The organism is Streptococcus sp. NLAE-zl-C503 (assembly GCF_900104285.1).
In the GTDB taxonomy this organism is placed as follows: Bacteria; Bacillota; Bacilli; order Lactobacillales; family Streptococcaceae; genus Streptococcus.
The window spans coordinates 1-115,343 of sequence record NZ_FNJT01000001.1; the positions used below are offsets into that span (position 1 = coordinate 1).

Below are 115,343 nucleotides of genomic sequence, written 5' to 3' on the forward strand. Positions count from 1 at the left end.
TCTGCTTCAATCAGTGCATCTGAATCAGCAAGCAACAACTCAAGTAGTACTTCAGTTTCAACAAGTACTTCAGTAAGCTTGAGTAACAGCGTAAGTACATCTACATCACTTAGCAATAGCGTTTCAAGCAGTTTGAGTACAAGTGCGTCACAACAATCTAACTCATTCAGCTATAGTAAGGGTGAGCCAACAAGCGAATCTAAGCCAGAGTTTAACCTTCCTAGCTACCTTGAATCTGTAAGTGCAAGTGAGTCAGTTTCACTCAGCAAATCAGTAAGTGTGTCATTGAGCGATAGTACTTCAGCATCAATCAGCGCAAGTGAGTCAGTCTCAACAAGCGCAAGCTTGAGTGACAGCATTTCTGCTTCAATCAGTGCAAGCAACAACTCAGGTAGCGGTTCAGTTTCAACAAGCACAAGCAATGACTCAGCAAGTCAATCAGCTTCAGCATCTGTAAGTGCAAGTCAATCAACTAGCGCATCAGTATCTGCAAGCCAATCAGCTTCAATCAGTGCAAGCAACAACTCAGGTAGCGGTTCAGGTTCAACAAGCACAAGCAATGGCTCAGCTAGTCAATCAGCTTCAACAAGTACAAGCAATAACTCAGGTAGCGGTTCAGCTTCAACAAGTACAAGCAATGGCTCAGGTAGCGGTTCAGTTTCAACAAGTACAAGCAATGGTTCAGGTGATGCCTCAACTTCAGCAAGTACTTCAGAAAGCTTGAGCAACAGCGCAAGTACCTCAACTAGCTTGTCTGACAGTGCTTCAATCTCAAGTGCATTGAACCACTCACAAGCTCCTGCACAACAACCTGCTGGACCAGGACGTTCAAACGGTAGAAAACTTCCAAATACAGGAACTGCAAATAACCAATTTGCTGGTCTTGGATTAGGAGTGGCTGCCTTGGCAACTGCCTCTCTTCTTGGCAAGAAGAAGAAATCAGCAGCTTCTGAAATGGATTTAGAAGACTAAGTCCCAAAAATCGACTAAAATGAAATTGTTGATATCATTTTAGCGATGAAAACAAGAACCCCAGATGGCCTAAGGCTATCTGGGGTTTTTGGCTCTTTGTCAACTGTGGAGAGTGACATCTAATTAAGCATGAGAGAGAGTCAGATTGATTCTCTCTTTTCTAACATTCAAAGTAACGAGAATTATTATTCTAAATTTTTGAAATTTTGAAAATCAAATACTAAACATCTTATATTCTTGCTGATTGTCTCCAACTTGATATTGGAATCAAAAGGGATGGACTTCCATTTCTAAACGCTCTAAAGAACTTAATGATGTCTCGCTAGTTATTAATCACCGCCAAAGAGAATATCCGAATTAAAAGACAGCTTTTAAAGCACTTAGGAATAAGGGGTAAAAATATTACACTACGCATTGCATATCCCTAACGAAATAGATAAAAATCTAAAATTTGTAGAGAAAATAATATAATTCCGACCTTTTGTGACAGGAATTGCTTGACTAAATAAAACCAAAGCTGTATAATAAGACAAAACTTTAAAACAGGAGGTTCTGGAAATGAAAAAGTCTAAGGCCAAGTATCTGACACTGGCAGGTGTCGTGTTAAGCGCAGGTATCCTATTGAGCGCATGTGGGAACTCAGCAAGTTCATCTAAAACATATAACTATGTCTATTCTAGTGATCCATCTAGTTTGAACTATCTAGCAGAGAACCGTGCAACAACCAATGATATTGTTACCAATTTGGTTGATGGTTTGATGGAAAATGACCAATACGGTAACTATGTTCCATCATTGGCAGAGGATTGGACCGTTTCTAAGGACGGTTTGACTTATACCTACAAACTTCGTAAAGATGCTAAGTGGTATACATACGAAGGTGAAGAATACGCCCCTGTAACTGCTCAAGACTTTGTGACAGGTTTGAAATATGCGGCAGATAAAAAATCTGAAGCCTTGTACTTGGTTCAAGACTCTGTAGCAGGTTTGGATGACTATATCAACGGAAAAACAACTGACTTTTCAACTGTCGGTGTTAAGGCGATTGATGACCAAACAGTTCAGTACACTTTGACTCGACCAGAACCTTACTGGAATTCTAAAACAACTTCAACCATTCTCTTTCCTGTTAATGCTGATTTCTTGAAATCAAAAGGAGATGACTTTGGTAAGGTGGATCCTTCTAGTATTTTGTACAGTGGACCTTTCTTGATGAAATCCTTTGTTTCAAAATCTGTTATCGAATACAAGAAAAATCCGAATTACTGGGATGCTAAAAATGTCTTTGTGGACGATGTGAAATTGACCTACTATGATGGAAGTGACCAAGATGCCCTAGCACGTAACTTTACAGAAGGAGTATACAGCTACGCACGTCTCTATCCAAATAGCTCAAGTTTTGAAGGGATTAAAGAGAAGAATAAAGACAATATCATCTACAGCATGCAAGATGCCACTTCTTTCTACTTGAACTTTAACCTGGATAGAAAATCTTATAATTTCACTTCTAAAACGACTGACATCGAAAAGAAATCTACCCAAGAAGCAGTTCTGAATAAAAACTTCCGCCAAGCTATCAATTTTGCCTATAACCGTACGGCCTATGGGGCACAATCTCAAGGGGAAGACGGAGCAACGAAGATTATTCGTAACCTGGTTGTACCTCCTACATTTGTAAGCATCAACGGAAAAGACTTTGGTGATGTTGTTTCAGAAAAGATGGTTAACTATGGCCAAGAATGGCAAGGAATCAACTTTGCGGATGCGCAAGACCCATACTACAATCCTGACAAGGCTAAAGCTAAGTTTGCGGAAGCTAAGAAAGAACTAGAAGCCAAAGGCGTTCAGTTCCCAATTCACTTGGATAAGACTGTAGAAATGACCAATAAGACAGAAATTCAAGAAATTAGCTCAATGAAGCAATCCATCGAATCTGTTCTTGGAACTGAGAACGTGGTTATCGATATCCAACAACTGTCAACAGAGGATTATGATAGCTCTGGTTATTTAGCTCAGACAGCAGCCCAGAAGGATTTTGACCTTTACAATGGTGGTTGGAGTGCGGACTACTTGGATCCATCAAGCTATCTTGATATCTTAAATGTCAATAACGGTGGTATGTTGCAAAACCTTGGTCTAGAACCAGGTGAAGTCAATGACAAGGCCAAGGCAGTTGGACTTGATACCTACACTCAAATGTTGGAAGAAGCGAACAAGGAGCAAGATCCAGCAAAACGTTATGAAAAATATGCTGAAGTTCAAGCTTGGCTCGTTGATAGCGCCCTTGCAATTCCAAACGTTTCTAAGGGTGGAACACCTAGCTTGAGAAAGATAGTTCCATTCTCAGCACCATTCTCACAAGCCGGAAATAAGGGTGTCGAATCATACAAGTACCTCAAGTTGCAAGATAAGACTGTAACGACTGATGAGTATGAAAAAGCTAAAGAAAAATGGCTGAAAGAAAAAGAAGAATCCAATAAAAAAGTCCAAGAAGAACTGGCAAAACACGTTAAATAACCAGTCTATTCAACAGGATAAACGATAGTTTCTCAGGAAGCTATCGTTTTTGTATAGTTTGAAACTATAACTAGCTCTTGAAAAGAAGAAAATGAGTTAGTGAAAATAAGTGGTACAATAGTTACTATAGATTTGGAGGTATTGCATGAGTAAAGAACTACACATCAACACAATTTTGGCCCAGGCGGGAATCAAGTCAGATAAGGCAACAGGTGCCTTGGTAACTCCGCTTCATTTTTCAACAACTTATCAGCATCCAGAGTTTGGCCAGTCTACTGGATTTGACTACACGCGCACTAAAAACCCAACTCGCAGTAAGGCGGAGGAAGTCTTGGCTGCGATTGAATCAGCAGACTATGCCCTAGCGACGAGCTCAGGTATGGCTGCGATTGTACTGGCCTTTAGTATCTTTCCAGTAGGAAGTAAAGTCTTGGCTGTGCGCGATCTGTATGGGGGTTCTTTCCGGTGGTTCAACCAAGTGGAGCAAGAAGGCCGTTTCCATTTTACCTATGCTAATACTGAAGCAGAGTTGATTGCTGAGCTGGAAAATCATGTGGATGTTCTCTATATCGAAACGCCAACCAATCCCTTGATGTTGGAATTTGATATTGCAAAACTAGCCCAAATAGCTCACGCTAAGGGTGCCAAAGTAGTCGTAGACAATACCTTCTATAGTCCGATTTACCAACGACCGATTGAAGATGGTGCAGATATTGTTCTTCATTCGGCTACCAAATACCTAGCAGGGCACAATGATGTTTTGGCTGGGGTAGTTGTGACTAATAGTTTAGAACTATATGAACAACTGTTTTACAATCTCAATACAACAGGTGCTGTCTTGTCACCATTTGATAGTTATCAGTTAATTCGTGGTCTTAAGACCTTGTCTCTGCGCATGGAGCGTTCTACAGCGAATGCCCAAGAAGTGGTTGCCTTTTTGAAGAATTCTCCAGCAGTCAAGGAAGTGCTCTACACTGGTCGTGGGGGAATGATTTCCTTTAAAGTAGTGGATGAGAAACGTATTCCTCATATTTTGAACAGCCTCAAGGTCTTCTCTTTTGCTGAGAGTTTGGGTGGGGTAGAGAGTCTGATCACCTATCCGACGACGCAGACCCATGCGGATATTCCAGCAGAAGTACGCCATTCCTACGGTTTGACAGATGATCTTTTGCGCTTGTCTATTGGGATTGAGGATGCTAGAGATTTGATTGCGGACTTGCGCCAAGCCTTGGAAGGATAAGATAAATATGGGAAAATATGATTTTACAAGCCTGCCCAATCGTTTTGGACATCATACCTATAAATGGAAAGAGGCGGAGGCTGATCGAGAAGTTCTACCAGCCTGGATAGCGGATATGGACTTTGTAGTCTTACCTGAGATTCGACAAGCCGTACAAACCTATGCGGATCAGTTGGTCTATGGTTATACTTATGCAAGCGACGCTTTGATTGGGTCGGTTCAAGAATGGGAAGCCAACCAACACGGGTATCACTTTGACAAGGATGCTCTTGTCTTTATCGAGGGAGTGGTGCCAGCTATTTCAACAGCTATTCAAGCCTTTACAAAAGAGGGAGAGGCTGTCTTGATTAACACACCGGTCTATCCACCTTTTGCCCGCAGTGTCAAACTCAACAATCGCCGATTGATTACCAATCCTTTGGTGGAAAAGGATGGACTGTTTGAGATTGACTTTGAACAGTTGGAGAAGGATATGGTGGGAGAGGATGTGAAGCTTTATATCTTCTGCAATCCCCACAATCCTGGGGGACGTGTTTGGGAAAAGGAAGTATTGGAAAAGATTGGTTATCTCTGCCAAAAACATGGTGTTTTGTTGGTTTCGGATGAGATTCACCAAGATTTGGCCCTCTTTGGTCACAAACACCAGTCTTTTAATACCGTAAATCCAGACTTCAAAAACTTTGCTCTTGTTTTGAGCAGTGCTACCAAGACTTTTAATATTGCTGGAACGAAAAATTCCTATGCAGTTATTGAAAATCCAAAGCTTCGTGTGGCTTTCCAAAAACGCCAGTTGGCCAATAACCAGCATGAAATTTCAGGTTTGGGTTATTTGGCGACAGAAGCTGCCTATCGATATGGAAAGGATTGGCTAGAAGAACTCAAGCAAGTCTTTGAAGACCACATTAACTATGTGGTGGATCTATTTGGAAAAGAGACTAAAATCAAGGTCATGAAACCGCAAGGAACCTACTTGATCTGGCTGGATTTTTCAGCCTATAACCTAACGGATGAGCGCTTGCAAGAGCTTTTGAGAAATGAAGCTAAGGTTATCTTGAACAGAGGTTTGGACTTTGGGGAGGAGGGAACTCTTCATGCCCGCCTCAATGTAGCCATGCCGAAGTCAGTACTAGAAGAAGTTTGCCAACGCATCGTGACTACTTGTGCTACACTTTAAAAATCGAGCCTTCTAGGAGAAAAGTATTCCTAGAAGGCTATTTTCATAGGGGAAAATGTGGTATAATGAAGAGATAAGATAAAGGGGTAATTATGGCTAAATTGATTCCAGGAAAGTTGCGCATAGAGGGTGTTACTCTCTATGAGACAGGCAAGATTGAGATTATCAAGGAAAAGGGGAATCGCCTCTATACTCGTGTGGCGGGAGAAGACTTGCGCTACAGTTTAGAGGATGATCTTATTTTTTGCGCTTGTGATTTTTTCCAAAAAAGAGGTTACTGTGTTCACCTCGCAGCGCTCGAGCATTATCTGAAGAACGATGAAGAAGGCCAGGTGATTTTACAAGCCTTAGAAAAAGGGCATGAAGAGCAAGAAGAGGTCGAAACCAAGGTTAGTTTTGGTGATAGTTTTTTGGAGCGTATCCAACCTCAGAAGAGAGAGAAAATCTACACTTTGTCGGCTCAAGGCCAGGTGGAAGCTGGAACCAATCGCCTCCTTTGGACTCTCCGAATCGGTTTGCTTAAGAGTCAAAAATATTACGTCATCCGTGATATCCCTCTCTTTTTGAAGGTCTTAGTCCATCGAAAACCATATATGATTGGGAAATACTATGAAAATGACTTGTCTTGGGAGGCTTTTGATACAGCTAGTCAAGAAGTTCTTACTTTTTTATGTGGCTTGATTGAGGAGGGACTGAGTCAAGAGCTCTTTTTCCCTAATCAAGGTCGTCACCTCTTTTTCCCTCTGACCTTTTTTGAGCAGGGGGTGGAGTTGCTGATGAACTTGGAGGATTTTCATTTTGAGCACCAGATTACTAGTTATGAAAATCTTCTCTTTCACGATTTAGATCCGGAAGCGAATCTTTTCTCTTTTTCTGTGCAGGAGTATCCCGATTATTTTGAGATGGAGATTTCTGAGACTGAGCGGGTTAACGTATTCTATGGGGGAGCGGTTCTCTTTCGTAAGGGGAATGTTTATTTCTTGACCCCTAATCAGATAACTCTTTTGAAGGAACTCAAGGAGCTCCCTCGGGAGGAAAGAGGGAGAAAATGCCTCCAGTTTGACAACAGTGATCGTGACCGCCTAGCCGCCTGTCTGCCTTTGTTTGGGCAGCTGGGCACGGTTTCTGCTCCCGAGCGTTTGCAAATTAGACAGTTTTCACCAATCTTTTACTTTAATAAGGAGGATGACGGCCGTATCCGTTTGGATATTCAGTTTGACTATGGAGATGTTAAGGTGACTAGTCATCAACAGCTGGAACAATTACCATTTTCAAGCGATGCCGTCTTGGAAAATCAGCTATTTCAAGTCTGTTTAGGGGCTGGTTTTGAGGCTGATTTTCAGTCTTGGAGACAGGCTTTGAAACCAGAATCGGTTTATGCTTTCTTTCAACATACGATTCCTGCTTTTGAGAAGTTGGGTCAGGTTTTCTTGTCTGATGAGATAAATCAGCTCTACAGTGTCCAAGCTCCTCAGGTTCAGATCGAGTCTAAGGGGGGACTGTTGGAAATCCAATTTGATTTCCAAGGGATTGCCCAAGAAGAGATTGATCAAGCTCTTAAAGCCCTGACCAGCAATCAGGATTTCTATATCAGTTCTTCTGACCAAGTGTACTTTTTTGATGAGGAAACCAAGCAGATTCGTCAAAATTTACAGGAACTGGGGGTTGAGCTAAAAGATGGTTCTTTTCAAGCTCGGAAATCTCTGGCTTATAGCCTTTCTCAGCTTTTTGAAGGTCGAGACAGGATCTCCTTCACAGAGGAATTTCAGCATTTAGCTCATGATTTGACTCATCCAGAGGACTTTCCTTTGGGAGATATACAGGTGCAGGCGAGTTTGAGAGACTATCAAGAAAAGGGAGTCCGTTGGCTTCAGATGCTTTACCGCTATGGCTTTGGTGGCATTCTGGCAGATGATATGGGACTGGGAAAAACACTGCAAACTATTGCTTTTTTGACCAGTCAGGTGACCGAAGACAGTCGGGTCTTGATTTTAGCGCCGTCAGGTTTAATCTACAATTGGGCAGATGAATTCAGGAAATTTGCCCCACAGTTGGATTTGGCTGTCGTTCATGGTTTGAAAGCGAATCGAGAAGCAATTCTTTCTGAAAATCACCAAATCTATGTGACTAGCTATGCCACCTTTCGTCAAGACAGCGAGCTTTATCAAGAGATGGACTTTGATTTTCTCTTCTTAGATGAAGCCCAAGTCATGAAAAATGCCCAGACAAAGATTGCTCAGAGTTTGCGCCAGTTTGTGGTACCAGCAGTCTTTGCATTGTCAGGAACGCCCATTGAAAATCATTTAGGAGAGTTGTGGTCTATCTTTCAAATCGTCCTCCCAGGGCTCTTGCCGAACAAGAAAGAGTTTATGAAATTACCAGCTGAGCGAGTGGCGCAGTTTATCAAGCCCTTCGTCATGAGGCGTAAGAAAGAAGAAGTCCTTACAGAACTGCCTGACCTAATCGAAGTCGTCTATAAAAATGAACTGGAAGACCAGCAGAAGGCCATCTATCTAGCCCAGTTGCAACAGATGCGAGACCGACTAGCCCAAGTGACAGATCAAGAATTCCAGAGAAGTCGGGTAGAAATTTTATCTGGTCTCATGCGTTTGCGCCAAATCTGCGATACGCCAGCTCTCTTTATGGACGATTACCAAGGAGCTAGTGGTAAATTGGATAGTCTCCGAGATTTATTGCTACAAGTGGCTGATGGTGGGCATCGGGTCTTGATTTTCTCACAATTCAAAGGAATGTTGGAAAAAATTGAGCAAGAACTACCAGACTTGGGCTTGACTTCCTTCAAAATCACAGGTTCAACTCCTGCTCAAGAAAGACAGGAGATGACCAAGTCCTTTAACCAAGGAGAAAGAGATGCCTTTCTCATCTCCCTTAAGGCGGGTGGTGTTGGTCTCAATCTAACGGGAGCTGATACGGTTATTTTGGTTGACCTCTGGTGGAATCCTGCTGTCGAAGCACAGGCTATCGGACGAGCCCACCGCATGGGGCAGGAGCAGATGGTCGAGGTCTATCGTTTGATTACCAAGGGAACCATTGAAGAAAAGATCCAAGAACTTCAAGAACAAAAGAAACATTTGGTTTCCCAAGTTTTAGATGGTACAGAGTCGCGTGCGAGTCTTAGTCTGGCAGAAATTCGTGAAATTTTGGGAATTTCTGAAGCCAGCACTTGAAAAATCAAGACAATACGCTATAATGAAGTGTTGAAAGGAAATACAAAATGAAACAAGATCGATTTCCATTGGTGTCAGATGATGAGATCATGCTGACCAAAATGCCAGTCATGGACTTGTACGATGAGTCAGACTTTATTAGCAATATCAGAGGTGATTACCGAGATAAAAATCATTTAGAATGGTCTCCTATCAATGAGGAAGAAACCGTAGTTTCTCCAGTGGTTAAAAAGGAGTCAAAGCCGAGCCCAGAACCTAAAAAAGTTGAAAAAACGTATGCTGAATTGGCTCGAGAAGAGGCGCGTGCGGACTTGAAGAAGAAACGTTCAGCCAAGTATTTGACTCAGGATGTTAGTCATACTAGACGACACAATGCTTCAACACTTGTTCGTCAAGGAAACCAACCAACAGCACCATTTCAAAAGGAAAATCCAGGTGAGTTTGCCAAATTTAGTAAAAACTTGAGCCAGTCTCACTATATCTTAGCTGAGGAGGTTGGCCAAGTGGCGACTCCGACTAGAGAAAATCAATCTGCTAAAGCAAAAAAGAATAACTATGATTTTCTGAAGAAGAGTCAAATCTATAATAAAAAGAATAAGCAAACAGAACAGGAACGTCAGGTTGCCCAAGAGTTGAATCTGACAAGAATTACTGAGTAGGGGAGAAAAGCATGTCAAAAACATATCATTTTATTGGAATCAAGGGATCAGGGATGAGTGCCTTGGCCTTGATGTTGCACCAAATGGGGCATAAGGTTCAAGGGTCAGACGTTGAAAAGTACTACTTTACTCAACGTGGACTAGAGCAGGCAGGAATTGCGATTCTTCCTTTTGATGAAAAGAACCTACAAGGTGATGTTGAGATTATCGCTGGAAATGCCTTCCGTCCCGATAACAACGTTGAAATCGCCTATGCAGATCAAAATGGTATCAGCTACAAACGTTACCACGAATTCCTAGGTAGCTTTATGCGCGACTTTGTCAGCATGGGAGTGGCAGGAGCACATGGGAAAACTTCAACGACTGGTATGTTGTCACACGTCTTGTCTCACATCACAGACACCAGCTTCTTGATTGGTGACGGGACAGGTCGTGGTTCAGCCAATGCCAAATATTTTGTCTTTGAATCAGACGAATATGAGCGTCACTTCATGCCTTACCACCCAGAATACTCTATCATCACCAACATTGACTTTGACCATCCAGATTACTTTACTAGTCTAGAGGATGTTTTCAATGCCTTTAACGACTATGCCAAACAAATTACCAAAGGTTTGTTTGTGTACGGTGAGGATGCTGAGTTGCGTAAGATTACAGCCAATGCTCCAATCTATTACTATGGGTTTGAAGCTGAGGGCAATGACTTTGTAGCTAGTGATCTTCTTCGTTCAACAACTGGTTCAACCTTTACTGTTCACTTCCGTGGACAAGAGTTGGGTCAATTCCACATTCCAACCTTTGGTCGTCACAATATCATGAATGCGACAGCTGTTATTGGTCTTCTTTACACAGCAGGATTCGATTTGAACTTGGTGCGTGAACACTTGAAAACTTTTGCAGGTGTCAAGCGTCGTTTCACTGAGAAAATTGTCAATGATACAGTGATCATCGATGACTTTGCCCACCATCCAACAGAAATCATTGCGACCTTGGATGCAGCTCGTCAGAAATACCCAAGCAAGGAAATCGTAGCAATCTTCCAACCGCATACCTTTACAAGAACCATCGCCTTGTTGGATGATTTTGCACAAGCCTTGAATCAGGCAGATGCAGTCTACTTAGCGCAAATCTATGGATCAGCACGTGAGGTAGATCACGGAGATGTCAAGGTAGAAGACCTAGCCAATAAAATCAACAAGAAACATCAGGTTATCACTGTTGAAAATGTTTCTCCACTCCTAGACCATGACAATGCTGTTTACGTCTTTATGGGTGCAGGAGACATCCAAACCTATGAATATTCATTTGAACGTCTCTTGTCTAACTTGACAAGCAACGTCCAATAAGGAAAACAGATGGAAATTCCAATCACTATAAGGCAAGCCACCTTATTAGATTTAGAAGAAATGTTGGCGATTGAAGAAGCCAATCCTTCGTTAGAAGAGGCACTTAGCCGCCAATCCTTAGAAAAGAGTATCCGCAAGTCTGCGGGTACCTTTCTTGTAGCTAGGGATGAAAATCAGCTGGTGGGCTATGTTTTAGGAGAGTCTCAGTCTCTCCATCCCACATGGATAGAAATAAGATCATTAGCTATTCATCCTGACCATCGCGGGCAAGGCTTGGGTACCCTTCTTCTTGCTAACTTGAAACAAGTGACAGTCGAACTAGATTACCAAGGTATTCTTTTGCAGAGTCCTGATGAACTACTATCATATTTTGAAATGAATGACTTTGTTGAAGAAGAAATGACAGAAAGTCATTATGGCAGTGGTTCTGAATGGTATCTAATTTGGGCAAATCCCTTTTATCAGGAGGAAAAATGAAAATCAGACAAGCGAGATTTTCGGATTTAGATCGGATTATAGAGATAGAGCTAGAGAATTTCTCCCTTGAAGAAGCCATTCCTCGTTCGGTCTTTGAGGCACATTTGCGGGAAATTCAGACCAGTTTTCTGATAGCTGAAAAAGAGGGGCGTATTCTTGGTTATATCGAAGGTCCAGTCGTCCCACACCGCCATCTACAAGATCAGTCCTTTACAGAAGAAATAAAAGACTATAGCCATCGACCTGGAGGTTATATTTCTGTGACTTGCCTATCTATTGCCAAGGAAGCACAAGATTTGGGAGTTGGGAAAAGACTATTAAAGACTCTGAAAGAGGTCGCTTTAGAACATGAACGAGAGGGCATTAATCTGACGTGTCATGATTATCTTATCGCCTATTACGAAAAACATGGCTTTGTTAACGAGGGAATATCCCAGTCAAGCTTTGCTGGGGAAACATGGTATGATATGGTTTGGCAGCCAGAAAATAAAGAAAACTAGCTAGGGAATGCCCTAGTTAGTTGCTTTTCTGCGACTTTTAAGATATAATATTATGGATTGTCAACAAGGAGGTAATGCTTTTGACTGAAAAATCAAGAGAAGAAGAAAAATTAAGCTTCAAAGAGCAGATTTTACGTGATTTAGAGAGAGTCAGAGAGAGAGAAAGAAGAGAGAAAGAAGATGAAAGTCCGATCACCCCAACTCCATCTTCTCAAGTAACTCCACCCGCTCCTTCTGAACAAGAACCAAATCTTGTCACAGAAGGTTTAATGGTAGACTCTCTGTCAACTGTGGATGAAATCCTTAAAAATGCCCCAAGTGTGCCACCACGCCCAAGTTTTGAATCAAGCGAAGTGACAGCACCAGAACCAGAAGAGTCAAAACTAGAAGAGCCCGCACCAGCCAAGATTGATGCTGTAGAGCCTAAAAAGGAAGACAAAGAGTTTAACACTACTCCAACTAAAGTGGCTGTTTCCTATAAAATGGATGACAAAAAAGAAGAATCAGTCCCTCCTGTTGTGGAGAATGTAGTCCCTGCTCCAGTTGAGAAAGTTGATAACCTAACAGATGCTCCGAGTCGTAGTCGTCGTGAAGGAGTAAAACCAGCTAAGAAAAAGAAGAAATCAAAAGCCAAAGGTTGCTTGCTAACTTTCCTAGTTCTCCTAGTGCTCGTAGGTATTGGTGGCTTCTTTGGTTATGGATACGTTCAAGAATCCTTGAAACCTGTTGATGCGAGCTCTAAGGATTATGTGACAGTTCAAATTCCAGAAGGTTCAAATATTCAAGAAATTGGGAGCACTTTGGAAAAATCTGGTCTGGTTAAACATGGACTTATCTTTAGCTTTTATGCTAAATATAAGGGCGCAGACTTAAAATCAGGTTATTATAACTTGAAGAAGAGCATGAGTACGGATGAGTTGATTCAAGAATTGCAAAAAGGTGGGACTCCTGAAGCTCAGGCACCTGTTCTTGCAAACTTGACAATTCCAGAAGGTTATACATTGGAGCAAATCGCTCAAACAGTAGGACAACTTCAAGGTGAATTTAAAGAACCTCTTACTGCGGATGCTTTCTTGGCAAAAGCTCAAGATGAGACCTTTATCTCACAATTAGTAGCCAAGTATCCAAACCTACTTGGAAGTCTTCCAACAAAAGACAGTGGCGTTCGTTATCGTCTTGAAGGTTACCTTTTCCCAGCTACCTATACGATCAAAGACGATACAACTGTTGAAAGTTTGATTGATGAGATGGTAGCTGCTATGGACAAGGCTATGTCACCATATTACGCTACGATCAAAGAAAAGAATCTGACAGTTAATGAATTGCTCAGCATTGCTTCTCTTGTCGAAAAAGAAGGTGCTAAGACCGAAGACCGCAAGAAAATCGCAGGTGTCTTCTATAACCGCTTAAACCTCGGTATGCCACTTCAGAGCAATATCGCTATCCTGTATGCCCAAGGTAAGCTTGGTCAAAAGATTAGCTTAGCGGATGATGCTGGGATTGATACAAATATCGATTCGCCTTACAATGTTTATACACATCTTGGCCTCATGCCTGGACCAGTTGATAGTCCAAGTTTAGATGCTATTGAAGCAAGTGTAAACCAGACAAAGAGTGACTACTTGTACTTTGTAGCCAATGTTGAAGATGGTAAAGTATACTTTGCGACAACAAAAGAAGAACATGATCAAAACGTTGCAGAACACATCAATAGCAAATTAACACAATCAAGTAGTTCAAACTAAAATTATGTGGTTTTCCACATAATTTTGTTTTAAAAACAAATTAAGAAAAGAAAGTTGAGAAAAATGGCAGAAAAAACTTACCCAATGACCCTTGAAGAAAAGGAAAAACTTGAAAAAGAATTAGAAGAGTTGAAACTTGTTCGTCGTCCGGAAGTGGTAGAACGTATTAAAATCGCACGTTCATACGGAGACCTTTCAGAAAACAGTGAGTACGAAGCAGCTAAGGATGAGCAAGCTTTTGTTGAAGGACAAATTTCAAGCTTGGAAACTAAAATCCGCTATGCTGAAATCGTTAATAGCGATGCAGTTGCCCAAGATGAAGTGGCTATCGGCAAGACTGTAACGATTCAAGAAATCGGGGAAGATGACGAAGAAGTTTACATCATCGTCGGTTCTGCAGGTGCGGATGCTTTCGCTGGTAAGGTTTCAAATGAGAGCCCGATTGGACAAGCCTTGATCGGTAAAAAGACTGGTGATACAGCGACCATTGAGACACCAGTTGGTAGCTATGATGTAAAAATCTTGAAGGTTGAAAAAACAGCCTAAATAGGACGAAAAAGGAGTAGTGGAGGTCTTGTCTTGCTCAACTCCTTTTTGGTTTTTTGAATAAAATAGGAGACTATATGAGTGAAAATAAGAAAAAAAATAAAATGGAACGTGGCCTAACCAATCGTCATGTTCAGGTGATGGCTATTGCGGGAACAATCGGAACAGGTCTTTTCCTAGGTGCCGGTCGCTCTATCAGCCTGACAGGCCCTTCTATCATCCTGATTTATATGATTACAGGAGCCTTTATGTTTTTGATGATGAGGGCTGTTGGAGAGATGCTCTACCAGGATCCAGAACAACATACTTTTATCAACTTTATCACCCGTCATTTGGGGAAAGGCTGGGGTTATTTCTCAGTTTGGTCTTATTGGTTGTCTGTCGTCTTTATCGGTATGGCAGAAATCACTGCGATCTCGCATTATGTTCAGTTTTGGTTTCCCAGCTGGCCTAGTTGGCTGATTCAGATTGTCTTTTTAACGATTTTGGCCTTGGTCAATCTGATTGCGGTTAAGCTCTTTGGAGAAGTCGAGTTTTGGTTTGCAATGGTTAAGATTGTGGCTATTTTAGCTATGATTGCAACAGGAGTCTTTATGGTCTTGACAGGATTTGAGACGCCGCATGGGGCTGCAAGTTTGGCAAACATCAGCGACCAGTTCTCCCTTTTTCCAAATGGAGTCATGAACTTTGTCATGGCCTTTCAAATGGTATTTTTTGCCTATCTGATGATTGAGTTTATCGGAGTGACAACCTCTGAAACGAAGAATCCTCGTCAGGTTTTGCCAAAAGCAGTTAAGGAAATTCCTCTCCGAATTGTCTTCTTCTATGGTGGAGCCCTATTGGCCATTATGTCTATCATTCCATGGAGAGAACTTGCTTCTTCAGATTCACCATTTGTAACGGTTTTTGAGCTGGCAGGTATCAAGTGGGCGGCAGCTCTGATTAACTTTGTCGTTTTGACGTCGGCAGCCTCTGCTCTTAACTCAACCCTCTATTCAACAGGACGGCATTTGTACCAGATTGCTCATGACTCGCCCAATCGCTTCTTAAAAGCTATTAAGGCAGATACCCTTTCTCGTCACAATGTTCCACAAAATGCCATCATTGCTTCAGCAATTTTAATTGCTCTGGCTGCCTTTATCAATGTTTTGCCAGGTGTTTCCGATGCTTTTGCTTTGATTACGGCGTCCTCGTCAGGTGTTTACATCGCGATTTATATTTTGATCATGGTGGCTCATCTCAAATACCGCAAGTCACAAGACTTCATGGCTGATGGCTACCTCATGCCTCAGTATCGCTTGCTTAATCCCCTAACCATGCTCTTCTTTATCTTTGTCTTTGTAACCCTCTTTTTACAAGAATCTACCTTCATGGGGGCGGTTGGTTCTGCCATCTGGATTATCGGTTTCGGAATTTATAGTCAGTGGAAATTTAGAAAATAACTCATGAACTCATCAACTCTGCTTGGTGAGTTTTTTCTAGTTTGACAGTCTATTGAAATAAGATTATAATCAAACTGTAGCAGTTTATTAGGAGGTTTGGATGCACGTTAGATTGGAAAATAAGGAATCTCATAAAGCGCAAGAAATAGGGGATTTGATTCGTGCTTATAATCGTTCTAAAAGAGAAGAGGCTGAAAGCGAGCCACTGAACCTTTATGTTGAAGATGAAAAGGGCAATCTCTTGGCGGGCTTAGTAGCAGAGACTTTCGGAAATTGGTTGGAAATTGAGTATTTGTTTGTAACAGAGGAACTGCGAGGGCAAGGAATCGGTTCAAAACTATTGGAGCAAGCTGAAAATGAAGCTAAGAAACGAAACTGTCAGTTTGCTTTCGTGAATACTTACCAGTTTCAAGCTCCAGATTTTTATAAAAGGCATGGCTACAAGGAAGTCTTTACCTTGCAAGACTATCCCTACACAGGGAAAAGATTTTATTACCAAAAGGATTTGTAAGCTGAATATGAAAGTATAAAGCAAAGAGAAAATCTTCACATAACTATGGAGATGGGTTAATGGATATAATATTAGATATGGGCAACGTCTTGTTAGAATGGAACAAGGATAAGATTTTGCAAGGCGTTCGTTTCGGATACGAAGGAAGAATATTTGGTTTTAGATAAGGCCATTTTTCAGTCGGGGCTTTGGGAAAGATTAGATCTTGGTACCATGACGAGACAAGAATTAGTACTTAAAGTTGTGTCGATGATTGGAAGGACCTATCAAAAGAAAGTCGAAGAAGTTATTTGGAATTGGCCTAGCTACATTGACATTTATACGGAAGTCTTTCCTGTCTTGTCAGAACTAAAGAAAAAGGGGCATTGCATCTTTGTCTTGTCCAATACCTCAAAGGTATTTTATGACTTGCTGGAAGAGCAGCTATCTCCTATAAAAGAACTTTTAGATGGCTTTGTCCTATCCTGTGATATAAAAGCTATAAAGCCTGATTTGGCAATGTTTAAGGAGATTCTCGATAAATACCAGCTAGATCCTACAAATTGTGTCTTTCTAGATGATATTGAGGACAATACAATGGCAGCTGAGAAATTGGGCATCAAGGCCCATCAGGTCAAGAAAAGAAGTGATGTCGTTGATATTTTGAAATCCTATATTTAAAGGTAACGCTCTCTATTTTTTGTAGTGGAGAGTTTTTTGTTAATAAAATCTTACAAAATGACATTTATATATTGCATTAAGTTAGATATATGGTATAATGTTTTTAAAAGAAGCGCAACTTTTTAAAAATGTGAAGGAGGACGCTAGTGGCTAAAAATTTAAAATTAAAATTAGCTCGGGTGGAGCGTGATTTGACACAAGGGGATTTGGCAGAAGCTGTGGGCGTTACTAGGCAGACTATAGGTTTGATTGAAGCTGGGAAATACAATCCTAGTCTCTCCCTCTGCCAGTCCATTTGCAGATGCTTAGGAAAAACATTAGACCAACTATTTTGGGAGGAAGAAGATGAAAAATAGAAAAAAACTTGTGATCAAAGATGAACGTACGGAAAAATTGGATGGAAAGATTTCAGGAGAAATTCTCTTGGGAATGTGCCTATTTTTGGCACTGGAAATTTTTGCCAAAGTTTATATTTTCAATTTAACACTTCTGTCCTATTTGCCAGAATTACTTTTATTGATCGGAGTTGGTTTGTATGCCATTATTCGCCGCATGTATGTAGGAATTGATATTCGAGATATTGTTGATAATACTGGAAAAGAAAGAATTTTATCTGCTTTGGGATTTTCTATAGTGATTTTACTGATTGATATCGTAGGTAATCGCGAGGAACTGGTCAGTCTATTGACTTGGAAGTACTCCCTAAAAGTGGTCCTAGCAGTTATCATCTATCTCGTTGGGAGTTATTCTATGGATAGAGTTATCCTATACTTGAATCGCAGAAATCAGCAAGTTTGGGAGGAAGAAGATGAAAAATAGATTTTTTTATTATCAATTATTAGACGAAAGGGAAGAGCAACTGATCGACAAAGCTGGGACAGAGTCTTTTATTTGAAAAAAGACAGTAAAAAAGCGCAAAAAAACACTTCCTGTGCGATACTGTAACTGAATTTTTTTAAGTTTAGGCGTTAGAACTATTTCCTCAGTCCTAGCGCCTTTTCTTTTTGATAAGTCTGCTTGGTGGAGAGTAGTTTGTAAATGATTCTGAGAATCTTATGAGCACAAGCAATAATCGCCTTCATCTTGCTTCCTCTTTGGGAAATTCGATTGTAACAAGAAGAAAAAGCTGGATCTTTAGAATGTTCTGCAATTAATCCCGCCATGGTCAAAGCCTGTTTGATATAGCGATTTCCTTGCGTGATGTGTGAGGATTTCTTAATGTCAGCACTTTCATAAGACCCTGGGCAGAGTCCAGTCCATGATGCTAAGTGTGCATCGGATGGAAATGCTGTAACAGTTGGTCCAATCTCAGCTAAAATAGTGCAGCACAGTTTTCGTTCACACCAGGAATGGTTTGAAGCATCCTAAGAGCTAGGAATGTAAGATGACTCAATCAGTCCACAACGTCCGAGTTGAGCAATCCATTCAGCGTCCTTCACATCTGTCTTACGATCGGGTACATTCTTGATATGTTGAGGATTGGCAAGTACTAATACTAGATTAGAATCTGAAAAGATATTAAAAAGAGGGAGCCAATATTGCCCAGTACTTTCAAAAAGGACATGTGTGACATGATTTTCTACCACCCAATCTAAGGCATTGTGAAGAGCTACAGTAGTTGTCTTAAATTTCTTCTGAATTTTCTTTGGCTTATTGCTATCTAGTGGACCATCTAGAATACAACAAACGATGGACTTTTGGTGGACATCAATGCCACAACATGTTTCAATCATGACTTCCATTATAAAAATCTCTTGTTAACTATTTGAACAATAGAACAAGAGGTTAATTGTAATTTTATTTTCACGTTCAAGACGTATTCGAGTTATCTCATGACTCTTGTTCATCCAGTTTTATGTACAGGCTAGGAAAAGCCCTATTAAAGACCACGGATTTGCATTGTTCAGCTTAATTATAAGCTAAACTTCTCTTTCTGCCTGCTTAGAGTTTTATGTTGAAATTCCTGAAAGTACTTTCTGGCAACTTAAAATATTAAATTATTCTTAAAAGTAAAATCTATTCTATATCAATTTAGCTATAAAGTTCAAAGTTTATTGTATAATGAGGGAAAGGTATTATGCGAAAGGAGGAAATTTTCCGCTGTTTGGTCAGAGAGTAAGAGCAGTGGACGTTTGAAGAATGGGAGGTCTCATTCAGTCGGTTACTTTCTTTTTACTTGTTTAGTTGGAGGCACTAAAAATTTTAAGAAAAAAAGAAAGCGCTTTATTTACAGAGAATATGAAAGGTAAAATATGAAGTATAGGGATTTTGATCGAAAACGACGATATGGCATTAGAAAATTTGCAGTTGGAACAGCTTCTGTACTAATTGGTACAGTTGTATTTGGAGTTTCGCCAGTCTTAGCCCAAGAACAGGGAAATGTAGTAGCGCCAAGTGCTGAAAATGTGGAAAAAGGCAAAGACCAATCATCAGAAGAGGCGCCTAAAGAAGATCTAGTAGCAAATGCATCCGATGCTGATAAGAATGTAGCTGGGACTGAACTTGATCAAGATAAGCTCAAGAAGCAAGTAGAAGAAAAGACAGAAAATACAACGGAAACAACTTTAAAAGAAGAGGAAGAATCAGCAGATGAGAATGCTATTCCTCGTGATTATTATTCAAGGGATCTACAAAATGCCAATCCTGTCCTAGAAAAAGAAGATGTTGAAACCAATGCGGCAAATGGTCAGAGAGTTGATTTGTCAAGTGAACTAGACAAACTAAAGAAACTTGAAAACGCAACTGTTCATATGGAGTTTAAGCCCGATGCCAAAGCTCCACGCTTTTACAATCTCTTCTCTGTATCCAGTGACACTAAGGAAAATGAGTACTTTACTATGTCGGTCCTTGATAATACAGCTCTTATTGAAGGACGCGGGGCTAAAGGGGAGCAGTTCTATGATAAATATACGGATGCCCCTTTGCAAGTACGTCCTGGCCAGTGGAACTCAGTGACTTTCACAGTTGAAAAACCGACAGCAGAATTGCCAAAAGGCCGAGTGCGTCTCTATGTGAACGGAGTATTATCTCGAACAAGTCTAAAATCTGGTAACTTTATCAAAGATATGCCAGATGTTAATCAAGCTCAACTTGGAGCAACAAAACGGGGCAATAAAACAGTTTGGGCATCAAATCTACAAGTTCGAAACCTAACCGTTTATGATCGTACCTTAAGTCCAGAAGAAGTTCAGACTAGAAGTCAACTATTTGAAAGAGGTGATTTGGAGAAGAAACTTCCAGAAGGTGCGAAAATCTCAGAGAAAGAAGACGTCTTTGAAGGGGGAATGAACAACAAACCAAATAAAGATGGAATCAAGAGTTATCGTATTCCAGCTCTTCTCAAGACAGATAAAGGAACTTTGATCGCAGGTGCGGATGAACGCCGTCTTCATTCGAGTGACTGGGGCGACATCGGTATGGTCATCAGACGTAGTGAAGATAATGGTAAAACTTGGGGGGATCGAGTAACTATTACTAACTTACGTGACAACCCAAAGGCCTCTGATCCATCGATCGGTTCACCAGTGAACATCGACATGACCTTGACTCAAGATCCTGAAACCAAACGCATCTTTGCCATTTATGACATGTTCCCAGAAGGAAAAGGAATCTTTGGTATGTCTTCGCAAAAAGAAGAAGCCTACAAAGAAATCAATGGCAAAACCTATCAAATCCTCTATCGTGAAGGAGAAAAGGAAGCTTATACCATTCGAGAAAATGGTACTGTCTACACACCAGATGGCAAGGCGACAGACTATCGCGTTGTTGTAGATCCTGTTAAACCAGCATACAGCGACAAGGGTGATTTATACAAGGGTGACCAGCTATTAGGCAATATCTATTTCACAACAAACAAAACTTCCCCATTTAGAATTGCCAAGGATAGCTATCTATGGATGTCCTACAGTGATGACGACGGGAAGACATGGTCAGCGCCTCAAGATATTACTCCGATGGTCAAAGCCGATTGGATGAAATTCTTGGGTGTAGGTCCTGGAGCGGGAATTACCCTTCGTACTGGACCACATAAAGGTCGGATTGTCGTTCCTGTCTATACGACTAACCGTACCAACCACCTCAATGGTTCCCAATCATCTCGAATCATCTACTCAGACGATCATGGTAAAACATGGCATATGGGTGGTGGTGTCAATGATAATCGTAAACTTTATGATGGTACCGTGGTTGATTCAAGCACCATGAACAATTATTATGCTCAAAATACCGAAGCTTCAGTTGTTCAGTTAAATAATGGGGATCTCAAACTCTTTATGCGTGGATTGACAGGAGATCTACAGGTTGCAACCAGTCATGATGGTGGTCTAACTTGGGACAATAACGTTGATCGCTACGATGTACCAGATGTTTATGTTCAAATGGCTGCGACTCATACGGTTCAAAATGGCAAAGAGTATATTCTCTTGGCAAATGCGAACGGTCCAGGTCGTAAAAATGGCTATATTCGAGTGGCTCGTGTAGAAGAAGATGGACAGTTGACTTGGTTACACCACCATTTGATTCAAGAAGGCGAGTATGCTTATAACTCTCTTCAACAGATCGGGCCAGATGAATTTGGACTTTTATATGAACACCATGCGCCTGGAGGTGTTCCATATACACTATCCTTCAAGAAATTCAACTGGGATTTCTTGACCAAGGATTGGATTTCTCCTAAGGAAGCAAAAGTGAAATACGCGATTGAAAAATGGCCAGGTATTCTTGCCATGGAATTTGATTCGGAAGTATTGGTCAACAAGGCTCCAACCCTTCAATTGGCAAATGGTAAAACAGCACGCTTCATGACCCAGTATGACACAAAAACCCTCCTATTTACGGTGGATTCAGAGGATATGGGTCAAAAAGTTACAGGTCTGGCAGAAGGTGCTATTGAAAGTATGCATAATTTACCAGTCTCTGTAGCGGGCACTAAGCTTTCAAATGGAATGAACGGAAGTGAAGCCGCAGTTCATGAAGTGCCAGAATACACAGGTCCACTAGGGACAGCTGGTGAAGAGGCAGCACCGACAGTAGAGAAGCCAGAATATACAGGCCCACTAGGGACAGCTGGCGAAGAGCCAGCCCCAACAGTAGAGAAGCCTGAATTTACAGGCGGAGTTAATGCTATTGAGGCTGCAGTCCATGAAGTGCCGGAGTACACAGGCCCTTTGGCAACAGTAGGCGAAGAAGCAGCACCAAAAGTAGATAAGCCTGAATTTACAGGCGGGGTTAATGCTGTTGAGGCTGCAGTCCATGAAGTGCCTGAGTATACAGGTCCTTTGGCAACAGTAGGCGAAGAAGCAGCACCAAAAGTAGATAAGCCTGAATTTACAGGCGGGGTTAATGCTGTTGAGGCTGCAGTCCATGAAGTGCCTGAGTATACAGGTCCTTTGGCAACAGTAGGCGAAGAAGAAGCACCAACAGTCGAGAAGCCTGAATTTACAGGCGGAGTTAATGCTGTTGAGGCTGCAGTCCATGAACTTCCAGAGTACACAGGTGGCGTGAATGCAGCCGATGTAGCTGTACATGAAATTGCAGAATATAAGGGTGCTAATTCGCTTGTAACTCTTGCTGCAGAAGATTATACTTACAAAGCTCCTCTTGCTCAGCAGAAACTTCCTGATACAGGGAATAAGGAGAGTGGACTCCTTGCCTCACTAGGACTAACAGCTTTCTTCCTTGGCTTGTTTGCAATGGGGAAAAAGAGAGAAAAGTAAGAGAATAGTTTTAATCATTTGGCTTTGTAAAAATAGAAGGAGATAGCAGGTTTTTCAGCCTGCTATCTTTTTCTTTTGGTTCAAGGTGTGCTAATAAGAAATTCTAAGATGTCTGAAACTACTTTCAGGATAGTCTGTTCTATAAAATAGTTTTGAAACTGAAATCTATTCCACTACAAACTATTGAAAGCGCTTAACAAATGATATATAATAAGCCCATAAGAACAAGAAAGGGAGGAAAGAGGATGCCACAGATTAGCAAAGAAGCCTTGATTGAACAAATCAAAGATGGAATCATTGTCTCTTGCCAGGCACTTCCTCACGAACCGCTTTATACAGAAGCGGGAGGGGTTATCCCCTTGCTAGTCAAAGCGGCTGAGCAAGGTGGAGCAGTCGGTATCCGAGCAAACAGTGTTCGTGATATCAAGGAGATCAAGGAGGTTACGAAACTCCCGATTATCGGGATCATCAAACGTGACTATCCGCCACAGGAGCCATTCATTACAGCTACTATGAAAGAAGTTGATGAACTGGCTGAACTAGACATAGAGGTCATTGCTCTGGATTGTACCAAACGTGAACGTTACGACGGTTTGGAAATCCAGGACTTTATCCGACAAGTCAAAGAAAAATATCCTCATCAACTCTTGATGGCTGATACCAGTACTTTTGAAGAAGGAATTGCAGCAGTCGAAGCAGGAATTGATTTTGTTGGAACAACTCTATCAGGTTATACTTCTTATAGTCCGAAAGTAGATGGTCCAGACTTTGAATTGATCAAAAAACTCTGCGATGCCGGTGTGGATGTCATCGCTGAAGGAAAAATTCATACACCAGAACAAGCCAAACAAATTCTTGAATATGGGGTACGAGGCATTGTTGTCGGTGGAGCTATTACTAGACCAAAAGAGATCACGGAACGCTTTGTTGCTGGTCTTAAATAACATAATCTCAAAACAGAGGAGAGTGGTCGATGCGTCGGATAAAATGAAAACGTATACAAATAGAAGCTTACTCACTATCCAATATGGACACGCTTAACAATTAGGAGAATACAAATGAAATTTAGAAAACTAGCTTGTACAGTACTTGCAGGTGCTGCGATTCTTGGCCTTGCGGCTTGTGGGAATTCTGGTGGAAGTAAAGATGCTGGAAAATCTGGTAGCGATAGCGGAAAAACAGAAATCACTTGGTGGGCATTCCCAGTCTTCACACAAGAAAAAACTGGCGATGGTGTTGGAACTTATGAAAAATCAATCATCGAAGCTTTTGAAAAAGCAAATCCAGATGTAAAAGTGAAATTGGAAACCATCGACTTCAAGTCAGGACCTGAAAAAATCACAACAGCCATCGAAGCAGGAACAGCGCCAGATGTACTCTTTGACGCACCAGGGCGTATCATCCAATACGGTAAAAATGGTAAATTGGCTGAGTTGAACGACCTCTTCACAGACGAATTCGTCAAAGATGTTAACAATGAAAACATCGTACAAGCAAGTAAGGCTGGTGACAAAGCTTACATGTATCCAATCAGTTCTGCTCCATTCTACATGGCAATGAACAAGAAGATGTTGGAAGATGCAGGAGTTGCAAACCTTGTCAAAGAAGGTTGGACAACTGATGACTTTGAAAAAGTTTTGAAAGCGCTTAAAGATAAAGGATATACACCAGGTTCATTGTTCAGTTCTGGTCAAGGGGGAGACCAAGGAACACGTGCCTTCATCGCAAACCTTTATGGCGGTTCTGTAACAGATAAAGATGTAACAAAATATACAACAGACGATCCTAAATTCGTCAAAGGTCTTGAAAAAGCTGCTAGCTGGATCAAGGACGGTCTATTGAACAATGGTTCACAATTTGACGGTGGAGCAGACATCCAAAACTTTGCGAACGGTCAAACTTCATACACAATCCTTTGGGCACCAGCTCAAAACGGTATCCAAGCTAAACTCTTGGAAGCAAGTAAGGTAGACGTGGTAGAAGTACCATTCCCATCAGACTCTGGTAAGCCAGCTCTTGAATACCTTGTAAATGGATTTGCAGTATTTAACAACAAAGACGACAAGAAAGTCGCAGCAGCTAAGAAATTCGTTCAATTCATCGCAGATGACAAAGAATGGGGTCCTAAAGACGTAGTTCGTACAGGTGCCTTCCCAGTTCGTACTTCATTTGGCAAACTTTATGATGACAAACGTATGGAAACAATCAGCAGCTGGACTAAATACTACTCACCATACTACAACACAATCAATGGATTTGCTGAAATGAGAACACTTTGGTTCCCAATGTTGCAATCTGTATCTAATGGTGACGAAAAACCAGCAGATGCTTTGAAAGCCTTCACTGAAAAAGCTAACGAAACAATCAAAAAAGCTACAAAACAATAAGCACTAAGTCAGATTGATTCCCCCTTTTCCCTGTGCACTAAGGTGTAAGAAAAGGGGGACTTTTGTTTGAAATGTAAGGAACTGTCACGAAATTAAAATGAAGTTCTTACATAAGCGAATCTTAAAAAAATTTCATTTTGATTTTAAAACAGTTCAAGAAAATCAAAAAATATTCTATTTGAAAGAGAGGTGCCGACTGTGAAAGTCAATAAAATTCGCATGCGGGAAACAGTGATTTCCTATGCTTTCCTAGCACCGGTGTTATTCTTCTTTGTGATCTTTGTCTTGGCTCCTATGATTATGGGATTCATTACAAGTTTCTTTAACTACTCCATGACCAGCTTTGAGTTTGTAGGCTTGGATAACTACATTCGCATGTTTAAAGATCCTGTCTTTACCAAGTCTTTGATCAATACCGTTATTCTGGTTATTGGATCAGTTCCGATTGTTGTACTCTTCTCGCTCTTTGTAGCATCTCAGACCTATCATCAAAATGCCATTGCCAGATCCTTCTACCGTTTCGTATTCTTCCTTCCTGTTGTAACAGGTAGTGTTGCCGTAACGGTTGTATGGAAATGGATTTACGATCCCCTATCAGGGATTCTGAACTTTGTCCTTAAGTCAAGCCATATCATCAGCCAAAACATTTCTTGGTTGGGAGATAAAAACTGGGCTTTGATGGCGATTATGATCATCCTTTTGACAACATCTGTTGGTCAACCGATTATCCTTTATATCGCTGCCATGGGAAATATTGATAACTCACTAGTTGAAGCTGCGCGTGTTGACGGTGCGACTGAGTTCCAAGTCTTCTGGAAGATCAAATGGCCTAGCCTTCTTCCAACAACTCTTTACATCGCGATCATTACGACTATCAACTCTTTCCAATGTTTCGCCTTGATTCAGTTGTTGACATCTGGTGGTCCAAACTATTCAACAAGTACCTTGATGTACTACCTTTACGAAAAAGCCTTCCAATTGACAGAGTACGGCTATGCCAATACTATTGGTGTCTTCTTGGCAGTGATGATTGCCATTGTCAGCTTTGCTCAATTCAAGATCCTCGGAAACGATGTAGAATACTAAGGAAAGGAGACAGTTATGCAACCTACACAAAAGAAACCTTTAACAGCTTTCACTGTTATTTCAACGATTATCTTGCTCTTGTTGACCGTACTGTTCATCTTTCCATTCTACTGGATTTTGACAGGGGCCTTCAAATCACAGCCTGATACCATTATGATTCCGCCACAATGGTTCCCTAAAATGCCAACTATGGAAAACTTCCAACAACTCATGGTGCAAAACCCTGCTATGCAGTGGATGTGGAACTCTGTATTTATCTCACTGGTAACCATGTTCTTAGTCTGTGCAACCTCTTCTCTAGCAGGTTATGTCTTGGCTAAAAAACGTTTCTATGGTCAACGCATCCTCTTTGCAGTCTTTATCGCTGCCATGGCACTTCCAAAACAAGTTGTCCTTGTACCACTCGTACGTATCGTCAACTTCATGGGAATTCATGATACTCTCTGGGCAGTTATCTTGCCTTTGATCGGATGGCCATTCGGGGTTTTCCTCATGAAACAGTTCAGCGAAAATATCCCGACAGAATTGCTTGAATCAGCTAAAATCGACGGTTGTGGTGAGATTCGTACCTTCTGGAGCGTAGCCTTCCCTATCGTGAAACCAGGATTTGCAGCCCTTGCGATCTTTACCTTCATCAATACTTGGAACGACTACTTCATGCAGTTGGTTATGTTGACTTCACGTCAAAACTTGACCATCTCACTCGGGGTTGCGACCATGCAGGCCGAAATGGCAACCAACTATGGTTTGATCATGGCGGGTGCAGCTCTTGCAGCCGTGCCAATCGTAACAGTCTTCCTTGTCTTCCAAAAATCCTTCACACAGGGTATTACTATGGGAGCTGTTAAAGGATAATACTCTGCGAGAATCAAATTCAGACAAGGTCAGCATCACCTTGCCATACTTAAGTATTGCCTGCGGTTAGCTTCTTAGTCTGGTCTTTGATTTTCATTGAGTATAAGAGAATACAGAGTTATAAGTGTCTACAAAATGTTGGGTATTTGCTTACCTTAGAGATTTTGTCAGACACTTATAAACTTAATTTATGATTTTAGTTAACTATCAGAAACGAAGGAAACAGTATGATTTTTGACGATTTGAAAAACATCACCTTTTACAAAGGGATTCATCCCAATCTAGATAAGGCTATCGACTATCTCTATCAGCACCGTAAGGATTCTTTTGAACTAGGTAAGTATGAGATTGACGGGGACAAGGTCTTTCTAGTTGTGCAGGAAAATGTCCTCAATCAAACTGAAAATGATCAATTTGAGCACCATAAAAACTATGCAGACTTGCATTTGCTGGTAGAAGGACACGAATATTCGAGCTACGGTTCACGTATCAAAGACGAGGCAGTAGCATTCGACGAAGCGAGCGACATTGGCTTTGTCCATTGTCATGAAAAATACCCACTATTGTTGGGCTATCACAATTTTGCAATTTTCTTCCCAGAAGAACCTCACCAGCCAAATGGCTACGCGGGTATGGAAGAAAAAGTTCGCAAATATCTCTTTAAAATTTTGATTGATTAAAAGAATCAGGAGGAGCAAACATGGCACAAAAAGGAGTTAGCCTAATCAAGGCAGCATTTGATACAGATAACTTTCTCATGCGTTTCAGTGAGAAGGTCTTGGATATCGTCACAGCCAATCTTCTTTTTGTCGTCTCTTGTTTGCCCATCGTGACGATTGGAGTGGCTAAAATAAGCCTCTATGAAACCATGTTTGAGATTAAGAGAAGCAGACGGGTACCAGTCTTTAGAACTTATCTAAGGGCCTTCAAGCAAAATCTGAAACTGGGTTTCCAGTTAGGTTTGCTGGAGTTAGGCATTGTGTCATTAAGCCTTCTAGATCTCTATCTCTTCTGGGGACAGACAGCTTTACCTTTCCAGATTGTGAAAGCTATTTGTTTGGGGATTCTCATCTTCCTCACTCTGGTGATGCTGGCTAGTTATCCCATCGCTGCCCGCTATGATTTGTCTTGGAAAGAAGTGCTGCAAAAAGGGCTTATCTTGGCAAGTTTTAACTTTCCATGGTTCTTCCTCATGTTAGCCATTCTCTTTCTCATTGTGATGGTTCTTTATCTATCCGCATTCACTCTCCTTTTGGGTGGGTCAGCTTTTATCCTCTTTGGTTTTGGTTTGCTAGTCTTTCTCCAAGCAGGTTTGATGGAGAAAATCTTCGCCAAATACCAGTAGGTTGAGGTGTTTCTGAAACTACTTTCAATCGTTACAGTTTCTAAAATACAAGTAGAAACTAAAATCTAAGTGTATACAAGATATTGAAAGCGATTTTCACAAGGTGTATACTAAACTTGTAAAAAATAGAACTGCTCTCAGCAGAAAAAAAGAAATCTTAGGAGAAAATCTATGTCAGATTTGAAAAAATACGAAGGTGTCATTCCAGCCTTCTACGCATGTTATGATGATCAAGGAGAAGTCAGTCCAGAGCGTACGCGTGCCTTGGTTCAATACTTCATTGATAAGGGAGTTCAAGGTCTCTATGTCAATGGTTCTTCTGGTGAATGTATCTACCAAAGTGTGGCAGACCGCAAGTTGATTTTGGAAGAAGTCATGGCAGTTGCTAAGGGCAAATTGACCATCATCGCTCACGTAGCTTGCAACAACACAAAGGATAGTATGGAACTTGCTCGCCACGCAGAAAGTTTGGGTGTAGATGCCATTGCAACGATTCCGCCGATTTACTTCCGTTTGCCAGAATACTCAGTTGCCAAATATTGGAATGACATTAGTTCTGCAGCACCAAACACAGACTATGTTATCTACAACATTCCTCAATTAGCAGGAGTTGCTTTGACTCCAAGTCTCTACACTGAAATGTTGAAGAATCCACGTGTTATCGGTGTTAAGAACTCTTCTATGCCAGTTCAAGATATCCAAACCTTTGTCAGCCTTGGTGGGGATGACCATATCGTCTTTAATGGTCCAGATGAACAGTTCCTAGGAGGACGCCTCATGGGTGCTAAAGCTGGTATCGGTGGCACATATGGTGCTATGCCAGAACTCTTCTTGAAACTCAACCAATTGATTGCGGATAAAGACCTAGAAACAGCGCGTGAATTGCAATACGCTATCAATGCAATCATTGGTAAATTGACTGCTGCACATGGAAATATGTATGGTGTCATTAAAGAAGTCTTGAAGATCAATGAAGGCTTGAACATTGGTTCAGTTCGTTCGCCATTGACACCAGTAACTGAAGAAGATCGCCCAGTTGTAGAAGCAGCAGCACAATTGATTCGTGAAACCAAGGAGCGCTTCCTCTAATCCATAAGGAGGTATTTATGACACACTACGTTGCAATTGATATTGGCGGAACCAACATCAAATATGGTTTGATTGACCAAGAAGGCCAACTTGTTGAATCGCATGAAATGCCAACTGAGGCGTATAAGGGTGGCCCCCATATCTTACAAAAGACAAAAGATATCGTAGCCAGCTATTTAGAAAAGGGTCCAGTAGTAGGTGTTGCCATTTCTTCTGCGGGGATGGTGGATCCTGACAAGGGTGAAATCTTCTATGCGGGGCCTCAAATTCCTAACTACGCAGGAACCCAGTTCAAAAAGGAAATCGAGACTAGCTTTAATATTCCTTGTGAGATTGAAAATGATGTCAACTGTGCAGGTCTTGCTGAGGCAGTATCTGGTTCAGGAAAGGGAGCGAGTGTGACACTTTGCTTGACCATTGGAACAGGTATCGGTGGTTGCTTGATTATGGATGGGAAAGTCTTCCATGGATTTAGCAATTCAGCCTGTGAAGTCGGTTATATGCATATGCAGGATGGAGCTTTCCAAGATCTCGCTTCTACGACAGCCTTGGTAGAATATGTGGCAGCAGCTCATGGTGATCCAGTTGATCAGTGGAATGGCCGACGCATTTTCAAGGAAGCTACTGAAGGAAACAAGGTCTGCATGGCTGGCATTGACCGCATGGTAGACTATCTAGGAAAAGGTCTAGCAAATATTTGCTACGTGGCCAATCCGGAAGTGGTCATTCTCGGTGGCGGTATCATGGGGCAAGAGGCTATTCTCAAACCAAAGATCCGCAAAGCATTGAAGGCGGCCTTGGTGCCAAGCCTAGCTGAAAAAACACGATTAGAATTTGCCCATCACCAAAATACAGCAGGGATGTTGGGAGCCTATTATCATTTCAAGACAAAACAATCCTAGTTTGGAACTATAGAATTAAGAAGAACACTTAATCACTATTCGAGTGAAAAGTGTTTGGCTTAATTCTTTTTTTATTGAAAAATTTGAGCCAAAGGATGTAATCGTGAGAAACTAGGAGAAAATAACCGCCTTGCATGAGAAGTTAAGGCGAGAGCAATTCTATCATCAATTTAATTGATATTTAGCTTGAGTAAATGAGAAAATGTGGAAAAGTGATATAATGAAATGGACGAGAAATTGACAAATTAGAATTTGTAAAGGTGAGAAAAATGCAATGGCAACATATTCACCTTAAATCAAAATACTATAAAATTACGAGGAGATGATAAAATGAACAATTATATAAAATTAAATGAAGATAGGTGGAATAATGTAAAAAATGACTATACTGAGCCATTGACACATGAAGAATTAGAAGAAGTTAGAAAACATCCAATTTCTGTTGCCTTAACTGTTGGGAAAAAAGTTCCGAAAGAATGGTTTGAAAAAGCAAACGGAAAAAAGATATTAGGTTTAGCTTGTGGGGGCGGACAGCAGGGTCCAGTTTTTGCTGCAAAAGGTTATGATGTCACCATAATGGATTTTTCTAAATCACAATTAGAAAGAGATGAGATGGTTGCTAAAAGAGAAGGCTTAAAAATCAATACAGTTCAAAGCGATATGACAAAACCATTTCCATTTGAAAATGAAACTTTTGATATTATTTTTAATCCGGTTTCAAATGTATATATAGAAGATCTAGAAAACATATATAAAGAAGCCTCTCGAGTATTGAAAAAGGGCGGTTTGTTAATGGTCGGATTTATGAATCCTTGGATATACATGTATGATACTGACACTGTATGGGACAAACCCGATGAGGAATTACTTTTAAAGTTTTCACTACCTTTTAATTCAAGAGAGCTTGAAGAGGAAGGCAAAATCACCATAAATCCGGAATATGGATATGAATTTAGCCATACCTTAGAAACTCAGATTAGAGGACAACTTAAAAATGGTCTCGCTATGATCGATTTTTATGAATCATGTGACAAAAGACATCGATTATCACGTTATGGAAATGACTACATCGCTACACTCTGCATTAAACTATAATCTTATAGAACATACTCCAGGAGAATAACCTTTTTATTTTCCTGAAGGGTTAAAATCTTAATCCCAGTTTGTCGAAGTAAAACAATTAAATAAAATTAGAGAGAGGAAGTAAAAGCAAATAGCAGATACTTCCTTTTTTGTTGACAAAAATTAAAAAACGGAAAGGAGGATTGGAAAGACCACCTATGAGCCGATTACCATTTCAAAACAAAACAATCCTAGTTTGGCTGGACCAAACTAGGATTTTCTAACGCGTTTTTGTCTACGATAGCCGTTGAGTTTTTTATTTTCCCAATAACTATTAAAGATTTTTTCCTTGCTATCGCGATTGATTTCCAAAAAGTAGGCATAAATCAAATCTATTAAAATGAGCATAGGAAGTTGAGCGGAAATACGCTGGATGTATGAAGATTGGCTATGACTTGCGACGAGGATTGTTTCGGTGTAGGCCTGACTATTTTTGTTTGGTGCGCTGGTAAAGAGGATGGTCTTGGCGCCCATTTCCATGGCATCCAACAAACTATCGAGGACGGATTGGGTAGTGCCTGATAGGGAAAAACCAAGTACCAAACAGTTTTCATCCATGATGCTAGTCGTCCATGCAAAGCCATCCTGATCGGTCAAAGCTTCACAGACAACACCTAGTCGCATAAAACGCAGTTTCATCTCACGGGCAATCAGACCAGAACTTCCCGTCCCAAAAAAGTAAACTCGTTCAGCATCCTCAATTAACTGAGCTACACGTTCAAGCTGCGCTTCATCGATCAAATCCTGTGTTTGTTCCCGTAGGTTGCTGTAGCTTCGAAGTACACGTTTGGTCAAAGGACTATGTTTGTGAGAATGGGTGTCCTGTTTATTGGCCTGGTGTTGGTATTGAAAAACAAATTCTCGATAGCCAGTAAAGCCACATTTTTTTGCAAAACGAGTAAGAGCAGCTTGGGAAACATGCAGTTTTTGAGTAACCTGTTGCGATGATAGATCATCCACAATCGTATCTACCTGCAAGAAATAACGAGCGATTTCCTGCTCTAACTCTGTTAATTCTTCAAAATGAAGATCAATAATAGTTGCGATATCCTGCTTTTTCATGGAGCTCCTTTTCATGAGTCAAACTCTTAAAAGTTGACGATTGCCTGCTTATTAACATCATTATATCATAGAAGATAGGATAACTAAATAAAAAGGCATTTTCAGTTAAAAGTTAAAAAATGCTTCGACTTTTCCAAGAGTTTCTCCGCAAAATATGGTACAATGAAAAGTACTGAGCTTCACCCGTTTGCTCTATTATTTTAGCTGAAAATGAAGGTGAAAATCGGAAATTTTTCTAGAAAAGAGTCTTAGTTGTATGAGAAAATTCAATAGCCATTCGATTCCGATTCGGCTTAATTTACTGTTTGCCATTGTCATCCTGCTCTTTATGACCATTATTGGTCGATTGTTATACATGCAGGTGCTAAATAAAGATTTCTATGAAACAAAATTGGCTTCAGCCAGCCAAACAAGGGTAACAACCAGTTCAGCTCGAGGGCAGATTTATGATGCAACAGGGAAACCCTTGGTAGAAAACACTGTTAAGCAGGTTGTTTCTTTCACCCGAAACAACAAAATGACAGCAGCAGAATTGAAGGAGACAGCCAAGAAACTTCTCACATATGTGAATGTAACCTCCCCTAATCTGACAGACCGTCAGATTGCAGATTATTACTTGGCGGACCAGGATATTTACAAAAAAACAGTCGAGGCTCTGCCAAGTGACAAACGTCTGGATTCAGATGGAAATCGCTTATCTGAAGCGACTCTCTACAATAATGCGGTTGAAAGTATTGACGTGAGTCAACTCAATTATACAGATGACCAGAAAAAGGAAATCTATCTCTTTAGTCAGCTCAATGCTGTTGAAAATTTTGCGACGGGAACCATTTCTACGGATGCCTTAGATGATACCCAAGTTGCTCTCGTTGCATCAGCGTCCAAGGAATTACCAGGCATCAGCATTTCAACCTCATGGGACCGAAAAGTACTAGACACATCTCTATCGTCTATCGTCGGTAGTGTTTCAAATGAGAAGTCCGGTCTTCCAGCTGAGGAAGTTGACGCTTATCTCAAGAAAGGCTACTCTCTCAATGACCGAGTGGGAACTTCTTATCTTGAAAAGCAATATGAAGATGTTCTCCAAGGCAAACGCTCTGTCAAAGAAGTGCATCTCGACAAACACGGAAATATGGAAAGTGTGGAGAATGTCGAGGAAGGAAGCAAAGGAAACAATATCAAACTAACGATTGACCTAGCTTTCCAGAATGGTGTGGATGACCTACTCAAGAGCTACTTTAACTCGGAGTTGGGTAACGGTGGAGCAAAGTATTCTGAAGGAGTCTACGCTGTAGCCCTAAATCCTAAAACCGGAGCGGTTCTAGCCATGTCTGGTATCAAGCATGATGTCGAATCCGGTAAATTGAGCTCAGACTCCCTAGGGACAGTTACCAATGTCTTTGTGCCAGGATCTGTCGTCAAGGCGGCAACCATCAGTTCTGGTTGGGAAAATGGAGTTTTGTCAGGCAATCAAACCTTGACAGACCAGCCGATTGTTTTCCAAGGTTCAGCTCCTATCAATTCATGGTATACCTTGTCCTACGGTTCTTTTCCTATCACAGCGGTTGAAGCCTTGGAATACTCATCCAATACCTACATGGTGCAAACAGCTTTGGGAATTATGGGACAGACCTATAAACCCAATATGATGGTAGCGACGGGTCAACTAGAGACAGCTATGGGCAAATTGCGATCAACCTTCGGGGAATATGGACTCGGAGCTTCAACAGGGATTGACCTTCCAGATGAATCAACAGGATTTATACCAAAAGAATTTGATTTGGCCAACTATCTAAATAATGCTTTTGGTCAGTTTGACAACTACACACCTATGCAGTTAGCCCAGTATGTCGCGACCATTGCAAACAACGGCGTACGATTGGCTCCCCACATCGTTGAAGGCGTTTATGGAAACAATGACCAAGGTGGCTTAGGTAGTCTAGTTCAAGAAACAGCTACCAAGGAAATGAACAAGGTTAATATCTCAGAAGCAGATATGGCTATCTTGCAACAAGGTTTCTATCAAGTTTCTCATGGAACGAGCGCTCTGACAACTGGTCGTGCCTTTTCAAATGGCGCAGCCGTTTCCATCAGTGGAAAGACAGGTACTGCCGAAAGTTATGTTAATGGCGGCCAAAAAGCCAACAATACCAACGCAGTCGCCTATGCACCGACCGAAAATCCCCAAATCGCTGTCGCAGTCGTCTTTCCTCATAACACTAATCTTACAAACGGTGTCGGACCTTCGATTGCACGCGACATTATCAATCTTTATCACCAACACCATCCAATGAATTAGAAAGGAACTTATGCTGTATCCAACACCTATTGCCAAGCTGATTGATAGCTATTCAAAGTTACCAGGTATCGGGATTAAAACGGCTACCCGCTTAGCCTTCTATACTATTGGAATGTCTGATGACGATGTCAATGAATTTGCCAAAAATCTCTTATCTGCTAAACGGGAATTGACCTATTGTTCCATCTGTGGTCGCTTGACCGATGATGACCCTTGCTCGATCTGTACAGATCCGACTCGTGATCAGACAACAATCTTAGTGCTAGAAGATAGTCGCGATGTTGCAGCTATGGAAAACATCCAAGAATACCACGGACTCTATCATGTCTTGCATGGTCTCATTTCTCCTATGAATGGCATCAGTCCAGACGATATCAATCTCAAGAGTCTTATGACCCGTCTCATGGATAGTGAGGTTTCAGAGGTGATCGTGGCAACCAATGCGACAGCAGATGGAGAAGCGACATCTATGTATCTCTCTCGTCTTCTCAAGCCAGCTGGTATCAAAGTCACTCGTCTAGCACGAGGACTAGCCGTGGGAGCAGATATCGAGTATGCGGATGAGGTCACACTCTTACGAGCCATTGAAAATCGGACAGAGTTGTAGGAGTAAACAAATTTACGAACTCAATTCATTTATACAAGAACGGGGAGACCGAGTTTGTCGTTATCGGTCTCTTTTTATATTTCTTTACTACTAGTACCATGTTCAAGTTTCAAAAAAGAAGTAAATATGATATACTAAGGTGCGAGTATTCTATTAGAAAATAGGACAGTAATATGAAACAAACAATTATTCTTTTATACGGTGGGCGGAGTGCAGAGCGTGAAGTCTCTGTCCTTTCAGCTGAAAGTGTTATGCGTGCGGTCAACTACGACCGTTTCACAGTCAAGACTTTCTTCATCAGCCAGTCAGGTGACTTTATCAAAACGCAAGAATTTAGCCAGACTCCAGGTCAAGAGGAACGTCTCATGACCAATGCGACCATTGACTGGGACAAGAAAATCGCGCCAAGTGCCATATACGAAGAAGGTGCAGTAGTCTTTCCAGTTTTTCATGGCCCGATGGGAGAAGATGGCTCTGTTCAAGGATTCTTGGAAGTCTTGAAAATGCCTTATGTAGGTTGCAACATCTTGTCATCCAGTCTTGCCATGGATAAAATCACGACTAAGCGTGTTTTAGAATCAGTAGGAATTGCTCAAGTTCCTTATGTGGCCATCGTTGAAGGCGATGATGTGACCTCTAAAATCGCTGAAGTTGAGGAAAAGTTGACTTATCCAGTCTTTACTAAGCCATCAAACATGGGTTCTAGTGTCGGTATTTCTAAGTCTGAAAATCAAGAGGAACTCCGTCAAGCATTGAAACTTGCCTTCCAATATGACAGCCGTGTCTTGGTTGAGCAAGGAGTAAATGCCCGTGAAATCGAGATTGGTCTCTTGGGCAACTACGATGTGAAGAGCACGCTTCCTGGTGAAGTGGTCAAGGATGTTGCCTTTTATGACTATGATGCCAAGTATATCGATAACAAGATTACCATGGATATCCCAGCTAGAATCAGTGATGATGTGGTAGCTGTCATGCGTCAAAATGCAGAAACAGCCTTCCGTGCGATTGGTGGTCTCGGTCTGTCTCGTTGTGATTTCTTCTATACAGATAAGGGCGAGATTTTCCTAAACGAGCTCAATACCATGCCAGGTTTCACCCAGTGGTCTATGTATCCACTACTTTGGGACAATATGGGAATCAGCTACCCAGAACTAATCGAGCGTTTGGTTGACCTTGCTAAGGAAAGCTTTGACAAGCGCGAAGCGCATTTGCTATAAAAATGAAAGAGAGGGTAGAAGCCAGAACCGCCACCTGCTAGGTGAATGAAGTTCTCGGACTTCAACCCTTTTTAAAGGAGTAGAAATGAAATTAACAATCCACGAAGTAGCCCAAGCTGTTGGAGCTAAAAATGATGTTAGTCTTTTTGCGGACGTTCAGTTAGAAAAAGCTGAGTTTGACAGTCGTTTGATTGGGCCAGGTGATTTGTTTGTGCCACTCAAAGGTGCGCGTGATGGTCATGACTTTATCGAAACAGCTTTTGAAAATGGTGCAGCAGTAACCCTCTCTGAGAAGGAAGTAGAAGGTCATCCCTACATTCTAGTAGACGACGTGTTGTCTGCCTTTCAAACCCTCGCTGCCTACTATCTTGAAAAAACAGCGGTTGATGTCTTTGCAGTGACGGGTTCAAATGGCAAGACAACGACCAAGGATATGTTAGCGCACTTGCTATCAACAACCTACAAGACCTACAAAACTCAAGGAAATTACAATAACGAGATTGGCCTTCCTTACACGGTTCTTCACATGCCTGAGGGGACAGAAAAGTTGGTCTTGGAGATGGGGCAGGATCACTTGGGAGATATTCATCTCTTGTCTGAATTAGCTCACCCCAAGACAGCCATCGTGACCTTGGTTGGAGAAGCCCATTTGGCCTTTTTCAAAGACCGTTCTGAGATTGCTAAGGGGAAAATGCAAATTGCAGATGGTATGGCTTCAGGTTCCCTGCTTTTAGCACCAGCCGACCCTATTGTAGAGGCCTACTTGCCTACTGATAAAAAGGTGGTTCGTTTTGGTCAAGGAGCAGAGCTAGAAATAACAGACTTGGTTGAGCGCAAGGATAGTCTGACCTTTAAAGCTAATTTCTTGGGACAAACCCTCGATTTGCCAGTGACTGGTAAGTACAATGCAACCAATGCTATGATAGCTGCTTATGTGGCTCTACAAGAAGGAGTTTCAGAGGAGCAGATTCGTCAGGCTTTCCAAAATCTTGAATTGACTCGTAACCGTACCGAGTGGAAGAAAGCTGCCAACGGAGCAGATATTCTGTCAGATGTTTACAATGCCAATCCAACAGCCATGAAGCTAATTTTAGAGACTTTCTCTGCTATTCCAGCCAATGAAGGGGGCAAGAAAATAGCAGTTTTGGCGGATATGAAGGAACTTGGTGACCAATCTATCCAACTCCATAACCAGATGATTCTGAGCCTATCGCCAGATGTGCTTGATACTGTTATTTTCTATGGAGAAGACATTGCTGAATTGGCTCAACTGGCCAGTCAAATGTTCCCAATCGGCCACGTTTATTACTTCAAAAAAACAGCTGGCGAGGACCAATTTGAAGGCCTTGTCAAGCGGGTTAAGGAAAGCCTCGGTGCCAATGACCAAATCCTGCTTAAAGGCTCTAACTCCATGAATCTAGCCAAGTTGGTAGAAAGTTTAGAAAACGAATGCAAGTGATTTTACCCAGTATCTGCAAAGAATGCTAGCCATTACGGATACTGGATTAATCTTTACAAAAGATCCTTTTGACCGCGAGCGCTACGAGGACTTGCGAAGTCTGTTTAGCGAAATGTTGAATCAGGTATCAGATCTCAATGCAGAAGAAGTGGCAGAAGTCTTGAAACCAACTTCCGCTTACGTGACTCCTCTGATGGACGTCCGTGCTTGGATTGTTGAGGATGAAAAAGTCTGTTTAGTTAGAGGAAAAGGAGAGGATAGTTGGGCTTTGCCAGGTGGATTTGGTGAAGTCGGCTATTCTCCAACTGAAAATATTCTCAAGGAAATTGAAGAAGAAACCGGTTTTACAGCAAAAACTGAAAGGTTACTTGCAGTTTTTGATACCAATCGTTTCCAACTACAGAGCAAACAATATGCAAAGTTTGTGTTTGAATGCCAACTTTTTGACGGACAATTTCAAGAAAATCAAGAGATTGCTGACCTTCAATTTTTTGCCATTGACCAACTGACAACCTTGTCTGAAAAGCGCATCACCAAGGAGCAGATGGAGATTCTTTGGCAGGTTTATCAGGGACAAAGAGAGCAATATATTGATTAGGTTATGCTAGAGAAGTCTGCAAATCAAAAAAGGGTGTCTGCAAGGTGCATTTCTGCGAGACAAATGATATAATAGGTTGCGAATTTAAGTCGCAAGTATTCTATGCATGGTATAGAATCAAGCTTTTTCAAAAAAATTAAAAAGGTCGAGCAGTGACTTTTCTACTGCTCCGGCTAGATGAACGAGGAATAGAATATGAATTTGTGGGAACAATTATTTACCACACAGATATCAGAACCGCCCCAGTTTGAACTCCACTGGTATATTGGTTTGTTATGTTTATTGGCTCTTACTTTCTATGCTTCTTATCGCTTTCGCGACAAGGTGGCTTACCAGCGCTTTATTCAGATCCTTCAGTCTCTTCAATTGATTGTTCTGTATAGCTGGTATTGGGGGAATCAAATGCCCTTATCAGAAAGTTTGCCCTTCTATCATTGCCGTATCGCCATGTTTGTCATGCTCTTGATTCCAGGGACTTCCAAGTACAAGCAATACTTTGCCCTTCTAGGAACCTTTGGAGCAACAGCAGCTCTGGCTTACCCACTCTTTGACCCTTATCCGTTTCCGCATGTGACCATCCTGTCCTTTATCATCGGGCACGTGGCACTTTTGGGGAATGCGCTCCTATACTTGTTTAAGAATTATGAAGCTTCCCTGCTCAATTTGAAAAATGTGACAGTGATTACATTTTCTCTAAATGCCTTGATAGGTGTTGTCAACTTGGTTGTAGGTGGAGATTATGGATTTTTAAATAAACCACCACTAGTGGGGAATCACGGACTATTGGCTAACTACCTCATCGTGTCCAGTGTGTTGGTAGCAGCTATCAGCTTGACTGCAAAAGTAGTAGAGGTCTTTTTGCAACAAAGAGCAGAAAAAATGATTCAAGAGAAAGCCTAAGAAGGCCTTCTCTTTTTTTGATTAAATATGCAAAATATAGCTGTAAGGATATAAAAATAATGATTGCTCCTGAGAAAATTATTTAAAAGACTTTTACAAAAAACCTAGAGGAAATTTATGAAAAACTAAGCACGATTGGATTTTTTGTGTTATAATATTTTGTGAATAGCTGTGTCTCGTCACAGTTATTGAAAATAGAAGTGAGAAACTTGGAAGACAGAGAGGATGCAATGTAATGACTAGAGATGGTTTTTTTACAGGCTTAGATATCGGAACTAGCTCCATCAAAGTGCTGGTTGCCGAACATAGAGATGGTGAAGTAAATGTAATTGGCGTTAGCAATGCCAAGAGTAAAGGTGTCAAAGACGGGATTATCGTTGATATTGAGGCTGCTGCTTCAGCAATTAAATCCGCAATTTCCCAAGCAGAAGAGAAGGCAGGAATTTCAATCAAGTCTGTCAATGTTGGTTTACCAGCAAACCTCTTGCAGGTTGAACCAACTCAAGGAATGATTCCTGTAACATCAGATACAAAAGAAATTACAGATCAGGATGTTGAAAATGTTGTCAAATCAGCTTTGACAAAGAGCATGACTCCTGACCGTGAAGTGATTACGTTCATTCCTGAAGAGTTTATCGTGGATGGTTTCCAAGGTATTCGTGACCCTCGTGGCATGATGGGAGTGCGTTTGGAAATGCGTGGCTTACTTTACACAGGACCTCGTACCATTCTTCATAACCTTCGTAAAACCGTGGAGCGTGTGGGAATCCATGTTGACAACGTCATCATCTCACCATTAGCGATTGTAAATTCAGTTCTCAACGAGGGAGAACGTGAGTTTGGCGCGACAGTGATTGATATGGGTGGTGGGCAGACTACAGTTGCAACTATTCGCAATCAAGAATTGCAATTTACAAATATCTACCAAGAAGGTGGAGAATATGTCACTAAAGACATTTCCAAAGTCTTAAAAACTTCCCAAAAAATCGCAGAAAGTTTGAAACTAAACTATGGTGAAGCTTATGTTCCACTAGCAAGTAACGAGACTTTCCAAGTAGAAGTCATTGGTGAAGTAGAGCCTGTTGAAGTGACAGAAAGCTACTTGGCAGAAATTATTTCAGCACGTATCAAACATATTTTTGATCAAATTAAACAGGAGTTAGACAGAAGACACTTGTTGGATCTACCAGGTGGTATCGTTCTGATCGGCGGAAATGCGATTTTACCAGGAGTTGTCGAATTGGCGCAAGAAGTGTTCGGTGTTCGAGTGAAACTCTATGTGCCAAATCAAGTGGGAATTCGCAACCCTGCTTTTGCACATGTAATCAGCTTGTCTGAGTTTGCTGGTAAATTGACAGAAGTGAATCTCCTGGCTCAAAAGGCAGTCAGAGGAGATGAATTCCTTCGCCAGAAACCAATTAATTTTGGTGTTTCAAATCAAAGTGTGACACCGATTATACAAACAACTCCAGTGCAACCAGCTACTGCAGCAACTGAAATCACATCTGACAGTGGCCTTGCTCCAAGAGACGAATTCCAAGCAAGTTCTCAAGATAAACCGAAATTAACAGACCGTTTCCGTAGCTTGATCGGAAGCATGTTTGATGAATAAAAATGTTTGATGAATAAAAGAGGAAAAGAAATTATGTCATTTTCATTTGATACAGCAGCTGCTCAAGGTGCAGTTATTAAAGTAATTGGTGTCGGTGGAGGCGGTGGTAATGCTATTAACCGCATGATCGACGAAGGTGTTTCAGGCGTAGAATTCATTGCAGCGAACACAGACGTACAAGCCTTAAGCAGTACAAAAGCTGAAACAGTTATCCAACTCGGACCAAAGTTGACTCGTGGTTTGGGTGCTGGTGGTCGTCCAGAAGTTGGACGTAAAGCTGCTGAAGAAAGCGAAGAAGCATTGACAGCAGCAATTAGCGGAGCAGACATGGTTTTCATCACTGCTGGTATGGGTGGAGGATCTGGAACAGGTGCTGCCCCAGTTATTGCCCGCATTGCAAAAGATCTTGGAGCTCTTACAGTTGGTGTTGTGACACGACCTTTCGGATTTGAAGGAAGCAAACGTGGTCAGTACGCTGTAGAAGGAATCAACGAACTTCGCGAGCATGTTGATACTCTATTGATTATCTCAAACAACAACTTGCTAGAGATTGTTGACAAGAAAACACCACTTCTTGAAGCTCTTAGCGAGGCAGATAACGTCCTTCGCCAAGGTGTTCAAGGGATTACAGACTTGATTACCAACCCAGGTTTGATCAACCTTGACTTTGCCGATGTGAAAACTGTCATGGCAAACAAAGGGAATGCCCTCATGGGTATCGGTATTGGCAGTGGAGAAGAGCGTGTCGTTGAAGCGGCTCGTAAAGCGATTTACTCACCACTTCTTGAAACAACCATTGACGGTGCTGAAGATGTCATTGTCAACGTTACTGGTGGTCTTGATTTGACCTTGATTGAAGCGGAAGAAGCTTCAGAAATCGTCAACCAAGCAGCTGGTCAAGGAGTGAATATCTGGCTTGGAACATCAATCGACGAAAGCATGAAAGATGAAATCCGTGTAACAGTTGTAGCGACTGGTGTTCGTCAAGAACGTGTAGAAAAAGTTGTTGGTTCTCCAGTAAAACAAGCGGCTCGTCGTGAAGCCTCAAGACAACCGCACCCTCAAAATTTTGATCGTCATTTTGACCTAGAAGATACAGCGGAATTACCAAAACAAAGCCAACGACGTTTTGAAACAAGTCAATCTTCTGCTTTTGGTGATTGGGACTTGCGTCGTGAATCAATCGTTCGTCAAACTGATTCAGTCGTATCACCTGTAGAACGTTTCGAAGCACCGACTTATCAGGACGAAGATGAGTTGGACACACCTCCATTCTTCAAGAATCGTTAATCAATGGATTTGAAAAAAAATACGGAGTTCGTTTTTCAGCAGGTCGCTGAAGCTAGCCGAGAAGCCAATCGTGATCCAGCTTCTGTTTCAATTATTGCAGTGACGAAATATGTGGACGTAAAAACAGCGGAAGCCTTGCTTCCCCTGGGTGTTCATCATATTGGTGAAAATCGTGTTGATAAATTTTTAGAAAAATATCAGACGTTAAAAGAATTCCCTGTCACTTGGCATTTGATTGGAACGCTACAAAGACGGAAGGTTAAAGAAGTAATCCCTTTTGTGGATTACTTTCATGCTTTAGATTCCCTTAAATTGGCACAGGAGATTCAAAAGAGGACAGATCATGTTATCAAGTGTTTCCTACAGGTCAATATTTCAGGAGAAGAAAGCAAGCACGGTTTTTCAAAAGAAGAATTACTAGAACTTTTGCCGGACTTGGCTCAGCTAGATCAGATTGAGTATGTTGGTTTGATGACCATGGCTCCTTTTGAGGCAGATTCTGATGAATTGAAACAAATTTTCAAGAAAACTCAGGAACTGCAAGCGGAAATTAGGGAAAAACAAATTCCTAATATGCCGATGACAGAGTTGAGCATGGGCATGAGTCGTGACTATAAGGAAGCGATTCAATTTGGTTCGACCTTTGTTCGAATTGGCACAGCATTTTTTAAATAGGAGAGATCTATGTCTTTAAAAGATAGATTTGATAAATTTATAGATTATTTTACAGAAGATGGGGAAGAAACAACTGCGACTTATCAACCTCAGGATGAACAGATGATTGCTTCATCGAGTAGTTCAGCTTCTAAAGAACTGCCAGCGCAGTTTCAATCAACCACTTCAAAAGATGCCAACATCACTCGCTTACATGCTCGTCAACAAGAATTGGCTATGCAAAGTCATCGTACAGATGAAAAAGTAACGATTGATGTTCGTTATCCTAGAAAATATGAGGATGCAACAGAGATTGTGGATTTATTGGCTGGAAATGAGAGTATCTTGATTGACTTCCAGTACATGACAGAGGTTCAGGCTCGTCGTTGTCTAGACTATCTGGACGGTGCCCGTCATGTTTTGGCAGGTAATCTGAAAAAAGTTGCGAGTACAATATATTTGTTGACACCAGTCAATGTGGTTGTGAATATTGAAGATATCAAGTTACCTGATGATTCTCAAAGTGCAGAATTTGGTTTTGATATTAAACGAAGTAGAGCGAAATAATGATTTTTCTAATTCGTCTGATCCAAAATGCAGTGAATATCTATTCCCTGCTTTTGTTAATCTATGCACTCCTCTCTTGGTTTCCAAATTCTTATGGTAGTTCACTAGAACGTTTACTGGAAAAGCTTGTTAGACCGATTGTTGATCCACTTCGCCGTTTACCTTTACAATTTGGAGGTTTGGATTTATCCATTTGGCTGGCAATCTTAATCGTCCGTTTTTTGGGTGACAGCTTGATTCGTTTCTTGTTGATAATATGATGACAAATAAAGCGATTTACCAGCACTTTTCCCTTGCTGATGCTCCCTTTATTGATAAGGGATTAGAGTGGATCAAGCGGGTGGAAGATACTTATACTCCTGTCCTCACTGCTTTTGTCAACCCGCATCAGGAACATATATTGAGGGTTTTGGCTGGGACCTATGGACTGGGCTGTGTGAGTAGCGGAGAATATATCCATACGGAATTTGTCCGTGTCCTTCTGTATCCGGACTATTTCAGTCCGACACTGTCAGATTTTGAAATGGCATTGCTAGAGATCCGTTATCCAAGTAGATTTGAACAGCTAACACATGCAAAGATTTTGGGGACAATCATCAATCAACTAGGAATTGATCGTAAGCTCTTTGGTGATATCTTGGTAGATGAAAAGAGAGCACAGATTTTTGTCAATCGTGATTTTATCCCTCTGTTTCAGGACGGGATACAAAAGATTGCCAGACTACCTGTGTCGCTGGAGGAATGTCCTTTCACCGATAAAATCATATCTGAGATCAATTATCAAGAACAAGAGATTTTGATTTCCAGTTTTCGTTTGGATGCCCTCTTATCAAGTGTCTTGAAATTATCCAGAAAGCAGGCTAGTCAACTCATAGAGAAAAAATCTGTTCAGGTAAACTACCACCCCATTGAAAAATTAGATTATCTAGTAGCTGTAGGGGATTTGATTAGTGTGAGAAAGTTTGGTCGTCTGAAGATTGTCAAAGAAAATGGGCAAACTAAAAGGGATAAGATAAAACTGACTATCCAATTATTATTAAGTAAGTGAGGAAAAGTATGCCAATTACATCATTAGAAATTAAAGATAAAACCTTTTCTACGAAATTCAGAGGGTTTGATCCAGAAGAAGTAGATGAATTTCTTGATATTGTTGTTCGTGATTACGAGGACTTAGTTCGCAATAATCACGAAATGGAAAGACACATTAGAAGTTTAGAAGAGCGCTTATCTTACTTTGATGAGATGAAAGATTCTTTGAGCCAGTCTGTTTTGATTGCTCAAGATACGGCTGAACGTGTAAAGCAAGCTGCTCAAGAGCGCTCAAACAATATTATTCAACAGGCTGAGCAAGATGCCCAGCGCCTTCTTGAAGAGGCAAAGTACAAGGCTAATGAAATCCTACGTCAGGCAACGGATAATGCTAAGAAAGTAGCTGTTGAGACAGAGGAATTGAAAAACAAAAGCCGTGTATTTCATCAACGTCTCAAATCTACGATTGAGAGCCAGTTGGCAATTGTCGAATCTTCAGATTGGGAAGACATTCTTCGTCCGACTGCGACTTATCTCCAAACAAGTGATGAAGCCTTTAAGGAAGTTGTAGGAGAGGTCTTGGGAGAAGCTGTTCCTTCGCAACCAGAAGAAGAGCCGATTGATGTGACTCGCCAATTTTCACCTGAAGAAATGGCTGAGTTACAAGCCCGCATCGAAGCAGGTAACAAAGAATTAGCTGAGTTTGAAGCTCAGCAGGCTAACAGTCAAGCGGAAAATCATGTGTTAGACATCGATACGCTTGTAGAAGAGATACAGTCTCATTCAGTTGAGCCACGACATGAGGATTCAGAAATCGTGACAGAGTATTTCTCAGTATCGCCATCAGCAACTGGAACTGCTTCTTCAACTACTAGCCATGGAGCACAACAAGAATCTGTTACAATATTATAAGAAATAAATGTGAGAACAAGATCTGACCAACTATATTTCCAGCGAGTAGGAGATGGTGTGAGTCCTGCAATCCCTAGTGGTCAGATTATCCTCTCAAGCAATCCAGTCTGAAAGCAGTAAGGCTGGACGTTTCCCACGTTACGGGACAAGAGGGGAAAAGACAAAGTCTTTTTCCGAACAAAGGTGGTACCACGATTTTCGTCCTTTTTAGCGATTCGTGGTTTTTAATTTGTCTATATAATAAAGGAGATATAATGAAACTCAAAGATACCCTAAATCTTGGAAAAACTGAATTTCCAATGCGTGCTGGACTTCCTACTAAAGAACCACTATGGCAAAAAGAGTGGGACGAAGCGAAACTTTACCAACGTCGTCAAGAATTGAATCAAGGAAAACCGCATTTCACCTTGCATGATGGACCTCCCTATGCCAACGGAAATATCCACGTTGGGCACGCCATGAACAAGATTTCTAAAGATATTATTGTTCGTTCAAAATCAATGTCAGGTTTTTATGCGCCTTATATTCCAGGTTGGGATACACATGGTCTACCAATCGAGCAAGTTTTGGCAAAACAAGGTGTTAAACGTAAAGAAATGGATTTGGTTGAGTACTTGAAACTTTGCCGCGAGTATGCTCTTTCTCAAGTTGATAAACAACGAGAAGACTTTAAGCGTTTGGGGGTTTCTGGTGACTGGGAAAATCCTTATGTGACTTTGACTCCAGACTATGAAGCGGCTCAAATCCGTGTCTTTGGTGAAATGGCAAACAAAGGTTATATCTACCGTGGTGCCAAGCCAGTTTATTGGTCATGGTCATCTGAATCAGCCCTTGCTGAAGCGGAAATTGAATACCATGACTTGCTTTCAACTTCCCTTTACTATGCCAACAAGGTAAAAGATGGTAAAGGTGTTCTAGATACAGATACGTATATCGTTGTTTGGACAACAACTCCATTTACCATCACAGCTTCTCGTGGTTTGACAGTTGGAGCAGATATTGATTATGTATTGGTACAACCAGCTGGTGAAGCTCGTAAGTTTGTGGTTGCTTCAGAATTGTTGATCAGCCTTTCTGAGAAATTTGGCTGGGCTGATGTTCAAGTTTTGGCGACCTACCGTGGTCAAGAATTGAACCACATTGTGACAGTTCACCCATGGGATACAGCTGTAGATGAGTTGGTGATTCTTGGTGACCACGTTACGACTGACTCTGGTACAGGTATCGTCCATACAGCCCCTGGTTTTGGTGAGGATGACTACAATGTCGGTGTTGCTAACGGCCTTGAAGTTGCTGTAACAGTTAACGAACGCGGTATTATGATGGCCAATGCTGGCTCTGACTTTGAAGGTCAATTCTATGACAAGGTTGTACCAACTGTTATCGAAAAACTGGGCGATTTGCTCCTTGCTCAAGAAGAAATTTCACACTCATACCCATTTGACTGGCGTACGAAAAAACCAATCATCTGGCGTGCAGTACCACAATGGTTTGCCTCTGTATCAAAATTCCGCCAAGAAATCTTGGACGAAATTGAAAAAGTGAAATTCCATTCAGAATGGGGTAAAGTGCGCCTTTACAACATGATCCGTGATCGTGGGGACTGGGTCATCTCTCGTCAACGTGCTTGGGGAGTTCCACTTCCTATCTTCTATGCAGAAGACGGTACACCAATCATGACAGCTGAAACGATCGAGCACGTGGCTCAACTCTTTGAGGAACACGGTTCTATCATCTGGTGGGAACGTGATGCCAAAGACCTCTTACCAGATGGATTTAGCCATCCAGGTTCACCAAATGGCGAGTTCAAAAAAGAAACAGACATCATGGACGTTTGGTTTGACTCAGGTTCATCATGGAATGGAGTGGTGGTCAACCGTCCAGAACTCAAATACCCAGCAGATCTTTACCTGGAAGGTTCTGACCAATACCGTGGTTGGTTCAACTCATCACTCATCACATCTGTTGCCAACCATGGCGTAGCGCCATACAAACAAATCTTGTCACAAGGTTTTGCCCTTGATGGTAAAGGTGAAAAGATGTCTAAATCTCTTGGGAATACCATTGCTCCAAGCGATGTTGAAAAACAATTTGGTGCGGAAATCTTGCGCCTCTGGGTAACAAGTGTTGACTCAAGCAACGACGTGCGTATTTCTATGGATATCTTGAGCCAAGTCTCTGAAACCTACCGTAAGATCCGTAACACCCTTCGTTTCTTGATTGCCAATACATCTGACTTTAACCCAGTTGAGGATACTGTAGCGTACCCAGAACTTCGTTCTGTTGATAAGTACATGACTATCCGCTTTAACCAACTTGTCAAGACCATTCGTGACGCTTATGCTAACTTTGAATTCTTGACAATCTACAAGGCCTTGGTAAACTTTATCAATGTTGACTTGTCAGCCTTCTACCTTGATTTTGCCAAAGATGTTGTCTACATCGAAGGTGCAAAATCACTCGAACGCTGTCAAATGCAAACAGTCTTCTATGACATTCTTGTCAAAATCACCAAACTCTTGACACCAATCCTTCCTCACACTGCGGAAGAAATCTGGTCATATCTTGAGTTTGAAGCAGAAGACTTCGTGCAATTGTCAGAACTACCAGAAGCTCAAACTTTTGCCAACCAAGAAGAGATCTTGGATACCTGGGCAGCCTTCATGGACTTCCGCGGACAAGCTCAAAAAGCCTTGGAAGAAGCTCGTAATGCCAAAGTTATCGGTAAATCACTTGAAGCACACTTGGCAGTTTATCCAAATGAAGTGGTGAAAACTCTTCTTGGAGCGGTGGATAGCAATGTAGCTCAACTCTTGATCGTGTCAGAATTGACCATCGCTGAAGGACCAGCTCCAGAAGGCGCAGTTAGCTTTGAGGATGTTGCCTTCACAGTTGAACGCGCTGCAGGTGAAGTTTGTGACCGTTGCCGTCGTATCGATCCAACTACTGCTGAACGCAGTTACCATGCAGTTATCTGTGACCACTGTGCAAGCATCGTAGAAGAAAACTTTGCGGATGCAGTCGCAGAAGGATTTGAAGCGAAATAATCAGAATAGACTGAGAAAGGTCGCTAAAATCATAAAAACGCGTAATATCAAGAGTTCAAGTGCTTTGATATTATGCGTTTTATCATGGGAAAATTTACTAGTCCATTTCCTCAAATGAAGTTCTTCCTGGCCTGTCTGTGTAGATAATTAACATAATCAACTATTCAGTTTTCTCATAATTTTATATTTCCACTAATTATAAAGAGACTATCGAACTTAAAATTATTTTTTGAAAATCAATATTTATTATAAAATTTTATAAGACTGTTTAATTTTTAGATAAATTATGATTGAATAATACCTATAAAAATTTTAAGGAGATTATTATGAAAATAAATACACTTGCTCGTGTCAACGCTATTTTTGGTCTTATTTCAGGAATTGTATTGCTTTTAGGGCCAGTCATCATGTTTATCATGGCTATTGGAGCTGCTGCGGCAACTGAAGACGCAGATGTAACGGTTGGGACATTGACAGGGCTCTCAATTATTTTGTCATTGGTTAAAATTGCTGTTTTAGTATTGGGAATTGTGGCTATAGTTTATTATAAAGATGATGAACGTGTTACGAATGCACCTTCTGTTTTGCTCATTGTAGGTGGTGCGGTCGGCTTGATTCCATTTTTGGGATGGGTAGGTGGAATTCTAACCATTATTGGTGGTTCACTTTACTTTGGAACATTGAAAAAATTTGTAATTGAAGAGTAGTAGTTTTCCAATTATTTGGACGGGACTATTTCATCGTCTATCGAGAACAATTATGATAGTGTGATAAAGAGAAGACTGATAAGCTCTTCTCTTTTTAGTTGATTTTCACTAGCTTTTTTGTGAAAAATTGTGTAAAATGGAATAGATAAACGAGGGTAACCTCGAAAAATAAAAGGAGAATCCATCTAATGGTAAAATTGGTTTTTGCTCGCCACGGTGAGTCTGAATGGAACAAAGCTAACCTTTTCACTGGTTGGGCTGATGTTGATTTGTCTGAAAAAGGAACACAACAAGCGATTGACGCTGGTAAATTGATCAAAGAAGCTGGTATCGAATTTGACCAAGCTTACACTTCAGTATTGAAACGTGCGATCAAAACTACAAACTTGGCTCTTGAAGCTGCTGACCAATTGTGGGTTCCAGTTGAAAAATCATGGCGCTTGAACGAACGTCACTACGGTGGTTTGACTGGTAAAAACAAGGCTGAAGCTGCTGAACAATTTGGTGATGAGCAAGTACACATCTGGCGTCGTTCATACGATGTATTGCCTCCAAACATGGACCGTGACGATGAGCACTCAGCGCACACTGACCGTCGTTACGCTTCACTTGACGACTCAGTTATCCCAGATGCTGAAAACTTGAAAGTAACTTTGGAACGTGCCCTTCCATTCTGGGAAGACAAAATCGCTCCAGCACTTAAAGATGGTAAAAACGTATTCGTAGGAGCTCACGGTAACTCAATCCGTGCCCTTGTAAAACACATCAAACGCTTGTCAGATGACGAAATCATGGACGTGGAAATCCCTAACTTCCCACCATTGGTATTCGAATTTGATGAAAAATTGAACGTAGTTTCTGAATACTACCTTGGAAAATAATCTATAAACAGAAAGCCTAGGATTCCTAGGCTTTTTTGTGTTTGCTTCTAGTTTTCAACTAGTTTAAAAAGCGTTATAATGATAGTAAAGAGTGACTTGATTGTAAGAAAGAGGGAAGTACGATGGCCTATATTGAAATGAAACACAGCTACAAGCGTTACCAGGTTGGGGATACGGAGATTGTGGCTAATCGTGATGTGAATTTTGAAATTGAAAAGGGGGAGCTGGTTATCATTCTAGGTGCTTCAGGTGCTGGAAAATCAACAGTTCTCAATCTTTTAGGAGGTATGGATACCAATGATGAGGGAGAGATTTGGATTGATGGAGCCAATATCGCCGACTATAGTTCGCACCAACGAACAAACTATCGTCGTGAAGATGTAGGCTTTGTTTTTCAGTTTTACAATCTGGTCTCCAATCTGACAGCCAAGGAAAATGTGGAATTGGCCTCAGAAATTGTAGCTGATGCCTTGGATCCTGAGCAGGTCTTGACAGATGTAGGTCTGGCTCATCGCCTCAATAACTTTCCAGCCCAGCTTTCTGGAGGGGAGCAACAACGAGTTTCCATCGCACGCGCAGTAGCCAAGAATCCTAAAATTCTCCTCTGTGATGAACCGACAGGTGCCTTGGATTACCAGACGGGGAAGCAAGTCTTGAAAATTCTCCAAGACATGTCTCGTCAAAAAGGATCAACAGTGATTATCGTGACCCACAATAGCGCGCTAGCCCCTATTGCAGATCGGGTGATTCACATGCGCGATGCCACGGTTAAGAGCGTAACAATCAATGAGCATCCGCAGGATATCGAAACATTGGAGTACTAGCATGAAAAAAACATACCGAAAAGACTTGCTCCAGTCGGTGACTGCTTCCAAGGGACGCTTTTTATCTATCTTGACCTTGATGATGCTGGGTTCCCTGGCCCTAGTAGGTCTTAAAGTAGCCAGTCCAAATATGGAACGTACGGCAGGGGATTATCTCCGTAAAGCCAATACTTTGGATCTGGCAGTGATAGCTGATTATGGCTTGGACAAAGAAGATCAGGACGAACTAAAGACCCTTCAAGGAGCAAGTGTTGAGTTCGGCTATATGGCAGACCTGACCGTTGAAAATAGTGAAGAAGCGGTTCGACTTTATTCCAAGTCAGAGGGGATTTCAACCTTCCAAGTAACAGAAGGGCGACTGCCAGAGGCTGATGAGGAAATTGCCCTAGCCGACTTCTGGAAAGACCGCTATCAGATTGGGCAGACCATTACCTTTACTAAGAAAGAAGAAAAGTCTGTCCTAAAATCCCAATCTTTCACCATTACTGGATTTGTTCAGTCGGGTGAGATGCTTTCTCAAGAAGACTTGGGAGGAGCTAGTAGTGGAAATGGAAGCTTGGCTGGCTATGGAGTGATTTTACCCAGTCAGTTTGACTCAGATGTTTATAGCATTGCGCGTGTGCGCTATGATGATTTAAAAAATCTGGATGCTTTTTCATCAGACTATAAGACCAAACGAGCTCAACATCAGGAAGACTTGCAAGAATTGCTTGCTGATAATGGTCAAAAAAGATTGGCAAGTATCAAGGAAAATGGACAGAAGAGCTTGGAAGATGGGAAAGAACAGCTCCAAACAGCTGAAAGTAACCTTCAAAATGGCAAGAGTCAGTTAGAGCAGGCTGAAATTCGCTTGAAAATGCAAGAAGAACAAGCTACCGCTTTGCCAGAGCCTCAAAAGAGTCAAGCCAAGGAGCAATTGACAAAAGCTAAGGAAGAATTGGCTACAGAAAAAGAAAAACTGGCTCAGACAGAGAGTGCTCTAACTAAGGAAAAAGAGAAGCTTGAACAGCGCCAGAAAGAGCTTGATGAACTGGCAGAGCCGGCTTACCATGTATACAACCGCCAAACCATGCCAGGTGGTCAAGGCTATCTCATGTACAGTAACGCTTCAGCAAGCATTCGTTCTGTCGGGAATATCTTCCCAGTGGTGCTTTATATGGTCTCTGCAATGGTGACCTTTACTACTATGACTCGCTTTGTAGATGAAGAACGTACCAATGCTGGTATCTTTAAGGCTCTAGGTTACCGAAATCGAGATATAGTTGCCAAGTTTGTTCTCTATGGTTTTCTTGCAGGAACTGTAGGCACTATCTTAGGAACACTTCTAGGACATTATCTCCTTGCAGGCGTGATTTCGGATGTTATAACAACTGGAATGGTTGTTGGTAAAAGTCAGGAGTATTTTTACTGGTCTTATAGTCTCCTTGCCCTAGCTTTAAGTTGGGTATCCAGCGTTTTGCCAGCTTATCTGGTGGCGCGGAGGGAATTACACGATGAAGCAGCTCAACTCTTGCTCCCCAAACCACCCGTTAAGGGATCAAAGATTTTGCTGGAACGCCTGAGCTTTATTTGGAGTCGTTTGAGCTTCACTCATAAGGTTACAGCGCGAAATATTTTCCGTTATAAGCAACGAATGTTGATGACCATTTTTGGAGTTGCGGGTTCGGTTGCTCTCCTATTTGCAGGTCTTGGCATTCAGTCATCTGTGGGAGGAGTTTCCGAGCGCCAATTTGAACAAATCCAGCAATACCAGATGATTGTAGCGGAAAAGAGCAGTGCGACGGAGCAAGAAAAAGCAGATCTGGAAAGTGCCTTGCAGGCTGAATCTATCCATGCTTATCAAAAGATTTACTCTAAATCCATTGAAAAAGATTTCAAAGGAAAAGCAGGACTTCAAACTATCACCATGATGGTTACTAGTGGAGAAGATTTCAAGCCCTTTATCGCATTAGAGGAAAATGGGCAAGAGGTGGAGATCACTGATGGAGCGGTCTTAAGTCAAAAACTAGCTCAACTAGTAGGTGTTAAGGTTGGGGATAAGCTGGAGCTTGATGGGAAGGAAATCAGGGTCGCGGCTATTTCTGAAAACTATGTTGGACACTTTGTTTATCTCAAACGAGACACATACGAACAAGTCTACGGCAGCAGTCCACAAGACAGTACCTACCTAGTAAAATTAAAAGATCCAACACCTTCCAATACGGAGAAAGAAGCTGCTACCTTTATGGAAAAAGCAGCTGTTTCTGGGGTCGTCCAAAATGCGACGGCCATCCATCTCTTTGAATCCGTGGCTAGTTCGCTCAATAAAACCATGGCAATCCTTGTCCTTGTTTCCGTTTTACTAGCCATTGTCATTCTCTACAATCTCACCAATATCAATGTCGCAGAACGTATCCGTGAACTTTCCACTATCAAGGTTCTCGGTTTCCACAATAAAGAAGTGACCCTCTATATCTACCGCGAGACCATGGTGCTATCCCTTGTGGGGATTGCTCTCGGTTTGGTAGCTGGCTATTATTTACATCAATTTTTGATACAAATGATTTCACCTGCCACTATACTTTTTTATCCACGAGTCAGCTGGGAAGTCTATGCTCTTCCAATCGTCGCAGTGACTGTAATCTTAGCCTTACTGGGCCTCTTTGTCAATCACCACTTGAGAAAAGTGGATATGCTCGAAGCCCTGAAATCAGTAGAGTAATTCACGGTTTTAAACAGTAAATCAGTTGACAAAGTCCCTGCTTCTTGGTAGAATAAGAACTGTCGTAAAGACAAATAACTTCTTCTTGGTTACAGGCATGCCAACCTGTCACTCGGATGAAGCCAAATAAAAAGGAGAAACATCATGGCAATCTCAAAAGAGAAAAAAAATGAAATCATCGCACAATATGCACGTCACGAAGGTGATACAGGTTCAGTAGAGGTTCAAGTTGCTGTCCTTACTTGGGAAATCAACCACCTTAACGAACACATCAAACAACACAAAAAAGACCACGCTACTTACCGTGGATTGATGAAGAAAATCGGTCGCCGTCGTAACTTGCTTGCATACTTGCGTAAAAATGACGTTAACCGTTACCGTGAGTTAATCAACTCTCTAGGACTTCGTCGTTAATCATGATGCTAAGGGCGTTAAAAAACCGTATGAAAATAGGGAAACGACGCAGTGTTCGATGAACACAAGGAGTTTCATCTTTTTCACTAGGATTTTAGCCCGAGCTCAAATCAGCTCTCTGATCTCAGAGGGCTTTTTTGTTTTATCAATTTACTTAGTCCGTGTTCAATTAAGTATATCTTGATAATGAAGCTACTCCATTGGGTAGCTTTTTTGTATGGATTTTATCCCAATCTCAAATCAGCTCTCGGACTTTAGAGGTATTTTTATGTTGTCACCTTACCCCGATATACTCAAGTATAATCTTCGGTTACGGTTCCTAGCACTGTAAGGTAAAATAAACCAGAATGATCTCCCTTCGGGGAGATTTTTTGTTTCACTAAAATTTTTGTACAATCTTCGGCTTGTCTATATATGTCTCTATCCTTGTTCATCTAATAGAAATATGGTATACTTTTTATGAGAATTTTCTAAATTTTTAAGATTCTATCAAAGGAGGTTTGCATGCTTTCCAAATTTTCTGGAAGCCGACGGGACCTGCAATTTGTGTTACTTTTAGGTATTTTGCTAGTTGTTTTAGGTATTTCCCTCTTTCTAGCAGTTTCTATGGGATCCGTTTCGATTGATCTAGGAGATACCTATCGGATCATTTTGAGCAGATTGGGATTTCCTCTTGAGATAGGAGAGGTTTCCAAGTCTACTCTTGCCATTGTATGGAACATGAGATTCCCCCGAGTATTGTTAGGCTTGATAGTAGGGGCAGGTCTTTCTATGTGTGGCAGCGTGATGCAGTCTACAGTGAACAATCCCATCGCAGAGCCTTATGTCTTAGGCATCTCTGCGGGCGCAACTTTAGGGGCAACCTTGAGCATCATTCTTGGTTTGAAAGTGATGATTAGCCTTGGAGCTTTTTTAGGAGCTATTTTGGCAACAGTCGCTGTCCTCATCATTGCCTCTATGCAGGGAAGGATGACGACTTCTAGCCTGATCTTATCAGGAACGGTGGTCAATGCTCTTTTTCTAGCATTTTCCAACTTTATTATCTCTGTTGGCGCTAATGCTGACAGTGTGATGACCATTAAGTTTTGGACCATGGGCTCGCTTGCTGGGACTACCTGGTCTGACTTAGTCCTGCCAACTATAGTAGTAGGAATGGCCTTTCTATTTTTCTCTACTCAGTATCGTGTTTTTAATGCGATGATGATGGGAGATGAGGCTGCTTTAACTTTGGGGATTCCCTTACGCTTTTATTGGTATCTTTATGTGACCATGGTAGCTGTGCTGACAGCAGTCTTGGTGGCAACCTGTGGAATTATTGGATTTGTTGGTCTGATTACTCCTCACTTAGCTCGAGGGTTAGTAGGAACGAATTACAGGAGACTTTTTCCCGTTGCGACCTTACTGGGCGCCCTCTTTGTCGTCTGGGCAGATGTACTTTCTCGTGTCATCATTCCAAATGCTGAGATGCCGATTGGTATTTTCACAGCCTTAGTAGGTGCTCCCTTCTTTATCTACATTGTTGGAGGTAGGCGAAGGGAGGTGAGGGCCTGATATGGACTTGATTTGTCAGGATGTCCACTTTGGACTAGGAGAGAAAAAAATCCTCAAAGGAGTTTCTCTTAAGGTTGAGGGGCATCAATTTTATACGATACTTGGGCCAAATGGAAGTGGGAAAACCAGCCTGCTTAAACTCCTCTATCGTCAGGAAAAGGCGGACAAAGGCTTGATAAGCTTAGATGGAAAGCCGCTGGAGCATTGGTCACTCAAAGAAACAGCCAAGCAGATGGCAGTTGTAACCCAGTTTAATCAATTGCAGTTTGATTGTACAGTTGAGGAAATCGTCTTGCTGGGAAGAACTCCCCACCTCTATTTTTTACAGAAGGAAAAGGAAAGAGATTATGTCCTCGTTCAAGATGCTCTCGTCAAGGTAGATATGCTCGAGAAGAAAACTCGTCTCTATTCTTCTCTGTCAGGAGGAGAGAAACAGCGAGTCTTGTTAGCACGTGCCTTGGCGCAAGAACCGACTCTCTTGCTCCTGGACGAGCCAACCAATCACCTGGATATCAAGTACCAGCTAGACTTGTTGGCCATTGTGAAGAATCTCAAGGTCAATGTTCTAGCTGTCCTGCATGATATTCAACTTGCTTGTCGCTATTCGGATTATCTCTATCTGATGAAAGAGGGGGAAATCCTTTACCAAGGGACTCCAAAGGAGACCATCACCCCTGAGTCATTGCAAACTGTATACGGAGTTCAAAGTCAGGTTACTTGGACCGAGGATCAGCAAGCCATGATTCACTATTTATAAAAAGGAAAAGGAAAACAAGATGAAAAAAACACTAAGCATTTTACTCGTAACAGTAGCTACCTTATCCATGGCAGCTTGTGGCAATACTACTACAGAAAAAGCAACCACACAATCTAGCACGGAAACAAGTCAAAAGGCGAGCACAGAGACGACTTATCCACTCACGGTCAAGACATATGATGCTAAGGGAAACGAAGTCGAACAAGTCTTTGACAAGGCACCTGAAAAGGTTATCACCAACAATCTGTCAACCACTGAAATCTTATTGGAGCTAGGCTTGAAGGATAAAATTTCTGGCATGCTTAACCCTGATAATGCTGTGACGGACAAATACAAGGACGCGATTGCGACGATTCCTCAAATTGGAGATAAAAAAACAGTCTCACAAGAAACAGTCCTTTCTTATGAGCCAGACGCTGTGATGGGTCGAAACATGATGTTTTCTGAAAAATCCTTGGGAACAGTCAGCACTTGGAATGAAAACAAAATCCCCGTCTATACGCAAAAAGCTTCTCTCTCAACGATTCAGCAAGATTTGGGAAATATTGTAGAAGACGTTAAAAATCTTGGAATGATTTTTAATGTGCAGGACAAGGCCAATGAATATGCAGCTCAATTACAAGCTAAAATTGATGCTGTTAAGAAAGCAAACCCAGCAAGCCAAGGTGAAAAGAAAAAGGCTTTGATTATGGTTGCTTATAATGAAGAAACCTTTGGTGCATACAAGTCTGCTTTGCAAGAAAGCTTGTTGAATCAACTTGGTTATACCAACGTCGCAACGGGAACATCAGGCTTGACCTTGGAAAATCTCGTGTCAATGGATCCTGAGTTGATTATCTATGTAACCAGCGACCGCAATAAAAAATTGGATGCCAACGCAGTAGAGTTGATGAAGAAAAATGCTGTTTTGGAAAATGTTCCTGCTATTAAGAATCAAAAAATCATGACTATCTCTTACGATGAGTTGATGGACTATGGTCCAGCAGTGATTGATTCCCTTGAGAAAATTAATGACTTTATCAATAAATAATGAGTTTGATTGGGAAGGGATCCAAGTTAAGGTCAGCCTTCCTTCGATCTATGATCCCAATCAAACCTATCCAGCGATTCTCTTGAATGATGGAGACTTGGATTTCCTATCTTCCCTTTCTGAATCTGTGATTTTAGTTGGTTTGACCTCTAAAAATCGCCTAGATGACTACACTCCCTGGAAGGCATCTGCTTTAAGGGATGGAGCTCCAGATTTTGGCGGTCAGGCAAATGCCTATCATGGTCATTTATTTGGAGGTCTTTTAGACAAGTTGCGATCTCTTTATCATCTGGACGAAGATCGTCTTGCCTATGGAGGTTACTCACTAGGTGGTTTGGCGGCTGTATACAGTCTTTTCCATTTTGACAAGTTCTCCTGTATCTTCTCTATCTGTGGTTCCTTTTGGTATCCTGATTTTGTGGCTTACTGCAAGGAACAAAAGTTGAAGAATCTGGACTGCTTGCTGTATATACTAAATGGTCAAACAGAAGGAGCCCATCATACCAATCGCTTGGCCCAAGCACCAGTCTATGCTGAGCGGATTCATACCAGTCTTCAGAAGCGCTATCCGACTGGTCAGTTTGTTTTTGATCCTTATGTGCATCATGAACAAGTGGCTGAGCGATTTGTGGCTTTTTCTAACTGGTTGGCAAAGAAATGGGAGATTGAATCATAACCACCCGTCTAACGGGTGGTTTGTACTAGGGCTATAAGCCCAAATTACCAGCCAGCGCCTAAAGACGCTGGCTTTCACGTTGTTCAAGCCTCATTGCTCTTGACTCGTCACTTGCCTCTTAAAGAGGCTTTAGTATTACTTACCACTATCCCTAAAGGGATCCTCATATTCTTTTATACTCAATTTATCTAGTGCTATATCATGCTTTTCCTGATTTTGAATATATTTCCTAATTGTGGCTTCATTGAGCCCTACTGTACTCATATAATAGCCTTCTGCCCAGAAATGCCGATTCCCAAACTTATACTTGAGGTTGGCGTGTTTGTCAAACATCATAAGTGCACTTTTACCTTTTAAATAACCCATGAAACTTGAAACACTTATCCTCGGTGGAATACTGACTAACATATGTACATGATCAGGCATTAAGTGTCCTTCGATAATCTCAACACCTTTATAACTACATAATCGGTGGAATATTTCTCCCAAACTGTTTCGATATTGATTATAGATAACTTTTCGTCTATACTTAGGGGTGAACACAACGTGATATTTACACATCCACTTTGTGTGTGATAAACTATGTGCCTTTTGTGCCATATTTTTCTCCTTTCGCTTTACAATTGGCTTGAACACCTTTATTGTATCGCGTTTGGAGTTTTTTTGGTATAACTTTCGACGCGCACCCGCATAGCGGGTGGTTTATTTGTCTCGCACCTTACGGAGCGAGACGGACTAATAGTCACATAAATAAAAGAATTATCCCTTGGCAAAAACCAAGGGATAATTGTATTTTTTAACCAAGAGCTTCTCTCTTCTTATCTGGATTCCAGATAAAGCTTGCGACGAAAGTAAAGATAATCGTTAGGATACCAACAATCACAGCAAGAATGAGGGCAGGGATGCGGACAAACCACCATAGTGGGTTTGGTTTTTTATCGTTGTGCCATTGTTTGGTTTCTTCATCCAAACGCTGGAATTCTGCTTGGATACGATCTGCAACCATTTCGATTCCTTCATCATTCATTTTCTTGATGTCTGAGATATCGATTGGATTTCCAAAGTTCATATCGACACGTTCGCGGCTGACTAAGCCTTTCAAGGTCATGGGACCTGTGTAGGTGACAGGCATGATACGGACCTTAGCCATTTTGGCAATCAAGGCTACGCCCCCCTTGACATCGTTTGAGTGACGGCTTCCACTTGGAAACATAATGAGAGAACGGTCGCTTTTTTTGAGGACATTGATAGGGTACTTGATGGCAGAAGCACTAGGATTTTCCCGGTCGATAGGAAAGGCGCCACACATACGGATCCACCAGCCAAAGATACGGTTGTTAAAAAGCTCTTTTTTTGCCATAAAGATGAACTGTTTTGGCTTGGTCGCAAAAGCCATGTATACTGGATCCCACCAGGTACGATGAGGAGCGACGAGGATATAGTTTTCATCTTGGCTAGGGATTTTATCAGTATTGTGATAGTGGGCATTGCCATTGATGGACCACAAGATCAGCATGACTAGTCCACGCAAATAAGTATAAAACATGAGATCTCCTTCGATTGTATTGCTTTTATTATTATACCTTATCAAAAGACTACTGGCAAACTTTTTCAGTTATCAGCCAACAGTTTTAGATGGGATTAGAATTCTGCTAGAAAAAATGATATGATAGAATTTATGGATAAAAATAAGATAATGGGATTAACCCAAAGAGAAGTCGAGGAAAGACAGGCTCAAGGTTTGGTCAATGACTTTACCGCATCAGCCAGTACCAGTACTTGGCAAATCATCAAACGAAATGTTTTTACACTTTTTAACGCTTTAAACTTTGCCATTGCTTTGGCACTAGCCTTTGTGCAGGCTTGGAGCAATTTGGTCTTCTTTGCTGTTATCTGCTTTAACGCTTTTTCTGGGATTGTGACCGAGCTACGGGCTAAACACATGGTGGACAAGCTCAATCTCATGACCAAGGAAAAGGTCAAAACCATCCGTGATGGTCAGGAAATTGCCATCAATCCAGAAGAATTGGTTCTAGGAGATGTCATTCGTTTGTCTGCGGGAGAACAGATTCCTAGTGATGCGCGGGTTTTAGAAGGATTTGCGGAAGTCAATGAAGCCATGTTGACGGGTGAGAGTGATTTGGTGCAAAAAGAAGTGGATGCCTTGCTTTTGTCTGGGAGTTTCCTAGCCAGTGGGTCAGTTTTGGCTAAAGTTCACCATGTTGGAGCAGACAACTATGCTGCTAAGCTCATGCTGGAAGCTAAGACAGTGAAACCCATCAACTCTCGTATCATGAAATCACTGGACAAGCTAGCAGGTTTTACTGGGAAGATTATCATTCCTTTTGGTCTGGCTCTCTTGCTAGAAGCCTTGATTTTAAAAGGCTTGCCTCTCAAGTCATCTGTTGTAAATTCGTCAACAGCCCTTTTGGGTATGTTGCCCAAGGGAATCGCCCTTTTGACCATCACTTCGCTCTTGACTGCGGTGATCAAGCTGGGCTTGAAAAAGGTCTTGGTGCAGGAGATGTACTCTGTCGAAACCTTGGCGCGTGTGGATATGCTCTGTCTGGACAAGACGGGCACTATCACCCAAGGAAAGATGCAGGTGGAGGCTGTTCTTCCGCTGACGGAAACTTATAGTGATGAGGCTATTACTAGCATTCTGACCAGTTATATGGCCCATAGTGAGGATAAAAATCCTACAGCTCAAGCCATTCGCCAGCGTTTCCAAGGAGAAGTTGCTTATCCTATGCTTTCCAATCTGCCTTTCTCTAGCGACCGCAAGTGGGGAGCTATGGAGTTAGAAGGTTTGGGAACTGTTTTCTTAGGTGCACCTGAGATGTTGCTGGAAAATGAAGTCCCTGAAGCTAGAGAGGCCTTGGAGCGAGGTTCTCGTGTCTTGGTCTTGGCTCTCAGTCAGGAAAAACTAGACCACCACAAGCCACAAAAACCATCTGATATTCAGGCTCTGGCCTTGCTGGAGATTTTGGACCCCATTCGAGAAGGAGCAGCTGAGACACTAGACTACCTCCGTTCTCAGGAAGTGGGACTCAAGATTATCTCTGGGGACAATCCAGTCACTGTATCCAGCATTGCCCAGAAAGCTGGATTTGCAGACTATCAAAGCTATGTAGATTGCTCAAAAATCACGGATGAGGAATTGATTGCTATAGCTGAGGAGACTGCGATTTTCGGACGTGTTTCTCCTCATCAAAAGAAACTACTGATCCAAACGCTGAAAAAAGCAGGGCATACAACGGCTATGACGGGGGACGGAGTCAATGATATTCTGGCCCTTCGTGAAGCAGACTGTTCCATCGTGATGGCTGAGGGAGATCCGGCAACACGTCAGATTGCCAATTTGGTTCTCTTGAACTCAGACTTTAATGATGTTCCTGAGATTCTCTTTGAAGGCCGGCGTGTGGTCAATAACATCGCCCATATCGCACCGATTTTCTTGATTAAAACCATCTATTCCTTCCTGTTAGCAGTTATCTGTATCACCAGTGTTCTTCTGGGACGGTCTGAATGGATCTTGATTTTCCCTTTCATTCCGATCCAGATTACCATGATTGACCAGTTCGTGGAAGGTTTCCCACCATTTGTTCTAACTTTTGAGCGAAATATCAAACCTGTTGAGCCAAACTTCCTCAGAAGATCCATGCTTCGTGCCCTACCAAGTGCACTTATGGTTGTGTTCAGCGTTCTCTTTGTGAAAATATTTGGAGCGAGTCAAGGTTGGTCTGAGTTAGAAATCTCAACTCTCCTCTATTATCTCCTTGGGTCTATCGGTTTCTTATCCGTATTTAGAGCCTGCATGCCATTTACCCTCTGGCGTGTCCTCTTGATTGTTTGGTCAGTAGGAGGCTTCCTGGCTACAGCTCTTTTCCCAAGAATCCAGAAACTGCTTGAAATTTCGACACTTACAGTACAAACATTCCCTGTTTACCTTGTCATGATGGCTGTCTTTACTGTGATATTTATCTTAACCAGTCGTTATCAAGCTAGAAAATAAAGAAAGACTGCAATCTGTGGATTGCGGTCTTTTTAGGTGTAAGATTGCTAGCTGAAATGTGGTATAATAAGAAGTAATAGAGTTTTGGAAAGCGAGAGAAGATGATTTCAAAGAGATTAGAATTGGTTGCTTCCTTTGTGCCACAAGGGGCCGTTTTACTAGATGTGGGGAGTGACCATGCTTATCTGCCGATCGACTTGGTCGAAAGAGGACAGATCAGAAACGCTATTGCAGGTGAGGTGGTGGAAGGTCCCTATCAGTCAGCGGTTAAAAATGTTGAGGCTCACGGTCTAAAGGAGAAAATCCAAGTTCGTTTAGCCAATGGCTTGGCAGCTTTTGAAGAGGCAGACCAGGTATCGGTTATCACCATTGCAGGTATGGGAGGGCGATTGATTGCTACGATCTTGGAGGAAGGGTTGGACAAGTTGGCTAGTGTCCAACGATTAATCCTACAGCCTAATAATCGTGAAGACGACTTGCGTATCTGGTTGCAAGACCACGGTTTTCATATTGTAGCAGAAAGCATTCTAGAAGAAGCTGGTAAGTTTTATGAGATCTTGGTGGTGGAAGCAGGACAAATGAAGCTATCAGCAAGTGATGTCCGTTTTGGCCCTTTCTTGTCCAAAGAAGTCAGCCCAATCTTTGTCCAAAAATGGCAAAAAGAAGCTGTTAAGCTAGAGTTCGCCCTCGGACAAATCCCAGAAAAAAATCTGGAGGAACGTCAAGTTCTAGCTCATAAAATTCAAGCCATCAAGGAGGCACTCCATGCTAGCAAGTGAAGTAATACAAGCTTATGAAGCCTTTTGCCCTCAGGAATTTTCTATGGAGGGAGACAGTCGTGGCCTGCAAATTGGAACTTTGGACAAGGATATCCAAAGTGTCATGGTTTCTCTGGATATTCGTGAAGAAACGGTGGCGGAGGCCATTGAAAAGGGTGTAGATTTAATTATCGTCAAGCACGCTCCTATCTTTCGTCCGATCAAGGACTTGGTTGCTAGCCGTCCGCAAAATCAGATTTACATTGATTTGATTAAGCATGACATTGCAGTTTATGTCAGCCATACCAATATTGACATCGTTGAAAATGGCCTCAATGACTGGTTTTGCCAGATGCTAGGCATTGAGGAGACGACCTATCTTCAGGAAACAGGCCCAGAACGTGGGATTGGTCGGATTGGAAATATTCAAACTCAGACATTTGGGGAATTGGCCCAGCATGTCAAGCAAGTCTTTGGTCTGGATAGTCTTCGAATGGTGCATTATCAAGAGAGCGATTTGCAGAAGCCTATTTCAAGAGTGGCCATCTGTGGTGGTAGCGGTCAATCTTTCTATAAGGATGCTTTGACAAAGGGGGCAGATGTCTATATCACTGGGGATATCTACTACCATACTGCCCAAGACATGCTGTCTGATGGCTTGTTGGCGCTGGACCCGGGCCACTATATCGAAATCCTTTTTGTCGAAAAAATCGCTGCGCTCCTTACTCAATGGAAGGCAGAAAAGGGATGGGGCATTGATATTGTGTCTAGTCAAGCATCGACCAATCCTTTCCACCATATCTAGTTAGAAAGTGAAAACAATGAAAAAAGTTGCCATTATTGGAGCAGGGATTGTAGGGGCAACTGCTGCCTACTACCTCTCTAAAGAAGCGGATTTAGAGATAACCGTTTTTGACCATGGACAAGGTCAGGCTACCAAGGCAGCAGCGGGAATTATCAGTCCTTGGTTCTCCAAACGCCGCAATAAAGCTTGGTACAAGATGGCGCGCTTGGGAGCTGACTTTTATGTGGATTTGTTGGCTGATTTAGAAAAGTCTGGTCAGGAAATCGATTTTTACCAGCGTTCGGGAGTTTTTCTCCTGAAAAAGGATGAATCCAAGTTGGAAGAGCTCTATGAACTAGCCCTCCAGCGCAGAGAAGATTCTCCTTTAATAGGCCAGTTAGCTATCATGGATCAAGCCTCAGCTAATGAGTTTTTCCCTGGTTTGCAGGGATTTGACCGCCTGCTTTATGCTTCTGGTGGGGCACGGGTGGATGGCCAGCTCTTAGTGACTTGTCTGCTAGAAACCAGTCAGGTCAAGCTGGTCAAAGAAAAAGTGAGTCTGACACCTTTAACATCAGGTTACCAGATTGGCGAAGATGTGTTTGATCGGGTTATTTTGGCTATGGGAGCTTGGTTGGGGGATGTTTTGGAACCTTTAGGTTATGAGGTAGATGTTCGTCCCCAAAAGGGACAACTTCGAGACTATCAGATTTATCAAGACCTAGAATCTTACCCAGTTGTCATGCCAGAAGGGGAGTGGGATTTAATTCCTTTTGCAGGTGGGAAATTGTCCCTAGGAGCTACTCATGAAAATGACATGGGATTTGACTTGACAGTGGATGAAACCTTGCTCCAACAAATGGAGGATGTGGCCTTGCCTCACTACCCAACCTTGACAGAAGCAAAATCATCAGGTGAGCGTGTAGGAATCCGCGCCTATACTAGTGATTTTTCTCCTTTCTTTGGACAGGTGCCAGGATTATCAGGTGTCTATGCAGCCAGTGGACTAGGTTCATCAGGCCTCACAACTGGTCCTATCATTGGTTACCACTTAGCTCAACTGATCCAAGATAAGGAGTTGACCTTGGATCCAGTAAATTATCCAATTGCAAACTATGTCAAACGAGTAAAAAGTGAATAAAATTTTACTGAAATTTTAGCAGGTGGTTTAGGATGGCAAATGACATTCCCTGTCAAAAATGGTAAAATAAGAAAAAATAATCTGAGAATCGAGGAAAAAAGATGCAAGAAAAGATTTTGGTAACTGGTGGTGCCGGATTTATCGGAACTCACACTGTTATTGAATTGATCCAAGCAGGTCATCAAGTTGTTGTGGTGGATAATCTTGTCAACAGCAACCGTAAAAGTTTAGAAGTTGTTGAAAAAATTACAGGAGTTGAGATTCCTTTCTATGAGGCAGATATCCGTGACACAGATACCCTAAGAGATATTTTCAAGCAGGAAGAGCCGACTGGTGTCATTCATTTTGCTGGTTTGAAGGCTGTTGGCGAATCAACTCGTATCCCTCTTGCCTACTATGACAACAATATCGCAGGAACTGTCAGCCTTCTAAAAGCCATGGAAGAAAATAACTGTAAGAACATCATCTTCAGTTCTTCGGCGACAGTTTACGGAGATCCTCATACAGTTCCGATCTTGGAAGATTTCCCACTTTCAGTGACCAATCCATACGGTCGTACTAAGCTCATGTTAGAGGAAATTTTGACGGATATCTACAAAGCAGACTCAGAATGGAATGTGGTCTTGCTTCGTTACTTTAACCCAATCGGTGCTCATGAAAGTGGAGACCTTGGAGAAAATCCAAACGGCATTCCAAACAACCTCTTACCTTATGTTTCACAAGTGGCAGTTGGCAAACTAGAGCAAGTACAAGTTTTTGGAGATGATTACGATACAGAAGATGGAACCGGGGTTCGTGACTATATCCACGTTGTAGACCTAGCCAAAGGTCACGTTGCAGCTTTGAAAAAACTCCAAAAAGGTTCAGGCCTTAATGTTTATAACCTTGGAACTGGTAAAGGTTACTCAGTTCTTGAAATTATCCAAAACATGGAAAAAGCGGTGGGACGTCCTATTCCTTACCGCATCGTAGAACGCCGCCCAGGTGATATCGCTGCCTGCTACTCAGACCCAGCAAAAGCTAAAGCAGAACTCGGTTGGGAAGCGGAACTTGACATCACCCAAATGTGTGAAGACGCATGGCGTTGGCAAAGCAAGCATCCAAATGGATTTGAAGACTAAGATGATGATTTCAATCATTGTCCCATGTCTAAACGAAGAGGAAGTACTTCCTCTTTTTTATCAGTCTGTTGAAGCACTGCTTCCAGAATTGGGAGCAGAGATCGAGTATGTCTTTGTGGATGATGGTTCAAGCGATGGCACTTTGGAGCTTTTGAAGACCTATCGGGTACAAAATCCTGCGGTACATTATATCTCTTTCTCGAGAAATTTTGGGAAAGAAGCGGCTCTGTATGCAGGCTTGCAGCATGCGACTGGAGACCTGGTTGTCGTGATGGATGCAGACCTCCAGGATCCTCCTAGTATGTTGTTTGAAATGAAAGCCTTACTAGATCAGAATGCAGATTTAGACTGTATTGGGACACGGAGAACCAGTCGGGAGGGAGAACCCTTCTTTCGCAGTTTCTGTGCCGATCTTTTTTATCGCCTCATGCAAAAAATTAACCCAGTAGCTCTCCCCTCAGGCGTCCGTGATTTTCGGATGATGAGAAGGCCTGTGGTAGATGCTATTTTAACCCTGACCGAGTCCAATCGTTTTTCTAAGGGGCTCTTTGCCTGGGTTGGTTTTCGAACGCACTATCTGGACTATCCAAATGTCGAAAGACAGGCTGGCAAGACCAGTTGGAGTTTTAGGCAACTCTTTTTTTACTCGATTGAAGGGATTCTCAACTTTTCAGATTTTCCCTTGAGTATAGCCTTTGTAGCGGGACTCCTATCTTGTTTTATTTCTTTTATGATGACTGTTTTTGTGGTTTTTCGGACCCTTATCTTAGGGAATCCGACATCTGGCTGGACCTCACTGATGGCTGTCATTCTCTTCCTTGGAGGGATTCAACTCCTGACTATTGGGATTCTCGGTAAGTATATCAGCAAGATTTATCTAGAGACCAAAAAAAGACCACTCTATCTCGTCAAAGAAAAAAGTGATCTTTCTATTTTCGAAGGGAAAAATAACCAGAAAAGACTATAATTTTACCTAGAAATATGCTAAACTAGTAGATGAAGGGATTAAAGTGATAAAAAGAATCTACAATATCAATCTCCCTTTTAAACTATGACGGATCTTTTAGAAGTGCACGTGTAGGACAATTTTTGATGGCCTCCAGAACATCGCTGGTCTCAGCGATTTCTCTTTGCAATTCAACTGGATCATCGTAAAAGCGAACGATTCCATTATCATGGTAATCAAAGAGTTCAGAATAGGTCTGGCAAAGCCCGCAGGCGATGCACCGTTCGAGTATAAGTGTGACTTTCATATTTATATTGTAATAAGAAAATGCAAAAAAAACAAGGAGTAAGGTATGGAAAAAGAACCGTGGCAAGAAGATATTTATGAAAACAATGAGGAAGAATCAAGAACAGATCGTCGTCGCCGTAAACAAAAAGGGAAAGGCGTTGTTGCCAATCGTGTCTTAACCATTCTAGCTAGCCTCTTCTTTGTAATCGTTGTAGCGATGGTAGTTGTATTGATTTACCTTTCTACTGGAGGAAGTAACCGCACAGCTGCCTTGAAGGACTTTTATGATTCTTCAGCTCCATCGTCAACCTCTAAAGTGGAAGCGTCTTCTTCCACTACTAGTAAAGCTCAAGAAACGAAAGAATCAACTCCTTCAGAAAGTAGTTCTGAAGAACACACAGATGGGGAAGGAACGCTTACTGTGCAACCTGGAGAAGGAGAAGCAGCTCTCGCTCAGCGTGCAGGGATTTCCATTGCCCAACTAGAAGCTCTAAATCCTTCTCATATGTCATCAGGAACTTGGTTTGCCAACCCAGGTGATGTCATCAAGACTAGATAGGAGTCGGAAATGAAGACAATTCAAATTGCTATTGATGGTCCTGCTTCCAGTGGTAAGAGTACGGTCGCAAAGATTGTTGCCAAGGATTTTGGCTACACTTATCTTGATACGGGTGCTATGTACCGTGCTGCGACTTATATAGCTCTCAAACACCAGTTGGATGCAGGAAATGTAGACCAACTTCTTGAGCTTCTTAACCAACACCCTATTAGTTTTGGACGTTCGGAGGCAGGCGAACAACTTGTTTTTGTAGGGGATGTTGATATTACTCATCCGATTCGTGAAAATGAAGTGACCAACAAGGTTTCAAGCATTGCTGCCATTCCTGAAGTACGTGAGAAACTGGTTTCTCTCCAACAGGAGATTGCCCAGCAAGGTGGTATCGTCATGGATGGGCGTGATATCGGGACAGTTGTTTTACCACAAGCTGAACTCAAGATTTTCCTAGTGGCTTCTGTTGAAGAAAGAGCAGAACGTCGTTACAAGGAAAATATTGCTAAAGGGATTGAGACTGACTTGGAAACGCTGAAAGAAGAGATTGCGGCACGTGATTACAAAGATAGTCATCGCGAAACATCTCCTCTCAAACAAGCGGAGGATGCAGTTTACCTTGACACAACTGGATTAAGTATCCAAGAAGTGGTCGAAAAAATTAAATCAGAAGCAAAAAAACGCATGTCCGAGTGACAGGTGAAGCAGGCTAAGGCTAGCCTGCTTCTTTTCTCTCTTTGGGAGCATTTGAAAACAGTCTTTTTGGGAGATTTTTGATAAAATAGTAGTATCAATGAAAAGGATGGAAGCATGACAAAGAAAATCGTAGCCATTTGGGCCCAAGATGAAAAAGGTGTGATTGGCAAAGAAGACCGTCTTCCTTGGCATTTGCCAGCAGAATTACAACATTTTAAGGAAACAACTTTGAACCACGCCATCTTGATGGGACGAGTGACTTTTGATGGAATGGGGCGTCGTCTGCTTCCCAAACGCCAAACCTTGATTTTGACACGAAACAGTGACGAAGTCGTGGATGGAGCGCTTGTGTTTCAAGATGTGGAGTCTGTTTTAGCGTGGTATCAGAGTCAGGAAAAAAATCTCTATATCATTGGTGGGAAACAGATTTTTCAGGCTTTTGAGCCCTATCTAGATGAAATCATCGTGACACAGATTCATGCTCAGGTGGAGGGAGACACCTATTTCCCTGAGGATTTTGACTTGTCTCTTTTTGAGACAGTTGCTAGCAAATCTTACACCCGAGATGAGAAAAACGACTATGATTTCACCATCCAATACCGAAAGAGAAAGGAAGTCTAATGGAGCGCAGTATATTTGGATTTTTTACAGCACTCTTGTGTGTAATCTGTATCTTGGCGGGAGCACAGGCTTTTCGTAAGAAGCGCTATGGACTGTCTGCCTTACTCTGGTTGAATGCTTTTACCAATCTGGTGAACAGTGTCCATGCTTTTTATATGACCTTATTTTAGATAGAATGAAAATATAGAACGGAAGGAAATCATGCCTACAAATAGGAAAAATGATATGATGGTTTATTGCTCATTTTGTGGCAAAAGCCAAGAAGAAGTAAAGAAAATAATCGCTGGGAACAACGCCTTTATCTGTAATGAATGTGTGGAGTTGGCCCAGGAAATCATTCGGGAGGAGTTGGCCGAGGAAGTCTTGGCAGACTTGTCTGAAGTACCAAAACCAATTGAACTCCTCAACATCTTGAACCACTACGTGATCGGTCAGGATCGTGCCAAACGTGCCTTGGCAGTGGCTGTATACAATCACTATAAACGCATCAATTTTCACGATACGCGTGAAGAGTCAGAAGATGTGGATTTGCAGAAGTCAAACATCTTGATGATTGGTCCAACTGGTTCAGGGAAAACTTTCTTGGCTCAGACTTTGGCTAAGAGCTTGAACGTACCTTTTGCTATCGCAGATGCGACAGCTCTGACTGAGGCCGGTTATGTGGGTGAGGACGTGGAAAACATCCTCCTCAAACTCTTGCAGGCTGCTGACTTTAACATCGAACGTGCAGAGCGTGGGATTATCTACGTGGATGAAATTGACAAGATTGCCAAGAAGAGCGAGAATGTGTCTATCACACGTGACGTTTCGGGTGAAGGAGTGCAACAAGCTCTTCTCAAGATTATCGAGGGGACTGTAGCCAGCGTACCTCCTCAGGGTGGACGCAAACATCCACAACAAGAGATGATTCAGGTGGATACCAAGAATATCCTCTTCATCGTGGGTGGTGCTTTTGACGGCATCGAAGAAATCGTTAAACAACGTTTGGGTGAAAAAGTTATTGGTTTCGGCCAAAATAATAAAGCGATTGATGAAAACAGCTCCTACATGCAAGAAATCATCGCAGAAGACATTCAAAAATTCGGTATTATTCCAGAGTTGATTGGACGCTTGCCTGTTTTTGCAGCTCTTGAGCAATTGACGGTCGATGACTTGGTTCGCATCTTGAAAGAACCAAGAAATGCTTTGGTGAAACAATACCAAACCTTGCTTTCTTATGATGACGTTGAGTTGGAATTTGACGATGAAGCCCTTCAAGAAATCGCCAATAAGGCTATCGAACGCAAGACAGGGGCGCGTGGTCTTCGATCAATCATCGAAGAAACCATGCTAGACGTTATGTTTGAAGTACCGAGTCAAGAAAATGTGAAACTGGTCCGCATCACCAAAGAAGCTGTCGATGGAACGGAAAAACCAATCCTAGAAACAGCCTAGAGGTGACTATGGAAATCAATACACACAATGCTGAAATCTTGCTCAGTGCTGCAAACAAGTCCCACTATCCGCAGGATGGACTGCCAGAGATTGCCCTTGCAGGGCGGTCAAATGTTGGGAAGTCCAGCTTTATCAACACCATGCTCAACCGCAAGAATCTTGCCCGTACCTCTGGAAAACCTGGGAAAACCCAGCTTCTTAACTTTTTTAACATCGATGACAAGATGCGCTTTGTGGATGTTCCTGGGTATGGCTACGCTCGCGTTTCCAAAAAGGAACGAGAAAAGTGGGGTCGCATGATTGAGGAGTACCTAACAACTCGGGAAAATCTCCGTGCAGTGGTCAGTCTGGTTGACCTCCGTCACGACCCATCAGCAGATGATGTGCAGATGTACGAATTTCTCAAGTATTATGAGATTCCGGTTATCATCGTTGCGACCAAAGCGGACAAGATTCCTCGTGGTAAGTGGAACAAGCACGAATCTGCAATCAAAAAGAAATTAAACTTTGATCCAAGTGACGACTTCATCCTCTTTTCATCTATCAGCAAGGCAGGGATGAATGAAGCTTGGGATGCTATTTTAGAAAAATTATGAGGGAAATAATGGCAAAAACTATTCACACAGACAAGGCTCCAAAGGCAATCGGACCCTATGTTCAAGGGAAAATCGTTGGCAATCTTTTATTTGCTAGTGGGCAAGTTCCTCTTTCTCCTGAAACTGGGGAGATTGTAGGAGAGACCATCCAAGAACAGACAGAACAAGTCTTGAAAAATATCGGTGCCATTTTGGCAGAAGCAGGAACGGACTTTGATCACGTTGTCAAAACAACTTGCTTTTTGAGCGATATGAACGACTTTGTTCCTTTTAACGAGGTTTACCAGACTGCCTTTAAAGAGGAATTTCCAGCTCGTTCAGCTGTAGAGGTTGCACGTCTTCCTCGTGATGTAAAAGTCGAAATTGAAGTGATCGCAGAGATTGGATAAGCTAGTTGAAGTTTGGCTCTGCCAAACTTTTTTTGATATAAGGAGAGATAGATGACAAAAAAACAACTTCACCTTGTGATTGTAACAGGGATGAGTGGTGCAGGGAAAACGGTAGCCATTCAGTCCTTCGAGGATTTGGGATATTTCACTATTGACAATATGCCACCAGCCCTCTTGCCGAAGTTTTTACAGTTGGTCGAGACCAAGGATGATGACCACAAACTGGCCTTGGTAGTCGATATGCGGAGCCGTTCTTTCTTTTCAGAGATTCAGGCTGTTTTGGATGAATTGGAAAACCAAGACGATTTGGATTTCAAAATCCTCTTTTTAGACGCAGCAGATAAGGAATTGGTCGCTCGTTACAAGGAAACTAGAAGAAGTCACCCTCTAGCAGCAGATGGTCGGATTTTAGATGGCATCAAGCTAGAACGTGAACTCTTGGCACCTTTGAAAAACATGAGTCAAAACGTGGTGGATACGACAGAACTCACTCCGCGTGAACTGCGTAAAACCATTGCTGAGCAATTTTCGGACCAAGAACAAGCCCAGTCTTTCCGTATTGAGGTCATGTCTTTTGGATTCAAGTATGGTATCCCTATTGATGCAGACTTGGTTTTTGATGTCCGTTTCTTACCAAATCCCTATTACCTACCAGAGCTGCGTAATCAAACGGGGCTGGATGAGCCTGTCTACAACTATGTGATGAATCATGAAGAGTCTGAAAATTTCTATCAGCACTTGCTAGCCTTGATTGAGCCGATCTTGCCAAGTTACAAAAAAGAAGGCAAGTCCGTCTTGACCATTGCAGTAGGATGTACAGGTGGACAGCACCGTAGTGTTGCCTTTGCCAAGCGCATAGCTGAGGACCTTGCTAAAAACTGGCCTGTCAATGAAAGCCATCGTGACAAAGACAGAAGAAAGGAAACGGTAAACCGTTCATGAGAAAACCAAAAATAACGGTGATTGGTGGAGGGACTGGTATCCCCGTCATTTTGAAAAGCTTGCGAGAAAAGGATGTTGATATCGCGGCCATCGTAACAGTAGCTGATGATGGTGGATCTTCTGGTGAGCTAAGAAAGAATATCCAACAGCTGACACCACCAGGTGATCTTCGCAATGTCCTGGTAGCCATGTCGGATATGCCTAAGTTTTATGAGAAGGTTTTTCAGTACCGATTTTCAGAAGAGGCTGGAGCTTTTGCTGGCCATCCACTAGGAAATATCATCATAGCAGGGCTTTCTGAAATGCAAGGGTCTACCTACAATGCTATGCAATTACTCAGTAAGTTCTTTCACACAACAGGAAAGATCTACCCCTCAAGCGATCATCCTTTGACACTGCATGCAGTCTTTAAAGACGGTTCTGAGGTGGCAGGTGAGAGCCACATTGCAGATCATCCAGGCATGATCGACCATGTCTATGTGACCAATACTCTGGATGATAAAACACCACAAGCCAGCCGTCGAGTAGTCAATACCATTCTCGAGAGTGACATGATCGTCTTGGGGCCTGGTTCCCTCTTTACATCGATTTTGCCAAATATTGTCATTGAGGAGATTGGGCAGGCTCTCTTAGAGACCAAAGCGGAGATCGCCTATGTCTGCAATATCATGACCCAGCGTGGGGAAACAGAGCACTTTTCAGACAGTGACCACGTGGAAGTCCTCCATCGACACTTAGGTCGGCCTTTTATTGATACGGTCTTGGTCAATATCGAGAAGGTTCCTAGAGAATACATGGATACTAACCGTTTTGATGAGTATTTGGTTCAGGTAGAGCATGATTTTGCTGGTCTTTGCAAACAGGTCCCTCGTGTGATTTCATCCAACTTCCTTCGTTTGGAAAATGGAGGAGCCTTCCATGATGGCGATTTGATTGTGGATGAATTGATGCGCATCATACAGGTGAGAAAATGAGTTTTACAGTTGCAGTAAAAGAGGAAATTCTTGGTCAACATCATCTCAGTCGTCATGAATTGTCTGCCATTATCAAGATGTCTGGCAGTATCGGTCTCTCGACTTCAGGCCTGACCTTGTCAGTCGTGACCGAAAATGCCAAGTTAGCTCGTCACCTTTATGAGTCCTTTCTCCATTTTTATGAGATCAAGTCTGAGATTCGACACCATCAGAGAAGCAATCTTCGCAAGAATCGTGTCTACACGGTCTATACCGATGAGAGAGTGCAGGAGCTTTTAGCTGACTTGCGACTTGCGGATTCCTTCTTTGGTTTGGAGACAGGTATCGATCCCGATATTTTAGCAGATGAAGAAGCTGGTCGTGCTTACTTATGTGGAGCCTTTCTGGCAAATGGTAGCATCCGAGATCCTGAGTCTGGCAAGTACCAGTTGGAGATTAGTTCCGTTTATCTGGACCATGCCCAAGGATTGGCCTCTCTTCTCCAGCAGTTTTTGCTGGACGCCAAGGTCATTGAGCGCAAGAAAGGTGCGGTTACCTATCTCCAGCGTGCAGAGGACATCATGGATTTCTTGATCGTGATTGGGGCCATGCAGGCGCGTGATGATTTCGAGCGAGTTAAGATTTTGCGTGAAACCCGTAACGATCTCAATCGAGCCAATAACGCCGAAACAGCTAATATCGCTCGGACGGTTTCTGCCAGCATGAAGACTATCAATAATATCAGTAAAATCAAAGATAGAATGGGCTTGGAAAATTTACCAGTGGATTTGCAGGAGGTAGCTCGCTTGCGGATCCAGCATCCAGACTACTCTATCCAGCAGTTGGCAGATAGCCTGAGCAATCCCCTAACCAAAAGTGGCGTCAATCACAGACTTAGAAAAATAAACAAGATTGCAGATGAATTATAAAACCACGAATTATTCAATTCGTGGTTGTTTTCTTATAAACTGGTCGAGTGTTTGGGTTGAACTTTTTGTTCAGGGTCGATGTAGTTGATGGCATTGTTAACAGCTGTTGGAGCTTCACCTAGTCCTGTAGCGATCAAGTCAATCTTTCCTTCATAGTAGCAGCAGTCCCCAATGGCGTAGATACCTGCTTGACTGGATTCTTGTTTGCTGTTAACGATAATTTTGTGACGGCTAAGCTCCAGACCCCAATTTTTAAGGTTGCCGACAGATGATTTGAAACCGTAGTTGACAAAGAGGTGGTCTACTTCGATAGTTTCGGTTTCATCTGATTTGACTTTGGTGATTTCTAGTTTGTCGAGTGTTTTACCATCTCCGAGGAGTTGGCTAGGAACGAAAGGTGTCTTGATGGTTACAGATGATTCTTGCAGGGCTTGCACACTATGTTCCAAGGCGCGGAAATTATCTCTGCGGTGAACGAGAGTAGTTGGCGCAATTTTTTCAAAAGCTAGAGCCCAGTCAACAGCTGAGTCCCCACCACCAAGGATGGTCACCTTCTTGCCTGCGTATTGTTGAATGTTGGATACGTGGTAGTGGATATTTTCATAGTTTTCAACGCCGTCTAATTCGAGTGGCCGTGGTTTGAAGGCGCCTCCCCCCATGGCAATGATGACTGTTTTAGTCAGGTGGCTTCCCTTGTTGGTTGTGATGGCAAATCCTTCATCTTGTTTTTCAATCTCAAGAACGGTTTCGTTGAGATGAACAGGTGTTTCAAAGCCGTTTAGCTGTTCAATCAAGCGATTGGTCAACTCTTCTCCAGTTAAGTTTGGAAAACCTGGCACATCAAGGATTTGCTTCTCAGGGTAGAGGATGGCTGGTTGACCACCGAGCTGGGGAAGAGAGTCGATGATTTGGACTTTGGCTTGGCGTAGGTGGGCGTAAAAGGCAGCAAAGAGGCCGACAGGACCGCCACCTACAATGGTAATATCATAGAGTTGAGACATGATTTCTCCTTCGTTTTTTCTAGTCAGTTTATTTTATCATATTTTTAATCAAATTAAAATGAAGCAGGATAGGGAAAAAATTGTTAGAAAATGGTATAATAGAACGGAACGTGTTTTGATAGGGAGGGAACTAGAGATGAATTTTCAGCAATTTTCCAACTTGCAATACTGGACGAGTTTGTTTTCAAGCCCTTGGACTATAGTCATCAATCTGATTGATATTCTCATTGTGACTTATATTTTGTATCATTTTACAAAGGCCATTGCAGGTACCAAAATCATGATCTTAGTTCGGGGAGTTTTGGTCTTCATTCTAGCTCAAATTCTCTCCAATATGATTGGTTTAACGACTATTTCTTGGTTGATCAATCAGATCATCACCTACGGGGTCATCGCAGCGGTGGTCATCTTTTCACCGGAGATTCGGACGGGTTTAGAGCGGTTGGGCCGGGCTACTGATTTCTTCTCCAATGCACCTATTAGTGCAGAAGAGCAAATGATTCGTGCCTTTGTGAAATCAGTCGAATACATGAGTCCGCGTAAAATTGGTGCTCTGGTAGCAGTTCAACGAGTGAGAACTTTACAGGAATACATCTCGACGGGGATTCCCCTAGATGCCAAGATTTCAGCTGAATTGCTCATCAATATTTTTATTCCTAACACTCCCTTGCACGATGGAGCGGTCATTATCCGAGAAGATCGGATTGCTGTTACTTCAGCCTACTTGCCACTTACTGAAAATACAGAGATTTCCAAAGAGTTTGGAACACGGCATAGGGCGGCGATTGGTTTGTCGGAAGTATCGGATGCTCTTACCTTTGTGGTTTCGGAGGAAACAGGTGGAATCTCAATCACCTATAATGGAGTCTTTAAGCACGATTTGACCTTTGAAGAGTTTGAATCTGAACTGAGAAGAATCCTGCTTCCAACATCAGAGGAAAAACATGGTCTGAAAGAGCGCTTGCTGGGAGGATTGAAACATGAGAAAAAATAGTCTTTATATTATTTCTTCCTTCTTTTTCGCCTGCATTCTTTTTATCTATGCGACTTCAACAAACTATCAGAATAGCAATAGTGCTAGACAGGTGCGGACGGAAACCTACACCAATACGGTCCTTAATGTCCCAATAGATATTCAGTATGATAGCGACCAGTACTTTATCAGTGGCTTCACGTCAGAAGTAACGGTTTTCTTGACAGGTTCCAATCGAGTTGCTTTGGCAAGCGAAATGCAGGAAAGTACGCGCAAATTCAAGGTGACAGCTGACTTGACAAATGCCAGTGTAGGAACCATCGAAGTTCCTCTAACCATTGAAAATTTACCGAGTGGTTTGACCGCTGTTGCAACTCCGCAAAAGATAACAGTGAAGGTTGGTAAAAAAGCAAAACGTGATAATGTAATCGTTGTGCCGGAGATTGACCCTAGTCAGATTGATTCTCGTGTGAAAATTGATACAGTCACTGTGTCAGATGAAAAAGTAACGGTTATTAGTGACGAGGAGACTCTTTCTAAAGTAGATCGTGTCATTGCCATCTTACCGACGAGTGAACGGATAACAGGTAACTACTCGGCTTCTGTTCCTCTACAAGCAGTTGATAAAAATGGAAATGTTTTGCCAAGCGTCATTATGCCGTTTGACACTACAATGAAAATTACAACAAAAACAGCAGCGTCTAGTTCGAGTAACTCGTCAACAAGTTCCTCAGAGGGCAGTTCGTCTTCAACGAGTTCAGAAACGAAATCAGATTCGTCTAAACAATAATAAATAATAGAAAAGGATGATAAATAAAATGGGTAAATATTTTGGGACTGATGGAGTCCGTGGAGAAGCAAACGTAGAATTGACGCCAGAATTGGCCTTTAAATTGGGTCGTTTTGGAGGTTATGTCCTCAGTCAACACGAAACGGAAGCACCTAAAGTCTTTGTAGGACGTGATACACGTATCTCAGGAGAAATGCTAGAATCTGCCTTGGTGGCAGGTCTTCTATCAGTAGGGATTCACGTCTACAAACTCGGTGTCCTTGCAACACCAGCAGTAGCTTATTTGGTTAAAACTGAGGGAGCTAGTGCGGGTGTCATGATTTCAGCGAGTCACAACCCAGCCCTTGATAATGGAATTAAATTCTTTGGTGGGGATGGCTTCAAACTAGATGATGAAAAAGAAGCAGAAATTGAAGCCTTGCTGGATGCTGCTGAAGATACTCTTCCTCGTCCAAGTGCAGAAGGCTTGGGAACCTTAGTGGATTACCCAGAAGGTTTGCGTAAGTATGAAGGCTATCTTGTTTCAACTGGAGCTCCTCTTGAGGGAATGAAAGTGGCCTTGGACACAGCAAACGGTGCAGCGTCTACAAGTGCCCGTCAAATTTTCGCTGATCTGGGTGCCCAGTTGACTGTAATTGGGGAAACACCTGATGGTCTTAACATCAACCTAAATGTTGGTTCAACTCACCCAGAAGCTCTCCAAGAACTAGTAAAAGAAAGCCAGTCTGCTATTGGTTTGGCCTTTGACGGTGATAGTGACCGTTTGATTGCTGTTGATGAAAATGGCGATATCGTTGATGGTGACAAGATCATGTACATCATCGGGAAATACCTTTCTGAAAAAGGCCAGTTGGCTCAAAACACCATCGTGACAACCGTCATGTCTAACCTTGGTTTCCATAAGGCTTTGGATAGTGCTGGCATTAACAAGGCAGTCACTGCAGTTGGAGATCGCTATGTTGTTGAAGAAATGAGAAAATCAGGCTACAACCTTGGTGGTGAACAATCAGGCCACGTTATCTTGATGGACTACAATACAACTGGTGATGGTCAACTATCAGCTGTTCAATTGACTAAAATCATGAAAGAAACAGGCAAGAGCTTGTCTCAACTAGCATCAGAAGTGACGATTTACCCACAAAAACTGGTCAATATCCGAGTGGAAAATGCCATGAAAGAAAAGGCCATGGAAGTACCAGCTATCAAGACAATCATCGAAAAGATGGAAGAAGAGATGGCAGGGAACGGTCGTATCCTTGTCCGTCCGAGTGGAACAGAACCCCTCTTGCGTGTCATGGCAGAAGCCCCTACAACAGAAGAAGTTAACTACTACGTAGATACGATTGCTGCTGTTGTGAAAGCTGAAATCGGGATTGACTAAAGCCTAGAAAACTAGATGAAAAGATAAAAATGTGGTACAATTGCATAGTAAATTGTAGCAATGGGAGAGAAAAATGAATCTTAAACGAGAACAAGAATTTGTTAGCCAGTATCACTTTGATGCTCGTAACTTTGAATGGGAAAATGAAAATGGAGCTCCTGAAACCAAGGTAGACGTGAACTTTCAGCTACTCCAACATGACCAAGAAAACCAAGTGACTTCGCTTGTTGTTATCTTGAGCTTTATGATTGTCTTTGACAAATTTGTCATCAGTGGAACAATTTCTCAAGTTAACCATGTGGAAGGTCGTATTGTCAACGAACCAAGCGAATTTAACCAAGAAGAAGTCGAAACCTTGGCACGTCCATGTTTGAACATGCTTAATCGTTTGACTTATGAAGTAACAGAAATCGCCTTGGATCTTCCAGGGATCAATTTGGAGTTTTAGTCATGAAATTAGCTGTCATTACAGATTCTTCAGCCTATTTAGAGGAGAAGACGCTGCAAAGAGAGAATCTATTTATCTTGGATATTCCTGTCAATATTGATGGGGAGGAGTATGTTGAAGGTGTCAATCTGACTGCTGAGGAATTTTATCAAAAAATGGCTCAGTCTGCAGAATTGCCTAAGACCAGTCAACCAAGTATTGCCAAATTGGATGAGATTCTAAGTTCCTTGAAAGATGAAGGCTATACCCATGTCTTGGGACTCTTTCTTTCGTCAGGAATTTCAGGCTTTTATCAGAACATCCAATACATGTTGGACGAGTATGAAGGGTTGACCATTGCTTTTCCTGATACCCATATCACAAGTTCCCCTCTAGGATTTATGGTGGAGAGTGCCTTTGAATGGGCAGAACAGGGCGATGATTTTGCCCAGATTCAGGAGAAGTTGGCTATCCAAATTGCTGATAATTCAGCCTTTATCATAGTAGATGACCTCGACCACTTGGTTAAGGGAGGACGTTTGTCAAATGGAGCTGCTGTCTTAGGGAATCTCCTCAGTATCAAGCCTATCCTCTACTTTAATGACCAAGGGGTGATTGAAGTTTACGAAAAAGTACGTACGGAAAAGAAGGCAACAAAACGTTTGGTGGAAATCATCAAAGAGTTGACAAAAGATGGGGACTACCGTATTACAGTCATTCATGGTAACGCACCTCAAAAGGCGGCAGATTTGCGCCAACTCTTGATTGAGAGTGGTGTGACTTCTGAGATTCCAATTGTTAGCTTTGGTAGTGTCATTGGAACCCACCTTGGAGAAGGCAGTATTGCCTTGAGCTATACACCAATCGTCTAGATTGTTCTTACAGGCTTTGTATCTTAGAAATTGAACACAGACTATCTGCCTCTTGAAAAAAGATGCCTGTCTTGCCTTTCGTGGAAAGTCAGCGCCATTCCCTATTTTTCACGGGCAGCTAACGTCCTTTGTATCTTAGATAGGAGTAGAGATGAGTATTCGAGTAATTATTGCCGGGTTTAAGGGAAAGATGGGCCAAGCTGCTTGTCAGATGGTCTTGGCTGATCCAGACTTGGACTTGGTCGCAGTTTTGGATCCTTTTGAGTCTGAGTCAGAATGGCAGGGAATTCCTGTCTTCAATGATAAGACTGACTTGGCTGGTTTTGAAGCGGATGTCTGGGTAGATTTTACTACACCAGCCGTTGCCTACGAAAATACACGTTTTGCTCTTGAAAATGGCTTTGCTCCTGTCGTAGGAACAACAGGCTTTACTAGTGAAGAAATTACAGAACTAAAAGCATTTTCCCGTGAACAAGATTTGGGTGGCTTGATTGCCCCTAACTTTTCCTTGGGAGCTGTCTTGCTCATGCAATTTGCGGCGCAGGCTGTCAAATATTTCCCAAATGTAGAGATTATCGAGCTCCATCATGACAAGAAAAAAGATGCTCCGAGTGGAACAGCCATTAAAACGGCTGAGCTGATGGCGGAAGTTCGAAAGTCTATCCAACAAGGTGCACCTGATGAGGAAGAATTGATTGCGGGTGCTCGTGGTGCAGACTTTGATGGCATGCGCATCCACTCAGTCCGTCTACCAGGCTTGGTAGCCCATCAGGAAGTCATCTTTGGCAATCAGGGAGAAGGATTGACCCTTCGTCATGACTCCTATGATCGCAGCTCCTTCATGACAGGGGTGAATTTGGGAATCAAAGAAGTTGTCAAGCGTCATGAGCTTGTCTATGGATTAGAACACTTATTATGAGATTAACACAAATGCCTTCTGAATTTCAGAAGGCTTTACCAGTATTAGAAAAAATTAAAGAAGCAGGCTTTGAGGCCTATTTTGTTGGGGGCTCTGTTCGAGATGCCCTTCTCCATCGTCCCATCCATGATGTGGACATTGCGACCTCTTCTTATCCAGAGGAAACCAAGAAAATCTTTCCAAGAACTGTAGATATCGGAATTGAGCATGGAACAGTCTTGGTCTTAGATGGCGATGAAGAGTATGAAGTAACTACCTTTCGGACGGAGGATGTCTATGTGGACTATCGCAGACCGAGTGCGGTTTCTTTTGTGCGTTCGCTAGAAGAAGACCTCAAACGTCGTGATTTCACAGTCAACGCCTTTGCCTTGGATGAGATAGGCGAAATCATTGACTTGTTCCATGGTTTAGAAGATTTGGAAAATCAAGTTTTGCGAGCAGTTGGAATTGCTAGTGAGCGTTTCAACGAAGATGCTCTGCGTATTATGCGTGGTTTTCGCTTTCAGGCCAGTCTTGGTTTTGAACTTGAGCGAGAAACATTTGAAGCTATGAAATCCTTGACGCCGCTCTTGGAGAAGATTTCTGTGGAGCGCACCTTCGTTGAGTTTGATAAACTCTTGCTGGCACCTTTTTGGCGAGTTGGCCTGTCTTCCATGATTGAGAGTCAAGCTTATGATTATCTTCCTGATATGGCAGCCAGTCGAGAAAAGCTTCAAAAATTGTTTGATTTAGAGGCGGATTTCACCTTTGAGTCTTCTGAGCAAGCCTGGGCGGCTCTATTGTGGACTTTGGAGATTAAAGATGCACAGCCATTTTTGAAACATTGGAAGACCTCACGTCAATTTGCCAAGCAAGTACAGGATTTGCTGACCATTTTAGCTTTGCGAGAAGAAGGAGAGCTGAGCAAGCGCGATTGTTACCGCTTTGACTTGGATTCCCTTCTACAAGCTGAAAGTCTTCGTCAGGCTCAAGGAAAAGAAGTCAATCCACAAGCCATCAAAGAAACTTACCATAGTTTGACCATTCATGATAAGAAAGAAATCAAGATCAACGGTGGTATTTTAATCAAGGAATATGGTTACCAGCCTGGGCCAGACTTGGGAGAGGTTTTAACAGAGATTGAGTTTGCCATTGTCGATGGAGAATTGGAAAATAATCGTCAAGCTATCCATGCTTACCTGAGGGAGAAAAGATGAGTGATTTTATCGTTGAAAAACTAAGCAAATCCGTCGGTGACAAGACCGTTTTTAAAGATATTTCTTTTATCATCCATGATTTAGATAGAATCGGTCTGATTGGTGTTAATGGAACGGGTAAGACCACCCTTTTAGATGTTCTTTCAGGTGTTTCTGGCTTTGATGGGGATGTCAGTCCATTTTTGGCTAAGAATGATTATCAGATTGGCTATTTGACCCAGGATCCAGATTTTGACGATAGCAAGACGGTCTTGGATACGGTTCTGTCCAGCGACCTCAAAGAAATTCAGCTGATTCGTGAGTATGAGTTGATCATGCTCAACTACAGTGAGGACAAGCAGGCTCGTTTGGAACGGGTCATGGCGGAGATGGATTCTCTCCAAGCTTGGGAAATCGAGAGTCAGGTCAAGACCGTTCTCAGCAAGTTGGGTATTCAGGACTTATCAACTCCTGTTGGGGAACTGTCAGGTGGTCTAAGAAGACGAGTCCAGTTGGCGCAAGTTCTCCTAGGAAACCACGACCTCTTGCTTCTGGACGAGCCGACCAACCACCTGGACATTGCGACTATTGAGTGGCTGACCCTCTTTTTGAAAAATTCCAAGAAGACCGTTCTCTTCATCACCCACGATCGTTATTTCTTAGACGCTTTGTCAACACGAATTTTCGAGTTGGACCGAGCAGGCTTGACCGAGTATCAGGGTAATTATCAGGACTATGTTCGCCTTAAGGCGGAGCAAGATGAGCGTGACGCTGCTCTCCTTCACAAAAAAGAACAACTTTATAAGCAAGAATTGGCCTGGATGCGCAGACAACCACAGGCACGTGCGACCAAGCAGCAGGCTCGGATCAATCGTTTCCACGACTTGAAAAAAGAAGTTTCAGGTGGAGTTGCTGAAACAGACTTGACCATGAACTTTGAAACCAGTCGGATTGGGAAGAAAGTCATCGAGTTTCAGAATGTTTCCTTCGCCTATGAAAACAAGCCCATTTTGCAAGATTTTAATCTATTGGTGCAAGCCAAAGACCGTATCGGAATCGTTGGGGATAATGGTGTGGGGAAGTCAACTCTGCTTAATCTCATCGCAGGAAGTCTTGAGCCGACTAAAGGTCAAGTGATCATCGGTGAGACGGTTCGCATCGCCTATTTCTCTCAACAAATTGAAGGTTTGGATGAAAGCAAACGGGTTATCAATTACCTGCAGGAAGTAGCAGAAGAGGTTAAGACCAGTGGTGGTTCTACGACTTCCATTGCTGAGCTGCTGGAGCAGTTCCTCTTCCCACGTTCGACGCATGGAACCTTGATTGAGAAATTGTCTGGTGGAGAGAAAAAACGTCTTTATCTTCTCAAACTTCTCCTTGAGAAACCAAATGTACTTCTCTTGGACGAGCCGACAAATGACCTAGATATTGCGACCTTAACAGTCTTAGAGAATTTCTTGCAAGGTTTTGCAGGCCCTGTCTTGACAGTCAGCCACGACCGTTATTTCCTTGATAAGGTAGCGACCAAGATTCTTGCCTTTGAGAATGGAAGTATCCGTACTTTCTTTGGTCATTATACCGACTATATTGATGAAAAAGCCTTTGAAACAGAGATGGCGAATCGAGTGCAAAAGGCCGAAAAAGAGAAAGCGGTCAAAGTTCGAGAAGAAAAGAAGCGTATGACCTACCAAGAAAAGCAGGAGTGGGCAAGCATTGAAGGGGATATTGAGGCCTTAGAAAATCGTATCGCTATAATTGAAGAGGCGATGCAGGCAAATGGCTCTGACTTTGGTAAGCTAGCGACCCTTCAGAAAGAACTAGACGAGAAAAACGAAGAACTCCTTGAAAAATACGAACGCTATGAGTATCTAAGTGAGTTTGATAGTTAGAAGAATAGAAAAATCCCGTCTCAACGACAGGATTTCTCTATTCTTTTTTTGTTTCCTGGTGGAAGATATTTTGCCAAGTTTCATGGCGACGCCAGATACTGGTGTGGACGATACCATCTAGCTCATAGCAAATGAGTTTGGTTTTCTGACTAATGGAGGTAATCTGAATGTCCTTAATCGCAGCACTAAGTTCTTTTTCAGACTTATAAGCCTCTTTATCCATCTGCTCTCCATCTTGACGGATATAGAGAAAGTCCTCAGCAAGGAGTTCTTCTAGCTGATTTCCTTGGTCAATCAATTGCTCACGCATGAGCAGTTTTTTATAGACATTGTCTAAAATCTCGTCCTCAGGTATGGGAGCTGGCTCGATATGGACATCGGTATCAAAGACTCCAAAACGCTCTTCCAGCATGGACTCGACCTGGTCCGCAATCTCATGACTTTCATAGACTGATAGGTCAGGATTCATTTCCAGGGTGATATCAAGGTAGATATTGCTACCGTAGGTCCGCCCTCTTTGGGACTTGACCTTACTAATCTTTGGAATCTCCATGATGGCCTTTTGGTAGTCCTCTAGCAGACGGTCATCAAAACCATCTGAAAGACTGAAGGAAGACTCGATAAAGATATCATAGGCTGTTTTTAAGATAAAGAAGGTGATGATGATAGCGACCAATTTATCCACGATAGGGTAATTGAAACTGCTGGCTAAGATAGCAATGGAAGTCCCAAGCGAGGTGACAGCATCGGAAAGATTGTCCTTAGCAGCTGCTTTGAGAGCCTTGGATTTGGATTTCTTACTGAGGCGTGTATTGTAGAGATAGACCACAAACATAATCGCTGCAGAAATGATTCCTAGAGTTGCACCCAGAGGATCAATGGGTGTTTGTTCCCGACTAAGGATTTTCTGAATGGTGTCCCGAAGTACATCAAAACCAACATAGAACATGATGATGGAAGTAATCAAGCTAGCCAAATCTTCAATCTTCCAGTGACCAAAGCTATGGTCACGGTCTGCAGGTTGGCGGGCCATCCGAATCCCAATCAAGAGAGCAACATTTCCAATAATATCGGATACGTTGTTGAAACCATCTGCTACCAAACTGGAAGAATGCAGGAGGCGACCAGTTGCCAATTTTGCTGCAGACAAGAGGAGGTAGGTTGAAATGCTGATAATGGCTCCACGTTCTGCCAATTTGAGATTTGACATGGATTGGTTCATCGGGCTTCCTTTCTAGTCATATAGTATTCTACCATTATACTGGTTTTCAAGGGAAAATTCAAATTTAGTCTTGTTTCATCTGATTTAAACCCTTGAAAATTGTTCAAATTTTGATATAATAGTACTACTCAAGGGAGTAGCTGGCAGAAACCTGTGATAGTGTCGTCATTCCGAACTGTATACTGAAAAGTATGTTTTCCGGCACTATCTTAAACAGCGAGACTTGTTATGATTAACAGGTCTCTTTTTGTTTGTCATAAAACTAAAAGAGAACTTGTTTTGCACACAATGTCAAGGAGGAGACACATGTCAAAAGAACAAAAACGCCAAGCGTTTTACACTCAGAGTCCTGAAGAGGTCTTGAAGTCAGTTGAAGCAACTGAACAAGGTCTCTCGTCTAGCGAAGCGCAGAAACGCCTAGCTGAATATGGACGCAATGAACTGGAAGAGGGTGAGAAAAAATCTCTCCTAGTCAAGTTTATTGAGCAATTTAAGGATTTGATGATTATCATCCTAATTGCTGCGGCTATCTTGTCCGTCATAACTTCTGGTGGGGAAGATATCGCAGATGCCATCATTATCCTTGCCGTGGTTATCATCAACGCTGCCTTTGGTGTTTACCAAGAAGGAAAAGCAGAAGAAGCCATCGAAGCCCTCAAGTCTATGTCTAGTCCAGCTGCTCGCGTTATTCGTGATGGGCACATGGCTGAGATTGATTCCAAAGAATTGGTACCAGGTGATATCGTTGCCCTTGAAGCTGGTGATGTAGTGCCAGCAGACCTACGTTTGCTAGAAGCTAATTCTCTTAAAATTGAAGAAGCAGCCTTGACAGGTGAGTCTGTTCCAGTCGAAAAAGACTTGACTGTCGAGCTCTCTGCAGATGCTGGTATTGGTGACCGTGTCAATATGGCCTTCCAAAACTCAAATGTGACTTATGGTCGTGGTCTTGGCGTTGTTGTCAATACAGGTATGTACACGGAAGTGGGTCATATCGCTGGCATGCTCCAAGATGCGGATGAGACGGATACACCACTCAAACAAAACTTGAACAACCTTTCTAAGGTCTTGACCTATGCAATTTTGGTCATTGCCCTTGTTACTTTTGTAGTCGGAGTCTTCATTCAAGGTAAAAATCCACTTGGTGAGTTGATGACATCTGTTGCGCTTGCTGTTGCAGCCATCCCAGAAGGACTTCCTGCTATCGTGACCATCGTTCTTGCCCTTGGTACTCAAGTTTTGGCAAAACGAAACTCTATCGTTCGTAAGTTGCCAGCAGTTGAAACACTTGGTTCAACTGAGATCATCGCTTCTGATAAGACTGGTACGCTTACCATGAACAAGATGACAGTCGAAAAAGTCTTCTATGATGCAGTCCTACATGATTCAGCTGATGATATTGAACTAGGTCTTGAAATGCCTCTTCTTCGTTCTGTTGTTTTGGCTAATGATACTAAGATTGATGCAGAAGGAAACCTGATTGGGGATCCAACGGAAACAGCCTTCATCCAGTATGCCTTGGACAAGGGCTATGATGTTAAAGGATTTTTAGAGCAATATCCTCGTGTAGCTGAGTTACCATTTGACTCAGATCGTAAACTCATGTCAACGGTTCATCCATTACCAGATGGTAAATTCCTCGTAGCAGTCAAGGGAGCCCCTGACCAACTTTTGAAACGTTGTGTTGCTCGTGATAAGGCTGGAGATGTTGCTCCGATTGATGAGAAAGTTAATGACTTAATTCACACAAACAACTCTGAAATGGCTCACCAAGCCTTGCGTGTTCTTGCGGGTGCTTATAAGATTGTAGACAGCATTCCAGAAAACCTGACTTCTGAAGAGCTTGAAAACAACTTGATCTTTACTGGATTGATTGGAATGATTGACCCTGAACGTGCCGAAGCAGCAGAAGCTGTTCGTGTCGCTAAGGAAGCGGGAATCCGTCCAATCATGATCACTGGTGACCACCAAGATACAGCGGAAGCCATTGCTAAACGTTTGGGAATCATCGATGAAAATGACTCGGAAGACCATGTCTTGACTGGTGCTGAACTCAACGAACTTTCTGATGAAGAATTTGAAAAAGTCGTTGGTCAATACTCTGTCTACGCGCGTGTATCTCCAGAACACAAGGTTCGTATCGTCAAGGCTTGGCAAAAACAAGGTAAGGTTGTTGCTATGACAGGTGACGGTGTTAATGATGCGCCAGCTCTGAAAACAGCCGATATCGGTATCGGTATGGGAATCACTGGTACAGAGGTTTCTAAGGGGGCTTCTGACATGATTCTTGCAGATGATAACTTTGCGACCATTATCGTCGCAGTTGAAGAAGGACGCAAGGTCTTCTCAAACATTCAAAAGACTATTCAGTACTTACTTTCTGCCAATACTGCTGAAGTATTAACTATCTTCTTATCAACCTTGTTTGGTTGGGACGTCTTGCAGCCAGTTCATCTTTTGTGGATCAACTTGGTAACCGATACCTTCCCAGCTATCGCTCTTGGTGTTGAACCTGCTGAGCCAGGTGTTATGACCCACAAACCTCGTGGACGTAAGTCAAGCTTCTTCTCAGGTGGTGTTTTGAGTTCTATCATCTATCAAGGTGTACTCCAAGCAGCTATTGTTATGAGTGTTTATGGACTTGCAATTGCTTACCCAGTTCATGTGGGTGACAATCATGCCATTCATGCGGATGCCCTTACTATGGCCTTTGCAACCCTTGGTTTGATTCAACTATTCCATGCCTACAATGTCAAGTCTGTTTACCAATCCATCTTGACAGTTGGCCCATTCAAGTCTAAGACCTTTAACTGGTCCATCTTGGTATCCTTCATCCTTCTGATGGCGACCATCGTTGTAGAACCGCTTGAAGGAATCTTCCACGTAACCAAACTAGACTTGTCACAATGGGCCATTGTTCTAGCTGGAAGCTTCTCAATGATTATCATCGTCGAAATCGTCAAGTTTGTTCAACGTAAACTTGGTCTTGATAAGAACGCGATTTAAAAAGAAAGTCATCTTCGGATGGCTTTTTTTGCATTTGAGGGAAAGGACTAGAAGTTGCCCCCTTTTGTGCTATAATAAAGTAAAGTTGTAAGGAGCGTAAGAGAATGGAAAAGAGAATTGTCCGAGATGTCTTATTCTTGTCGCAGGTCTCGAAAGCTGCAAGTCAAGAAGACCTTTATCTGGCTAAGGATTTGCAGGATACCCTGCTGGCTAATCGAGAGACCTGTGTCGGTCTGGCGGCTAATATGATTGGTGTGCAGAAGCGCGTGATTATCTTTAATCTTGGTCTAGTTCCCATGGTTATGTTTAACCCCATTCTCCTTTCCTATAAAGGACCTTACGAGACAGAGGAAGGTTGTTTGTCTTTGACTGGGGTTCGAACGACGACTCGTTATGAAACGATTACGGTTTCCTATCGCGATAGCAAGTGGCAGGAACAGACCATTACGTTAACAGGCTTTCCAGCTCAGATATGCCAACATGAACTGGATCATTTGGAAGGACGGATTATTTAGGAGGAATTCAGATGAAACGCATACTATTTGAACTTGTTTTTATCGCAACGACTTGGTATATCTTTTTACCACCCTTCAATCTGACTAGTTGGGAATTCATCTTCTTTCTCTGTGGGCATTTGGTGGTGATGGGGATTTTGTTTAGTTTCCGCAAGGATACCAATCTCCTCAAAACTGTTCACCTACGCCATGGCAAGGCTACCAAAGATCTCAATCTAGAAGGATTCCTTTTTACCAAACTTAGTAGAGGATTGTTTCTGGCTGCAGGTATCATCTTTGCCCTTGCTGGTCTGGTAAGCCTGGTAACCTCTAGCTTTTTCCAAGCAAAAAATTATGCTAATGTGGTATCTATCACAGAAAAAGATTTTAAAGATTTTCCCAAGAGTGATACCAGCAAGGTTCCAATCCTAGATCGGAGTACCGCCGAAAAGATTGGAGACCGTTATCTAGGCTCTCTGACGGATAAGGTCTCCCAGTACGTAGCAGCAGATACTTATACCCAGTTGACGGTTGATGGCAAGCCCTATCGGGTTACACCTTTGGAGTATGCCGACCCGATCAAATGGTTTAATAATCAGTCCAAGGGAATTGGCGAGTATATCAAGGTTGATATGGTGACAGGAAATGCGGAATTGGTGGATTTAAAAACGCCAATGAAGTATTCAGACTCTGAGTATTTTAACCGAGACGTCAAACGTCATCTTCGGATCAAGTACCCAACCAAGATTTTTAAAACGCCTTCCTTTGAGGTGGATGATGAAGGCAATCCTTACTATGTAGCAACCGTTTATCAAAAACAGTTTGGTCTAGGAGTCCCTCGTCCTTCGTCTGTTATTATCTTAGACGCCACCAATGGAGAAACCAAGGAATACAGCTTGGATGAAGTCCCAGAATGGGTGGATCGTGTCTATCCAGCAGAAGAAACCATCGAACAAATCAACTACAACGGTAAGTATAAAGACGGCTTCTGGAATGCCTTGATTTCTAAGAAAAACGTTACCCAAACGACAGAAGGCTATAACTATCTTTCTATCGGAAATGACATTTATCTCTACACGGGGGTGACTTCAGCAAACGCCGATGAAAGTAATCTAGGATTTATCCTTGAAAACATGCGCACTGGTGAAATCATCAAGTACAATCTAGCTTCTGCAACCGAAGAATCTGCCCGTGCTTCAGCTGAAGGAGCCGTTCAGGAGAAGGCCTACAAGGCTACCTTCCCTATTCTGGTCAATCTCAATGACAAACCGCTCTACATCATGGGCTTGAAGGACAATGCAGGCTTGGTCAAGGAGTATGCATTGGTCGATGCCGTGGAGTACCAAAACGTTATCGTAGCAGCTACGGTAGATGAACTCCTCAGCAAATATGCTAATAAAAATGACCTCGAGCTGGATAATGAAACGGTAGAAAACATTAAGGGAATCGTCTCAGACCTTAAATCAGCTGTTATCAAGGGTGACACCGTCTACTTCTTTAAAGTTGATGGCAAGATATACAAGGTCAAGGCTTCAGTGTCAGACGACCTTCCTTACCTCGAAAATGGTCAATCCTTCGAAGGTCAAGTTGGAAAAGATAACTATCTCAAAACATTTAAAGTCAAGTAAAAGAAACCTCGGTATGAACCGAGGTTTTTAAGATGAAATTCTTGGTCGTGATTGAAAAATATGCTACACTAACAATATGAAAATTTTAATCCCAACAGCCAAAGAAATGAACACAGATCTTCCTTGTATCGAAGCGCTCCCCTTGAGGGAAGAAAGTCAGGCAGTTCTTGATTCACTGGCGCACTACTCAGCTAGTGAATTAGAGACCTTTTATAAGGTATCTGCCGAGAAAGCAGAAGAAGAGTACGCTCATATTCAAGCTTTAAAAGATCAGAGGGCTAAACATTATCCAGCCTTGAAACTCTTTGATGGTCTCATGTATCGCCACATCAAACGAGATGAGTTAACCGAGTCTGAACAAACCTACCTGGAAAATCATGTCCTGATTACCTCAGCTTTGTATGGCGTTGTTCCAGCCCTATCTCCCATGGCTCCTCACCGTTTGGACTTCTTGATGAAGTTAAAAGTGGCTGGAAAAACTCTAAAGAGTCATTGGAAGTCAGCCTACGATGAGGCACTTCAGGATGAGGACTTGATATTCTCACTCCTATCATCAGAGTTTGAAACTGTATTTTCTAAGGAAATCAGAGAAAAGATGGTGACCTTCAAATTTATGGAGGATAAGGCAGGTCAGTTGAAAATCCATTCAACCATTTCAAAAAAAGCCCGTGGCGCCTTTTTGACCGCCTTGATAGAAGGGCAAGTTCAAACAGTTGACCAAGCTCGCAAGCTCCGCTTTGCCGGTTTTGACTACCGATCGGATTTATCAAGTGACTTAGAGCTCGTCTTTGTGAAACAAGAATAAAACCAGCTCATTCGAGCTGGTTTTTGCTTGATTAGTTGATTGCTGTAAGAAGGTCGTCAGCTTGTTTGGCAAGTGATGAAGCAGTTGCTTCTTCTAACACCAATTTTCCGTCTGCCCAAGCAGAGTCATTGACACGCGCGGCAGTAAAGTCGCCAACGACTTGTGTACGGATAAATGGCAAGAGGTCTTTGTAAATCGCAAAGAGTTGCTCGTGACCTGCATTGGCTACAGAAGAGACAGTAACAAACTTGTCTTGAAGGGCAGAAGCACTACGTGTATCTGTCAAGTCAAGGGCGCGGGAGAGCCAGTCAAGCAAGTTCTTCACTGTTCCAGGGATAGAGAAGTTATAGACTGGAGAGAAAATCCAGATGGCATCGGCAGCAAGGACAGCCTCACGAGCAGCAGCTACAGCTGGATGAGTTGGAACTTCCAGATCTTGGCTGAAGAGAGGAACAGCTGAATAATCAAGATAGCTAACTTCCACTTTGCCAGCAAGTGCTTTCTCAGCTTCGAGGGCCATTTGGTGGTTGAAAGAACCTTGGCGTAGTGAACCGACTATAAATAGTACTTTTTTAGACATGACGTGTCTCCTTTAGTTTAAAATTTAAAGAGCGAACTCTTTTGTCACTATCTATGTTACAACAAATGATACTAATTAGCAATAAATGTGCTCAGCTAAGTTTACTTGTTAGGGGTGGAAAAACTTAGTTCTGAGAAAGCAGTATTTGATAGACAGACAAATATTGTATTTAATTTCAAGGGGAAAAGAATCTTAGAATGTTCCTGTCTTCACTTGTAATAAAGGAGGAGAGATGGTAAAATAGACGAGTGAAACTAAGACAGAAAAACGCAAAAAACAAGCTACTTATACAGTATGGAATCGGCATTGCTCTGGTACTACTAGTCATGACGACTTCCTTCCTTTATCTGATATCACTCAGCATGAAACCCTATCAAGATGCTAGGGTTGAAGGAGAAAAACTAGCCAAGCAGTATGCAGAATTGGAAAAGGCAGATCAGGTTGATTTTTTTAATGGTTCAGAAGCTTATTACAGCGTTCTGGGGCATAATAAAAAACAAGAAGCCATTGCCGTGCTGATCGAAAAAAATGAACATAAGATTTACGTTTATCAGCTAGATAAGGGGATTTCTCAAGACAAGGCAGCGACGATTTCGAGGGAAAAAGGAGCTAGCGACATTGACAAAGTCACCTTTGGTCGCTATCAGGACAAGCCAATTTGGGAAGTTAAGTCAGGAAATCACTACTATCTGATAGATTTTGAAACTGGAGCAGTGATCCAATAAAGGAGGGCATATGAAATTATCCAAACGCGTACTAGAAATGGAAGAAAGCGTCACTCTAGCCAGTGATGCAAGAGCCAAAGCATTAAAAGCTCAAGGAAAGGATGTTCTTTTCTTAACTTTGGGACAGCCAGATTTTCATACTCCTGAAAATATTCAGAATGCAGCGGTAGAAGCGATTCGAGATGGACGAGCTTCCTTTTATACAGTTGCTTCAGGTCTACCAGACTTAAAGGCTGCGGTTAATACCTATTTTGAACGCTACTATGGCTATTCCGTAGCAGCTAACGAGGTTACCTTTGCCACAGGTGCCAAGTTCTCTCTCTATACCTTTTTTATGGCCGTGGTCAATCCAGGTGATGAGGTCATCATCCCTACACCATACTGGGTCAGTTATGGAGACCAAGTCAAGATGGCAGAAGGTGTGCCGGTTTTTGTCCAAGCCAAGGAAGACAATCACTTTAAAGTAACAGTCGAGCAGCTTGAAGCAGCCCGAACAGATAAGACCAAGGTCTTGGTTCTCAATTCGCCATCGAATCCGACTGGTATGATCTACACTCGTGAGGAATTGCTGGCTATCGGAAATTGGGCTGTTGCGCATGATGTCCTTATCCTAGCAGATGATATCTATGGTCGCCTAGTTTATAACGGAAATGAATTTGTTCCAATCTCTAGTCTGTCAGAAGCTATTCGCAAGCAAACCATTGTTATCAACGGTGTATCTAAGGCTTATGCCATGACTGGTTGGCGGGTAGGTTATGCAGTAGGAAATCCTGAGATTATTGCTGCCATGAGCAAGCTAACAGGTCAAACAACCTCAAACCTGACTGCCGTATCACAATATGCTACCATTGAAGCCCTAACTGGACCACAAGACTCTGTCGAAATCATGCGCCAAGCATTTGAGGAACGATTGAATACCATTTATCCTCTCTTGTGCCAAGTACCAGGATTTGAAGTTGTCAAACCCCAAGGAGCCTTCTATCTTTTCCCAAATGTTAAAAAAGCGATGGAGATGAAGGGCTATACCGATGTGACGGACTTTACAACGGCTATTCTTGAGGAAGTCGGTCTTGCCTTGATTACAGGAGCAGGATTTGGAGCACCAGAAAATGTTCGTCTCAGCTATGCTACAGACTTGGATACTTTGAAAGAAGCTATTCGTCGCTTGCATCAATTTATGGAAAAATAAAACTCAAAATCTTCGCCTTTTTGGCGAAGATTTTTTGTAACCAAAATCTCGCGATTTTTCTCTAGTCGAACCTAGCTATCGCAGTCTATTTATGGTAAAATAGTGGGTAATGATGTCTTCGGACAAGTTAAACGAAAAAAGGAAGATAGATTATGACAAAACGTGTAACAATCATCGAAGTAAAAGATTATGTTGGTCAAGAAGTGACCATCGGAGCCTGGGTTGCCAACAAATCAGGAAAAGGGAAAATTGCCTTCTTGCAATTGCGTGATGGAACAGCCTTTTTCCAAGGAGTTGCCTTCAAACCAAACTTTATTGAAAAATTTGGTGAAGAGGTAGGTCTTGAAAAATTTGAAACCATCAAACACTTGAGCCAAGAGACTTCTGTTTATGTGACAGGGATTGTCAAAGAAGATGAGCGTTCTAAGTTTGGTTATGAGCTCGATATCACCGACATCGAGGTCATTGGTGAATCACAAGATTACCCAATCACTCCAAAAGAACACGGAACAGACTTTTTGATGGATAACCGTCACTTGTGGCTCCGCTCTCGTAAGCAAGTAGCGGTTATGCAAATCCGTAATGCAATCATCTATGCAACCTATGAGTTCTTTGACAAGAACGGCTTCATGAAGTTTGATAGCCCAATCCTTTCAGGAAATGCGGCAGAAGACTCAACAGAACTCTTTGAAACAGACTACTTTGGAACACCAGCCTACTTGAGTCAATCAGGTCAGCTTTACCTTGAAGCAGGTGCGATGGCTCTTGGCCGTGTCTTTGACTTTGGTCCAGTATTCCGTGCTGAAAAATCAAAAACGCGTCGCCACTTAACTGAGTTCTGGATGATGGATGCGGAGTATTCTTACTTGACACATGACGAATCACTTGACTTGCAAGAAGCTTATGTTAAAGCCCTTCTTCAAGGTGTACTTGACCGTGCTCCCCAAGCCTTGGAAACTTTGGAACGCGATACAGAGCTTTTGAAACGCTACATTGCAGAGCCATTCAAACGCATTACTTACGATCAAGCCATTGACCTTTTGCAAGAGCATGAAAATGATGCTGATGCAGACTACGAGCATTTGGAACATGGAGATGACTTCGGTTCACCACACGAAACGTGGATTTCAAACCACTTTGGTGTCCCAACCTTTGTCATGAACTACCCAGCAGCTATCAAGGCCTTCTACATGAAACCAGTTCCTGGAAATCCAGAGCGCGTACTTTGTGCAGATTTACTTGCTCCAGAAGGATATGGAGAAATCATCGGTGGTTCTATGCGTGAGGAAGACTACGATGCCCTTGTTTCCAAGATGGAAGAACTTGGTATGGATCGTACAGAATATGAATTCTACCTTGACCTTCGTAAATACGGTACTGTACCACACGGAGGATTTGGTATCGGTATCGAGCGTATGGTAACCTTCGCAGCTGGGACCAAACATATCCGTGAAGCCATTCCATTCCCACGTATGTTGCACCGAATTAAACCGTAAACTAGTAAAAAGGCTAAATTTCAAGTTCAAGTTAGCCAGCAAGCAGTCTTTTCTGGGCGACTTGTAGTCCAAGCATTTTTTAGGATAGTTATTAATCCAATTTTCGATGAAGGCGACCTCCTTAGGAGTCGTTTTCTTAGTTCCTTTAGGTAACCATCTACGAATGAGCCTATTGTGATTCTCATTAGTTCCCCTTTCCCAAGAGGCATAGGGGTGTGCATAGTAGATATGCTCCTTAGAAAACACATTAGACAGGCGGTTGAATTCCGTTCCATTATCTGCCGTGATGGAAAGAATCTTGTGTTGTCTTAAGATGAGTTTTAGAACCCGATTGACAGACTCAGCGCTTTTATTGGGAATTAATCGAATAATTTGGTGTCTGCTCCTTCTATCCGTCAAGACCAGCAAGCAGCAGTTTTTCGCTCTTGTCAGTAGGACCGTATCAATCTCATAATGCCCATTCTCCAATCGAAGATTGATAGCTTTAGGATGCTGTTCAATGGATTGACCAGCAGGTTTAAAGTTGGGGCTAGCTTGTTTCTTGACAGTTTTTCCTTTTCTAGGATAAAGGAGGTTCTGTTTGGTTAGTCCCAATTTCCTATGATGAATCCAGTAGTAGCTAGATATTGTAGGACTGTACCACGCTTGATTTCATTGTGGATGGTCTGAGGAGCTTTTCCAAGTAGAGAGGCGATTTCTCTATTTGATTTTCCTTCATTTTTCCATCGTTCGATTAAACGACGGCTATGGATTGTCAAGTGTTTAGCTTCTGTAGTATAATTGTTTTGCATCTCTGTGCCTTTCTTGTGTTTGTGGCGAACAACAAGTATAACACAGAGGTGGTTTCTTATGCCTATAACTAGATTTCATTTGACAATATTGACTAGTTGAACCAGCTCATTTTTAGGAAAGTTGGGTGGCTAACTTCATTATAGAACTTTCAGAATGGCTCCTTTTTCTAACTTCGTTTTATGAATTTTCAAAAATACTGCAAAAAAAAGTAAAAAGTGGTATAATAATAAGGTTATATAGTCCCGATAAGATGGTAGAAATTTCTATCAGTACTTTGTAACTCGCAAAGAATGACGGCTCCAAAGTCACTCGTCATTCTACGGTTACCGCTATAATGCGGTTACCCTATGCGCCTTACTAGCTTCAGAAATAAAAAAGTATTGTTTTTATTTCTGAAGCTAGTAACTCTTAGACTATAGAAATACCTACCAGTACTTTGTAACTCTATAACAATATTTTTTTAAGGGGGGACATTTTTATGTCAGAACGTAAATTATTCACGTCTGAATCTGTATCTGAGGGGCATCCGGATAAGATTGCAGACCAAATTTCAGATGCGATTTTGGATGCTATTTTAGCAAAGGATCCAGAGGCGCACGTTGCTGCTGAGACAGCTGTATACACTGGTTCTGTCCACGTTTTTGGTGAAATCTCTACACATGCTTATGTGGATATTAACCGTGTGGTTCGTGATACCATTGCAGAGATTGGTTATACGAATGCAGAATATGGTTTTTCTGCGGAAACAGTTGGAGTTCATCCATCGCTTGTTGAGCAGTCACCAGACATCGCCCAAGGGGTTAACGAAGCCTTGGAGGTTCGTGGAAATGCAGATCAAGATCCGCTTGACTTGATTGGAGCTGGAGACCAAGGGCTCATGTTTGGATTTGCGGTGGATGAGACAGAAGAACTCATGCCATTGCCAATCTCACTCAGCCACAAGCTAGTTCGTCGTTTGGCAGAACTTCGTAAGTCTGGTGAAATCAGCTATCTCCGTCCAGATGCTAAATCACAAGTTACAGTTGAGTATGATGAAAATGATCGTCCAGTACGTGTGGACACAGTCGTTATTTCAACTCAGCACGACCCAGAAGTCAGCAATGAACAAATTCACAATGATGTGATTAACAAGGTTATCAAAGAGGTTATCCCAGCCTCTTACTTGGATGAGCAAACAAAATTCTTCATCAATCCAACTGGTCGCTTTGTAATCGGAGGACCTCAAGGAGACTCAGGTTTGACTGGTCGTAAGATCATCGTGGATACGTATGGTGGCTACTCTCGTCATGGTGGTGGTGCCTTCTCTGGTAAGGATGCAACTAAGGTGGACCGTTCAGCCTCTTATGCGGCTCGCTACATTGCCAAGAACATCGTTGCAGCAGGCCTTGCTAAGAAGGCAGAAGTGCAATTGGCCTACGCTATCGGTGTTGCGCAGCCAGTTTCTGTCCGTATCGATACCTTTGGTACTGGAACGGTAACTGAAAGCAAGCTTGAAAAAGCAGCGCGTCAAATCTTTGACCTTCGCCCAGCAGGAATTATCCAAATGCTGGACCTCAAACGTCCAATTTACCGTCAAACAGCGGCTTATGGACACATGGGACGTACAGATATTGACCTTCCGTGGGAACGTTTGGATAAGGTAGATGCTTTGAAAGAAGCTGTGAAATAAAATGAAAAAGCTTGGTAATGTTACCAAGCTTTTTGCAAAAGAAAACCAGCTCTAAGCTGGCTTTCTTATTTTGTAGGAATAGAAATTTCAATCAATTTATCAGAGTAGAGGGTCTTGATATTAGCTTCATCGATCTTATCTTTATCGATTTTGCGTTTCATGAAGAAATCTTGAATGGTTTCGATTTCTGGTTCACGAATAGCACGGTGTTTGTTGGAAATGAGGATTTCATAGTGAAGCGGAGCTTGTGTGAAAATCACATCAGTGTTTCCAGCAGAATAGACCTCAACAAGGGTTGCGTCAGTACTTTCTAATTGGCTTTTAACAAGTTGCGAGTGTGAATTAGTCGTGTTGATAAGCTTCATAATAGTTCCTCCGATTTTCTAACTCTATTATAGCACTTTTTGGATAAAATCGTGTATTTTAGTCAATTCTATGCTGTTTTTTCCAAGCTTCAATTCCCCATTTGTGGCTACCACGTTTAAGTTTTTCTATTGCCTCGTCAATAGGAAACCAAGCAATATGATTAAAGTCTTCTAAAGGTTTTTGTACCTCCTCGAAAGAAATAGCTTCGTAGAGATAAGCTGGATTATAGTAGTAGGTGTCACGGTGGCGAGAGTAGAAATACTCATCAGCTTGTCCGAAATAGCTTCCGATTTCAGCTGTAAAGCCAAGTTCTTCGATTAGTTCTCTCTTCAGTGCTTCTTGATGGTCTTCGCCTGCTTCGATTTCTCCGCCTGGCAAGAACCAAGCACCATTGGGAGCTTGAACTAAGACAATTTGTTTTTTTTCTGGATCAGGAATAACTACGTAAACGCCGTAGCGGGGCAGGTAGGTCACATTTTCTTTTTTTTCTCCAAAAGTTGGGTTTGCCATAGAACTTTCCTCATTCTCTAGTATCTTTATTATTATCATAATGGACGAGGGGCAAGCTGTCAAGAATAAACCAACAAACTTGTGCAGAAAAAGCTACTTTGTTTGGATTAATATTTGTCTAGCTAAACTTTCCAACCCTAGCTCTTTAACTGGTATAATAAAAGAGAGGTGATTTTATGGCAGAATCTAGACTATTTCGTATCCTATATCTACTTTTAGAAAAAGGCAGTACAACGGCTCCTGAGTTAGCCCGATTATTTGAAGTATCTGTACGAACGATTTATCGCGATATTGAGCGGTTGAGTATGGCGGGAATCCCCCTTTATTCAGTTCCTGGAAAGGCGGGGGGAATCTTTTTAATGAAAGACTTTGTTCTGGATCGCACTCTCGTATCGGAGGATGAAAAATTAGAACTTCTGTCAGCTTTGCAAGGGATTCAAGCCCTGACCGATGATAGGCAAGATCTGTTACTTGAAAAATTGGAATCTATTTTTCAAGTTTCTACCAGCCCTTGGATAGAGGTAGACTTAACTGACTGGAGAAAGCGAAAAGGTCAAAAAGAATTATTTGATAACATCAAACATGCTATCTTAGAGAAAAGGCGACTGGTGATCACTTATCTAGGTGGGAGTGGTCAGAAAACGATTCGTACAGTCGAGCCCTTTAGACTCATATTTAAAAAGAGAGATTGGTATCTTTATGCCTACTGTTATTTGAAAGAAGAGTGGCGTTTTTTCAAATTATCCAGAATTAGGAATTATCACCTAACAACTGAAACTGTGAAGCAGAAAAATGTGCTGGATTGCGTCGATAGTTCAGATCAAGTGGCAAATCAAATAGAAGTTTTCTTGAAGTTTAGTCCCAAGCTTGCTTTCCGAGTTTATGAAGATTTTTCAGAAGATGAGATTAGCTTGGGGAAAGATGGATGTTATTATGTAAAGACAGTCCTACCAGAGCATGAAAGTCTGTATACTTACCTCCTATCTTATCTAGATGGGGTGGAAATACTCGCCCCCAATCATCTGAAGAAGGAATTGCTTTCTAGATTAGAAAAAATCCAAAAACTTTATAAAACTTGACAAAAGATGTCAGGGTTTTGGTGCTATACTAGAGATAGAAAGGAGAAGAACCAAATGAAATACGAATGGAGAAAAGAAGCGAAAGATCTTTATCAAGTGAAAGCTAGGCCCAGTATCTTGCAGGTACCAGGTCAATCCTATATCGTGATTGATGGTAAAGGTGATCCAAATCAAGAAGATTTTTCAGAACGCGTAGGGGCTTTATATGCCTTAGCTTATGAGATAAAGATGAAGTATAAAAAAGCTCCTATGAATGAGGTTTACACTGATTTCACTGTCTTTCCTTTAGAAGGTGTATGGAAAAAGGAGAAGGAGGGAGAACTGGTAAAAAGTGAGCTTTCTTATAGTATTATGATTAGGCAACCCGATTTTATTACGAGAGAACTATTTGAGGAAGCTCTGAATGAGGTCAAAATCAAGAAACCAAATCCTCTCTATGAGGCTATTCGTTTTGAAAAAATAGAAGAAGGCCAAAGCCTTGCTATGCTTCATGTAGGACCTTTTGATACTGAAAATGAGACTTTTACAGAGATGGAGCATTTTTGTCAACTTCATAAACTCAAAAGAACTTCGGAAATCCATCGAGAAATCTATCTCAATAACCTTCATCGAACGGAGCCAAGCAAATTGAAAACAATTCTTCGCTATCAAGTTCAAGAAGAGAATTAAAAAAGAGAACAGGAAATCTTGTTCCCTGTTCTTTTTATGAGATTTATTCTTCTTTTTCAGAAGCAATCTCTTCTATTTTTTCAGTTTTTTTGGCAGATTTGATTTGAATCTTACCATTGCTTGTCATAACTGCCTTGAGGTCTTTTTCACTTGGATTTTCAAGGTAGTAGTCAGTGATGGCGTCCTCGATATGGTCTTGAATGGTACGACGGAGTGGCCGTGCCCCCATTTTTGGATCATATCCCAAGTCAACCAACTTTTCCTTGACCTTGTCTGTCACTTCGAGGTGGATGTCGTTGCTAGAAAGACGTTTGTTAACATCTGCTAGCATGAGTTCGACGATTTGGAGGAGGTTGTCCTTGCTGAGAGCTTTGAACTCGATGATGCCGTCAAAACGGTTCATAAATTCTGGGCTAAAGAAATTGCCGAGTTCACCGAGAACAGAGTTGGTTCGACCTTCACGAGCTGCCCCAAAACCAACACTGGCTTCGGCCTTACCAGTACCCGCATTTGAGGTCATGATAATGATAGCATCCTTAAAGCTAACTGTACGTCCTTGCCCATCAGTCAAACGACCATCGTCCAAGACTTGGAGGAACATGTGCATGACATCTGGGTGGGCTTTTTCAACTTCATCGAGAAGGATGAGAGAGTAGGGATTGCGACGAACTTTTTCTGTTAATTGACCAGCTTCATCGTAGCCGACATAACCTGGAGGGGCACCGACTAATTTAGCCACACTGTGTTTTTCCATGTATTCACTCATATCAAAACGAATCATGCTGTCAGCAGAGCCAAAGAGTTCAATGGCTAGTTGTTTGGAAAGTTCTGTCTTACCGACACCAGTTGGTCCGACAAAGAGGAAACTTCCGATTGGGCGGTTGGGAGTACCAAGTCCAACACGATTACGACGGATGGCTTTGGCAATCTTATCAACAGCCTCGTCTTGTCCGATAACATGGGCCTTGAGGTCGTCTGCCAGATGGATGAGTTGAGATTGTTCTTTTTCTTTTAGTTCCCCAACAGGGATATTAGTTTTCTGCTCAATGATATGTTCAATGGTTTTCTCGCTAATGATAGGAGTATCCTGATCGGTCACCTTGTTTTTCTGCATTTCCTTGTACTTGGAAATCTGATCACGGAAGTAGGCAGCTTTTTCAAAGTCTTCCTCTCGTGTAGCTTGAGTCTTGAGATTCTCAGCTTCAATTAAACGCTGATCAATCACTTTAGGATCAACAAAGTTCAGAGTCAGATTCATCTTAGAACCAGCTTCATCTAACAGGTCAATAGCCTTGTCAGGTAAGAAGCGGTCTTGAATGTAACGATTGGACAGATTAGCAGCTGCCTCGATAGCAGCATCAGTATACTTGACGTGATGGTAGTCTTCGTATTTCTTTTGAACCCCTTTGAGGATGGTAATGGTTTCTCCGACAGTTGGTTCATCTACCTTGACAGGCTGCATCCGACGCTCCAAAGCAGCATCTTTTTCAATGATGCGGTATTCATTAAGAGTAGTAGCGCCAACCAATTGCAACTCACCACGAGCAAGGGCAGGTTTGAGGATATTTCCTGCATCCATATTGCCATCGCCCGCAGATCCTGCACCGACAATTTCATGGATTTCATCGATAAAGAGAATGATGTCCTCGCGTTTGCGTATCTCTTCCATGAGCTTTTGCATACGCTCTTCAAATTGGCCTCGGATACCCGTTCCTTGAACTAGACTGACCACATCCAAACGGATAACTTGCTTGCCTTGGAGTTTATGGGGAACATCACCATCGACAATTTTTTGAGCCAGACCTTCAACAACTGCTGTTTTACCAACACCTGGTTCTCCGATGAGGACAGGATTGTTTTTTGTTCGACGGTTGAGGATTTCGATAACACGGATAATCTCCTCATCTCGACCGATAACAGGGTCAATATCCCCACGACGGGCAATCTCAGTTACGTTGATACCATATTCCTCTAGGAGTCCTCTTTCTTGGCTAGGAGGTGTTTGAAGTGGACCACGGTTTTGAGGTCCGTATCCCCCATCACCCCCATATCCTCCACCTGATTGAGTTGGGGGAACGTTATTAGAAGAAGCCCTGAAATTATTCAAATCATTGAAAAAGTCTCCAAAAGGATCAAAGTCTCGATTGTTTAGGTCAGTCATTCCTTTAAAGAGGGTATTGTTTGGATCCGTTTTGATAATTTTATAGCAATTTTGACAGAGATCAATTTGCTTTTGTTGTCCATTGATATTGGTATACAGATGAATTGTTGAGTCGTTAATTTTACAGTTTTGACAGAGCATACATCTACCTCATTTCATTCTTATTTTTGGCCTAAGAAAAAAGGTCAAAAATAGTCAAAGTTTTATACTCTCATTATAGCATGATTAAGGTGTAAAGCAAGTAAAAAGATTGGGAAGTAGTCGTTTTTAAAAGAAGAATTCAAGGAGAATTAAGCGACATTGAGGGCAAGAAAAAATCCCATTTGCAGGGACAAAAAGGATTCTCGTTCATCAGTCAGGTTTTCCCTGCTGATTTTTTATTAGTAAAGGAGTTCGTAGATCTCCATTGCAATCAAGTCAATACTATCAAAGGTATAGGTTTCACGTGCTTCAACATCGCGAAGGGTGAAGAGTGATCCGTTTTCTTCGTCATAGCTGTAAGCAACTTCTGCAACAACAACTCCTTCACGTTCAAAATTACGTTTTAGATTTCCGCCATCTTTTGTCATAGCTTCTAGGCGGTTGATGATTCTAACCAAATGTGATTCCATTATGATTCTCCTCCATTTCTTATCGTTACTATTTTACCATAAACCACGGGGACTTGACTAGAAAAAACTAAGATTTCTCGCTATTTCTCTTTTGCATAAAATTATTGGTGAAAATCAGTGGGAAAAGATTGAATTTTAATTCAATACATGTTATAATCATACAATCTGATATTTAGAAAGCTGAGTTTATATGAATTTTTCCTTTTTACCAAAGTATTTACCTTATTTTAATTATGGTGCTCTTATCACTGTAGTGATTTCAATTCTGGTAGTCTTTTTCGGTACCATTCTAGGTGTCTTATTGGCCTTTGCTCAGCGATCACGCTTTAAACCGCTTGTTTGGTTTGCGAATGTCTATGTATGGATTTTCCGTGGAACTCCGATGATGGTGCAAATTATGATTGCCTTTGCCCTTATGCATATCAACGCTCCGACTATCCAAGTGGGAATTTTAGGTGTGGACCTTTCTCGTTTGATTCCTGGTATTCTGATTATTTCTATGAACAGTGGTGCCTATGTGTCTGAAACCGTTCGTGCAGGGATCAATGCGGTTCCTAAAGGGCAGTTAGAGGCGGCTTATTCCTTGGGTATTCGTCCCAAAAATGCTATGCGTTATGTTATTTTGCCACAGGCAATCAAGAATATTTTACCAGCGCTGGGAAATGAATTTATCACCATTATCAAGGATAGTTCGCTTTTGTCAGCAATCGGTGTCATGGAACTTTGGAATGGAGCTACAACGGTAGCAACGACGACCTATCTACCTTTAACGCCTCTCTTATTTGCAGCCTTTTATTACTTGATTATGACTTCTGTTTTGACAGTGGCTTTGAAGGCATTTGAAAAACATATTGGACAAGGAGACAAAAAATAATGACAGAAACCTTGATTAAAATTGAAGAACTGCATAAGTCTTTTGGGAAGAATGAAGTCTTGAAAGGGATTGACCTTGAGATCAAAAGAGGGGAAGTTGTGGTAATTATCGGTCCGTCAGGGAGCGGGAAGTCAACCCTCCTTCGCTCGATGAATCTGCTCGAAGAAGCAAGTAAGGGAAAGGTTATCTTTGAAGGTGTCGATATTACGGATAAGAAGAATGACCTTTTTGCGATGCGTGAAAAGATGGGCATGGTATTCCAACAATTCAACCTCTTTCCAAATATGACGGTGATGGAAAACATCACCCTGTCTCCAATCAAAACCAAAGGGGAAAGCAAGGAAGTAGCGGAGAAAAGAGCGCAAGAACTGCTAGAAAAAGTTGGCCTACCATATAAGGCGACGGTCTATCCACAGAGTTTGTCAGGTGGCCAGCAACAACGGATTGCCATTGCACGTGGTTTGGCTATGGAACCAGATGTTTTGCTTTTTGATGAACCAACTTCAGCCCTGGACCCTGAGATGGTTGGGGAAGTTCTAGCTGTGATGCAAGACCTTGCTAAATCAGGGATGACTATGGTGATTGTGACTCATGAAATGGGCTTTGCCCGCGAGGTAGCAGACCGTGTCATCTTTATGGCGGATGGAGTTGTTGTCGAAGATGGAAGGCCAGAGGAGATTTTTGACCAAACCCAAGAACAACGGACCAAGGATTTTTTGAGTAAGGTTTTGTAAGACCTCATTTTTAGAAGAAGTGGAGTAGAAATCATGGCTTCAAGTAAGGAATATTTAGACTTTATTCTCGATCAGTTTTCGGAGCTAGAGGAGATGAGTTATCGTCAAATGATGGGAGAGTATATCCTTTATTATCGTGGGAAGATTATTGGGGGAATCTATGATAATCGTTTGTTATTGAAGCCTGTGAAGGTGATCATAGATCAACTGGGCCAGACAAGACTTGAACGTCCTTATGAAGGAGCCAAGGAGATGATTTTACTAGAAGACCTTGAAGACAAGTTATTTCTAGCGAGACTAATCAAGGAGATGTACGAAGTTTTGCCTGTTCCCAAGGTCAAAAAGAAAGCATGATAGACTTGCCTAAGATAAATAGGCACTAAAAGCTTGATAAGAGCTTTTTCTTATAGTTTCAAACTATAAGGTCTATTAGTCAAGAAGTGTTAGAATGCCAAGGTATTTTTTGATATAATAGAAGATATTTGATAGAAAAGAGAAGAAATATGGCACAGATTATTGATGGGAAGGCTCTTGCAGCTAAGTTACAAGGACAGTTGGCTGAAAAGACTGCCAAACTAAAAGAAGAAACAGGTCTAGTTCCAGGCTTGGTGGTGATTTTGGTGGGGGACAATCCTGCCAGTCAAGTTTACGTTCGCAACAAGGAACGGTCAGCTCTTGCTGCTGGCTTCCGTAGTGAAGTTGTGCGAGTTCCAGATACCATTACCCAAGCGGAATTGTTGGACTTGATTGCTAACTACAATCAAGATTCAGCTTGGCATGGGATTTTGGTTCAGTTACCTTTACCCAAACATATCGATGAAGAGGTGGTTTTATTAGCCATTGACCCCGAAAAGGATGTGGATGGTTTCCACCCGCTAAACATGGGTCGCCTATGGTCTGGTCATCCAGTTATGATTCCTTCGACATCTGCAGGAATTATGGAGATGTTCCATGAATATGGGATTGAGTTGGAAGGTAAAAATGCGGTTGTTATCGGTCGCTCAAATATTGTTGGAAAGCCAATGGCTCAGCTTCTTTTAGACAAGAATGCTACTGTTACTCTAACTCATTCCCGTACAAAAGATCTAGCTCAAGTAGCATCGCAAGCGGATATTCTTGTCGTTGCTATCGGTCGCGCCAAGTTTGTGACTGCTGACTTTGTCAAACCAGGTGCAGTTGTCATTGATGTGGGGATGAACCGAGATGAAAATGGCAAGCTTTGTGGAGATGTTGGCTATGATGCCGTTGCACCACTTGCAAGTCACATCACGCCAGTACCTGGTGGAGTTGGCCCTATGACCATTACCATGCTAATGGAGCAAACCTATGAAGCAGCGCTTCGTACACTGAACAAGGATTAGGAAAATGAAATTCGTATTTGATCTGGATGGGACGCTGTCTTTTGATTATATGACCATAGATGAGGAGATTAAGCAGGTTCTTTTAAAGGCTAGCGATTATGGGCATGAGGTTATATTTGCCTCAGCTCGATCTTATCGAGATTGCTTGGGCTTATTAGGTACTGAACTTAGTCAGCGCTTGGTCATAGGGTTGAATGGTGGTGTAGCCTACTATCTGGGGAAAGCCATCTATGAAAGAAATCTCGATGCTAGAGTTTATCAGGCGCTAGTGGATTATTGCCAGACTTATAATCTCCCTTTCTTTGCAGATGATTGCTTTGATTATAGTGGTCAGATTGTGGAGAAGATTCCATTTATTTCTAGTGTTGACCCCCTAAAGGTGGCTCGTCATCAGAAACTCGAGGACTTGGGGACTCCGATTAAGGTAGTCGTTTACATGGGTGACCATGAGGATTTGCTTGATGACCTGCTTGGTCAGTTAGAAAGACTGGAGCTGGCTCATCTGTCTTATCATGCGCATGAAAAGTGCCTTTATGTTAATCCCTTGGATACTCATAAGGCGACAACTGTTGAAAAGTTATGTGGGGAGAATTTCATTGCTTTTGGAAATGACCAAAACGATATTGAACTGTTTAAGACGTCTCTCTATTCAGTTCAGATAGGAGATTTTGCTGGCCTTACTCCATATGCGGATGAAACGTTTGAGCTAAAAGGAGAACCTTCTCCAGCAGTGGCAGCTAAAATCTTACAGACCTTTGCGGAATTTAAGGGAAAATAGTGTAGAAGGAGGTTCGCCTTCTTTTTATGTAGAGTAATGCAGTCTATAAACTATAAATTTGAAGTTTGAAAAAGATATTAATGGAATTCAATTTGTAGTAGAAAGAGTCTAGAACCGAAAGCTATTTTCATTGCAACTATTCCTTTTAAATGAACTTTTCTTGTATAATATTTTATTAGGTCAAATTGATGGAAAATAATTGCAATATAAGGTGTGTTTTGATATATTCAATATATAAAATATATTATAAAACTTGGTACTTGTTTGTGTATTCAGAAGGAGGTTATTTTTAAAAATAAAGTAAACGCTTACTTTGTATCAAGAAAAAGAAATGAGGATTTTAATGAACAAAAGACTTTTTGATAAACGTTGTCATTATAGCATTCGTAAATTTGCAATAGGTGCGGCATCTGTGATGATTGGGGCTAGTATATTTGGTATTTCTGCTGTACAAGCTGAGGAGGTGGATTCATCCAATGCTAAAACAGAAGAAACAACTGTTCATCAAGCTCAACCTTTAGATAAGCTTCCCGATGATGTGGTAGCTGCTATTGCAAAGGCTGATGAGAATGGTGGGCGTGAGTTTGTAAAACCAAAAGCTGAATCGGCAGAAGACAAAGTGACTAAGGATACAGAACCTACTACACCTACTAACGAGAGTAGTCGTGAATTGGTTAGTCCTAAAGGGGAAACTCCAAATAAAGTAGAAGAAGGAAACAAGGCTGATAACAAACAGAAATCTGAAGAGGCAAATCCAAAGCCTGTTGAATCTGCAGTAACAGCTGGAACAGAAGTGAAAGAGGATTCTAAAAAAACTTCTGAAAAGGACCAAGTGAAAGCAGACACAGAGATTAAACCTTCTTCTGAAAAATCGCAAGTGCTGTCTAGAGAGTCAAACAAAGCCGAAGTTGAAAAGGAAAAACAGCTATTATCGGAACGAAAACAAGATTTTAATAAAGATTGGTATTTTAAACTAAATGCCCAAGGAGATTTTTCAAAAAAAGATGTGGATGTTCATGATTGGTCTAAATTGAATCTTCCTCATGATTGGAGTATTTATTTTGACTTTGATCACAAGTCTCCCGCTCGTAATGAAGGTGGGCAGTTAAATGGTGGAACAGCTTGGTATCGTAAGACTTTCATATTAGACGAAGCAGACAAGAATAAGGATGTTCGTATCAATTTTGATGGGGTTTACATGGATTCAAAGGTCTATGTAAATGGTAAATTTGTCGGACATTATCCAAGTGGCTATAATCATTTTTCATATGATATCACAGAATTTTTAAACAAGGATGGTAGTGAAAATTCAATTACTGTTCAAGTGACCAATAAGCAACCAAGTAGTCGTTGGTATTCAGGAAGTGGGATTTATCGTGATGTAACCCTTAGTTATCGTGATAAAGTCCATGTTGCCGAAAATGGTAATCATATCACTACTCCAAAACTTGCTGAGCAAAAAGAAGGGAATGTTGAAACACAGGTTCAAAGTAAGATTAAAAATACGGATAAGAAGGCTGCTAAAGTCTTTGTGGAACAACAAATTTTTACTAAGGAAGGTAAGGTTGTTTCAGAATTAGTCCGCTCTGAAACGAAGAATTTAGCAGAAAATGAAACTGCAGATTTCAGACAAACAATCCTAGTTAATAAACCAACTCTTTGGACGACAAAAAGTTATCATCCACAACTGTATGTGCTGAAAACAAAGGTTTATAAAGAAGGTCAACTAGTTGATGTAACAGAAGATACATTTGGTTACCGTTATTTCAATTGGACTGCGAAGGAAGGTTTCTCTCTGAATGGTGAACGTATGAAATTCCACGGGGTAAGTATTCACCATGACAATGGAGCTTTGGGGGCAGAAGAGAATTATAAGGCTACCTATCGTAAATTAAAACTCTTGAAAGATATGGGAGTTAACTCTATTCGAACAACCCACAATCCAGCGAGTCCTCAGTTGCTTGATGCTGCAGCTAGTTTAGGTCTCTTGGTTCAAGAGGAAGCTTTTGATACTTGGTATGGTGGCAAGAAGACTTACGACTATGGACGGTTCTTTGATCAAGATGCAACTCATCCTGAAGCTAAGAAGGGTGAGAAGTGGTCTGATTTTGATCTTAGAACAATGGTAGAACGTGATAAGAACAATCCGTCTATCGTAATGTGGTCTCTTGGAAATGAGGTGGAAGAGGCAAATGGTAGTCCTCGTTCTATCGAGACAGCTAAACGTCTGAAGGCTATTATCAAGGCGATTGATACTGAACGTTATGTCACCATGGGTGAAAATAAATTTAGTCGTGCAGCGACAGGTGATTTCTTGAAACTCGCAGAAATCATGGATGCTGTCGGTATGAACTATGGTGAACGTTTTTATGATGCGGTTCGTAGTGCTCATCCAGACTGGCTCATTTATGGTTCTGAAACCTCTTCAGCTACTAGAACGCGTGATTCTTATTATAACCCTGCTCAAATCCTTGGACATGACAATCGTCCAAATCGTCACTATGAACAATCTGACTATGGTAATGACCGTGTTGGATGGGGAAGAACAGCTACTGAATCATGGACTTTTGACCGTGATCGTGCTGGCTATGCTGGACAATTTATCTGGACAGGAATTGACTATATCGGTGAACCAACTCCATGGCATAACCAAGATAATACACCTGTAAAAAGTTCTTACTTTGGTATCATCGATACGGCTGGTTTACCAAAGAATGATTTCTACCTTTACCGTAGTGAATGGTATAGTGCTAAAGAAAAGCCAACTGTTCGCATTTTACCACATTGGAACTGGACTGAAGAGACCCTTAAGGAACGCAAGATGCTGGTTGATGGAAAGGTTCCGGTTCGTACCTTCTCAAATGCTGCAAGCGTCGAATTGTTCTTAAATGGAGGGTCACTTGGTAAAAAGGAATTTACTAAGAAAACGACAGAAGATGGACGTCCATATCATGAGGGGGCTAAACCAAGTGAATTGTATCTTGAGTGGCTTGTGAAATACCAACCAGGTACACTGACTGCGATTGCTCGAGATGAAAATGGGAATGAAATTGCGCGTGATAGTGTGACAACTGCTGGGGAGCCAGCAAGAGTTCGTCTGACTAAAGAAGAGCATGTTATCACTGCAGATGGAAAAGACCTATCCTACATCCATTACGAAATTGTTGATGGTGATGGGAATGTGGTTCCAACAGCTAACAATCTTGTTCATTTCAATCTTCATGGTCAGGGACAAATCGTTGGTGTGGATAATGGAGAACAAGCTAGTCGTGAACGCTACAAAGCTCAAGCAGATGGAACATGGCAAAGACGTGCTTTCAATGGTAAAGGGGTTGTCATTGTAAAATCAACAGAAAAAGAAGGTAAATTTACTCTTTATGCAGATTCTGCTGGTTTAACTTCTGATAGCGCAACAGTCGCAACTGTGTCTGGTAAGAAAGAAAACCGTCACTTTGTAGCCTTTGCTCCTGTAAAAGCAACAACTGACGTGACAACAAATCCTGAATTACCTCAAACAGTAACAGCTATTTATAGCGATGGTAGTGTTGAGGAAAAGACTGTAACATGGGACGTGCCATCAGACTTGCTTACAAGTGCAGGTGAAAAGAAAGTCTCTGGACGAGTGGAAGGTTTGGAAACCCCAGCTGAGGCACTTGTTAAAGTGATTGCTTTAGATAGATGGTTACCAAAAGTTGTTACAGTCCCAGTTGGAACGAATGCGGCTGATTTGGATAAAACGGTCACTGCTGTTCTGACAGATGGTAGCTTGATTGATACTGATGTTGTTTCTTGGACCTTGAAAGACCCTGCTGCTTTGAACAAGGAAGGTGGACGTACGGAGGCTACTGGTAAATTGGTAGATGACGACCGTGAAGTGACTGCAACCTTTATCGCAAGTAGTAAGGAAACAACAAGTAGCATTACAGGACTTACTGTTGGGGATAAAGCTCTTGAGAATTTTGAGTCTGGCAAGACCTATTACCGTGTATCTCTTCCTTACACTGGAACAATTCCAAGTGTTGGAGCTCAGACTACCGGATATCAAGTAACTGTTCAGCAAGCTTCTGCTGATAATGGTTATCAGGCTTCTCTCTTCTTGAGTGACCAAAAGGGTGACTTGGTTCAAACTTACTTAATTCAGTTTGTGAAGGAAGCTCCTGCTTTGAAACGTTTGGAAGTGGTTGTAGAAGGAAAAGAAACTGCCACTGAAGATCAAGTATTAACTTATCACGTCATTGGTCGTTATGAGGATGGTTCACAAACAGAATTTTCGGCTTCAGATATTCACTTAGAAGCTAAATCATCTGATGGGGGACATCTTGAGGTGAATGGTCAGAATCTATTGCTCTATACTAAGGGAAGAGTGACTTTGACACCTCGAATCGATAATCAAACAGAGAAAACAGAATCTGTAACTACTGAAGTAGTGATTAAAGAAAATAAAGTTAACAAGAAGATTGTGAAACTGCATCCTGTATCTGTTTCTACAGACATCAATCAGCAACCGAATCTACCTAAAGAAGTTGGAGCAGAATTTGATAAGGGCTTACCACGCAAAGTATCTGTAACTTGGGATAAGGTAGATGAAAAAGAGTTGGGGCACTATCATAGCTTTACGCTTAAAGGACATGTGGAAGGTACAGATATCGAAGCACAAGCGACTGTAACGGTTGAAGGATTGCAAGTTGCAGAGGAAATCAGCCTCACAGTACCTAAGGGTGAGACGGTTCAATTGCCAGCCAATGTCCGGGCTTACCATTCTAACGGAACAACTATCTACAAAGATGTTGTTTGGGATCAGGTTCCAGCTAACTTTAGTCAAACTGAAGGGGTCTATGAAATCAATGGTCGTTTAGTAGGTAGCAATCTGACAACTAAAGCTCATGTTCGAGTGTCTAGTCAAGTGGTTGCTGGAAATAATATCTCTAAACAATGGACAGGTTCACAATTACCAGCTGCCATTGTATCCAATACAGGTGGAGATGATTCAGCCAATACCTTGAACGACTTGACTGTATCAAGAACGCCATCAGATGCTAAAAATAGATGGACAACTTGGAGAACAAATACTGATAATGACTGGGCTTCTATCTTATTTGGTAATTCAGGAGACTTGACGAAACGTTTTGTCAACAATTTGTCGGTTGATTTCTATACTGATGGAGCAATTGGTCTTCCAAAAGAATATGTAGTTGAATATTATGTAGGTAAAGAAATTCCTGATTTACCAAGTGATGTCAGTCATGCGCAACGAGCTAGCAATCATCCATTTAATAATCCAGACAATTGGAAAGCAGTTGAAAACTTACATGCTCCAAGTCAGCTATCTGCAACTCAAACAAATCACTTCACATTTGACAAGGTAGAAACCTATGCTGTTCGTATTCGTATGAAGAAGGCTGATGGAACTTCAGGTGTTGGTCTGACAGAGCTAACTGTCCTTGGAAACAAGGTAGTAAGCTCTACAAGTTCAGAGATTTCTATCAAGGTAGATGGCAAGGATCTTGAACACTTTAATCCATCTAAGACCGATTACTATATTCCTCAATCTAGCAAAGAAATCACTGCAACAGCTAGCAATAATGGTTTGGTAACAGTTGTTCCTGCAACCAGTCCAAAAGGTGCAACACGTCTCATCTTAAAAGCAGAAGATGGTACGGTATTGAAAGAATATAGAATCTTCCGCAATGATGAGAGAGAAACTAGTCAACCTCTTGCTGCAGAAAATAGTGCTAAAATCTTGAATGTTGGAGATGCTCTTCAACTTCCTTCAGAAGTCACTGTTTATTACCCAACTTCAACTACTTGGACTACAGATAAACTGGCAGTGAAATGGGATGCTATTCCTGAACATGCAACAGAGCATGAGGGAACATTTGAAATTACCGGTCATGTCATTGGTACAAATCTAACGACTAAAATGCAGGTGACAGTTGTTTCTAAAGGAAATCAAGTCATTTCAGAAAATCCAAGCAACAATGAAACGGATTCTAAAGCCTTTGCTTCGACAACGAACGATACACAAGCAGCTTCACATGATCGAATTTTCTATATCAATGATGGAAAATACAATGAAGATGGACGTTGGACAAACTGGTCTCGTACTCCGAAAAATGAAGAAACTTCTGTCGGACTACTCTTTAAGAAGGACGGTAAAATTGCCACCCAATCTATTGGAAAAGTAGCTATTCAGTTCTTTAAAGATAGTGGAACAGATGCCCCAGAGAAAATGGTTCTAGAAAGATATATTGGCCCTGCCTTTACAGAACCAAGTACGATTTCTCGTTATGAAGAAAATGCTGACCATCCATTCAACAAGGCAGAAAATTGGGCACCTATTCCTTACAAAGCTTCTGGAGAATTAGTAGCTGGTAAACCAATCGAGTTTAATTTTGATCCGGTTCAAACGACAGCAATTCGTGCTCGCATGACTCGTAAGGCTACTACCAATGGTCTTGCACTTGTAGAATTTACAGCCTACTCTGCAGGCAAGGGAGCAGAAGTGGAAACACCATCAGCGACTATTTCGATCGACGGAAAAGCATTGGAAAACTTTGATCCAAATGTGACAGATTACACTCTAACAACAATGGGTTCAAAACCAAAAGTCACTGCAACAACTAGTGGACATGGAGTAGTTACAGTTGTGGATTCTGGAAATGCCAATCTTCCAACACTGGTTCGTCTTGTTTCCAAAGATGGAAATCTGGTGAAAGAATATCGTTTACACTTTAAGTCTACCTTCCAAACAACACCAACAGAAGGCGTTAAGAACTTAGTAGTAGAAACTCCAAGTTTGGAAATTGAAAAGACTCCGCTTCCGTTTAAAGAAGTTATTCGTGAAAACCCTGAACTTGCTCAAGGTCAACGTCGTATCGTTTCTGAAGGACAAGATGGAGAAAAAGTTGACTATATTCAAGTTTTGGGTACTACTAGAAGTCTTGTTCATTCTGAAGAAAGAAAGGCTCAGGATCGCATTGTTGAAGTAGGAGTGAAAGCATCTATTTCAAGTAGTAAAGGCGAGGAGCCTGCTCCAGTCAATGAAGTTCCAGAATTCAAAGGAGGTGCTAACTTTGTAGAAGCAACAGTGAACGATGTTCCAGAATTCAAAGGCGGTGCTAACTTTGTAGAAGCAGCAGTGAACGATGTTCCAGAATTCAAAGGCGGTGCTAACTTTGTAGAAGCAGCAGTAAATGAAGTTCCAGAATACACAGGAATTCTAGCCACAGTAGGAGATCAAGCAGTACCAAGTGTTGAGAAACCTGAATTTAAGGGTGGCGTTAATGCTGTAATGGCTCTAGAACATAAACTTCCAGAGTACCGTGGTATTCTAGCTACAGTAGGTAATCAACCAGCACCGACAGTAGAAAAACCAGAGTTTAAACTAAGTTCGTTAGAAAAAGCTCAGACTCCAGAAACACCAGTTCAAGTTGCCAAGGAAGACAAGAGATTGCCAGAAACTGGTGAAAAACAGTCAGAAACAGCTGTTTTCTTGGCAGGTGTTACCTTGGCCTTGTCAGCAGCTTTATTAACTGCAAAACTCAAAGAAGATTAGTCTCAGCGTCTAATGACATCCTATTTGTAGATATTAGTCGATGATTAAAAATTGGTTTCTTTTTCAACTATTGTAAGTTGATGGCATCTAAAAACTGGAGAAGACAATCATGGTCTTCTCCAGTTTTATATAGGTGTAAGCAAGAGAGGTGAATTGTACCCCAAAAGTTAGACAGAAAAATAGTAATCCAAATTGCAAGGTGTGTACCTTTTTGTTGTATAATGGAGTGAGGTGATTAGATGATTTTAAAAATTTATAATGGGGAATATAGTTTACAATGGGATGGAATATACTACTTAGCACTAATTGATTATCCAAATATTCAAGAGTGGGAATTAGAAAAAATTGCTAAATTTATAGCTTACGAAAAACTTCATAAATGTCAAACAAGTATTGAGTGTGCTGATTCTTGTTTAAAAGAAGAAATTTTAGATTACATCTGTCAGCATCCCTTTCTGCCACCATTTACCCCTACAGATAAAAGAGTAGCCTTGACTTATGATCTACATAAGAGGTTAGTGACTTCGGACTACTGTAGTCATACTACGACTATAGATGCAGCGATTTCTATCTTTAAAACAGGTCAGCTCTTATCTGCTGTGAACGCCTTTGGGCGAGATGCTGAAGAGTTGGTTTTGGATAGTAGAAATGCTGCATCGGATCCGATAGATTATTTTGACTATGTCATGTTAGGGTGGTCAAATACAAGTTCTGGTTATCGATTAGCGATGGAGCGTTTATTAGGTCGAGCTCCTTCAGATAAAGAATTACAAGAAAAGTTTATTCCTGGAGTGAGTTTTCATTTTATCTATACAGATTTGATTAAAGTTCCTGGTTATATTTTTGATGGCTACCATGTTGCAAAAATTAAGGACATATTGAATTTATTTAGTGAGTTGTATATTTGTATTATTCCAACTCATAATAAGAGCCAATTTGAAAATATTATTCCAACTAAAATACAAGATAGAGTGCATTATCTTGACTATGATGGAGAAGACTTAGAAGAGTGGACTAAGAAAGTCTATCAAGTTGTTTTAAAACAATCAGATAAAGGATAGTTGAGGAAAAAACGATGAAAGTGATTGATCAAACTTTACTAGAAAAAATCATTATTGAACGTTCTCGTCACAGTCATAAGGGAGATTACGGTCGCCTGCTCTTGCTGGGAGGGACCTATC

104 protein-coding genes and 1 pseudogene (1 of these 105 running past the window's edge) are annotated in these 115,343 nt (G+C 41.8%); 91 read left to right on the forward strand and 14 right to left on the reverse strand.

From position 1 onward, the window contains the following. The 16 genes from BLS46_RS09955 to BLS46_RS00080 form a co-directional block, all read left to right on the forward strand. Positions 1-972: LPXTG cell wall anchor domain-containing protein (locus BLS46_RS09955; protein ID WP_306806744.1), on the forward strand; the 972-nt coding region annotated here is incomplete at its 5' end. A 558-nt stretch (positions 973-1,530) separates the two neighbouring features. Continuing rightward, the gene (locus BLS46_RS00010) at positions 1,531-3,489 is read left to right on the forward strand and encodes a peptide ABC transporter substrate-binding protein (protein ID WP_093584389.1); all 1,959 of its coding nucleotides are present in this window, start codon (positions 1,531-1,533) and stop codon (positions 3,487-3,489) included. Positions 3,490-3,634: 145 nt separating this feature from the next. Next, complete coding sequence (locus tag BLS46_RS00015; protein ID WP_093584392.1) at positions 3,635-4,729, forward strand: cystathionine gamma-synthase; 1,095 nt, start codon at positions 3,635-3,637, stop codon at positions 4,727-4,729. 7 nt (positions 4,730-4,736) lie between these two features. Then, entirely contained in the window at positions 4,737-5,903 is a 1,167-nt protein-coding gene (locus BLS46_RS00020) for a MalY/PatB family protein (protein WP_093584395.1), read from the forward strand. A gap of 92 nt (positions 5,904-5,995) precedes the next feature. Continuing rightward, positions 5,996-9,091, forward strand: a complete 3,096-nt coding sequence (locus BLS46_RS00025) for a pilus expression-regulating Snf2 family helicase (RefSeq protein WP_093584398.1) — start codon at positions 5,996-5,998, stop codon at positions 9,089-9,091. Between the two features lie 47 nt (positions 9,092-9,138). After that, positions 9,139-9,750 carry a divisome accessory protein ZapJ gene (locus BLS46_RS00030; RefSeq protein ID WP_093584401.1) on the forward strand — a complete coding sequence of 204 codons (612 nt, stop codon included), beginning with the start codon at positions 9,139-9,141 and terminating at the stop codon, positions 9,748-9,750. Between the two features lie 11 nt (positions 9,751-9,761). Continuing rightward, complete coding sequence (gene murC / locus BLS46_RS00035) at positions 9,762-11,096, forward strand: UDP-N-acetylmuramate--L-alanine ligase (protein ID WP_093584404.1); 1,335 nt, start codon at positions 9,762-9,764, stop codon at positions 11,094-11,096. Between the two features lie 9 nt (positions 11,097-11,105). Further along, positions 11,106-11,573: a GNAT family N-acetyltransferase gene (locus BLS46_RS00040; protein WP_093584407.1), complete on the forward strand. Its 468-nt coding sequence runs from the start codon at positions 11,106-11,108 to the stop codon at positions 11,571-11,573. Then, entirely contained in the window at positions 11,570-12,073 is a 504-nt protein-coding gene (locus BLS46_RS00045) for a GNAT family N-acetyltransferase (protein WP_093584417.1), read from the forward strand. Before BLS46_RS00040 ends, BLS46_RS00045 begins: the two co-directional genes overlap by 4 nt. A 74-nt stretch (positions 12,074-12,147) precedes the next feature. Next, positions 12,148-13,818, forward strand: coding sequence for an endolytic transglycosylase MltG (mltG, locus tag BLS46_RS00050; protein ID WP_093584419.1), 1,671 nt, complete (start codon positions 12,148-12,150; stop codon positions 13,816-13,818). A gap of 63 nt (positions 13,819-13,881) precedes the next feature. After that, positions 13,882-14,364 (forward strand): transcription elongation factor GreA, encoded by a 483-nt coding sequence (gene greA / locus BLS46_RS00055; RefSeq protein ID WP_000818755.1) that lies wholly within the window; start codon positions 13,882-13,884, stop codon positions 14,362-14,364. Positions 14,365-14,441: 77 nt separating this feature from the next. Then, entirely contained in the window at positions 14,442-15,806 is a 1,365-nt protein-coding gene (locus tag BLS46_RS00060) for an amino acid permease (protein WP_180364022.1), read from the forward strand. A gap of 100 nt (positions 15,807-15,906) precedes the next feature. Then, positions 15,907-16,317, forward strand: a complete 411-nt coding sequence (locus tag BLS46_RS00065; protein WP_093584435.1) for a GNAT family N-acetyltransferase — start codon at positions 15,907-15,909, stop codon at positions 16,315-16,317. A 153-nt stretch (positions 16,318-16,470) separates the two neighbouring features. Beyond that, positions 16,471-16,977: an HAD family hydrolase gene (locus tag BLS46_RS00070; protein WP_257365669.1), complete on the forward strand. Its 507-nt coding sequence runs from the start codon at positions 16,471-16,473 to the stop codon at positions 16,975-16,977. Positions 16,978-17,123: 146 nt separating this feature from the next. Next, on the forward strand, positions 17,124-17,333 hold the full coding sequence (locus tag BLS46_RS00075) for a helix-turn-helix transcriptional regulator (protein ID WP_001107502.1): 210 nt from the start codon (positions 17,124-17,126) through the stop codon (positions 17,331-17,333). Continuing rightward, positions 17,323-17,796, forward strand: coding sequence for a DUF6773 family protein (locus BLS46_RS00080; RefSeq protein WP_093584438.1), 474 nt, complete (start codon positions 17,323-17,325; stop codon positions 17,794-17,796). Before BLS46_RS00075 ends, BLS46_RS00080 begins: the two co-directional genes overlap by 11 nt. 155 nt (positions 17,797-17,951) lie before the next feature. Here the strand turns inward: BLS46_RS00080 and BLS46_RS10110 are convergent, their stop codons facing one another. Both BLS46_RS10110 and BLS46_RS00090 read right to left on the reverse strand, forming a co-directional pair. Beyond that, complete coding sequence (locus tag BLS46_RS10110) at positions 17,952-18,308, reverse strand: transposase (protein WP_093584442.1); 357 nt, start codon at positions 18,306-18,308, stop codon at positions 17,952-17,954. A gap of 33 nt (positions 18,309-18,341) precedes the next feature. Next, complete coding sequence (locus BLS46_RS00090; protein ID WP_093584445.1) at positions 18,342-18,719, reverse strand: IS110 family transposase; 378 nt, start codon at positions 18,717-18,719, stop codon at positions 18,342-18,344. A gap of 510 nt (positions 18,720-19,229) precedes the next feature. Between BLS46_RS00090 and BLS46_RS00095 the strand changes: the two genes are divergently transcribed. From BLS46_RS00095 to BLS46_RS00140, 10 genes are all read left to right on the forward strand, one after another. Next, on the forward strand, positions 19,230-22,691 hold the full coding sequence (locus BLS46_RS00095) for an SIALI-17 repeat-containing surface protein (RefSeq protein WP_093584448.1): 3,462 nt from the start codon (positions 19,230-19,232) through the stop codon (positions 22,689-22,691). Between the two features lie 245 nt (positions 22,692-22,936). Then, a complete protein-coding gene (locus tag BLS46_RS00100; RefSeq protein ID WP_001135644.1) occupies positions 22,937-23,635 on the forward strand; it encodes an N-acetylmannosamine-6-phosphate 2-epimerase in 699 nt (232 codons plus the stop codon). Positions 23,636-23,749: 114 nt separating this feature from the next. Then, positions 23,750-25,078, forward strand: a complete 1,329-nt coding sequence (locus tag BLS46_RS00105) for an ABC transporter substrate-binding protein (RefSeq protein ID WP_000672107.1) — start codon at positions 23,750-23,752, stop codon at positions 25,076-25,078. A gap of 219 nt (positions 25,079-25,297) precedes the next feature. Continuing rightward, entirely contained in the window at positions 25,298-26,164 is an 867-nt protein-coding gene (locus BLS46_RS00110) for a carbohydrate ABC transporter permease (protein WP_068981926.1), read from the forward strand. Between the two features lie 15 nt (positions 26,165-26,179). Continuing rightward, a complete protein-coding gene (locus tag BLS46_RS00115) occupies positions 26,180-27,019 on the forward strand; it encodes a carbohydrate ABC transporter permease (protein WP_001183243.1) in 840 nt (279 codons plus the stop codon). Positions 27,020-27,246: 227 nt separating this feature from the next. Continuing rightward, positions 27,247-27,699, forward strand: coding sequence for a NanQ anomerase/TabA/YiaL family protein (locus BLS46_RS00120; RefSeq protein ID WP_093584454.1), 453 nt, complete (start codon positions 27,247-27,249; stop codon positions 27,697-27,699). Positions 27,700-27,719: 20 nt separating this feature from the next. Further along, positions 27,720-28,364 (forward strand): YesL family protein, encoded by a 645-nt coding sequence (locus tag BLS46_RS00125; RefSeq protein WP_093584457.1) that lies wholly within the window; start codon positions 27,720-27,722, stop codon positions 28,362-28,364. A 171-nt stretch (positions 28,365-28,535) separates the two neighbouring features. Beyond that, positions 28,536-29,453: a dihydrodipicolinate synthase family protein gene (locus BLS46_RS00130; protein WP_093584460.1), complete on the forward strand. Its 918-nt coding sequence runs from the start codon at positions 28,536-28,538 to the stop codon at positions 29,451-29,453. Between the two features lie 17 nt (positions 29,454-29,470). Continuing rightward, complete coding sequence (locus BLS46_RS00135; RefSeq protein ID WP_093584464.1) at positions 29,471-30,355, forward strand: ROK family protein; 885 nt, start codon at positions 29,471-29,473, stop codon at positions 30,353-30,355. Positions 30,356-30,685: 330 nt separating this feature from the next. Then, positions 30,686-31,450 (forward strand): class I SAM-dependent methyltransferase, encoded by a 765-nt coding sequence (locus BLS46_RS00140; protein ID WP_093584467.1) that lies wholly within the window; start codon positions 30,686-30,688, stop codon positions 31,448-31,450. A 237-nt stretch (positions 31,451-31,687) separates the two neighbouring features. Here the strand turns inward: BLS46_RS00140 and BLS46_RS00145 are convergent, their stop codons facing one another. Then, positions 31,688-32,539, reverse strand: a complete 852-nt coding sequence (locus BLS46_RS00145; RefSeq protein ID WP_093584470.1) for a MurR/RpiR family transcriptional regulator — start codon at positions 32,537-32,539, stop codon at positions 31,688-31,690. A 256-nt stretch (positions 32,540-32,795) separates the two neighbouring features. Here BLS46_RS00145 and pbp2b point away from each other — a divergent pair, with 256 nt between their 5' ends. The 23 genes from pbp2b (at position 32,796) to BLS46_RS00260 (ending at position 58,271) form a co-directional block, all read left to right on the forward strand. Then, positions 32,796-34,838: a penicillin-binding protein PBP2B gene (pbp2b, locus tag BLS46_RS00150; protein WP_093584472.1), complete on the forward strand. Its 2,043-nt coding sequence runs from the start codon at positions 32,796-32,798 to the stop codon at positions 34,836-34,838. Positions 34,839-34,848: 10 nt separating this feature from the next. Further along, positions 34,849-35,445, forward strand: a complete 597-nt coding sequence (gene recR / locus BLS46_RS00155) for a recombination mediator RecR (protein WP_000966754.1) — start codon at positions 34,849-34,851, stop codon at positions 35,443-35,445. 173 nt (positions 35,446-35,618) lie between these two features. Beyond that, on the forward strand, positions 35,619-36,662 hold the full coding sequence (locus BLS46_RS00160; RefSeq protein WP_093584474.1) for a D-alanine--D-alanine ligase: 1,044 nt from the start codon (positions 35,619-35,621) through the stop codon (positions 36,660-36,662). A gap of 85 nt (positions 36,663-36,747) precedes the next feature. Then, positions 36,748-38,121 (forward strand): UDP-N-acetylmuramoyl-tripeptide--D-alanyl-D-alanine ligase, encoded by a 1,374-nt coding sequence (gene murF, locus BLS46_RS00165; protein WP_093584476.1) that lies wholly within the window; start codon positions 36,748-36,750, stop codon positions 38,119-38,121. A 22-nt stretch (positions 38,122-38,143) separates the two neighbouring features. Further along, positions 38,144-38,719 (forward strand): NUDIX hydrolase, encoded by a 576-nt coding sequence (locus BLS46_RS00170; RefSeq protein ID WP_093584478.1) that lies wholly within the window; start codon positions 38,144-38,146, stop codon positions 38,717-38,719. A gap of 195 nt (positions 38,720-38,914) precedes the next feature. Beyond that, on the forward strand, positions 38,915-39,619 hold the full coding sequence (locus BLS46_RS00175) for a YwaF family protein (RefSeq protein ID WP_084976065.1): 705 nt from the start codon (positions 38,915-38,917) through the stop codon (positions 39,617-39,619). Positions 39,620-39,854: 235 nt separating this feature from the next. Then, positions 39,855-41,231 carry a cell division protein FtsA gene (ftsA, locus tag BLS46_RS00180; RefSeq protein ID WP_084976066.1) on the forward strand — a complete coding sequence of 459 codons (1,377 nt, stop codon included), beginning with the start codon at positions 39,855-39,857 and terminating at the stop codon, positions 41,229-41,231. Positions 41,232-41,264: 33 nt separating this feature from the next. Next, positions 41,265-42,521, forward strand: a complete 1,257-nt coding sequence (gene ftsZ, locus BLS46_RS00185) for a cell division protein FtsZ (RefSeq protein WP_093584491.1) — start codon at positions 41,265-41,267, stop codon at positions 42,519-42,521. Between the two features lie 3 nt (positions 42,522-42,524). Continuing rightward, entirely contained in the window at positions 42,525-43,196 is a 672-nt protein-coding gene (locus BLS46_RS00190) for a YggS family pyridoxal phosphate-dependent enzyme (RefSeq protein ID WP_000364414.1), read from the forward strand. 9 nt (positions 43,197-43,205) lie between these two features. Further along, the gene (locus BLS46_RS00195) at positions 43,206-43,742 is read left to right on the forward strand and encodes a cell division protein SepF (RefSeq protein ID WP_093584494.1); all 537 of its coding nucleotides are present in this window, start codon (positions 43,206-43,208) and stop codon (positions 43,740-43,742) included. Beyond that, complete coding sequence (locus BLS46_RS00200) at positions 43,742-44,002, forward strand: YggT family protein (RefSeq protein ID WP_000576498.1); 261 nt, start codon at positions 43,742-43,744, stop codon at positions 44,000-44,002. Before BLS46_RS00195 ends, BLS46_RS00200 begins: the two co-directional genes overlap by 1 nt. Continuing rightward, positions 43,999-44,790, forward strand: a complete 792-nt coding sequence (locus BLS46_RS00205; protein WP_093584498.1) for a YlmH family RNA-binding protein — start codon at positions 43,999-44,001, stop codon at positions 44,788-44,790. The genes BLS46_RS00200 and BLS46_RS00205 overlap by 4 nt, the downstream gene beginning before the upstream one ends. An 8-nt stretch (positions 44,791-44,798) precedes the next feature. After that, positions 44,799-45,683 carry a DivIVA domain-containing protein gene (locus tag BLS46_RS00210; protein WP_093584508.1) on the forward strand — a complete coding sequence of 295 codons (885 nt, stop codon included), beginning with the start codon at positions 44,799-44,801 and terminating at the stop codon, positions 45,681-45,683. 254 nt (positions 45,684-45,937) lie between these two features. Continuing rightward, positions 45,938-48,730 carry an isoleucine--tRNA ligase gene (ileS, locus tag BLS46_RS00215; RefSeq protein ID WP_093584514.1) on the forward strand — a complete coding sequence of 931 codons (2,793 nt, stop codon included), beginning with the start codon at positions 45,938-45,940 and terminating at the stop codon, positions 48,728-48,730. Positions 48,731-49,056: 326 nt separating this feature from the next. Next, positions 49,057-49,437, forward strand: a complete 381-nt coding sequence (locus BLS46_RS00220; protein ID WP_093584515.1) for a hypothetical protein — start codon at positions 49,057-49,059, stop codon at positions 49,435-49,437. A 188-nt stretch (positions 49,438-49,625) separates the two neighbouring features. Next, on the forward strand, positions 49,626-50,318 hold the full coding sequence (locus BLS46_RS00225; RefSeq protein WP_000240126.1) for a phosphoglycerate mutase: 693 nt from the start codon (positions 49,626-49,628) through the stop codon (positions 50,316-50,318). Between the two features lie 122 nt (positions 50,319-50,440). Continuing rightward, positions 50,441-51,142 (forward strand): ABC transporter ATP-binding protein, encoded by a 702-nt coding sequence (locus tag BLS46_RS00230; RefSeq protein WP_093584516.1) that lies wholly within the window; start codon positions 50,441-50,443, stop codon positions 51,140-51,142. A gap of 1 nt (position 51,143) precedes the next feature. Beyond that, positions 51,144-53,843, forward strand: a complete 2,700-nt coding sequence (locus BLS46_RS00235; RefSeq protein WP_093584517.1) for an FtsX-like permease family protein — start codon at positions 51,144-51,146, stop codon at positions 53,841-53,843. Positions 53,844-53,987: 144 nt separating this feature from the next. Next, positions 53,988-54,257, forward strand: a complete 270-nt coding sequence (rpsO, locus tag BLS46_RS00240; protein WP_001018251.1) for a 30S ribosomal protein S15 — start codon at positions 53,988-53,990, stop codon at positions 54,255-54,257. 504 nt (positions 54,258-54,761) lie between these two features. Beyond that, on the forward strand, positions 54,762-55,808 hold the full coding sequence (locus tag BLS46_RS00245) for a FecCD family ABC transporter permease (RefSeq protein ID WP_093584518.1): 1,047 nt from the start codon (positions 54,762-54,764) through the stop codon (positions 55,806-55,808). A 1-nt stretch (position 55,809) separates the two neighbouring features. Further along, positions 55,810-56,565: an ABC transporter ATP-binding protein gene (locus tag BLS46_RS00250; protein ID WP_093584519.1), complete on the forward strand. Its 756-nt coding sequence runs from the start codon at positions 55,810-55,812 to the stop codon at positions 56,563-56,565. A gap of 19 nt (positions 56,566-56,584) precedes the next feature. After that, positions 56,585-57,595 carry an ABC transporter substrate-binding protein gene (locus tag BLS46_RS00255; RefSeq protein ID WP_093584520.1) on the forward strand — a complete coding sequence of 337 codons (1,011 nt, stop codon included), beginning with the start codon at positions 56,585-56,587 and terminating at the stop codon, positions 57,593-57,595. After that, positions 57,576-58,271 (forward strand): alpha/beta hydrolase-fold protein, encoded by a 696-nt coding sequence (locus tag BLS46_RS00260; RefSeq protein ID WP_093584531.1) that lies wholly within the window; start codon positions 57,576-57,578, stop codon positions 58,269-58,271. Before BLS46_RS00255 ends, BLS46_RS00260 begins: the two co-directional genes overlap by 20 nt. A 135-nt stretch (positions 58,272-58,406) precedes the next feature. On the opposite strand, the gene tnpA is transcribed toward BLS46_RS00260, so the two are convergent. Beyond that, complete coding sequence (tnpA, locus tag BLS46_RS00265) at positions 58,407-58,871, reverse strand: IS200/IS605 family transposase (protein ID WP_093584533.1); 465 nt, start codon at positions 58,869-58,871, stop codon at positions 58,407-58,409. A gap of 196 nt (positions 58,872-59,067) precedes the next feature. After that, complete coding sequence (locus tag BLS46_RS00270) at positions 59,068-59,817, reverse strand: lysophospholipid acyltransferase family protein (RefSeq protein WP_093584534.1); 750 nt, start codon at positions 59,815-59,817, stop codon at positions 59,068-59,070. A 132-nt stretch (positions 59,818-59,949) separates the two neighbouring features. On the opposite strand from BLS46_RS00270, the gene BLS46_RS00275 reads away from it, so the two are divergent. The 6 genes from BLS46_RS00275 to BLS46_RS00300 all read left to right on the forward strand — a co-directional run bounded on the left by BLS46_RS00275 (position 59,950) and on the right by BLS46_RS00300 (position 67,057). Continuing rightward, positions 59,950-62,286: a cation-translocating P-type ATPase gene (locus BLS46_RS00275; protein ID WP_093585812.1), complete on the forward strand. Its 2,337-nt coding sequence runs from the start codon at positions 59,950-59,952 to the stop codon at positions 62,284-62,286. A gap of 101 nt (positions 62,287-62,387) precedes the next feature. Continuing rightward, positions 62,388-63,065 carry a tRNA (adenine(22)-N(1))-methyltransferase gene (locus BLS46_RS00280; RefSeq protein ID WP_093584537.1) on the forward strand — a complete coding sequence of 226 codons (678 nt, stop codon included), beginning with the start codon at positions 62,388-62,390 and terminating at the stop codon, positions 63,063-63,065. Beyond that, positions 63,052-63,849: a Nif3-like dinuclear metal center hexameric protein gene (locus BLS46_RS00285; protein ID WP_093584540.1), complete on the forward strand. Its 798-nt coding sequence runs from the start codon at positions 63,052-63,054 to the stop codon at positions 63,847-63,849. Before BLS46_RS00280 ends, BLS46_RS00285 begins: the two co-directional genes overlap by 14 nt. Before the next feature lie 16 nt (positions 63,850-63,865). Next, complete coding sequence (locus BLS46_RS00290) at positions 63,866-64,969, forward strand: NAD(P)/FAD-dependent oxidoreductase (protein WP_180364023.1); 1,104 nt, start codon at positions 63,866-63,868, stop codon at positions 64,967-64,969. A gap of 101 nt (positions 64,970-65,070) precedes the next feature. After that, positions 65,071-66,090 carry a UDP-glucose 4-epimerase GalE gene (gene galE / locus BLS46_RS00295; RefSeq protein ID WP_093584546.1) on the forward strand — a complete coding sequence of 340 codons (1,020 nt, stop codon included), beginning with the start codon at positions 65,071-65,073 and terminating at the stop codon, positions 66,088-66,090. Position 66,091: 1 nt separating this feature from the next. Further along, on the forward strand, positions 66,092-67,057 hold the full coding sequence (locus tag BLS46_RS00300) for a glycosyltransferase family 2 protein (protein WP_093584549.1): 966 nt from the start codon (positions 66,092-66,094) through the stop codon (positions 67,055-67,057). Between the two features lie 82 nt (positions 67,058-67,139). Here BLS46_RS00300 and BLS46_RS00305 read toward each other — a convergent pair whose 3' ends face one another. Beyond that, the gene (locus BLS46_RS00305; RefSeq protein ID WP_180364024.1) at positions 67,140-67,343 is read right to left on the reverse strand and encodes a ferredoxin; all 204 of its coding nucleotides are present in this window, start codon (positions 67,341-67,343) and stop codon (positions 67,140-67,142) included. 45 nt (positions 67,344-67,388) lie between these two features. On the opposite strand from BLS46_RS00305, the gene BLS46_RS00310 reads away from it, so the two are divergent. The 10 genes from BLS46_RS00310 (at position 67,389) to whiA (ending at position 74,434) form a co-directional block, all read left to right on the forward strand. Then, positions 67,389-67,883 (forward strand): SAG1386/EF1546 family surface-associated protein, encoded by a 495-nt coding sequence (locus BLS46_RS00310; protein ID WP_093584555.1) that lies wholly within the window; start codon positions 67,389-67,391, stop codon positions 67,881-67,883. Between the two features lie 9 nt (positions 67,884-67,892). Further along, positions 67,893-68,570 (forward strand): (d)CMP kinase, encoded by a 678-nt coding sequence (gene cmk, locus BLS46_RS00315; RefSeq protein ID WP_038805527.1) that lies wholly within the window; start codon positions 67,893-67,895, stop codon positions 68,568-68,570. A gap of 114 nt (positions 68,571-68,684) precedes the next feature. Continuing rightward, entirely contained in the window at positions 68,685-69,191 is a 507-nt protein-coding gene (locus BLS46_RS00320) for a dihydrofolate reductase (RefSeq protein WP_093584558.1), read from the forward strand. Beyond that, a complete protein-coding gene (locus BLS46_RS00325; RefSeq protein ID WP_093584562.1) occupies positions 69,191-69,361 on the forward strand; it encodes a hypothetical protein in 171 nt (56 codons plus the stop codon). Before BLS46_RS00320 ends, BLS46_RS00325 begins: the two co-directional genes overlap by 1 nt. A 31-nt stretch (positions 69,362-69,392) precedes the next feature. Then, on the forward strand, positions 69,393-70,625 hold the full coding sequence (clpX, locus tag BLS46_RS00330; RefSeq protein ID WP_002874765.1) for an ATP-dependent Clp protease ATP-binding subunit ClpX: 1,233 nt from the start codon (positions 69,393-69,395) through the stop codon (positions 70,623-70,625). A gap of 8 nt (positions 70,626-70,633) precedes the next feature. Next, the gene (gene yihA / locus BLS46_RS00335; protein ID WP_093584565.1) at positions 70,634-71,221 is read left to right on the forward strand and encodes a ribosome biogenesis GTP-binding protein YihA/YsxC; all 588 of its coding nucleotides are present in this window, start codon (positions 70,634-70,636) and stop codon (positions 71,219-71,221) included. 8 nt (positions 71,222-71,229) lie between these two features. Next, positions 71,230-71,610, forward strand: a complete 381-nt coding sequence (locus BLS46_RS00340) for a RidA family protein (protein ID WP_001140420.1) — start codon at positions 71,230-71,232, stop codon at positions 71,608-71,610. A gap of 51 nt (positions 71,611-71,661) precedes the next feature. Further along, positions 71,662-72,552, forward strand: a complete 891-nt coding sequence (rapZ, locus tag BLS46_RS00345; protein ID WP_093584568.1) for an RNase adapter RapZ — start codon at positions 71,662-71,664, stop codon at positions 72,550-72,552. Then, complete coding sequence (locus BLS46_RS00350) at positions 72,549-73,526, forward strand: YvcK family protein (RefSeq protein WP_093584571.1); 978 nt, start codon at positions 72,549-72,551, stop codon at positions 73,524-73,526. Before rapZ ends, BLS46_RS00350 begins: the two co-directional genes overlap by 4 nt. Beyond that, positions 73,523-74,434: a DNA-binding protein WhiA gene (whiA, locus tag BLS46_RS00355; protein WP_093584574.1), complete on the forward strand. Its 912-nt coding sequence runs from the start codon at positions 73,523-73,525 to the stop codon at positions 74,432-74,434. Before BLS46_RS00350 ends, whiA begins: the two co-directional genes overlap by 4 nt. A gap of 32 nt (positions 74,435-74,466) precedes the next feature. Here the strand turns inward: whiA and BLS46_RS00360 are convergent, their stop codons facing one another. After that, positions 74,467-75,435 carry an NAD(P)/FAD-dependent oxidoreductase gene (locus BLS46_RS00360; RefSeq protein ID WP_093584577.1) on the reverse strand — a complete coding sequence of 323 codons (969 nt, stop codon included), beginning with the start codon at positions 75,433-75,435 and terminating at the stop codon, positions 74,467-74,469. 136 nt (positions 75,436-75,571) lie between these two features. Here BLS46_RS00360 and cdaA point away from each other — a divergent pair, with 136 nt between their 5' ends. From cdaA to BLS46_RS00405, 8 genes are all read left to right on the forward strand, one after another. After that, entirely contained in the window at positions 75,572-76,429 is an 858-nt protein-coding gene (cdaA, locus tag BLS46_RS00370) for a diadenylate cyclase CdaA (RefSeq protein ID WP_001010979.1), read from the forward strand. Continuing rightward, the gene (locus BLS46_RS00375; RefSeq protein WP_093584580.1) at positions 76,416-77,198 is read left to right on the forward strand and encodes a CdaR family protein; all 783 of its coding nucleotides are present in this window, start codon (positions 76,416-76,418) and stop codon (positions 77,196-77,198) included. The genes cdaA and BLS46_RS00375 overlap by 14 nt, the downstream gene beginning before the upstream one ends. Positions 77,199-77,226: 28 nt before the next feature. Next, on the forward strand, positions 77,227-78,579 hold the full coding sequence (gene glmM, locus BLS46_RS00380) for a phosphoglucosamine mutase (protein WP_093584583.1): 1,353 nt from the start codon (positions 77,227-77,229) through the stop codon (positions 78,577-78,579). Positions 78,580-78,652: 73 nt separating this feature from the next. Beyond that, a complete protein-coding gene (locus BLS46_RS00385) occupies positions 78,653-79,027 on the forward strand; it encodes a DUF1149 family protein (protein ID WP_001050092.1) in 375 nt (124 codons plus the stop codon). 2 nt (positions 79,028-79,029) lie between these two features. Next, positions 79,030-79,878: a DegV family protein gene (locus BLS46_RS00390; protein WP_093584586.1), complete on the forward strand. Its 849-nt coding sequence runs from the start codon at positions 79,030-79,032 to the stop codon at positions 79,876-79,878. A 151-nt stretch (positions 79,879-80,029) separates the two neighbouring features. Further along, positions 80,030-80,797 (forward strand): 4-hydroxy-tetrahydrodipicolinate reductase, encoded by a 768-nt coding sequence (gene dapB / locus BLS46_RS00395; RefSeq protein ID WP_093584589.1) that lies wholly within the window; start codon positions 80,030-80,032, stop codon positions 80,795-80,797. Next, positions 80,794-81,993, forward strand: coding sequence for a CCA tRNA nucleotidyltransferase (locus tag BLS46_RS00400; protein WP_093584592.1), 1,200 nt, complete (start codon positions 80,794-80,796; stop codon positions 81,991-81,993). Before dapB ends, BLS46_RS00400 begins: the two co-directional genes overlap by 4 nt. After that, on the forward strand, positions 81,990-83,861 hold the full coding sequence (locus BLS46_RS00405; RefSeq protein ID WP_093584595.1) for an ABC-F family ATP-binding cassette domain-containing protein: 1,872 nt from the start codon (positions 81,990-81,992) through the stop codon (positions 83,859-83,861). The genes BLS46_RS00400 and BLS46_RS00405 overlap by 4 nt, the downstream gene beginning before the upstream one ends. Positions 83,862-83,898: 37 nt before the next feature. Here the strand turns inward: BLS46_RS00405 and mntE are convergent, their stop codons facing one another. Then, on the reverse strand, positions 83,899-85,083 hold the full coding sequence (mntE, locus tag BLS46_RS00410) for a CDF family manganese efflux transporter MntE (protein ID WP_093584598.1): 1,185 nt from the start codon (positions 85,081-85,083) through the stop codon (positions 83,899-83,901). Between the two features lie 306 nt (positions 85,084-85,389). Here mntE and BLS46_RS00415 point away from each other — a divergent pair, with 306 nt between their 5' ends. The 4 genes from BLS46_RS00415 to yaaA all read left to right on the forward strand — a co-directional run bounded on the left by BLS46_RS00415 (position 85,390) and on the right by yaaA (position 91,013). Continuing rightward, positions 85,390-88,086 (forward strand): cation-translocating P-type ATPase, encoded by a 2,697-nt coding sequence (locus tag BLS46_RS00415; RefSeq protein WP_093584601.1) that lies wholly within the window; start codon positions 85,390-85,392, stop codon positions 88,084-88,086. Between the two features lie 104 nt (positions 88,087-88,190). After that, positions 88,191-88,601, forward strand: a complete 411-nt coding sequence (locus BLS46_RS00420; protein WP_000415395.1) for a peptide deformylase — start codon at positions 88,191-88,193, stop codon at positions 88,599-88,601. A gap of 11 nt (positions 88,602-88,612) precedes the next feature. Beyond that, on the forward strand, positions 88,613-90,208 hold the full coding sequence (locus BLS46_RS00425; protein ID WP_093584604.1) for a hypothetical protein: 1,596 nt from the start codon (positions 88,613-88,615) through the stop codon (positions 90,206-90,208). 76 nt (positions 90,209-90,284) lie between these two features. Further along, a complete protein-coding gene (gene yaaA, locus BLS46_RS00430) occupies positions 90,285-91,013 on the forward strand; it encodes a peroxide stress protein YaaA (protein ID WP_093584608.1) in 729 nt (242 codons plus the stop codon). Between the two features lie 31 nt (positions 91,014-91,044). On the opposite strand, the gene BLS46_RS00435 is transcribed toward yaaA, so the two are convergent. Further along, positions 91,045-91,593, reverse strand: a complete 549-nt coding sequence (locus BLS46_RS00435) for an NADPH-dependent FMN reductase (RefSeq protein WP_093584611.1) — start codon at positions 91,591-91,593, stop codon at positions 91,045-91,047. A gap of 248 nt (positions 91,594-91,841) precedes the next feature. Between BLS46_RS00435 and BLS46_RS00440 the strand changes: the two genes are divergently transcribed. The 3 genes from BLS46_RS00440 to asnS all read left to right on the forward strand — a co-directional run bounded on the left by BLS46_RS00440 (position 91,842) and on the right by asnS (position 95,003). Further along, positions 91,842-92,318: a cell wall elongation regulator TseB-like domain-containing protein gene (locus BLS46_RS00440; RefSeq protein WP_093584614.1), complete on the forward strand. Its 477-nt coding sequence runs from the start codon at positions 91,842-91,844 to the stop codon at positions 92,316-92,318. 10 nt (positions 92,319-92,328) lie between these two features. Beyond that, positions 92,329-93,507: a pyridoxal phosphate-dependent aminotransferase gene (locus BLS46_RS00445; protein WP_093584617.1), complete on the forward strand. Its 1,179-nt coding sequence runs from the start codon at positions 92,329-92,331 to the stop codon at positions 93,505-93,507. A 152-nt stretch (positions 93,508-93,659) separates the two neighbouring features. Then, positions 93,660-95,003, forward strand: a complete 1,344-nt coding sequence (asnS, locus tag BLS46_RS00450; protein ID WP_093584620.1) for an asparagine--tRNA ligase — start codon at positions 93,660-93,662, stop codon at positions 95,001-95,003. A 54-nt stretch (positions 95,004-95,057) separates the two neighbouring features. Here the strand turns inward: asnS and BLS46_RS00455 are convergent. Next, positions 95,058-95,794, reverse strand: a pseudogene (locus BLS46_RS00455) (IS30 family transposase); the annotation flags it as partial. 479 nt (positions 95,795-96,273) lie between these two features. On the opposite strand from BLS46_RS00455, the gene metK reads away from it, so the two are divergent. Continuing rightward, a complete protein-coding gene (gene metK, locus BLS46_RS00465; RefSeq protein ID WP_093584623.1) occupies positions 96,274-97,464 on the forward strand; it encodes a methionine adenosyltransferase in 1,191 nt (396 codons plus the stop codon). Positions 97,465-97,529: 65 nt separating this feature from the next. Here metK and BLS46_RS00470 read toward each other — a convergent pair whose 3' ends face one another. Beyond that, on the reverse strand, positions 97,530-97,829 hold the full coding sequence (locus tag BLS46_RS00470) for a DUF1827 family protein (RefSeq protein WP_000767190.1): 300 nt from the start codon (positions 97,827-97,829) through the stop codon (positions 97,530-97,532). 58 nt (positions 97,830-97,887) lie between these two features. Next, positions 97,888-98,340 (reverse strand): NUDIX hydrolase, encoded by a 453-nt coding sequence (locus tag BLS46_RS00475; protein WP_093584626.1) that lies wholly within the window; start codon positions 98,338-98,340, stop codon positions 97,888-97,890. Between the two features lie 176 nt (positions 98,341-98,516). On the opposite strand from BLS46_RS00475, the gene BLS46_RS00480 reads away from it, so the two are divergent. Together BLS46_RS00480 and BLS46_RS00485 are read left to right on the forward strand one after the other, a co-directional pair. After that, positions 98,517-99,419: a helix-turn-helix transcriptional regulator gene (locus BLS46_RS00480; protein ID WP_093584629.1), complete on the forward strand. Its 903-nt coding sequence runs from the start codon at positions 98,517-98,519 to the stop codon at positions 99,417-99,419. 54 nt (positions 99,420-99,473) lie between these two features. After that, on the forward strand, positions 99,474-100,088 hold the full coding sequence (locus tag BLS46_RS00485) for a GyrI-like domain-containing protein (RefSeq protein WP_093584632.1): 615 nt from the start codon (positions 99,474-99,476) through the stop codon (positions 100,086-100,088). 43 nt (positions 100,089-100,131) lie between these two features. Here BLS46_RS00485 and BLS46_RS00490 read toward each other — a convergent pair whose 3' ends face one another. Both BLS46_RS00490 and BLS46_RS00495 read right to left on the reverse strand, forming a co-directional pair. Continuing rightward, positions 100,132-102,390, reverse strand: a complete 2,259-nt coding sequence (locus BLS46_RS00490) for an ATP-dependent Clp protease ATP-binding subunit (RefSeq protein ID WP_093584635.1) — start codon at positions 102,388-102,390, stop codon at positions 100,132-100,134. A gap of 239 nt (positions 102,391-102,629) precedes the next feature. Continuing rightward, positions 102,630-102,860, reverse strand: a complete 231-nt coding sequence (locus tag BLS46_RS00495) for a DUF1797 family protein (RefSeq protein WP_000443579.1) — start codon at positions 102,858-102,860, stop codon at positions 102,630-102,632. Positions 102,861-103,050: 190 nt separating this feature from the next. On the opposite strand from BLS46_RS00495, the gene BLS46_RS00500 reads away from it, so the two are divergent. The 8 genes from BLS46_RS00500 to BLS46_RS00535 form a co-directional block, all read left to right on the forward strand. Then, entirely contained in the window at positions 103,051-103,734 is a 684-nt protein-coding gene (locus BLS46_RS00500; RefSeq protein ID WP_093584638.1) for an amino acid ABC transporter permease, read from the forward strand. Then, a complete protein-coding gene (locus tag BLS46_RS00505) occupies positions 103,734-104,468 on the forward strand; it encodes an amino acid ABC transporter ATP-binding protein (RefSeq protein WP_093584641.1) in 735 nt (244 codons plus the stop codon). The genes BLS46_RS00500 and BLS46_RS00505 overlap by 1 nt, the downstream gene beginning before the upstream one ends. Before the next feature lie 33 nt (positions 104,469-104,501). Continuing rightward, positions 104,502-104,822, forward strand: coding sequence for a TfoX/Sxy family protein (locus tag BLS46_RS00510; RefSeq protein ID WP_093584644.1), 321 nt, complete (start codon positions 104,502-104,504; stop codon positions 104,820-104,822). A 149-nt stretch (positions 104,823-104,971) separates the two neighbouring features. Beyond that, the gene (locus BLS46_RS00515; RefSeq protein WP_180364025.1) at positions 104,972-105,829 is read left to right on the forward strand and encodes a bifunctional methylenetetrahydrofolate dehydrogenase/methenyltetrahydrofolate cyclohydrolase; all 858 of its coding nucleotides are present in this window, start codon (positions 104,972-104,974) and stop codon (positions 105,827-105,829) included. Positions 105,830-105,833: 4 nt separating this feature from the next. Then, the gene (locus BLS46_RS00520) at positions 105,834-106,607 is read left to right on the forward strand and encodes an HAD hydrolase family protein (RefSeq protein ID WP_093584650.1); all 774 of its coding nucleotides are present in this window, start codon (positions 105,834-105,836) and stop codon (positions 106,605-106,607) included. Between the two features lie 343 nt (positions 106,608-106,950). Then, positions 106,951-114,162, forward strand: coding sequence for an SIALI-17 repeat-containing surface protein (locus BLS46_RS00525; protein WP_093584652.1), 7,212 nt, complete (start codon positions 106,951-106,953; stop codon positions 114,160-114,162). Between the two features lie 239 nt (positions 114,163-114,401). Further along, on the forward strand, positions 114,402-115,223 hold the full coding sequence (locus tag BLS46_RS00530) for a phosphate ABC transporter ATPase (protein ID WP_093584655.1): 822 nt from the start codon (positions 114,402-114,404) through the stop codon (positions 115,221-115,223). Positions 115,224-115,237: 14 nt separating this feature from the next. Next, positions 115,238-115,343, forward strand: partial view of an NAD(P)H-hydrate dehydratase gene (locus BLS46_RS00535; protein WP_093584658.1) — the 5' portion only. The gene runs 746 nt beyond the window's last position; the window shows 106 of its 852 coding nt (coding positions 1-106); its start codon is at positions 115,238-115,240; its stop codon lies beyond the right edge, outside the window.

Bases quoted from the DNA above. Each gene is read 5' to 3' on its own strand.
- recR (WP_000966754.1), top strand. From the start codon at position 34,849: ATGCTGTATCCAACACCTATTGCCAAGCTGATTGATAGCTATTCAAAG.
- BLS46_RS00140 (WP_093584467.1), top strand. From the start codon at position 30,686: ATGAACAATTATATAAAATTAAATGAAGATAGGTGGAATAATGTAAAA.
- BLS46_RS00300 (WP_093584549.1), top strand. From the start codon at position 66,092: ATGATGATTTCAATCATTGTCCCATGTCTAAACGAAGAGGAAGTACTT.
- BLS46_RS00305 (WP_180364024.1), bottom strand. From the start codon at position 67,343: ATGAAAGTCACACTTATACTCGAACGGTGCATCGCCTGCGGGCTTTGC.
- murF (WP_093584476.1), top strand. From the start codon at position 36,748: ATGAAATTAACAATCCACGAAGTAGCCCAAGCTGTTGGAGCTAAAAAT.
- BLS46_RS00040 (WP_093584407.1), top strand. From the start codon at position 11,106: ATGGAAATTCCAATCACTATAAGGCAAGCCACCTTATTAGATTTAGAA.
- rpsO (WP_001018251.1), top strand. From the start codon at position 53,988: ATGGCAATCTCAAAAGAGAAAAAAAATGAAATCATCGCACAATATGCA.
- clpX (WP_002874765.1), top strand. From the start codon at position 69,393: ATGCCTACAAATAGGAAAAATGATATGATGGTTTATTGCTCATTTTGT.
- BLS46_RS00080 (WP_093584438.1), top strand. From the start codon at position 17,323: ATGAAAAATAGAAAAAAACTTGTGATCAAAGATGAACGTACGGAAAAA.
- BLS46_RS00125 (WP_093584457.1), top strand. From the start codon at position 27,720: ATGGCACAAAAAGGAGTTAGCCTAATCAAGGCAGCATTTGATACAGAT.
- BLS46_RS00375 (WP_093584580.1), top strand. From the start codon at position 76,416: ATGAGAAAAAATAGTCTTTATATTATTTCTTCCTTCTTTTTCGCCTGC.
- BLS46_RS00390 (WP_093584586.1), top strand. From the start codon at position 79,030: ATGAAATTAGCTGTCATTACAGATTCTTCAGCCTATTTAGAGGAGAAG.
- BLS46_RS00260 (WP_093584531.1), top strand. From the start codon at position 57,576: ATGACTTTATCAATAAATAATGAGTTTGATTGGGAAGGGATCCAAGTT.
- BLS46_RS00520 (WP_093584650.1), top strand. From the start codon at position 105,834: ATGAAATTCGTATTTGATCTGGATGGGACGCTGTCTTTTGATTATATG.
- BLS46_RS00285 (WP_093584540.1), top strand. From the start codon at position 63,052: ATGCTAGCAAGTGAAGTAATACAAGCTTATGAAGCCTTTTGCCCTCAG.
- BLS46_RS00385 (WP_001050092.1), top strand. From the start codon at position 78,653: ATGAATCTTAAACGAGAACAAGAATTTGTTAGCCAGTATCACTTTGAT.
- BLS46_RS00255 (WP_093584520.1), top strand. From the start codon at position 56,585: ATGAAAAAAACACTAAGCATTTTACTCGTAACAGTAGCTACCTTATCC.
- BLS46_RS00530 (WP_093584655.1), top strand. From the start codon at position 114,402: ATGATTTTAAAAATTTATAATGGGGAATATAGTTTACAATGGGATGGA.
- BLS46_RS00120 (WP_093584454.1), top strand. From the start codon at position 27,247: ATGATTTTTGACGATTTGAAAAACATCACCTTTTACAAAGGGATTCAT.
- BLS46_RS00480 (WP_093584629.1), top strand. From the start codon at position 98,517: ATGGCAGAATCTAGACTATTTCGTATCCTATATCTACTTTTAGAAAAA.
- BLS46_RS00290 (WP_180364023.1), top strand. From the start codon at position 63,866: ATGAAAAAAGTTGCCATTATTGGAGCAGGGATTGTAGGGGCAACTGCT.
- BLS46_RS00310 (WP_093584555.1), top strand. From the start codon at position 67,389: ATGGAAAAAGAACCGTGGCAAGAAGATATTTATGAAAACAATGAGGAA.
- BLS46_RS00280 (WP_093584537.1), top strand. From the start codon at position 62,388: ATGATTTCAAAGAGATTAGAATTGGTTGCTTCCTTTGTGCCACAAGGG.
- BLS46_RS00030 (WP_093584401.1), top strand. From the start codon at position 9,139: ATGAAACAAGATCGATTTCCATTGGTGTCAGATGATGAGATCATGCTG.
- BLS46_RS00225 (WP_000240126.1), top strand. From the start codon at position 49,626: ATGGTAAAATTGGTTTTTGCTCGCCACGGTGAGTCTGAATGGAACAAA.
- cmk (WP_038805527.1), top strand. From the start codon at position 67,893: ATGAAGACAATTCAAATTGCTATTGATGGTCCTGCTTCCAGTGGTAAG.
- BLS46_RS00360 (WP_093584577.1), bottom strand. From the start codon at position 75,435: ATGTCTCAACTCTATGATATTACCATTGTAGGTGGCGGTCCTGTCGGC.
- BLS46_RS00270 (WP_093584534.1), bottom strand. From the start codon at position 59,817: ATGTTTTATACTTATTTGCGTGGACTAGTCATGCTGATCTTGTGGTCC.
- BLS46_RS00025 (WP_093584398.1), top strand. From the start codon at position 5,996: ATGGCTAAATTGATTCCAGGAAAGTTGCGCATAGAGGGTGTTACTCTC.
- BLS46_RS00340 (WP_001140420.1), top strand. From the start codon at position 71,230: ATGGCAAAAACTATTCACACAGACAAGGCTCCAAAGGCAATCGGACCC.
- BLS46_RS00160 (WP_093584474.1), top strand. From the start codon at position 35,619: ATGAAACAAACAATTATTCTTTTATACGGTGGGCGGAGTGCAGAGCGT.
- ileS (WP_093584514.1), top strand. From the start codon at position 45,938: ATGAAACTCAAAGATACCCTAAATCTTGGAAAAACTGAATTTCCAATG.
- BLS46_RS00525 (WP_093584652.1), top strand. From the start codon at position 106,951: ATGAACAAAAGACTTTTTGATAAACGTTGTCATTATAGCATTCGTAAA.
- murC (WP_093584404.1), top strand. From the start codon at position 9,762: ATGTCAAAAACATATCATTTTATTGGAATCAAGGGATCAGGGATGAGT.
- BLS46_RS00045 (WP_093584417.1), top strand. From the start codon at position 11,570: ATGAAAATCAGACAAGCGAGATTTTCGGATTTAGATCGGATTATAGAG.
- BLS46_RS00175 (WP_084976065.1), top strand. From the start codon at position 38,915: ATGAATTTGTGGGAACAATTATTTACCACACAGATATCAGAACCGCCC.
- pbp2b (WP_093584472.1), top strand. From the start codon at position 32,796: ATGAGAAAATTCAATAGCCATTCGATTCCGATTCGGCTTAATTTACTG.
- rapZ (WP_093584568.1), top strand. From the start codon at position 71,662: ATGACAAAAAAACAACTTCACCTTGTGATTGTAACAGGGATGAGTGGT.
- BLS46_RS00350 (WP_093584571.1), top strand. From the start codon at position 72,549: ATGAGAAAACCAAAAATAACGGTGATTGGTGGAGGGACTGGTATCCCC.
- BLS46_RS00015 (WP_093584392.1), top strand. From the start codon at position 3,635: ATGAGTAAAGAACTACACATCAACACAATTTTGGCCCAGGCGGGAATC.
- tnpA (WP_093584533.1), bottom strand. From the start codon at position 58,871: ATGGCACAAAAGGCACATAGTTTATCACACACAAAGTGGATGTGTAAA.
- BLS46_RS00490 (WP_093584635.1), bottom strand. From the start codon at position 102,390: ATGCTCTGTCAAAACTGTAAAATTAACGACTCAACAATTCATCTGTAT.
- BLS46_RS00435 (WP_093584611.1), bottom strand. From the start codon at position 91,593: ATGTCTAAAAAAGTACTATTTATAGTCGGTTCACTACGCCAAGGTTCT.
- BLS46_RS00475 (WP_093584626.1), bottom strand. From the start codon at position 98,340: ATGGCAAACCCAACTTTTGGAGAAAAAAAAGAAAATGTGACCTACCTG.
- BLS46_RS00100 (WP_001135644.1), top strand. From the start codon at position 22,937: ATGCCACAGATTAGCAAAGAAGCCTTGATTGAACAAATCAAAGATGGA.
- whiA (WP_093584574.1), top strand. From the start codon at position 73,523: ATGAGTTTTACAGTTGCAGTAAAAGAGGAAATTCTTGGTCAACATCAT.
- BLS46_RS00230 (WP_093584516.1), top strand. From the start codon at position 50,441: ATGGCCTATATTGAAATGAAACACAGCTACAAGCGTTACCAGGTTGGG.
- mntE (WP_093584598.1), bottom strand. From the start codon at position 85,083: ATGAACCAATCCATGTCAAATCTCAAATTGGCAGAACGTGGAGCCATT.
- BLS46_RS00115 (WP_001183243.1), top strand. From the start codon at position 26,180: ATGCAACCTACACAAAAGAAACCTTTAACAGCTTTCACTGTTATTTCA.
- galE (WP_093584546.1), top strand. From the start codon at position 65,071: ATGCAAGAAAAGATTTTGGTAACTGGTGGTGCCGGATTTATCGGAACT.
- yaaA (WP_093584608.1), top strand. From the start codon at position 90,285: ATGAAAATTTTAATCCCAACAGCCAAAGAAATGAACACAGATCTTCCT.
- BLS46_RS00425 (WP_093584604.1), top strand. From the start codon at position 88,613: ATGAAACGCATACTATTTGAACTTGTTTTTATCGCAACGACTTGGTAT.
- BLS46_RS00205 (WP_093584498.1), top strand. From the start codon at position 43,999: ATGATGACAAATAAAGCGATTTACCAGCACTTTTCCCTTGCTGATGCT.
- BLS46_RS00090 (WP_093584445.1), bottom strand. From the start codon at position 18,719: ATGGAAGTCATGATTGAAACATGTTGTGGCATTGATGTCCACCAAAAG.
- BLS46_RS00200 (WP_000576498.1), top strand. From the start codon at position 43,742: ATGATTTTTCTAATTCGTCTGATCCAAAATGCAGTGAATATCTATTCC.
- BLS46_RS00495 (WP_000443579.1), bottom strand. From the start codon at position 102,860: ATGGAATCACATTTGGTTAGAATCATCAACCGCCTAGAAGCTATGACA.
- BLS46_RS00245 (WP_093584518.1), top strand. From the start codon at position 54,762: ATGCTTTCCAAATTTTCTGGAAGCCGACGGGACCTGCAATTTGTGTTA.
- BLS46_RS00010 (WP_093584389.1), top strand. From the start codon at position 1,531: ATGAAAAAGTCTAAGGCCAAGTATCTGACACTGGCAGGTGTCGTGTTA.
- BLS46_RS00275 (WP_093585812.1), top strand. From the start codon at position 59,950: ATGGATAAAAATAAGATAATGGGATTAACCCAAAGAGAAGTCGAGGAA.
- asnS (WP_093584620.1), top strand. From the start codon at position 93,660: ATGACAAAACGTGTAACAATCATCGAAGTAAAAGATTATGTTGGTCAA.
- dapB (WP_093584589.1), top strand. From the start codon at position 80,030: ATGAGTATTCGAGTAATTATTGCCGGGTTTAAGGGAAAGATGGGCCAA.
- BLS46_RS00220 (WP_093584515.1), top strand. From the start codon at position 49,057: ATGAAAATAAATACACTTGCTCGTGTCAACGCTATTTTTGGTCTTATT.
- metK (WP_093584623.1), top strand. From the start codon at position 96,274: ATGTCAGAACGTAAATTATTCACGTCTGAATCTGTATCTGAGGGGCAT.
- BLS46_RS00420 (WP_000415395.1), top strand. From the start codon at position 88,191: ATGGAAAAGAGAATTGTCCGAGATGTCTTATTCTTGTCGCAGGTCTCG.
- BLS46_RS00505 (WP_093584641.1), top strand. From the start codon at position 103,734: ATGACAGAAACCTTGATTAAAATTGAAGAACTGCATAAGTCTTTTGGG.
- BLS46_RS00500 (WP_093584638.1), top strand. From the start codon at position 103,051: ATGAATTTTTCCTTTTTACCAAAGTATTTACCTTATTTTAATTATGGT.
- BLS46_RS00400 (WP_093584592.1), top strand. From the start codon at position 80,794: ATGAGATTAACACAAATGCCTTCTGAATTTCAGAAGGCTTTACCAGTA.
- BLS46_RS00320 (WP_093584558.1), top strand. From the start codon at position 68,685: ATGACAAAGAAAATCGTAGCCATTTGGGCCCAAGATGAAAAAGGTGTG.
- BLS46_RS00065 (WP_093584435.1), top strand. From the start codon at position 15,907: ATGCACGTTAGATTGGAAAATAAGGAATCTCATAAAGCGCAAGAAATA.
- mltG (WP_093584419.1), top strand. From the start codon at position 12,148: ATGCTTTTGACTGAAAAATCAAGAGAAGAAGAAAAATTAAGCTTCAAA.
- BLS46_RS00135 (WP_093584464.1), top strand. From the start codon at position 29,471: ATGACACACTACGTTGCAATTGATATTGGCGGAACCAACATCAAATAT.
- BLS46_RS00060 (WP_180364022.1), top strand. From the start codon at position 14,442: ATGAGTGAAAATAAGAAAAAAAATAAAATGGAACGTGGCCTAACCAAT.
- ftsZ (WP_093584491.1), top strand. From the start codon at position 41,265: ATGTCATTTTCATTTGATACAGCAGCTGCTCAAGGTGCAGTTATTAAA.
- BLS46_RS00020 (WP_093584395.1), top strand. From the start codon at position 4,737: ATGGGAAAATATGATTTTACAAGCCTGCCCAATCGTTTTGGACATCAT.
- BLS46_RS00415 (WP_093584601.1), top strand. From the start codon at position 85,390: ATGTCAAAAGAACAAAAACGCCAAGCGTTTTACACTCAGAGTCCTGAA.
- BLS46_RS00485 (WP_093584632.1), top strand. From the start codon at position 99,474: ATGAAATACGAATGGAGAAAAGAAGCGAAAGATCTTTATCAAGTGAAA.
- BLS46_RS00105 (WP_000672107.1), top strand. From the start codon at position 23,750: ATGAAATTTAGAAAACTAGCTTGTACAGTACTTGCAGGTGCTGCGATT.
- greA (WP_000818755.1), top strand. From the start codon at position 13,882: ATGGCAGAAAAAACTTACCCAATGACCCTTGAAGAAAAGGAAAAACTT.
- BLS46_RS00190 (WP_000364414.1), top strand. From the start codon at position 42,525: ATGGATTTGAAAAAAAATACGGAGTTCGTTTTTCAGCAGGTCGCTGAA.
- BLS46_RS00250 (WP_093584519.1), top strand. From the start codon at position 55,810: ATGGACTTGATTTGTCAGGATGTCCACTTTGGACTAGGAGAGAAAAAA.
- BLS46_RS00445 (WP_093584617.1), top strand. From the start codon at position 92,329: ATGAAATTATCCAAACGCGTACTAGAAATGGAAGAAAGCGTCACTCTA.
- BLS46_RS00210 (WP_093584508.1), top strand. From the start codon at position 44,799: ATGCCAATTACATCATTAGAAATTAAAGATAAAACCTTTTCTACGAAA.
- BLS46_RS00170 (WP_093584478.1), top strand. From the start codon at position 38,144: ATGCTAGCCATTACGGATACTGGATTAATCTTTACAAAAGATCCTTTT.
- cdaA (WP_001010979.1), top strand. From the start codon at position 75,572: ATGAATTTTCAGCAATTTTCCAACTTGCAATACTGGACGAGTTTGTTT.
- BLS46_RS00325 (WP_093584562.1), top strand. From the start codon at position 69,191: ATGGAGCGCAGTATATTTGGATTTTTTACAGCACTCTTGTGTGTAATC.
- BLS46_RS00130 (WP_093584460.1), top strand. From the start codon at position 28,536: ATGTCAGATTTGAAAAAATACGAAGGTGTCATTCCAGCCTTCTACGCA.
- yihA (WP_093584565.1), top strand. From the start codon at position 70,634: ATGGAAATCAATACACACAATGCTGAAATCTTGCTCAGTGCTGCAAAC.
- ftsA (WP_084976066.1), top strand. From the start codon at position 39,855: ATGACTAGAGATGGTTTTTTTACAGGCTTAGATATCGGAACTAGCTCC.
- BLS46_RS00515 (WP_180364025.1), top strand. From the start codon at position 104,972: ATGGCACAGATTATTGATGGGAAGGCTCTTGCAGCTAAGTTACAAGGA.
- BLS46_RS00510 (WP_093584644.1), top strand. From the start codon at position 104,502: ATGGCTTCAAGTAAGGAATATTTAGACTTTATTCTCGATCAGTTTTCG.
- BLS46_RS00095 (WP_093584448.1), top strand. From the start codon at position 19,230: ATGAAGTATAGGGATTTTGATCGAAAACGACGATATGGCATTAGAAAA.
- BLS46_RS00235 (WP_093584517.1), top strand. From the start codon at position 51,144: ATGAAAAAAACATACCGAAAAGACTTGCTCCAGTCGGTGACTGCTTCC.
- glmM (WP_093584583.1), top strand. From the start codon at position 77,227: ATGGGTAAATATTTTGGGACTGATGGAGTCCGTGGAGAAGCAAACGTA.
- BLS46_RS00110 (WP_068981926.1), top strand. From the start codon at position 25,298: ATGCGGGAAACAGTGATTTCCTATGCTTTCCTAGCACCGGTGTTATTC.
- BLS46_RS00470 (WP_000767190.1), bottom strand. From the start codon at position 97,829: ATGAAGCTTATCAACACGACTAATTCACACTCGCAACTTGTTAAAAGC.
- BLS46_RS00405 (WP_093584595.1), top strand. From the start codon at position 81,990: ATGAGTGATTTTATCGTTGAAAAACTAAGCAAATCCGTCGGTGACAAG.
- BLS46_RS00145 (WP_093584470.1), bottom strand. From the start codon at position 32,539: ATGAAAAAGCAGGATATCGCAACTATTATTGATCTTCATTTTGAAGAA.
- BLS46_RS00195 (WP_093584494.1), top strand. From the start codon at position 43,206: ATGTCTTTAAAAGATAGATTTGATAAATTTATAGATTATTTTACAGAA.